We start from the raw sequence: 112,242 nt of genomic DNA on the forward strand, positions 1-112,242 counted from the left end.
GTTTGCCCGGGTCGTCCGGTTTGGTCAGGTGATGCCGTGGAGGGTGAGGACGCGTGGGCGTTCGGTGTGGGCTCGGCGTCCGGCGGCGGGCACGGCCGGCGTGTTACGGGTCCTGACCTGGGGTTTGTCTTCTCCGAAGACGGCATCTCGCACCCGGTGGGGGGTGTTTCCCATGGTCCGGTGTCCGCGAGCTCAGGAGGCGATCTCGGCTGCTCTTGCCTGCTCGGCGGCAGGTCGGTGATGGCGTGGACGGTCTCGCTGGACCACTTCTTCGCTCCATAGAGACGGCGGCGTTGGATGCGCAGGACTTGGGCGGCGTGCGGGAAGAGCAGGCCGTCGGCGGTGACGACCTGCACGAGTCGTTGTTCGTGGCGGCCGTGGCCCCGGTCGTCGTCGCGGTGAATCACGGGGATCTTCTTCCAGGGCAGAGCGTGGAGTTCGGCGGGCCTGGCCGCGCTGGTTGTTCTTGATGGTCAGCAGGTAGTGGGTGCCACGTTCGTGCAGGTAGGTGGCGTGGTCGCGTGGGGCGGGCGGGGCATCGGCGGTGACAACCGTCCCGGCGAGGTCGGCGTCGTCGATCTGATCGAGCAAGGGCGCGAACTCGGGAATTTCGTTGGTCTTCGCGCTGATCTCGCGTGAGGCGAGGGTGATGCCGACGGCCGTGGCGGACGGCGGACAGCTCGAAAACCCGGCTGCCGTCCGGTCGGCGTGCGCCGCGCAGGCACTTGCCGTCCACCGCGACCGCCCGGCGCCGGCCGTCGACACCTACGTATACGTACCGGCCCCCGGCGGGCTGCCCGGAAAGCGACGATCCACCTCGCCATCAAGCTGGAGTTCGCAGGTCAGGGGCTGCCCCGGTGCTACGGTCGGGAAATACCGCGATGGAGCACGAATGACAAAGACAGCGATCGTCACCGGCGGAGCAGGGGGCATGGGGCTCGCGACCGCGAAGATTCTCGGCGGCGATCACCGCGTGGTCATCACCGACGTCAACCGGCAACGCCTCGACGCTGCGGCGGCGGAACTGCGCGACCACGGCGTCGATGCGGCGGCGGTCGCCTGCGACATCACCAGCCGAGCCTCGGTCGAGGCCTTGTTCCAGCAGACCGACCGCGAAGGCTCCGTGCGGGCGGTCGTGCACACCGCGGGCATCAGCCCGCAGATGGGCACCGCGGACAAGATCATCCGGATCAACGCGCTCGGCACCGTCAACATCACGAAGCCGCCCTCGCGGTCGCCACCGAGGGATTCGCGCTGGTCAACCTCGCCTCCATCGCCGGGCACATGACGCCGCGGCTGGTCATCCCCAAGCGGATCTTCCGTCTTGCTCTGACCGATCGCGACCGCTTCACGGCGAAGCTCGCCGCTGGCGCGAGCCGGGCACCGAAAGGTATGCGACCCGGTCTGGCGTACTCGCTCAGCAAGAACTTCGTCATCTGGTACTCGCAGCAGATCGCCGCCCGGTTCGGCGCGAAAGGCGCCCGCGTGCTCTCCGTCTCGCCCGGCAGCTTCGACACCGCGATGGGGCGGCTCGAGGAGAAGAGCGGCTCGGGCAAGCTCACCGGCTACGCCGCGCTCAAGCGCTACGGTCGCCCCGAAGAGATTGCCGAGCTCCTGGCGTTCTGCGCGGGCGACAAGCCCGGCTACCTCACCGGCGTGGACATCCTCTGTGACGGCGGCACGAAAGCCGGACTCGACCTCAGAGGAATGATCGCCATGGCACGCGGCGACTGACCGGTCCGGACCAGATGTGAACCTGGCGGGAACCGGTTGAGACAGCAAGGAACCTCCCGGTGCAGGCTGGCGTTGCTGCAGCTTCAGGCTCGACACAGAAGGTTCGTGTCTCGGCACTCGCCGGGTACCCGGCACCTGACGCCCCGGGCGCATGCGTTGTCCACGTTCCGACGCCTCATCGACGGCACCCGCATGAGACAGCTCGCTTTCGACAACCGCCTGCCGCAACCTGCCGCCTACGAGCTTTTCGTGCCCGTAGCGTGCCCTTCAGAGCGGACAACCCGATCAACAGCGGTTTCATCAGACCGCCATGTCTGCAGCAGTACAGCGAATCGGCGCAGGTCAGAGCATACGAGGCCCCCAAGCGCCGCCGCTTCCCAAGCGGAGAGCGCGAGTTCGGTTCTCGTCACCCGCTCCATGGCTGAGGCCCCAGGTCTTCCGTTCTAGTGGTCGTCGCAACACCTCAGCTCAGGGGTCGCGTGCCAGTCGAGGTGAGCGGCGACGAGGAGGGTCATGGCGGGGCCGAGTTGACCGCGCTGTACCGGGCCACGCAGGAGGCCGTGACCAACGCGTGCCGCCATGCGCGGGCCTCGCAGGTGACCGTTGCGGTCCGGCTGGCCGGGGGCGCCGCGCGGCTGGAGGTGACGGACGACGGTCGCGGCTTCGCACCGGAGGCGACCGCCGCCGGGTTCGGGCTGCTCGGCATGCGGGAGCGGGTACATCTGGTGGCGGGGAGCGTCGACGTCGAGAGCAGCCCGGGCGCCGGCACCCGGGTGACGGTGACGGTCCCGCGCGGGACGACGGCGAAGTTCTCGGTGGACGGGGGGCGGTGACATGAACGACGAGGAGCCTGACCAGGCGGCGCCCGTGCGGGTGCTGGTGGTGGACGACCAGCGGCTCATCCGGGACGGCATCGCCTCCCTGCTTTCCATCTGGCCGGGCATCGAGGTCGTCGGCACCGCCGTGGACGGCCGGGACGCTGTGGCGCGGACTCTGGAGATGGAGCCGGACGTCGTGCTCATGGATGTCCGGATGCCGGGGACGGACGGTGTCGAGGCGGTCGCCGTCCTGCGTGAACGGGCGCCCGAGTGCCGGGTCGTGATGCTGACGACGTTCGACGACGAGGAGTACGTCGTGCAGGCGCTGCGGGCCGGCGCGCACGGCTATCTCCTCAAGGATCTGCCTGCCGAGGAACTCGCCCACGCGGTCCGTCTGGCGCACGCGGGCGTCACCCAGCTCGACTCCTCGGTCGCCCGCCGTCTGACCGCCTTCCTGCCTCGTCCCGAACCGGCCGCCGGGGCTCCCGCCGTCTCCCTCAGCCCACGCGAGACGGACATCCTGCGGCTCGTGGCACACCGACACACCAACCGGGAGATCGCCGCCAGGGCTCCGTCAAGTTCCGTGCTCGCGTGGAGGGTTGACGATCAGGCCGGTAGGGGCGGATAGCAGAGCAGGCACGGGGGTTCGTGTGAAACCGTTGCGCTCGGTCTCCCAGACCTGGGTGGCGACGGCTGAGGCCATCTCGACGCCACGGTCGCTGAGCTGCCGCTTCCCGAAGCGAGTCCCGGCCCGCCGGTAGACCGAGGCTGTCAGGTAGTTGGTGCCGGTCCAGACGTTGATCTCCTGGCGGGGTTTGGTGACAAAGAAGACGGTACTGAGCGCGGGCCACTCGGTCGTCCGGGTCGTGGGTTCATGCCCGGCGGCTGTCCTTCCGAGGGCTTCAAGGTCCTTCTGAAGGGCTACAGCGACCCGTCGCCGGAGAACGTCCGCGCGCTGGTCGAGATCATGACGTACGGCTCGAGCTCCGAGACCGACCAGCTCATCCGCCAGCGGTCGGCGCCGCGCGCAAGCGCCCGGACCACCTCGCCAACTTCCCGGCGCTGACCGGGGCCGGCCGCGCGTGAGGCGCTGCTGCGTGCGGTGGATGGCCCTTCTGGGCAGGACGACGTCGCGGCCGCCAGGGATGCTGTCCCGGATCGGTGGCAGCGGTACTCGGCGGCTGCAACCGTACCGTCCTGTTTCAACTGGAGGACTTGCAACACGGCCCGCATCACGGCCGCATCCATCAGGTCGGGCAGCGGGCGGGACGCCTTCCCCACCCAGCGCACAGCAAGCCGCACGTCCGGGGGTGCCATGTGCAGCTCTGGCCCGGGCAGGACGAACGCCCAGTCCCACAGTGCACGCGGCAGCAACTCGAAGCAGGTCTGCCTCGGCACACCGCCTTCCCGGCTGGTCGCCCTCCGTGCCCGCAACGAGGAGGGGGAATCCGAGACGCTTCACCTCTTCACAGTCAGGGCTGACCGTGAGATGCTCATTTCGCAGTCAAGGCTGACCGTGAAAGGTGGAGGCCATGACCAGGCGTGACGAACAGCGCGACGCCACGAGGGCGCAGATCGTGGGCGCGGCGGTCGAGTCGCTGATCGAGGTGGGCGTCGCGGCGACGACGACCCTGGAGGTGCAGCGGCGGGCCGGTGTCAGCCGGGGTGCGTTGCTGCATCACTTTCCGACCCGTGAGGACCTGTTCGGGGCGGCGATCGGTGTACTCGTGGCGCGGAACGAGCGGGCGGTGCGTGAGGAACTGGCGGCGGCCTCACCGGACGGTGACGCACTGTCCCGCTCGTTGCGCGTGCTCCGGTCCGTCATGTGCGGGCCCTCGTTCGGCGCGGAGATGGAGCTGTGGGCGGTGGCCCGCACCAACCCACGGCTGCGGGACGTGCTGCGCCACGCCGAGGGGACGGCGCGCCGGGACCTGTACCGGGTGGTCGACGAGGTGATGGGCCCCGAGCTCACCACCTCGCCTGCCTACCCGGCGATTGCCGAGCTGACCGTGCAGTTGCTGCGCGGCCTGGCGATCTCCGACGTGCTGTACCGGGAGGACACGGACCGCGACGAACTGCTGGAGCGGTGGGGCCGGATCGTACGGCCGCTGCTCACCGAATCCCCAGGCTTCCCAGCTGCCGCCGGCCCGCAGGAAGGACGGCTGACGGAGCGTGCCGCACACGGGGCACGTGCCACGTCGAGCCGCCCTGCGACCGGGGCATCGACCGCACCCACGAGCTGAGCGCTCGACATCGCCTGCCGGGTCACCAGACGCCCGCGGCCTGTCACCGTCGGGCACCGGCAGCGACTGTGTGACTTCCAGTCAAGCACGGCCCTTGCGCTGCCCCGACGCCGCACGCACGGCCGGACCACTCGCCGGCATACGTACTGACAGGAGAGCGGCCACCATGGGCAGTCCGGCAGAAGCGTTCGTCTACGACGCGCTGCGCACCCCGCGCGGGCGCGGCAAGAACGACGGCTCACTGCACACCGTCAAACCGATCTCCCTCGTCGTGGGTCTCCTCGACGAGGTGGGCAAACGCAATCCGGGCTTCGATCCGCTGCGGGTGGACGACGTGATCCTGGGCGTGGTCTCGCCGGTCGGGGACCAGGGCGCGAACCTCGCCCGGACCGCCGCGCTGGCCGCCGGATACGAGTCCTCGGGTGCGGGCTTCCAACTGAACCGTTTCTGCGGCTCAGGGCTGGAGGCGGTCAACATCGCCGCACAGAAGGTCCGTTCCGGCTGGGAGGACCTCTTCCTCGCGGGCGGGGTCGAGTCGATGTCGCGGGTGCCCATGGGCGCGGACGGAGGACCGGCGATGACGGATCCCGAGACGGCCTACAGCACCTCGTTCGTGCCGCAGGGGATCAGCGCCGACCTCATCGCCACCGTCGAGGGATTCAGCCGCGAGGACGTCGACGCGTTCGCCGTCGAGTCCCAGGCCCGGGCGGCCAAGGCCGCGACGGACGGCCTGTTCGACCGCTCACTCGTCGCCGTCCGCGACGTCAACGGCCACATCGTTCTGGACCGCGACGAACCGGTACGGCAGGACACCGGCCCGGCCGCGCTCTCCGCGCTGAAGCCGTCGTTCGCGGGCATCGGTGAGCAGGGCGGCTTCGATGCCGTGGCGCTGCAGAAGTACCACTGGATCGAGCGGATCGACCACGTCCACACCGCCGGCAATTCGTCGGCGATCGCCGACGGCGCCGCGCTGACGGTCGTCGGCAGTGAGCGGGCCGGCCGCGACCTCGGCCTCACCCCACGCGCCCGGATCGTCGCCACGGCCACCGTGGCCGACGAACCGACGATCATGCTCACCGCTCCCGCCCCGGCCGCGCGCAAGGCGCTCGCCAAAGCGGGGCTGGCCGTGGGCGACATCGATCTGTGGGAGGTCAACGAGGCGTTCGCTGCCGTCGTGCTGAAGTTCCTGCGCGACCTGGACGTACCGCCCGAGAGGGTCAATGTGAACGGCGGGGCGATCGCACTGGGCCATCCGCTGGGCGCCACCGGGGCGATGATCCTCGGCACCCTCATCGACGAGTTGGAGCGGCGCGGCATGCGCTACGGCCTGGCCACCCTGTGCACCGGCGGCGGCATGGGCGTCGCCACCGTCGTCGAACGCCTCTGACCGAAACATCAGGCGGCCGGCCACCGAAGAAAGCGCCGAGGAAGCGGGAACACACGCATGACCGACCCGAACGCCATCCGCTGGGAGCAGAGCACCGACGGCGTCGTCACGCTCACCCTGGACGACCCGGGACAGCGGGCCAACACCATGAACGACGCCTTCCGCGCCTCGCTCGCCGCGGCCGTCGAACGGCTCACCGCCGAGAAGGACACGATCACCGGCGTGATCGTCACCTCCGCGAAGGACTCCTTCCTGGCCGGCGGGGACCTCCGGCAGCTGATCCGGGTCACCGACAGCGACGCCCCCCGGTTCTCCGCGCAGATCGAACAGGTCAAAGGATGGCTGCGGACGCTGGAGACGCTGGGCAAGCCGGTCGTCGCGGCGCTGAACGGCTCCGCCCTGGGCGGCGGCCTGGAGCTCGCGCTCGCCTGCCACCACCGCATAGCGCTGGACACTCCTCACGCGAGGTTCGGCCTGCCCGAGGTCACCTTCGGCTTGCTGCCGGGCGGAGGAGGCGTGGCGCGGACCACCCGCCTGCTCGGCGTCGTCGACGCCCTGACCAAGGTCCTCCTGGAGGGCAACCGGTACCCACCGGCCGAGGCGGTACGGCTCGGGCTGGTGGACGAACTCGCCGCGACACGCGAGGAACTGCTCGACAAGGCCCGCGCCTGGATCACCGCGCACCCCCACTCGGTACAGCGCTGGGACGCGGCCGACTACGCGATCCCCGGCGGCGCCCCTGGATCCCCCGGCCTCGCGGCGACCTTGCCGGCCCTCCCCGCCACCCTGCGCAAGAAGCTCAGAGGAGCGCCGCTGCCGGCCCCGCACCACATCCTGGCCGCCGCCGTCGAGGGCGCCCAGCTGGATCTGGACGGCGCGTTGAGAGTCGAGGGCCGCTACTTCGTCGACATCGCACGCGGCCAGACCGCGAAGAACATGATCCAGGCGTTCTGGTTCGACCTGAACACGATCAAGGCCGGCGGCTCACGCCCGAAGGACCTGCCAAGACGCCGGGTGTCGAAGGCCGCCGTGCTCGGTGCCGGCATGATGGGCGCGGGCATCGCCTACGCCTGCGCGCGCAGCGGCATCGACGTCGTCCTCAAGGACATCTCCCTTCAGGCCGCGGAACGTGGCAAGGACTACTCCCGCAGGCTCCTGGACAGTTCCGTGAAACGCGGGCGGCTGAGCGAGGCCGGACGGGAGGAGGTCCTCGCCCGCATCACGCCGAGTGCCGAGTACGCCGATCTGACCGGCTGCGACCTGGTCGTGGAAGCGGTCTTCGAGGACGCCTCCCTCAAGCGCGCCGTCTTCGCCGAGGCGGAACGGGTGGTCGCCGACGACGCGCTGCTCGGCTCGAACACCTCCACCCTGCCGGTCAGCGGCCTGGCCGAAGGGGTGAACCGGCAGAAGGACTTCGTCGGCCTGCACTTCTTCTCGCCCGTCGACAGGATGCCCCTGCTGGAGGTCGTCCGCGGTGAGCGGACCAGTGACGAGGCCCTGGCGCGGGCTCTGGACTTCGCGGCACAGATCGGCAAGACACCGATCGTCGTGAACGACAGCCGCGGATTCTTCACCTCCCGGGTCATCGGGACGTTCGTGTACGAGGCCCTGGCCATGCTCGGCGAGGGCATCGCCCCGGCGACCGTCGAGCAGGCCGCCTGGCGGGCCGGCTACCCGGTCGGCGCGTTGCAGCTGGCGGACGAACTCAACCTGGAGCTGCTGCTGAGGATCCGCGACGAGAAGCGCGCCGCAGACGGCGACGACTACCGCGCGCACCCGGCCGAGGCGGTCGCGGAGACGATGACCAGGCTGGGCAGACCCGGCCGCGCCCGAGGCGCCGGCTTCTACGACTACGACGCCTCGGGCGCCCGGACCGGTCTGTGGCCGGGACTCGTCACGGCGTTTCCCCCACATGGGGACCCCGCCGGAATCGACCTGCACGAACTCACCGAACGACTGTTGTTCGCCGAGGCCGTCGAGGCGGCACACTGCGTCGCCGAAGGCGTACTGACCAGCACGGCGGACGCCAACATCGGATCCCTGCTGGGGATCGGCTTCCCGCCCTGGACCGGCGGCGTCCTGCAGTACATCAACGGCTACCCCGGCGGCCTGCCGGCCTTCGTCGCCCGCGCCGACCGCCTCGCCGCCGCGCACGGCGAGCGCTTCGCCCCGAACGCCCTGCTGCGCGAGAAAGCCGAGCACGGCGAGACCTTCTGACCGACCACCGCATTCCGCAGTAATACGGAGCTCATATGACCGACGATCAGCAGTCCACCGTCCTGTACGAGGTGCAGGACCGCAAGGCCTACCTCACCCTCAACCGTCCCGACCGGCTCAACGCGATCGACTTCCGGATGCCCGGTGACATCGCCGCCGCCGTCCGGCGCGCCAACGACGACCCCGACGTGCACGTCATCGTGCTCCAGGGGGCGGGCCGGGCCTTCTGCTCCGGATACGACCTGAAGATCTCCGCCGAGGACGGACAGGGCACCCAGGGCGCCACCGACGGCAACCCGGTGTGGGATCCGATCAAGGACTTCGCCTGGATGAAGGGCTTCACCGACGACTTCTTCACCCTGTGGCGGTCGCTGAAGCCCACCATCGCCAAGGTGCACGGCCATGCCGTCGCCGGCGGCAGCGACATCGCCCTGTCCTGCGACCTGGTCGTCATGGCCGAGGACGCGCGCATCGGCTACATGCCCGCACGGGTGTGGGGCTGCCCGACCACGGCGATGTGGGTGTACCGGCTGGGCGCCGAGCGCGCCAAGCGGATGCTGCTGACCGGCGACACCATCGACGGCCGGACCGCCGCCGACTGGGGCCTGGTACTGGACGCCGCGCCACCGCGGGACCTGGACGCGCGGGTGGAGGAGCTTGCCGACCGGATCGCGGGGGTGCCGGTCAACCAGCTCGCCGTGCAGAAACTGATGATCAACCAGGCGTACGACAACATGGGCCTGCACGGCACCCAGGTCCTGGCCACGCTCTTCGACGGCATCACCCGGCACTCACCGGAGGGCCGCTGGTTCCAGCAGTTCGCCGCCACCCACGGCTTCCACGAGGCGGTCAAGTGGCGCGACTCGGGCCGCTGGATTCCCGACGGCGGCGGCCCGGTCCCCACGGCGCAAGACCTGGAGGAGTGACGATGCAAGAACCGCTGACCCGCTCGTACCTGCCCGCCGACACCACCCGCCCGGTCCTCGACCTCACCATCGGGGAGGTGCTCCGAGGCGCCGCGTCGACCGCCCCGGACCGCCTGGCGCTGGTCGAGATCGCCCCGCCGGGCGCCGCCCTGTCCGGCGCCGACCGCACCGACCGCACCTGGACCTACGCCGAGCTCCTGGACGACGCCGAGCACGCCGCGTCCTGGCTGACCGCTCGGTTCGCCCCGGGCGAGCACATCGCCGTCTGGGCCCCGAACATCCCCGAATGGGTCATCCTCCAGTACGGCGCAGCCCTGGCCGGGCTGGTCCTGGTCACCGTCAACCCCGCACTGCGCGACGCCGAACTCGAGCACGTGCTCTCCCAGTCCGGTGCCGTGGGACTACTGCTCACCGACTCCTTCCGGGAGACGGACATGGCGGCGGCGGTGGAGCGGATAGGGCCGCGTCTTCCCCGCCTGCGCGAGCGGGTCTCCTTCACCGGCTGGCTCACCGAGGTCCGCGGCACCGCCCCCTCACCGCTCCCACGGGTCGACCCCGGTGCGGCGGCACAGATCCAGTACACCTCCGGGACGACCGGCACCCCCAAGGGCGCCGTCCTGAACCACCGCGGCCTCGTCACCAACGCGACCTTCGTGGCCGCCCGCGCCGGATTCTCCCGGGACGGGGTCTGGGGCAGCGCGCTGCCGCTGTTCCACACCGCCGGCTGCGACCTGACCGTGCTTGGCGTGGCCACCGCCACCGGCACCCTCGTACTCGTCCAGGTCTTCCAGCCCACCCTGGTCCTGGAGGCGCTGCAGAAGTGGCGGGCCACCTTCTTCGCCGGAGTCCCGGCGATGCTCACCGCCCTGCTGAACCACCCCACATTCGACTCCTACGACCTCAGCGCCTGCGCGACCGTCCTGTCCGGCGGCGACCGGGTGCCCCCGGAACTGGTCGAGGAGACCGAGCGCCGCTTCGGCGCCCGTTTCTCCACCCTCTACGGGCAGACCGAACTCAGCCCCTCCGTCACCCAGACCGGCCCCGACGACAGCACCGAAGACAAACTCCGCACCGCCGGCCGCCCTCTGTGGCAGGTCGAGGTCAAAATCACCGGCCCCGCCGGCGCCGATCCGCTGCCCGTGGGAGAGCCGGGCGAGATCTGCGCCCGCGGCTACCAGGTCATGCTCGGCTACCACGACCTTCCCGAGGCCACCGCCCAGACCATCGACCGCGACGGATGGCTCCACACCGGCGACCTGGGCGTCATGGACGAGCGCGGCTACGTCACCGTCACCGGCCGCCTCAAAGACATGATCATCCGAGGCGGGGAGAACATCTACCCCGCCGAGATCGAGGCGGCGCTCGGCACCCACCCCCGGGTACAACAGGCCGCCGTACTCGGCCTCCCCGACCCGGCCTGGGGCGAGCAGGTCGCCGCCGTCATCAACGCCACCGACCCCGCCGACCCGCCCACCGCCGCCGAACTCCACGACCACCTGCGTGCCGCCCTGGCCCCGCACAAGACACCGCGCCACTGGTACCTGGCCGACACCATCCCGGCCAACGCCATGGGAAAGATCCAGAAGTTCCTGCTGCGACGGCAGATCTGCGACGGCCGCCTGAAGCCGCTTCCCTGATCGACCGGGGGCGTGCCGCCGCGTGGGTTTCCAGAGCTGCCAAGCCGACGGACAGGTACCCACTTCAACGCCGGGGTCGGCCGGCTCGCGGACCTCTGCGGAACCGCACGCGGCGGCACGCCCCACCACGGCAGGATCGGAGGCTCGCTGAGCCCGCGGGTCGGCCGCTTCGGCATCGGCGCGAACTGCTCCTCGGCCTGCAGCCTGCTCAGCTTGGCGGCATGGCCGTCAACGGTGCCGTCCAGGGCCTCGTCGTCCCACCAGTCCAGGGGGCTGACCCGTATGCCGTCGGACAACGTGAACAGGTGCACGTGAGCCAGTCCCGGCGGCCAAAAGCGAGATCGATGGCCGTGGCGAACTGAGCGACGGAGTGCGAGCGCGCAGCGGCGAAGACCCGGCCGGGGCGAGGCCACAGGTCTACACCGTGTGCGGAGACCAACTCCCCGGATGGACACCAGGTACGTGACACGATCGCAGCCCCTTGTATTCGCCAGGTCCGCAAGCCAGCGCCGAGGCTACTGAGTGTGACTGCCATGTGGGGAATCGAGCTGGCCGTGCGTGGGAAAGTCTCTAATCGCCGCTGACAGAAGGCGGAGCGGGCCTGGAACCCGTGCCGCGTGCTTGGACTTGCCGATGAGTGCCCAGAGCTCCCCCATGGATCCGTCGGCTGTACCGCAGGGGACGCGCCGGACAATACTCCCGATTCGTCCGAGGCTTCCCGGCCCCTGTCCGCCGCCTTCCGACGGCCGTCGCATCAACCAGTCGCCCGATATGCCCTGTCCGCCCACCCGCCAGCTAGACAGGGCGGACAATACGCGGACCTGAATTCAACCCAGATTCGACCCGGATTCGACCCGGACAGTTTGTTCAGCGAGAAAACATGACCTCTGACCTGCGGAAATAAAAAGCGGCAGACGAGTCAGGCTGTACGCCGGGACAATCTCCACAACGCTATGACCTGCGCAAACATGCAGGATGACCCTCACCATGGCTACTTTGACGGCTACTTAGACTTAAAGTGCGTCCAGGTCCGTCCCCCTTGCTTAGACCTTCAGTCCGGATCGCCTGTCGCGGAGCGTCTCCGGGCGGCTTGGCCTGAGATCGAGGGTCTCTCGAGTGGAAGGGAGCCTTGAGATGCATTTCGTCCTGCTCGCGACCCACGATCCGGAAGTGTGTCCGACCGCCAACGCGGCGACGCGCGACCTGATGCTGAAGACGGCCCCTGACCTGCCGAACCTCGCCCAGAAGGCAGGCGTCGACGTCGTGGCCGGCCCCTTCGTCAACCGTGAGCACACCATCGTCGCGGTCGTACAGTCCGACAAGGTTGAGAACGTCGACCGCTTCCTGATGGACGCTCGTCTCCCCCAGTGGAACCGCGTCCGCGTGCTGCCGTCGCTGACCATGGAGGAAGGTATCAGCGAGATCGAAGCGCAGACGCCGATCTTCTGACCGCCCACTCCGGCATGGGGCGGCGCTCGGCGCGGGCGCCGCCCCATCGCACGCCGCTGGTGCGGTCAGGCCAACCACGGCTGCACATGGCCAACTATCGCCGGCGTTCTGCTCGGTCTCGCCGGCCCGGCTGCCGAGCCCACGATTGTGGGGTGCTTCGTGTTCCCGGGCGGCGCGACGCCGTGACCTCCTCGGCCTCTCTCCCACCGGACTGCCCCAGGCCTCTGTGCCTTCAGCAAGGCCTTCAGTCCATGCGGATGATTCCCCTGCCCAGTGCGGCGGTGACGGCGGCGGTCCGGTCGCGGACGTCGAGCTTGGCGTAGATGTGCAGCAGATGGGTCTTGACAGTGGCCTCCGACAGGCGCAGGGCGCGGGCGATCTGTTTGTTGCTCTGCCCCCGGGCCACGGCGGACAGGACCTCGAGCTCCCTGCCGGACAAGCCGGCGCCCGGGTCGCCGCGCATATGGGCGAGGACTTTGGCGGCCACCGTGGGCGACAGTGCCGCGCCTCCCCGAGCCGCGGTCCGAACGGCCTCGCAGAGCTCGTGTCGTCCGGTGTCCTTGAGCAGGTAGCCGACCGCGCCGGCGTCGACGGCGGCAGTGATGTCGGCGTCCGTGTCGTAGGTGGTCAGGACGAGTACCCGCACCTCGGGGTGGGCGGCACGGATGGCGGCGGTCGCGGTCGTGCCGTCCATGCCGGGCATCTGCAGGTCCATCAGCACGACGTCGGGTGCGAGTGAGGCGGTCTGGCGCAGTGCCTCGGCGCCGGTGGCGGCTTCGCCGACGACCGTGAAATCGGGCTGGGTGGAGAGCATGGCGGCAAGCCCGTCACGGACCACGGGGTGGTCGTCGGCGAGGAGGACTCGGATCGTGGGACCGGCCGACGTCCTCATGACGCTGTGGCCATCCGCTCGGTGCCCGACACGGCTGAGGGGTCGGAGGCGGAAGGCTCGACCGGGAGCGGCACCGTGACGGCGACGGTCGTGCCCTCGCCGGGGGAGCTTTCGACCGCGAACGTGCCGTGCAAAGCGGCAATGCGCTCCCGCATGGTGATCAGGCCAACGCCCGTATGCCGGGCAACGGGTGCGAAACCGGTGCCGTCGTCCTGGATGTCGATCGCCAGGACATCGCCGAGGTACGAGAGCGTGACCGAGACACTGATCGCGCGGGCGTGCCGCCGGGCGTTGGTCAGTGCCTCCTGCACGACCCGCAGCAACTCGCCCTCGGTACTGGGAGGCAGGGCGGCCGGGCGGCCGGTCACAACCGTGTAGGCCTCGGTGCCGGTCTCCTCCGCGAGCCGGGCGGTGAGTTCACGGACCGCCTCTGCCAGGTGCGTGCGGTCCAGTGGCGCCGGGCGAAGAGCGTGCACGAGGCGGCGGCTCTCTGCGAGGTTGTCCCGGGCCGTGCGCATGGCCTGCTCGACGCGGCGGGCCGCAGGGGAGTCGGGTGGCAGGTCGTCGCGTGCGGCGTCCAGCAGCATGGCGATGGAGGCGAACCCCTGGGTCAGCGTGTCGTGGACCTCGCGGGCCAGGCGCTGACGTTCGGCCAGGGTACCCGCCTGGCGTTCCGCTGCCGCGCGTTCGGCCTGGGTGGCAGTGAGCTCGTCGAGGAGCCGCTGCCGCTTGTGACTCTCGTGATCGAGGGTCGCGACGTAGCAGGTGATCGTGACCGCCACGGCGGTACCAAGTACGCATCCCGTGAGCGCCCGCACGTCGACGGAGCCGTCCGTGGTGAGGCTCTGCCACGACCAGGCGGCGCCCAGCACCAGCACCCCGCCGGCCGACCACCAGGCCCGCCGCAGCCAGTACGGGCTCAGTACCGCCATGGCGACCGGGAGGAACGCGGGGTCCACCGTGGCCATGACCGCCCACCCGGACAAGGCCCCGACGAGGTAGGGCAGCGGCGGGCGGTCGGCGCCACCGCGCAGCGCGATCCAGTACGCATACCAAAGGGCGAGCCCCACTGCCGGACCGATCCGCGACAGCGCGGCGCCGGTCGTCATGTTCGCCCCGGCCAGCGCACCCGGCACGGACAGGGCGAGCACGGTGACGAAGAAGGCGTGCTGCCCCATGGTCTTCCACCGCTGCCGGTCCCACACCTGTTGCAGTGCCATGGCTTACAGAGTAGGTGCAGCCGCGCAGCGGCAGAATCAGCCGACCAGCGGGGCGGGTCCACCGATCGGTGGAGGAAGGGCGCGTCGATCGGTCGATGTGCGGGAGGGGCGCGGGCGGCGACGATCGGCCCCGCAGCCGATGGCCTGCTGTTCAACCGCCCCTTGTGAGGAACTACTCGTGACCCTGGCCTTCATTCCCAGCCCGTCCGTCAGTGAGGTCCAGCTGGGGCCGCTGCCGCTGCGCGGTTACTCACTCATGCTGATCCTCGGCATCGCCGCCGCCGTGTGGCTGGGTGGCCGTCGATGGGCCGCACGCGGCGGAGAGAAGACCGTCGTGACGGACGTCGCTCTGTGGGCGGTCCCCTTCGGCGTGCTCGGCGCCCGCCTCTACCACGTGATCACCTCCAGCGAGCCGTACTTCGGCAAGGGTGGTGATCCGGTCAAGGCCCTGTTCATCTGGGACGGCGGTATCGGTATCTGGGGCGCCGTCGCCGGTGGTGCCGTCGGAGCCTGGATCGGCTGCCGCCGTAGCGGCGTTCCGCTGTCCGCGTACGCCGACGCCGTCGCTCCCGGCATCGCACTGGGGCAGGCCATCGGCCGCTGGGGCAACTGGTTCAACCAGGAGCTCTACGGGCGGGCCACCGCCCTCCCCTGGGCCCTGGAGATCGACCCCGCGCACCGGCCTGAGGACACCCCGAACCTGGCCACTTATCACCCGGCGTTCCTGTACGAGTCGTTGTGGTGTCTCGGCGTGGTCGCCCTGGTCCTGTGGGCGGATCGCCGTTTCCGTCTCGACCGGGGGCGGGCGTTCGCGCTGTACGCCGCCGCGTACGCCGCAGGTCGCTTCTGGATCGAGTACCTGCGGGTGGACGAGGCCCACCACATCCTCGGCCTGCGCCTGAACAACTGGACCGCGCTGCTGGTTTTGGCCGTTGCCGTCCACTACCTCGTGGCTACGACACGGCGCGCAGCCGGCAGGCGTGACGGCGTCGACGTCGCCGTCTCTTTCAACAAGTGAATGCCACCAGTAGCCCCGAGAACTGACCAATGTCCCTCACATCCATTTGGAGTTGCCATGTCCCGTGTCTCTGAGACGCTCCCCTCCCGTAGGGCTCCGATCATGGTGGCGGGAGGTGTGTTCGTCGCCTTCCTGCTGTCCTCGCTGATGAACGCGTTGATCGCCGTACTGGCGCACGCGCTCGGTGCACCGGACGACTTCAGCCAGTTGGAGCCCTCGAGGTACGTCTTTATGACCGCGCTGGGAGTGCTGGGAGGATCCGTCGGGTGGGCCCTCGTCCGCAGGTTCTCCCCCGATCCCGAACGGCTGCTCCGCCGACTCGTCCCGTCGGTCGTCGTGTTGTCCTTCGTGCCGGACTTTTTCCTGTTCGGCGAGGGCGAGGTGACCGGGGTGGTGGCGCTGCTCCTGATGCACGTCACGGTCGCGGTGATCGCAGTGCCGACGTACTACAGGGTCATGCCACTGAGCTCGGTTCGGTGACCAGGCGCCAGTCGGCACCTGGGCCCCGCTGGTCGCGCTCACGCGCTCCGTGAACTCGGGAACCTGTACGTCCGTAACCTCCGACCGGCGCCTTGTTGCGAGGTGCCTCTGCCGCCTGCCGGTGCGCTCAACATGCGATGGCGGCAACAGGTCCAGGCCGCTCCCGGACGTGATGGCCAGGGGCGGCTCGCCTTCTATCGCGTCCGGGACGGCCTGGAACACGCAGTGTCGCTTTTCCCGGCGTCCACCTGACGCCAACTCACTTCGCTCGTCGCCTTGTTGCCGCTCTCCCCCTGGAGCCCACCATGCCCGCCCTGCTGGACCCCGTCCTCGACCTGCTGATGCTGCGCGGCACCGTCACGGCCACCGAGCCGGTCGCCACGCGTATGCGCCGGCCACGCATCGAGGGCGACTCGCTCGCCGGGCTGAGGGTGCGGCCCGGCCAGCAGGTGCGGGTGCTGGTGGGCAGCGGGCTGACCCGGCGTACGTACTCGGTGTGGCGCTACGGCTGTGGTGCGCCTGGGACTGGATCCACTCACCATGACTCGGCACAGTTCCTGCCTGCCCTTGCCACGTGACCCATCGGCCTCACCCACACCACACCACCCCATGTCGCCGTCCGGAGGATGCCGTGCCAGATCCCGTTTCCGTCACCCTGACCGACCTCAGCGCCCCGGTCGGCGGCTCCAAGCGGCTGACCGGGCATCTCGTCCGGCCGGACGGACCTGGCCCATGGCCCGGTGTCGTGGTCGTGCACGAGGTCATGGGTGCCAATGACGAGATGCTCCGACAGGCGCGGCGGCTCGCAAGCGCCGGATATCTGACCCTGATGCCCGACCTGTACACGGACGGAGGTGCACGGCGCTGTCTGATACCCACCATGCGGGCCGCGCTGTCCGGTCACGGCCGCGCCTACCAGGACATCGCCGCCGCGAGAACCTACCTCGTCGATGACCCCGACTGCACCGGCGCGGTCGGGATCATCGGTTTCTGCATGGGCGGGTCCTTCGCCCTTATGGCGGCAGGCAGCGGCATCTTCGACGCCGCGTCCGCCAACTACGGCGGGCTCCCCAAGGACATGGACCAGGCCCTGGCCGGCGCCTGCCCCATCGTCGCCAGCTACGGGGGCCGCGATCGACCGCTCAAGGGGGCGGCGGCGAAGCTCGACTCCGCCCTCGACAGGCTCGGCGTCGTACACGACGTGAAGGAGTACCCACAGGCAGGCCACGCCTTCCTCAACGCCGAACAATTCGGCCCGCGCCTGCTGCACCCGCTGTACCGCGTCGCCGGGTTCGGACCTGTCCCAGAAGCCTCTGTTGACGCATGGCTACGCATTGAGGCCTTCTTCGACACCCACCTCAAGCACACGACCAAGGCCTGAAACCGCCTCAGGATGTCCCAAGACCGAGGCCGGCAACGACGGCTCTCCACAACCGCACACCGCGTGACGCCGCGCAGGAACCCGGTCGGCGGCTCGTTCGGTCAACCGGACGAACGTCGGATCCGGCCGACCCGGCCGCTCTGTGGCGGTTGCTTCACGGCATCCTGCTGACTGATTCCGTCCTTGCCAGCAACGAGGTTCCGCACGATTGCCGGACGCGACGTGTTTGTACCGATCGGCAGGACACGGTCGCGAGACCGGCCGTGCCGACGACGGCGAGGGCGGCGGCGACGGCAACGGCAACGGCGCGGGACGAGAACGGACGGTGTTCGCCGTCATGTCCCGCGGCCGCCGTCTCCGCGTTGCCGCCTTCAGGACTTGACCGGCTTCACCTTCCTGTCGGCGCCGTTCACCCGCACGGTGATGTTCCCCTGGTTCCGTGCCCGGTCGGCCACGATCTTGTAGGACGTGACCTTCCCGTCCCGCCATTCGCAGCTGACCTCGTAGCCGCCGCGGGCACGGAGCCCGGCGAAGGAACCCCTGGCTTTCCAGGCGTCCGGCAGGGCGGGCAGCAGGTGGATGACGTCGTCGTGGCTCTGCAGGAGCATCTCCGCGACGGCGCCCGTGATGCCGAAGTTGCCGTCCATCTGGAAGGGCGGGTGGTTGCAGAACAGGTTGGGCAGCGTGTTGTAGGTCAGCAGCCCGCGCAGCATGATCTGGGCGCGGTGTCCGTCGCCGAGGCGGGCGAAGAGGGCCGCCCGCCAGGGCCAGGTCCATGAGCGGCGGCTGTCACCCGACACCGTCGCGGCCGTGAACGGGACGCCGTCCTTCTCGCCACACCGGGCCTTGAGCGAGACGAGGGCGGCGGCCGCGAAGTCGGGTGTCTTCGGGGTGATCTGGCGGCCCGGGTAGACCGCGAAGAGGTGTGAGGTATGGCGGTGGATGTCGGTGGGGCTGTCGATGTCCTCCTGCCATTCCTGCAGTTGGCCCCACTTGCCGATCTTGTTCGGCGCGAGGCGTGCCTGCATGTCCGCGACCTTGGCCCGGTAGGCGGGGTCGGCCTCGAGCGCGGCCTCGCAGTCGAGGTAGTTCTGGAACAGGTCCCAGATGATCTGTTGGTCGTACATGACGCCGTCCTCGCGCGGCCCGTGCTCGGGGGACCAGCCGTTCGGCGCGACGAGGAGTCCGTCCTCGCGCTCCTTGAGGTGGTCCTCCCAGAACTCGCAGATCTCCTTGATCATCGGGTACGCGACGGTACGGAGGTACTTCATGTCCTGGGTGAACGCCCAGTGCTCGTAAAGGTGTTGTGCGTACCAGGCGCTCGCGACGGTGTTCCACTCCCACGCGTTGCCGCCGAAGATGCTCTGGCTGGTGCGGGCGGTCCAGCCGCGTGTGTCCTTTCCGAAGGCGTTGCGGGTCGCCACTCGGCTGGGCACCGCCACCTGCCTGATGAACTCGATGAGTGCTTCGTGGGACTCCGGCAGGTTCGTCGTCTCGGCCCCCCAGTAGTTCATCTGGACGTTGATGTTGGTGTGGTAGTCGGAGGCCCAGGCTGGTGAGTTGCTGTCGTTCCACAGGCCCTGGAGGTTGGCGGGCAGGCCGTTCGGACGCGAGGAACTGATCAGCAGGTATCGGCCGTAGTCGAACATCGCCTGTTCGAGGGTCGGGTCCTCGTCGCCCGACGAGTAACGCGCGAGCCGGGCGTTGGTGGGCAGGGCGATGACGGCGTCGTCGGAGGTGCCCCAGTCGACGGAGACGCGGTTCATGAGGGCGCGCATCTCGGCGGTGTGCTCCTCGCGCAGTTCCTTGTAGGAGCGGGCGGCCGCCTTGTCTAGTGTCCTGGCGATGACCGGTTCGGGATCGGTTCCGCGCCATCCGGCGGCTGCGTCGAGCTTGTAGTCGGTGCGGGCGTCGAGCAGCAGGGTCAGGCTTGTGCAGCCGCTGAACCGGAGGGCCGCTCCGTCGGCGCGGAGGTCGCCGTCGGTGTGCACGACCTGGACGGTGCACGCGTGCTTGAGGCCGTTGCCCATGACACCGCGGAAGGCGATCCGCCGGGCGGCGGCGTCGACGGTCGTCGGGGCGCCTTGCTGAGCGGACGTCAGGGAGATCGCCCCGGAGAGTCCCCGGTCCCTTTCCGAGGTGTACCGGAAGACCATGACGTCCGCGGACCGGCTGGCGAATGCCTCCCTGAGGACGCGCTGCCCCGGCGCGCCGAACCGGGTGACATGGACACCGTCTACGAAGTCCAGGGCGCGCTGGTAGTCGACGAACGCGCGCTGCGTGCGCGTGTCGAAACCCCTGCCTTCCAGGGCGACTTCGGCGATCTGGAAGCCGGTGGACGACCCGCCGGGGGTGAACGTGAGCCGGTAGGTGCGGTAGGCGGTGCTGTTGGTGATCCGGAAGGTCCGGGTCTCACCGCGGTCGGCGAAGGGCGCGCCGGGGTTCTGCGTGTCGAGGGTCACCCACGCTCGCCCGTCCTGTGACGCCTCGAGCGTCCATCGCCGTGGGTCGTCCTGCGGACGGTCCGGGGCCGCCGTCAGCGTGTACGCGGTGACGGCGACCGCGCGGGGCAGGTCGGCCTGCCAGACGACCGTCGGTGCGGCAGCATCGACCCGCCAGACCGTGGCCGGATCGCGGTCCACCGAACACGAGATGTCCATGGCCTGGGCCCCGGCCCCGGCACCCGATCCCTCGGAGTGCCCGCTCGGCGACGACAGGTACAGCGCGGCGCCACCGAGGTCGACGCCGGACAGACCGATCTCGCTCACCTGGAAGTGGCTGACCCCGGCCTTGGGGACGAAGTCGAACCGGTAGAAGCGGTACGACCCGCTGGTGGCGCAGGTGAACTCCTTCGTCTGGAAACGGCTCTCGAAGGGCGCCGCCAAAGTACGGCTGTCCAGCGTGGTCCAGTCGGCGCCGTCGGCGGAACCGGACAGCGTCCACTCCTGCGGGTCGCGCTGGGGCACATCGTTGGCACTCGTCAGCCGGTAGGAGGCGACCGCGACGGGCTCGGGGAGCTCGACCTGCCACTGCACCCTCGAACCGGGCCCGTCGATGCACCACTTGGTGCTCGCGTTCCCGTCGTACGACTTCTCCACGCCCTCCGACGAGGAGGTGCGGTACGGCCCTCCGGGGGCCGTGACCTTCGCGCGGTCGGCGAAGGTGACGACGACGTCGCCGAAGTTCCGGTACGAGCCGAAGCCGGTCATGCTGGTGTCGAAAGCGCTGTCCGGCTTGCCCGCGAGCGCGTTGTCGTAGTTGTTGACCCCGCCCCACAGACTCTGCTCGTTGAACTGGATGCGCTCCTGGTCGGGGTCGGCGAACAGCATGGCGCCGAGACGGCCGTTGCCGATCGGCAGAGCCTGCGACTGCCAGTCCAGGGCGGGGACCGAGTACTTCAGCGCCCTGCGCGACAGGGTCGGCCACCGGACGGCCGCCGACGCGGCGGAAGTGGCGGCGAAGGCCGGCCCCGCAGGAGTGTCGCCGGCCAGGTGAGTGATCAGGGGTGCGAGGGCGAGGGCGCCGCCCAGCTTCAGGACACTTCTTCGCTGCGGGTGGGATGCATGGGTCACGGCAAGATCTCCCAGCCATGGGTGTTCGACACGAGGGGAAGTGCAACCTCTTCGAGTCCTCCGAAGGGCACGTCATCTTTGCCACGGCATAGATCGGATGTCTAGAGGGCTGCAGCACCAACTCATGTGACGTCCACCGGCAGTTCGACAGCCCCTCCTGGCGTGATGAGAAAAGAACTGCCCGCGTCGACTGCGCCCGGCAAGCAGCAGAGGACAGCGATGAGCTCTCCAATACATCGGATGTTGGGTCACCTTGACTGACGTGCCGATGAACGCCAGGGCCGGCACCCGCACGCCAACAGCCCACGACCCCGGCGCCGCCCCGCGCTCCTCCCGATCCTCCAGTTCGGCGGCGACCGCCGGCCGCTCGTCGCGGATGGTGCCGGTCGCCCGGCGCAAGTTCGCCCGCAACCGGGTGCCGGCGAGCGCGGTGCGCGCCGCCTCCGGGAAGTCGTCCGTCGAACCCCAGCGCGTCGCCGTCGCCTCGAAATCGGCGAAGGGCCTTCCATCTGGTGGCCTGCGCCGCCTCCACGACCCGGACCCAGCCTTACCCACGAACAGGAACGACCCGCTGGACACTGACTGTCACCCGACTGCACGCGCTCGGCTCACGCTCACGATGCGCAGTCGGGCGGACGTGGCCCTTCAGTCCTTCCTCTCTGGTTCCGGCGAGGCGGAGCACTCCTGACTGGCACGGAGCATGGCTTTATAGAGGGCGCGGGGCTCGGGCGGGTCGGGCAGGGGGCCGCGGGCGGGGGCCTCGAAGGACTGGAGCATCAGGGCGACGACGCGTTTCCAGGCGTCGGGAGCGGCGTCGCCGGTGGCGTTGACGACGCCGGCAGTGGCCATGTGCACCAGCACCAGGTCCTCGGGGCTGAAGTCCTCACGCAGACGTCCTGCGGCCTTGGCGCGGCCGATGAGCTGGACAACGGCCTCGTACGCCTGGTCTCGGCGCTCCTCCAGAGCCTTGGCTGTGGGGAAGGCCATGGTCAGTACGTCGGCGAAGCCGTAATCGGCGGCCTGCATCGCGCAGGCGGTTTCGATGAACCCCGCGAGACCGCGCCAGGGGTCGGGGTCGTCGAGGGCGACGCCGACCGCGTCGACGTAGGCGTCCATACGGTCGGCGAAGACCGCGGCGACCAGGTCCTCCTTCGTCGGGAACCGGCGGAACAGAGTGGCGATGCCCACCCCCGCCTCGCGGGCCACGGAAGCCATGGAGGCATGCAGGCCGTCACGCCTGAACACCGTGCGCGCGGCGGCGACGATCCGCGCGCGGTTGCGCTCGGCATCGCTGCGCAGAGGCTGTGCGGCAGGGTCATCGCTGGATCGGGCGCCAAGGTTCATGACACTCAGTCTACCGAATCGGAATGCCCTATCCAGTTTCAGTGTTATCGTGGACATCGCGAACCGGACAGGTCTTTCCGGATCACGAACCGGATGGCCCTTTCCGAATCGAGCGATACCGATACCCAGGAGTTGATGATCAGTGCGCGCTGTGACATTGGCGCAGGTACCCGGCAGCCCCGAGGTGACCGAGGCGGAGGTGCCCCGCCCGCAGGCCGGTGAGGTGCTGGTGAAGGTGGCCGCGTCCTCGGTGAACGGCTTCGACCTGGGCACGGCGGCCGGATATCTGCAGGGCATGATGGAGCACCGCTTCCCGCTGATCCCCGGCAAGGACTTCGCCGGCACCGTCAAGGCGGTCGGTGAGGGTGTCGAGGGTTTCGTGGTCGGCGACGCCGTGTTCGGCGTGGTCACCAAGGCGTACCTGGGCACCGGTTCGATGGCGCAGTACGTCGCCGTTCCCGCTGCCATCGGCATCGCCCACCGGCCCGACGGGGTCTTGGTGCGTGACGCCGGCGCGCTCGGGCTGGCGGGCACCGCCGCCTTCGACGGTCTCGCCCTGCTCGGCCCGCTGGAGGGCAGGACGGTGCTGATCTCCGGTGCCACCGGCGGCGTGGGTGCGATCGCCGTACAACTGGCCGCTGCCTGGGGCGCGAGAGTGATCGCCACGGCCAAATCCGGTTCCGAGAGCGGCTTCGTCTCGGCGCTGACCGACGCCGAGGTGACCGTCATCGACTACACCCAGGACATGACCGCGCAGGTCCGGGCGATCGCCCCGGACGGCGTGGACGCGGTGCTGCACCTCGCCGGCGACCTGGCCGAGCTCACCGCGCTGACCCGCGACGGCGGCGCCGTCGCCTCCGCCCTCACCGTCCCCGAGGCCTCGGAGGACCGCAAGCTGCAGACCGCCATGATCCGGTCCAACCCGACCGCCGACACCCTGTCCGCCCTCGCCGGGCAGGTCGCCTCCGGCGCCCTCAAGGTGTCGGTGAACTCCGAGTTCGACCTGGAGCGTGCCCCCGAGGCATTCGCCGCGTTCGGCGCCGGCACCGTCGGCAAGATCGCCATCACCGTCGCCTGACCAGTCCGTCCCCCAGACGCTTCCACCACAACACGAAAGGACTGCACCATGCCCAGCATCGCCATCGTCGGAGCCGGCCCCGGCATGGGCCTCGCCATCGCCCGCACCTTCGGCTCCCGCGGCTACGACGTCGCTCTCATCGCCCGCAACCGCGCCAAGCTCGACGACCTCGTCGGCCGGCTCACCGCCGAGGGCATCACCGCCGCCGCGTTCCCGGCGGACGTGCGCGACCACGACGCGCTGACCCAGGCCCTCAAGGACGCCGCCACCCGCTTCGGCGGCATCGACGTCCTGGAGCACTCCCCCGCTCCCAGCATCGACTCCATGACCCTCACCTCCCCGTCCCAGACCAGCGCCTCCGATGTACAGGGATGGATCGACTTCCTGCTCTGCAGCGCCATCACCGCCACCCAGGCCGTCCTGCCCGCGATGCGTGAGGCCGGCGCGGGCACCCTGCTCTTCACCAACGGTGCCGGCTCGGTCGACCCCATCCCGATGCTCGGCAACGTCAACCCCGCCCAGGCGGCGCTGCGCAACTGGGCGCTCAACCTGCACAAGGAGCTGGCCGGAACCGGTATCCAGGCCGCGCACGTCGCCATCGGCGTGTGGATCGGCGCGGGCGGCCCTCCCGAAATCCCGACCGCCGAGGCCGAGGACATCGCCCCTCTCTACTGGGACCTGCACACCCAGCGCGACGAAGCCGAGCGCGTCTTCACCGGCTGACGCCTCCCGGCTCTCCCCCGTTGAATCTTGATCCGCTGAATCTTGATCCGCTCGATCCTCATCCGCCGCGGCGATCCCCGCCGCGGCGCGATCGAAGAAGAAGGTTTCCGCTCGGATGAACGTGTTCCTGTGGATTCTGCAGGGCGTCCTAGCCGCGTTGTTCGCGGCCGCCGGCGTCACCAAGTCCACCCAGCCCCGCGAAAAGCTCATGTCCCAGCTGCCGTGGGTCAGTGACGTCTCGACACCCGTGGTGCGTCTGATCGGCGTCGCCGAACTCGCCGGCGCACTCGGGCTGATCCTGCCAGGTGCTTTCGACATCGCCACCGTGCTCACCCCGCTGGCCGCCACCGGCCTGGCTGTGATCATGGTCCTGGCCATGGGCCTCCACGCCCGCCGCAAGGAGCCGCAGGCCATCGGGTTCAACGCGATCCTGCTCATCGTCGCCGCGGTCATCATGTGGGGCCGGTTCGGGCCCTACTCCTTCTGAACCCCCAGTCCCCCGCCCCTTCACAGCGGCCCGGCCCGCGACCACACCGGCTGGCGCGAGACGCTCTCGCCAGTGATCACTTCTAACAGGCTCCACTGCGCACAAATTCGCCCCGGATTCGACCCCGCAGTTTGTTCAGCGAGTAAACATGGCATTTGACCTGCGAAAATAAAGAGCGGCAGACGAGTCAGGCTGTACGCCGGGTTCTGTGCCCCGGGACCTCGCGGTCGTCGGGGCGACGGCCATCCATCTAGGACCGGCGTTGCCGCCGGCCTCGTGCGGTCTACCCGCGGACTTGGGCGGGCAGCCCTCGAACGTCCGCGCAGAGTCGTCCTTCTTTCGAAGAGGCGGCTCCTCTTGACCTTGCTCCGGGTGGGGTTTACCTAGCCGCCTGAGTCGCCTCAGGCGCTGGTGGTCTCTTACACCACCGTTTCACCCTTACCCAGCGCCGAAGCGCTGGGCGGTTTGCTTTCTGTGGCACTGTCCCGCGGGTCACCCCGGGTGGCCGTTAGCCACCACCCTGCCCTGTGGAGCCCGGACGTTCCTCGGGGAGGTCCATAGGAACCTCCACGCGGCCGTCCGCCCGGCTCGTCTGCCGTGTCGACCATGCTACCGGGCGTGGGGCCTTCCTCGATCCCTTCCGCGGGCCCGCCGCCGACGTCGCCAGCACCGAGCCCGCCAGGATCAGCGTGAAGGCCGCGACGATGCCTGCCGTCAGCGGCTCGTCCAGGAAGATCGCGCCCGCTGCCACCGCGACCGCCGGGTTGACGTACGTGAAGACCGTCGCCCGCGTCGGGCCCGCCTCCTTGATCAGCTCCAGGAAGGCCACGAAGGCGACCGCGGTGCAGATGACCCCCAGGGCGGCCAGTGCGGCCAGGACCGAAGCCGAGGGCATCTCGGGCGGCCTGGTCACCGCCGCCGCAGGCGCGTAGACCAGGGCCGCGAGGGCCAGGCAAGGGGCGATGAGCTGGAGGGTCGGGACGTCCTTGAGGTAGCGCGCGGCGATCAGGGGGGCCGTCGCGTAGCCGATCACCGTGACGAACACCTCGGCCAGCGAGCGGGCGTCGCCGCCGGTCAGGTGCGGGACTGTGAGCACTCCCACGCCGGCCAATCCCAGCGCGAGGCCCGTCGCACGCCGTACTCCCAGCCTCTCCGTGTCGCCGAAGAAGCGGGCCAAGGCCAGGCCCACGATCGGGACGCCTGCGATCAGCAGGCCCGCCGTGGAGCTGGACAGGTGGCGTTCGGCGTCGGTCAGGGTCCACCAAGGGCCGATGATCTCGATGCAGGCGAAGGCCAGCATCGGGCGCCAGTGCGTCCGTATCGTGGCGGGCAGGCCGCCCTGGCGCAGAGCGAAGGGCAGGAGGAGCGCGGCGCCCAACGCGCAGCGCGTGAACACCACCATCGACGGGGACAAGTCCGCCTCCACCGCCACCTTGATCAGCAGGTAGGGGATGCCCCAGACCACTCCCATCAGGGAGAACAGAAACCAGCCGCGTGCAGTCATGCGGCCATGCTCACCGGATCAGCGGCGCCCGTCTTGAACGCTGTTGCGGTACGCCGCCGGCGTCACCCCCAGCACCCGCCGGAACCAGCGGGTGAGGTGTGCCTGGTCGGCGAAGCCCACCATCCCCGCGACCTCGCCCGGCCGCAGTCCGGACTCCAGCAGTCCGCGGGCCCGGCCGACCCGGTGCTGGGCCAGCCAGGCGTACGGCGGTATCCCCATCGTCGTACGGAAGGCCCGGAGGAGCTGGTAGCGGGACAGCCCCAGGTCGGCGGCGAGCTCGGCGAGGGAGGGGGGCGCCAGGAGCTCGTCGGCGAGCCGGTCTCGTACGACGTGGGCGATGTGCGCGGCACCGGGCACGACGTCGTTCGCCGCTCGGGACGTCGAGTGGCGGCGGGCCAGCGCCGTGAGCAGCCATGGGAGGCGGGACTCGGCCTCCAACGGGTCGGGGCAGGCGCTGAGTTCGGTGTGGGCGCGGTGGAGGGCGGTGGCTAGTTCGGGGTCGTCGAGGAGGGGCTCGCGGAAGTACGGGAGGCCGTCGCCGAGGGTGCCTTCGGTGAGGAGGGAGGGGTCGGGGTACAGGGCTCGGTAGGCGTAGCCGTCTGACGCGGCGGGGCGGCCGGTGTGCATCTCGCCGGGGGCGAGTACGACGATGGAGCCCGGGCCGGGGCGGAGGTGGTCACCCCGATAGTCGATGACCTCGGAGCCGCCGACGCAGATGCCGATGCTGAATTCCTCGTGCGTGTGCGAGGCGTAGACGTGCCGGTCGAAGCGGGCGGTGAGCAGGTCGAGCGGTGGGCCGCAGCGGCCGAGCCGTGCCCTGGTCCAGGTCGCCTGTTCCCGTGCACTCATCTCACACCCCCGTCCCCTGTTCCCGTGCGCTCATCTCACACCCCCAGAGAGGTGCAACGCCGAGGAGGCCGGAGAAAGTCCGTGGTCACTTGACCCTGCCGCAACGTCAACGTCTCTACTGAAGCCATGCGGATCGGAGAACTCGCCACAGCCGTCGGCGTCACCACGCGCACCGTGCGGCACTACCACCACCTGGGCCTGCTGCCCGAGCCGGAGCGGCTGTCGAACGGCTACCGGAACTACACCCTGCGCCACGCCGTCATCCTCGCCCGGATCCGGCGGCTGACCGAGCTGGGGCTGGGGCTCACGGAGGTGCGGGACGTTCTCGCGGACGACGCGGGCCGGGACCTCGCCGAGGTGCTCACCGAGCTGGACGAGGATCTGGCCCGGCAGGAAGCGGCCATCCGGGAGCGCCGGGCGCGGCTCCGTGCCCTCCTCGACTCCGCGGAGGAGCTGCCCGCCGAAGGGCCCGTCTCGCCCGAACTGGCCGCGCTGTTCGCCGAGATGGCCCATCCCACCGACTCTCCCATGGCCGCCAAGGACCGCGAGATGCTCGCGCTCATCGAGACCACGGCCCACCCGGAGGAACGGGAGCGGCTGATGGGTCTGCTCGGCAGCGCCCTGGCCACACCCGGCGGCGTCGAACAGGCCCTCGCGGTCTACGCCCTCCTCGACGCCCTCGCCGACGCCCCCACAGACGACCCCCGCGTGGACGAGGCCGCCCGCGCCCTCGCCGACTGCATCCCCCGCGAGCTGCTCCCCGACGACGTCGACATCGACCATGACGACAGCTTCCTGCGCGCCTTCTATGCCGACTTCGCCCCCGCGCAGGCCGAGGCGATCCGGCGCGCGCTGCGGATCGTGACCGGGAAAGAGGAGGGGCGGCCATGAGGATGAGCATGCGGATCGCTCGCTCCCTCCTCCGGCACGAGCTGCGGCTGCTCGTCAGCCTCGTGCTGTGGGCCACCAGGCGACGCCACGGGACGGGCGGCGGCGGGCAGGCCTTCGGGTATGCGCGCGGGCAGGGTGCGGTGATGTTCGGGTTCGCGTTCGTGTGCATGATCGAGACGGTGACCATGTCCGTTCTGCTGCGTCACTGGCCGACCGTCGAGCGGATCGTGCTCGTCCTGGACGTGTACGGCGTCGTCATCATCGTCGGCCTGCACGCCGCCTCGGTCGTACGGCCCCACGTACTCAACGACGGCTCACTCCACGTCCGTTACGCCGCCCACGTCGATCTGCGCATCCCCGTCACCCACATCGCTTCCATACGACGGGAGTTGCGGACCACCCACCAGCGCACCGACGGTGAACTCGACATCCCCGTGGGCTCGCAGACCGATGTCACGATCGAACTCACCGAACCCATCACCCACTTCACCTTCTTCGGGCGGCAACGGAGGGTCCAACTCGTCCGGCTGCACGCCGACGACGCCGACCGCCTCGTACGAACAACCAAGCAAGCGATCACGCAGGCGCGAAACGCACCCTCGCCGCTGCCGGATCCGCTTGGGTGAGCCGTACGCGGAGGCGTTCGCCGAGGGGCAGGGGCTCGGTGTCGCTCTCGATGGGGGCGACTACCGCCGGGGACTCCAATTGGATCTTCCCCACCCTCGGACGGCGTTCCTCCACGTCCACCACGCACCCGTCGAAGACCTCCCCCACCCGGTCCTTGAGCAGCGCCGCCTCCACGATGTCCACGCAGGCACGCTCCACCTGGCCCGCCCTCCGCGTGCCGTCGGCCATCTCCTTGGGGAGGGTGTCGAGGGCGGCGAGTACCCAGTCGGGCACAGCGCCTCCGGAAACTGTCGCCAGGCAGATCTCGGTGGCGTAGCGGTCGGCGAGGCGGCGGAGGGGGGCCGTGCAGTGGGCGTAGGGGGCCGCGACCGCGGAGTGCGTCGTGATGTCGGGCAGGAGCCCGTTCCGGAAGACCGTGTAGCCCGCGCCTCGCAGCAGCGTCGTGCACTCGAGCAGGAACGCCGCGTGGTGCGGGCGGTGCGGGTCGAGGGAGCGGATCAGGGCGGCGTACGAGACGTGGTGCGGCCAGTCGATGTGCAGGGCGTGTGCGGTACGGCGGAGGCGGCCGACGGCGCCGTCGGGGGCGGCGGGCAGGGTGCGGAGTACGCCGGTGCCGGCACCCAGCATCAGATCCGCGGCCGCCATCCCCGTGAGCAGGGAGATCTGGGCGTTCCAGCCGTCGGCCGGGAGTGGGGCGCGGTAGTTCAGCTCGTAGGTGTGGTCGCGCTCCACGATCTCCTGCTCGGGCACGGTGAGCGAGATGCCGCCGCGTTCGATCTCCAGGCGCTCCCTCGCCTCCCCGATCTCCTTGAGCAGCGCGAGCGGTTCCTCCGCCGCACCCGAGTCGATCTGCCGTTGCACTCCCGCGTAGTCCAGCTTGGCGCGGCTGCGGACCAGGGCCCGGCGGACGTCGACGGCGAGCGTGCGGCCGTCCGCGTCGAGGTCGATGGTCCACAGGGCGGCCGGGCGGAGCTGGTCCGGGAGCAGGCTTGCCGCTCCCTCGCTCAGCAGCACCGGGTGCAGCGGGATCTTCCCGTCCGGGAAGTACAGGGTGGTCACTCGGCGATGGGTCTCCAGGTCCAGCGGTGACCCGGGTACGACGAAGGCGGCGACGTCGGCGATGGCGTACCGGACGCGGTAGCCGGTGCCCTGGCGGGAGAGGTGCATCGCCTGGTCGAGGTCGGTGGAGGTGGGCGGGTCGATGGTGAAGAGCGGGATGTCGGTGGCGTCGTACTCCGGCACGGCGGGTGTGGCCGGGACGGCTTCGGGCGGGAAGCTCTCGGAGACGCCTAGTTCGGTTCGCAGCGCGGTGAGGGCGGCCCGGAGGGGGGCTTCGGGGGCGCCGGTCACGCGGATGTGGCGGCGGGGCATACCCACGAGCCTAGGCACAATTCGGCCTGTACGCCGGTGCGGAGCCCTGCCGAAGTACGCCGTACGCCGTTGCAGAGCTCTGCCGAAGCTCGCCGTACGCCGTTGCGAAGCCCTTCCGAAGCACGCCGTACGCTGTCGCGAAGCCCGATACACAAGGAGAACCCGTGCTCGTCCTGCTGCCGCCTTCCGAAGGCAAGGCCTCGTCCGGCCGTGGCGCCCCGCTGAAGCTGGAGTCGCTGTCGCTGCCCGGCCTCACGCCGGCCCGTGAGGCCGTTCTTGGCGAACTCGTCGAGCTGTGCGCGGGGGACGAGGAGAAGGCTCGTGAGGTGCTCGGGCTGAGTGAGGGGCTGCAGGGCGAGGTCGCCAAGAACACGGAGTTGCGGACGGCGGGGACGCGGTCCGCCGGGGAGATCTACACCGGTGTGTTGTACGACGCTCTGGACCTGGCCTCCCTCGATACGGCGGCGAAGCGGCGGGCGGGGCGCTCTCTGCTGGTCTTCTCGGGGTTGTGGGGTGCCGTGCGGGTGACGGACCGGATTCCCTCGTACCGCTGCTCGATGGGTGTGAAGCTGCCGGGGCTCGGGGCGCTGGGCGCGCACTGGCGTGCGCCGATGGCCGACGTTCTGCCCGAGGTCGCCGGGGGCGGGCTGGTGCTGGATCTGCGGTCCTCCGCGTATGCGGCTGCCTGGAAGCCGAAGGGTGAGGTGGCCGGGCGGACGGCGACCGTGCGGGTGCTGCATGCGCCGACGCGGAAGGTGGTCAGCCACTTCAACAAGGCGACTAAGGGGCGGATCGTACGGAGTCTGCTGGCGGGCGGGGTGGCGCCTAAGGGGCCGGCCGAGCTGGTGGAGGCGCTGCGGGACCTCGGGTATGTGGTGGAGGCGGAGCCGCCGGTGAAGGCGGGGGCGGCTTGGGCGCTGGATGTGCTGGTGGACGAGATTCACTGATCATCGATCTTGGGTCGTTGCAATATGCGCAACTGCCTTTGCGCATGATGCGTCCCACCGGCACGATACTCAGCATGAGCGCCTCCCTCCTCGATCTCGCCCCCGTCGTCCCCGTCGTCGTCGTGCAGGACGCCGCCGACGCCGTTCCGCTCGCGCGGGCGCTGGTCGCGGGTGGGCTGCCGGCGATCGAGGTGACGCTGCGGACGCCGGTCGCGCTGGACGCGATCCGGGCCATGGCCGGGGAGGTGCCGGACGCGGTGGTGGGGGCGGGGACGGTGATCACGCCGGAGCAGGTGAACGAGTCCATAGCCGCCGGGGCGCGGTTTCTGGTGAGCCCGGGCTGGACGGACGTACTGCTGGAGGCGATGCGGGCGGCCGGGGTGCCGTTCCTGCCGGGGGTGTCGACGACGTCGGAGGTCGTGGCGCTGCTGGAGCGGGGGGTGACGGAGATGAAGTTCTTTCCGGCGCAGGCGGCGGGCGGTACGGCCTATCTGAAGTCGCTCGCCGGGCCGTTGCCGCAGGCGCGGTTCTGCCCGACCGGGGGGATCGGGCTCGCGTCGGCTCCGGAGTATCTGGCGTTGCCCAACGTCGGCTGTGTGGGCGGGACTTGGATGCTTCCGGAGGATGCGGTGGCCGCGCGCGACTGGGGGCGGATCGAGTCACTGGCCCGTGAGGCGGCGGCGCTCAGCGCAGGTGCGACGTGTCGTTGAGCAGCCGTACGCTCGCGTTGCCGTCCGCGTAGTACGCCACCGCCGACAGTGAGGCCGCCGAGAGTTCCATGCGGAACAGGGACTCGGGCGGGGCGCCGAGGGCGAGTCGTACGAGCGTCTTGATCGGTGTGACGTGGGTGACCAGCAGCACCGTGTGGCCGGTGTACGCCGCCACCAGCTTGTCCCTCGTGGCCGCGATCCGTGTCGCCGTCGCCACGAAGCTCTCGCCGCCGCCGGTCGGTTCGGCGTCCGGGGAGGCGAGCCAGGCGTTCAGGTCGTCGGGGTAGCGCTCCTGCACCTCGGCGAACGTGAGGCCCTCCCAGGCGCCGAAGTCCGTCTCGATCAGCCCGTCCTCGATGGTGACGTCCAGGCCCAGGCGGGCGGCGACGATTCCGGCGGTCTCTCGGGTGCGGGCGAGGGGGGACGCGAGGACGGTCTCGATCGTCCCGCGCCGGGCGAGAGCGGCCGCCACGCGTTCGGCCTGTTCCCTGCCGACGTCGGACAACGACGGGTCGGTACCGCCACGCCCCGAGAAACGCTTCTGCGGCGTCAGGAGCGTTTCGCCGTGCCTCAGCAGCACGAACGTCGCGGGCGCACCAAGGTCGGCGCCACCCCACCCGACACTCGGCGTCGCCACATTCCGCGCGGCACGGACATCGGCATCAGCCTTCGCGGCTCCGCCACCCAGGCCCTCCGCGCCGCCCGGCCCCTCCGCCACTCCCCGGCGCAGAGAACTGGCGGAACCACCCGTGTCCATCGCCTCGTTCGCCAACCGGTCCGCCCGTCTGTTCAGCTCTCGCGGAATCCACTCATACGTCACCTGCCCCGCCCCGAACACCGCCGCCGCCTGCGCGGCCAGCGGCTTCATGGCAGGGTGCTTGATCTTCCAGCGGCCCGACATCTGCTCGACGACGAGCTTGGAGTCCATGCGGACGTGGACCGTGGCGGCCGGGTCGAGGGCGTGGGCGGCGCGCAGGCCGGCCAGCAGCCCCCGGTACTCGGCGACGTTGTTCGTCGCGATGCCGAGGTACTCGGACGTCTCCGCCAGCGTCTCCCCGGTCGCCGCGTCGGTCACCACGGCTCCGTAGCCCGCGGGCCCGGGGTTGCCCCGTGACCCGCCGTCGGCCTCGACGATGAACTCCCGCACCGGAAAGGCTCCTAGAGGCCCTAGAGGCCCGACTCGGACGTACGCACCAGAATGCGCCGGCAGTTCTCGCACCGGACCACCGTGTCCGGCGCGGCGGCGCGGATCTCGTTGATGTCGGTGATGGACAGCTCCTGGCGGCAGCCCTGGCAGGTGCGCTGGTAGAGCTTGGCCGCGCCGACCCCGCCCTGCTGCTCGCGCAGCTTCTCGTAGAGCTTGAGCAGATCGGCGGGGACGGACCCGGCGATGACCTCGCGCTCCTTGGTCGCCGAGGCGATATCGCCGTCCAGCGACTCGAACGCAGCGTCCCGGCGGGCCGTCGCGTCGTCGATCTTCGCCTGGACGGAGGAGACCCGCTCGGTCAGCTCGGCGACCCGCTCCTGTGCGGACTCGCGGCGCTCCATGACCTCCAGGACGACGTCCTCGAGGTCGCCCTGGCGCTTGGCGAGGGAGGCGATCTCGCGCTGGAGGTTCTCCAGGTCCTTGGGGGAGGTGACGGCGCCGGAGTCGAGGCGCTGCTGGTCGCGGACGGCGCGCTGGCGCACCTGGTCGACGTCCTGCTCGGCCTTGATCTGCTCGCGGGCGCAGTCGCTCTCCTCGGTCTGCGCGGCCACGAGCAGGTCGCGCAGCTGGGTGAGGTCCTTGGTCAGCGACTCGATCTCGGCGTGCTCGGGGAGCGACCGCCTCTTGTGGGTGAGCTGCTGGAGGCGGACGTCGAGGTCCTGGACGTCGAGGAGTCGGATCTGGTCGGCGGGCGCGGCGTTCAGTTGGGGGCTCCCATTGACGGTGAGTGGATGGTCCACGGGTCGGTGACCGTCTTGGACACATGGACGCGCAGGTCCCAGCCATTCCGGTCGGAGATCTCGTCGAGCTGGGCTGCTGCCAGCTCGCACCAGGGCCACTCGGTGGCCCAGTGCGCTGCGTCGAGCAGCGCGAGAGGACTGTGGGCGCGGGCCTCGGACACCGGGTGGTGTCGCAGGTCCGCGGTGAGGAAGGCGTCGACACCGGACGCACGTACGTCGTCGAAGAGGCCGTCGCCGGAGCCGCCGCTGACCGCGATCGTCCGTACGACCGCCTCGGGGTCGCCCGCGACGCGGATGCCCTGCGCGGTGGCGGGCAGGCGTTCGGCGGCCTTCGCAGCGAACTCGCGCAGGGGCAGCGGGTGGTCCAGCTCGCAGATCCGGCCGAGGCCCCGACGCCCGGACGGGTCGGTCGGGTCCGGCACGAGGGGTCGTACGACCCGCAGGTCAAGGGCGCCGGCGAGCGCGTCGGAGACGCCCGGGTCGGCGGTGTCGGCGTTGGTGTGGGCGACGTGCAGCGCGATGTCGTTCTTGATCAGGGTGTGCACCACGCGGCCCTTGAAGTGGGACGCCGCGACCGTCGTCGTACCGCGAAGGTAGAGCGGGTGGTGGGTGACCAGCAGGTCTGCGTCCAGCTTCACGGCCTCGTCGACGATCTCCTGGACCGGGTCGACGGCGAAGAGGACCCTCACGACCTCCTGGCCAGGGTCGCCCACGACGGTGCCGACCGCGTCCCAGGACTCGGCCCGCTCGGCGGGCCACAGGTTCTCCAGCGCGGCGATGACTTCAGACAGACGGGGCACACGCCAAAGGCTACCTGGAGGTTCTGTGCCACTGAACCTGCGCCGGGGCCCCACCTGGGCCGCCGCCCCGTCCAGCACATCCGCCCCCGTTTCCTCAGGCGAATCGAATCGTCGCCATCCTTATGTGTGAAACGGGGGCCCGGCGGTCCCCCGTCTGTGCGTGCGAAAACTAGCTTCGTCGCCGGAGGTGATCGACCGATGACGGCCTGTGCGATCGAACCCACCGCGGAGAACGAGGACGACCCGACCCCGCCGCCGGGGTGCGCGATCACCGTGGACGGCTGCTACGCCGCACGCCTCGCCGCGGACGGCGACTCCCTGTTCCCGGAGCGCTGGACCCTGGACGGACCCGAGCCGTACGCCGTGCCGCTGCCCGGCAACCAGCCCGAGGAACCCGGCACCGAGGTGCAGCCGATGAGCGACGGCCGGGTCCTGATCCGGCGCCTCACGGACGGACGGCATGTCTTCGCGCTGCTCTACCCGACCGGACCCGGCACCGGTGAGCTGCCGCTGGGGGCCGTGGAGTGCCCGGACCCCGGCTCCCGGCTGCGGCTGCTGCCGCCCGCGCCGGGCGGCGACAAGGCGTATGCCCTCGCCGTGGGCCGGCGTTCCAGCGCGGTGTGGCTGGTGGCGGGCGGTGCCTTCGGGCCCGAGCAGCTCGCCGAGATCCCCGGGCGCTGCTCGGGCGGGGTGTGGCTGGACCGCACGGGGCGGATACTGGCCCTCGACCGGGAGGTCGGCGGGCGGACCAAGACCGTCGTCGTCGACCTGGAGCGCGGCGGCGAGGTGTCGCCGCTGCTGCAGATCGCCGCGGACAGCGACGACCGGCTGCTGCTCGCCGACCCCGACAGCGGACTGCTGCTGATCAGCTCCGACGCGCCCTCACCGGGGCAGGCCCGGCTGGGCTGGGGGGTGCTGGGCAGCACGCTGCCGGTGCGGTTCCCGGAGAGCCTGCGGGTGGCGGACTGCACGGTCACCCCGTTCGCCGTCCAGCCGGGGCAGATGCTGATGCCGGAGAGCTGTGCGGTGGCGTTCCGCGTCGACGGGCCGGTGAGCAGCTGGCTGGGTCTGTGGCGGCCGAGCGAGCGTCGGGTACGTCATCTTCCGGGGCCCGAGGGGTGGTTGGCGGGGGCGGGGATGTTCACGCGGGACGGGGTGCTGCAACTGCCGTATGCGACCCGGACGGTGCCCTGCGGATTGGCGCGATGGGAGGCGCCCCAAAGGGGCGCGGGGAACTGCGCGACCAGCCACGACGAAGCCGCAGAGAATCACCAACAGGACCCGGCACAACCCGCGGAGCCACAACGTCCCATCCCGTTGCAGCAGGCTCCACTTACGGGACGTATGGCCGCCGAGTAACGAATTCGTGGCGGTTGGCGTGTGCGGCTGGATTCGGTGCGTGGGGTGCTGGTTACGCTTGCCCGGCTGTAAGAAGGATCATGTTGACGGGGTGAATTTCTTCCGATGAGTGACGCCACTACGACCCAGCAGCCTGCCCAGACCCAGGAGTCCGCCGGTCGCGGCAAGCACCGGGGTCCGGTCTCGTCCCACGAGGGTGAGACGGCCCCACGCGGCCGTCATCGCAAGCCGGTGGAGCAGCAGACCGAGACGGCTGCCTGACGGTAGGTCGATCGGCCCCGCTCGTCCAGTGGACGGGCGGGGCCGTTGTCGTAGAACGGGCTACTGGCGTTTGAGACCGAGCACTTCTGTCGCTGCGAACGTCTCGCCCTTCGTGTCCGCGTAGTGCTGCGTGAGTACGGCGTCCAACTCGTCGTATGTGAAGGTCTCCTGCTTGCTGTCGAACTGGGCCTGGACACACGGGCGTTCGACGATCGCGACCATGCCGCCGTGGACGACGAGCAGCTGGCCGTTGACGCGGGCGGCGGCCGGGGAGGCCAGGTAGCCGACGAGGGGGGCGACATGCTCGGGGGCGAGGGGGTCGAGACCGCCGTCGGACGCGTCGGGGAAAACGTCCTCCGTCATCCGGGTGCGGGCGCGCGGGCAGATCGCGTTGGCCGTCACGCCGTACTTGGCCAGGGCGAGGGCCGTGGAGGTGGTGAGGCCGACGATTCCGCCTTTTGCGGCCGCGTAGTTGGGCTGTCCGGCGGAGCCGGCGAGGAAGGCCTCCGAGGAGGTGTTCACGATCCGCCCGTAGACCGGTGCGCCCGACGCCTTGGAGCGCTCGCGCCAGTGCGCGGAGGCGAAGTGGGTGGTGTTGAAGTGGCCCTTGAGGTGGACCCGTATCACCGAGTCCCACTCGTCCTCGGTCATGGAGAAGACCATACGGTCGCGCAGGATGCCCGCGTTGTTGACGAGGATGTCCAGCTTGCCGAACTCCTCGATCGCCAACTCCACGAGTGCGCGGGCCTGTTGGAAGTCGGCGACGTCGCCCACATGCGCCAGTGCCGTGCCGCCTGCCTTGCGGATCTCGGCGGCGACCTCCTCGGCGGGGGCGGCGGACGCCTCGCCGGAGCCGTCGCGGCCGGGCTGTCCGTAGTCGTTGACGACGACGGCCGCGCCGAGCCGGGCGAGTTCCAGCGCCTCGGCCCGGCCCAGTCCGCGTCCGGCGCCGGTGACGACGGCCGACAGGCCCTCAAGTGGCAGTGACATCAAGGTCCTTTCGCGAGAGGGGAGTCGAGAGGGAGGGGGTCGAGAGAGGGGGTCAGATCTCTATGCACGTGCGCAGCGCCGTGCCCGTCCGCATCTGGTCGAGGGCCTCGTTGATGTCGGCGAAGGGGACGCGGTGCGTGATCAGTCCCTCCAGGTCGATCCGGCCGGCCCGCCACAGCGAGATCGTCCGCTCGTAGGAGCGCAGGACGTCGCCGCCGCCGTACATGGACGGCAGGATGCGCTTCTCGTCGAAGAACAGCTCGAACATGTTGAGCTGGAGGAAGTCGTCCATGGCGCCCGCGCCGACGACGACGAGGGTGCCGCCACGGCGGGTGTTCTCGTAGGCGGTGCGGGCGGTGGCGGCCTTGCCGACGACCTCGAAGACGTAGTCGAAGCCCTCGCCGGCGGTGACGTTCTGCTTGACGTCGGGCAGCTCGTCCGGCGAAACCGCCTTCGTGGCACCGAACTTGAGCGCGGACTCGCGGCGCGAGGCGACCGGGTCGACGGCGACGATCTCGGCGGCGCCCTTCAGCCGGGCCCCCTGGATGGCGGAGACCCCGACCCCGCCGCACCCGATCACGGCGACCGACGAACCGGCCTCCACATCGGCCGTGTTGAGGGCCGCGCCCAGCCCTGTCGTCACGCCACAGCCGATGAGCGCGGCGATGTCGAAGGGCACGTCGTCCGGGATCGGCACCGCGCACCGGGCGTCGACGACGACCTCCTCGGTGAAGGTGCCGGTGCCCGCCATGCCGAAGACGTCACCGCCGGGGCGCTTGAAGTTGGGGGTGCCCGCGTTCATGAACCCGGCCAGGCACAGCTCGGTCTGTCCGCGCTTGCAGGCGGGGCAGGTGCCGCAGGCGGGCAGCCAGCACAGGACCACCCGGTCGCCGACGCTCAAGTCGCTGACTCCGTCGCCGACTTCGAGGATCTCGCCCGCGCCCTCATGACCGGGCACAAAGGGCGCCGGCTGTGGCAGGACGCCGCCCATCGCGGACAGGTCCGAGTGGCACAGTCCGGTGGCCCGCACCCGGACCTTGACCCGTCCGGGGCCGAAGCCCACCGCCTCGATGTCGTCGAGGACGTCGAGTTTGTCCTGGCCGATCTCGTGCAGTACGGCTGCGCGCATGGTGCGGCTCCCCTCAAACGTCGTTCAATGAGTCGTCGTTCACGAGTGCTGGACGATGGTGTCGGCGAGGACGGGCGCGTCGTCCCGCTCGACCGCGCTCACGGCGACCCGGACGGCATCTGCGCCCTGGCGCCACATGCGGATGCGCAGGGTCTCGCCCGGGTAGACGACCCCGGCGAACCGTGTGGCGTACGACCGCACGCGGGCGGTGTCGCCGCCGAGCAGCGTGTCGACGACCGCCTTGAGCGTCATGCCGTAGGTGCACAGCCCGTGCAGGATGGGCCGCTCGAACCCGGCGACCTTGGCGAACTCCGGGTCGGCGTGCAGCGGGTTCCAGTCGCCGGAGAGGCGGTAGAGGAGGGCCTGGTCCTCGCGGATCGGCCGCTCGACGACCTTGTCCGGCTCACCGGCGGGCGGTTCGAGGCGCGCGGACGGCCCGCGGTCGCCGCCCCACCCGCCCTCTCCGCGTACGAAGATCTGCGCGTCGTTGGTCCACAACGGGCCCTCGGCGTCGGTGACTTCGGTGCGCATGACGAGGACGGCGGCCTTGCCCTTGTCGTAGACGGCGGCGATCCGGCCGGTGGCGGTGGCGGTGCCCTTGACCGGGATCGGGCGGTGGAGGGTCAGGGACTGGCCGCCGTGCAGGACACGGGCCAGGTCGACCTCGACGCCGGGCATGGACAGGCTGCTGATCACGCCGGGCGAGCCGCTGCCCGCGACGGTGGCGAAGCTCGGCAGGACGTGCAGCCGGGACTCCAGGGTGTAGCGCAGTTCGTCGGGGTCCGTGGCGGGGTTCTTCTTGTCGGGATTGGCGCCGGCGCCCACCCCCAGGTGGTACAGCTGCACATCCTTGTGGTCCCAGGCGATATCGCCGGAACGGGGTTCGGCGGCGAGCGCCTTGGCTGCGTCGATGGGCATAGGGCTCAGGACTCCTGACGACTCTCCCGGGCAGAGAACCTCGGCGCGGCCGTCCGCACCGTCGGCCGCACCGAGGTCGTTCACTGGCCGACCTAGAACGCGTTCCAGTCCGGCGACCTCTGTATAGCCCAGGGCTCTGAAGTTGTGAAGACTCCTGACAGGGTGTCAGACATGTGCGGGGCCGGGTCAGACCTGTGCGGAGCCGGTTGGGCCATGACATTTGTCCCGTGGGAGTCCGTACAAGCGCATCTGCCCTGCCGGTGTGGCGGGTCCGTAGCGTCGAGGTCATGACGCAGACAGAACATGCCGGGGACTTCACGGGGGCGGCCGTGTCCTTCGCGGGGGCGGTCAAGAGCTTCGGTGCGGTACGGGCCGTCGACGGCCTCGATCTGGAGATCACGCACGGCGAGACGGTCGCGCTGCTCGGCCGCAACGGTGCCGGCAAGTCGACGGCGATCTCGCTGCTGCTCGGCCTGAACGAGCCTGACGAGGGCACGGTGGAACTCTTCGGCGGGCCTCCGGAGCGGTCGGTGCGGGCGGGCAGGGTGGGGGCGATGCTCCAGGAGGCGCGGGCGGTGCCCCGGGTCACCGTGCGCGAACTGGTCTCCTTCGTGGCCGCCCGCTACCCCGCCCCGCTCCCGGTCGACCAGGCCCTGGAGCTGGCCGGACTCGCCGAGTTGGCGGAGCGACGGGTGGACCGGCTCTCCGGCGGCCAGACGCAGCGGGTGCGGTTCGCGGTCGCGCTCGCCGGAAACCCTGCCCTCATCGTGCTGGACGAGCCTACGGCCGCCCTGGACGTGGAGGCCCGCCAGTCCTTCTGGCGCTCGATACGGGCGTATGCGCGCCGCGGCCACACCGTCCTGTTCTCCACGCACCACCTGGAGGAGGCGGACGCGTATGCCGACCGGATCCTCGTCGTCGACCACGGCCGGATCGTCGCGGACGGCTCGGGCGAGCAGCTGAAACGGGCGGTCGGCGGCAGTGTCGTGGCGGTGGATGTGCCGGGTGTACGGGCAGGACCGGACCTGGACCTGGAGTCGCTGCCCGGGGTGCGGTCGGTGGAGGTGCGCGGGGGCCGGGCGCGGCTGCGCACCGACGACTCGGACGCGACCGTGATCGCGCTGGCGGCGCTGGGCGCGGTCCGTGGGCTGGAGGTGGCGCCGGCGTCGCTTGAGGACGCGTTCCTGACGCTGACCTCGAACTCGACCTCGGACTCGGACTCGACTTTGACCTCGAGCTCGCGTGTCGCGGAGGCGGTGTGATGTCCGCGATCTCGGATTACCTGCGGCTCGAAGTGCGCCGGACGCTGCGCGACCGGGGATTTGTGATCGGCGGGATCGCGATGCCGGTGATGATGTACCTGTTGTTCACCAATCTCGGTCCGAACGACGGGAGTTGGAAGGCCCAGTCGATGGTCGGGATGGCCGCGTACGGCGCGCTCGGCTCGGCCCTGAACACGGGTGGCGGCGTCGCCGAGGACCGGGCCATCGGCTGGCTGCGGCAGCTGAGGGTGACCCCGATGAGCCCGCGCGAGGTCGTGATCGGCCGGGCGCTGACCGGCTCGGTGACGGTGCTCCCGGCGATCGTCGCGGTCCTCGCGGCCGGCGGCCTGGTCAACGGCGTCCGGCTCGCCGTATGGCAGTGGGCGGCGATCGCGGTGCTGCTGTGGCTGGGGTCTGTTCCATTCACGCTGCTGGGGCTCGGCAACGGCTACGGGCTGACCGCGCAGACCACCGGCGTGGCGAACATGCTGTGCAACCTGGGCCTGTCGGTGGTCGGCGGCCTGTGGTTCCCCATCGCGCTGTTCCCCGACTGGCTGCGCTCCCTGTCGACGTACACCCCCTCCAACCGCTTCGCCCAGCTCGGCCGGTCCGTCGCCGAGGGTCACGCACCGGCGGCCGCCGCGATTCTGGTGCTGGGAGTCTGGCTGCTGGCCTTCGGTTCGTACGCTGTGTTGTCGTACCGGCGCAACGCCGGGACCGTCTGATCGGGGGCAGGACATGTCCTGGTTGCAGAAGATGCGGAAGATACCGTGCAACGCCGAGTACGCCGAGTACAAGGCCGCCCGCAAGGAGGGGAAGGTCCCTGCGAACGTGGGTCCGCCGCCCACCGGCTTCAGCCTCCTGCCGTGGCTGTTCATGGGAATGGGCTCCTTCTCCAACCTCTTCCAGGGCCAGACCTCGAACCCGTTGATCGCGGGCCTGGGGCTGCTCACCTTCAACTCCCTCTACATCTATGTGGCGTTCCGCGCTTTCCGGCGGGAGACCCGTGATGCGACCTCGACTCGGGTGGCCCTGGTCCTGATGGGCCTGGTCACCTGCGGTCTGGCCATCGGGTACGGCGACACCTGGCTGCTCTTCTTCCCCCTGTTCGGCCTCGCGACGGGTGCGGTGGTACGGATGCCGCACCTGCGCTGGGCCGGCGTACTCGTGGCCGTGCTGGCGGGCGTGGCCGCCGTCACCCGCGATGGCTGGGGCGGTCTCGACATCGCCTACGCCACGTGGATCTCGACGATGGTGACGGCGGCGATCCTGTCCCTGTCCGAGGCGGTACGGGAACTGCGTGCCGCGCGCGAGGAGTTGGCCCGCCGTGCTGTCGAGGAGGAACGCCTGCGCTTCTCCCGCGACCTGCACGACCTGCTGGGCCACACGCTCTCGGTGATCGTGGTCAAGTCGGAGGCGGCCCGCCGCTTGGCACCCCGCGACATCGACGCGGCCCTCCTCCAGGTCAGCGACATCGAGTCCGTCGGCCGCCAGGCCCTGACCGAGATCCGCGAGGCGGTCACGGGCTACCGCGAGGGCAGCCTCACCACGGAACTCGACCGGGCCCGCTCCGCCCTCTCCGCAGCGAACATCGACCCCACGGTCCACCGCTCCGGCCCCCCGCTTCCCCCACAGACCGAGGCCCTGCTGGGCTGGGTGGTACGCGAGGCGGTCACCAATGTCGTACGCCACTCCGACGCGGCCCACTGCGAGATCACGGTGTCGGGAGCGACGGAACGCGTTCGGCTCACGGTGACGGACGACGGGACGGGCACAGGGATGGTCGGGCGCAATCTCCTGGAGGGCGTCGGCGGCACCGGTCTCAAGGGGCTGACCGAACGCCTCGCCACGGCGGGCGGCTCCCTCTCGGCCGGGCCGGGATCTCACGGGGGCTTCACGGTGACCGCGGAGTTGCCTGTGGACGCGACGGACGTGCCACGACCGATACCGGCGGAGCAACTCGCTTGACTGGTGGGCGCCCTACTCTTGGCCCGTGAACGAGATGCCCCGCGATCATCGCCCGGCCAGATCCATCCGCGTTCTCCTCGCCGAGGACCAGGGCATGATGCGCGGCGCCCTCGCCCTGCTGCTCGGCATGGAACCGGACATCGAGGTCGTGGCCCAGGTGGCGGCCGGCGACGTGATCGTGGACGCGGCACAGATCCACCGTCCCGACGTGGCCCTGCTGGACATCGAACTCCCCGGCAAGAGCGGTCTGGACGCCGCCGCCGAGCTGCGTGACCAGGTGCCGGACTGCCGGGTGCTGATCCTCACCACGTTCGGCCGTCCCGGATACCTGCGGCGGGCCATGGAGGCGGGCGCCGCCGGTTTCCTGGTGAAGGACGGTCCGGTGGAGGAACTAGCCGCCTGCATCCGCCGGGTGCTCACCGGAGAGACGGTGATCGACCCCGCCCTCGCCGCCGCCGCGCTCAGCGCCGGCCCCAATCCGCTCACCCCCCGCGAGTGCGACGTCCTCAAGGCCTCCGCGGACGGCGCGACGGTCTCCGACATCGCCTCCTCGCTCCACCTCTCCGAGTCGACGGTCCGCAACTACCTCTCCGCGGCGATCGGCAAGACGGGCACCAGAAACCGGACGGAAGCGCTGCGGGAGGCCCGTCAGCAGGGGTGGCTCTGACCTCACTGACCCCGCGTCATCCCACGGACTCCCTCCTGAACAACGCCGTCCACAAGAACTCCTCCCCGAACCACGCCGACCCCTCCGGTTCGTCCCGCATCCGGCGCAGCTCGACCTCGGTCAGATCCGAGAAGATCCCGCGCAGGGACTCGTCGGTGTAGGCGAGCCCGCCGTGCAGTCGGGCCTCGCGGTAGAAGTCGGCGTCGGACAGTTCGGAACCCACCTCGCCCGCCGCGAAGCAGGTGAGGGCGAAGTGGCCGCCAGGGGCGAGGACTTGGTCGAGCAGGGCCAGGTAGCTGACCCGGCGGTGCGGCGGCAGATGGTGGAAGCAGCCGGAGTCGTAGACCAGGTCGTACGGTCCCGCCAGTTCCTTGCCGGCGAGGGCGAAGGCGTCCCCGCAGTGGAACGTGGCCTCGACCCCGTCCTCACGGCACCGTTCCCGCGCCCAGTCGACGGCCGCCGGGGACAGGTCCACGGCGTCCACCTCGAAGCCGTGCGCGGCGAGGTGAACCGTGTTGCGGCCGGGACCGCAGCCCAGGTCGAGCGCACGGCCTCCCGCGGTGATCAGCCCGCGGTCGAGATACGACACCAGGTTCTCGTCCGGTTTCGCCACGAAGAACGGCACCGGCTTGGAGCGGTCCGCATAGAACCCGTCCCACCATGAGGCGCCCCGGTCCGTCCACCGGTCGGCGTCCGGCGCGAACAGGCCGTCCAGCAGCCGGAGTACGTCCTCCACAGTGCGTATGTTCCGGTCCATCCGGGTCCACCTCCTCATCCGTCCGGTGATCGTAGATCGCAGCAGGCGGGCACTCCCCTACAACCACTCCCTTACAACCGCTCCCCTACTTCGTCACCTTCACGCTCTCGTACTCCGTCCCCTCCGGTGCCAAGCACACGAACCAGTTCACGGGCATTCCGTCCACCGGGCGGATCACCTGGTCGTCGCTGTTCACGTCGTACCCCTTCGGCACCCGGTGGACCTCGGTGGTCGTGCCGTTCGTCCAGGTGCAGGTGACGCGCTGGACGGTGGGGGCGACCTGGCCGACGACCAGGCGCTGGGAGGTGTCGGGGCCGTCCGTCAGGGGGAGCGCGCCCGACTCGATGCCCGCGACCGACTTGGTGTCGGCCTGGGTGAACTGCGCTTCCATGGACAGAATCGGATCTCCGTCGCCGACGCTCCGGTACAGGATGTACGTGCTCTTGCCGATCAGCTCGGAGAACTGACGCATGCCGGTCGGATACTTCTCGTTCATCGCGCTCAGCTGGAGCTGTGCCTCCGTCTTGTCGCGTGCCGCCGGCCAGACGTCGATGGCGACCCGCCACTCCTTGCCCTGGTCCGTGCCGACCGCCAGCAGGGTCTCCTGGGGCACGACCGCGCTCCGAGTCTCGGTCGCCGAGGGAGTGGGCGTCGGTGTCGGCGGCTGAGTCGCCACCACCGAGCCCCGGTCCCGGTCGCCGCCCGGCATCCCCGCGATGGCCAGCGTCCCCGCCGAACCGGTCAGCACCAGCGCCGTCGCCGCCACCACCGCCCAGCGCCGCGCCCTGCGCCGCCGGCCGCCGCGGATGACCTCCTGGTAGGGGGCTATACCGATCTCGACCTCGTCCGCGGCGTCGGCCAGCAGGAAGGCGATGTCCGTGTCCGTCATGTCGTGGTTCGTCTCCCGGTCCGCGCTCATCACTTCCGCCCTCCCTGCGTCACCATCTCCGCCAGCCCCGGTATGGCCCGGAGTTTCGCGATCCCCTTCGCCGCGTTGCTCTTCACCGCGCCGACGGAACAGCGCATCGCCTCGGCGGTCTGGGTCTCCGTCAGGTCCTCCCAGTACCGCAGGACCACCGCTTCCCGCTGCCGTGGCGGCAGTTGGGCGAGCGCCTTCAGCAACTCGTTGCGGTCGTCGGCCTGGGCGATGCGGTCGCCGCTGTCGGGCTCCTCGCGCACCAGGCCCGAGTCGTCCTTCGGCGCCAGATACTCCTTCAGCCGTCGACGGTGTCTGCGCGCATGGGCGTTGACCATCACGCGTCGTACATACGCCTCCGGGTCGTCGGCCGAACCGACCTTGCGCCAGGCCACGTAGACCCGCTCGAGCGTGGACTGGACCAGGTCCTCCGCGGCGTGCTGCTCCCCCGTGAGGAGAAATGCCGTCCGCATCAGCCGCGGCCAGCGGCCGGTGACAAAGCTCTGGAACTCCGTGTCCCGAGCCTCCTTGCGATCCCCCATGGGCACCTCCTAGATATTCAAAGGAGTCCATGGGCCACGCGAACCGTTGCCTCGGACGAGCACGTTCTTCTCTCAGTGCCCGATTCAATGCCCGGATTCAGTGCTCGGATTCAGTGCCCGGATTCAGTGCCCGGACTTTCTCCCGGGCAGCCACACCATCATGAGCACCGCCCCCGCCACCAGCACCCCCGCACTCACGCGGAACGCCAGCGCGTACCCCTCCGTCAGCGCCTGAGGGTCGACGCTCCCCGCCGAACGCGCCGCCGCGATCGTCGACATGACCGCGAGCCCCAGCGAACCCCCCATCGTCCGCGAGGTGTTGACCAGTCCGGAGACGAGTCCGGCCTCCCCCGGCGCCGCCCCCGACGTGGCCAGCGAGGCGAGCGGTGTGATCGCGAGGCCCGCGCCCAGCATCATCAGGATCCCCGGGAGCATGATGGCGGTGACGTACGGCCCGTCCGTGGTCAGCGTCGACTGCCAGCCGAACCCGGCGCCTCCCACCAGCGTGCCCAGGACGGCCAGGCTGCGCGCCCCGATCACGGGCATGAAGCGGGGCGCGAGCTTCGAGCCGATGACCACGGCCAGGGAACTCGGCACCAGCGCGAGCCCGGCCTCCAGCGGCGAGTAGCCCCGTACGTTCTGGGCGTACAGCGTCATGAAGAACCACATGCCGAACATCGCCGAGCCGCTCAGGAACATCGCCACGTTCGCCGCGGCCACCGACCGCACCCGCAGCAGTCCGAGCGGCATCAGCGGAGCCACCGTACGCGCTTCGACGACGAGGAACAGCCCGATGAGCGCGAGCCCGGCGAGCAGCGGGACGAGGGTGGCCGAGGCCGTCCAGCCCTCGGCCTCGGTCTGCGAGATGCCGTACGCCAGACTCGCCAGCCCTCCGGTCACCAGCAGTGCGCCGGGCAGGTCGAGGCGCCGCCCGTCCCCGGCCCGGCTCTCCGCCAGCCACCGCAGGGAACCGAGCAGCACCACCGCGCCCACCGGCACATTGATCAGCAGCACCCACCGCCACGACAGGGCGTCCACCAGCACCCCGCCGACGAGCCCGCCCGCCGCTCCCCCGCCCGCGCCGACCGCCGTCCACGTCGCGATGGCCCGCGCCCGCGCCGGCCCTTCCGGCACCGCCGAGGTCACGATGGTCAGCGTCGCGGGCGCCAGCACGGCCGCGCCCAGGCCCTGCACGGCCCGCGCCACCAGCAGTTGCCACTCCTCCTGGGCCAGTCCGCCGCCGAGGGAGGCCAGCGTGAACAGGCCGAGCCCCGCCAGGAACATCCGCTTGCGGCCGTACAGGTCGCCGGCCCGTCCGCCGAGCAGCATGAACCCGGCGAAGGCGATGGCGTAGGCGTTCACCACCCACTGCAGGCCGGGGGCGCTCAGCCCCAGGTCGGCCCGCATCGAGGGCAGCGCCACGTTCACGACGGAGACGTCGAGCACGACGAGGAACTGCCCGGCGCACGCGAGCGCCACCACCAGCCAGGCGGGAGGTGAGGTACGGCTGGCTATCGGGGCGGTGTCTGCGGCTCGGAGCATGAGCGTCATGCTCTCAATCGGGTTACGCCCCTTGCATCGGGATTTCGCGCCACCCGTCCCTCGGTCGTAGGTCGTAGGACCGCTGCGGTAGCTCGCACGACCGTCGCACCACTGACGGGCGATCAGATCGTCATGAGTCGGTCAAGAATTCGTTAGTACGCCAAAGCATCGGAATAGTTGCCCGGGCACACCGGGTTCATGATGCACATGAAACCAACGCCGCCCGACCAGCCCACCCCCAGAGCCGGCGGGGCCGTCGTCCCCGTACTCGCCTTCGCGGGCATCGTGGTCGCGGTGATGCAGACCCTGCTCGTCCCGGTCATCAAGGATCTGCCGCAGCTCCTCGACACCTCACCCAGCAACGCCACCTGGGTCCTGACCTCGACGCTTCTCTCCGGAGCCGTGGCCACGCCGATCATGGGCCGGCTCGGTGACCTGTTCGGCAAGCGGCGGATGCTGATCTTCAGCCTGGCCGTGATGGTCGTCGGCGCGCTGATCAGCGCCGTCACCAGCGACCTGCTTCCGATGATCGTCGGCCGTACGCTCCAGGGCTTCGCGATGGGCGCGATCCCGCTCGGCATCGGCCTGATGCGCGACATGCTGCCCCGCGAGAAGCTCGGCTCGGCGATGGCCCTGATGAGCTCCTCGATCGGCGTCGGCGGCGGCCTCGCGCTGCCCGCCGCGGCCCTGGTCGCCCAGCACACGAACTGGCACGCCCTCTTCTACGGCGCCGCCGGCCTCGGTGTCCTCTCGATCGTCCTCACCCTCCTCGTCGTACCCGAGTCCCCGATGCGCGCCAAGGGCTCCTTCGACCTGCCGGGCGCGTTCGGTCTCTCCCTCGGCCTGGTCCTCTTCCTGCTCCCCATCACCAAGGGCAGCGACTGGGGCTGGACGTCGGGCACCACCCTGGGCCTGTTCGCGGGCGCCGTCGTAGTCCTGCTCCTGTGGGGTGTCTACGAGTTGCGCACCGCCGCCCCTCTGGTCGACCTGCGCACCAGCGCCCGCCCGGCCGTCCTCTTCACCAACCTGGCGTCGATCATGGTCGGTGTCTCCTTCTACGTCGTCTCGCTCGTCCTTCCCCAGTTGCTCCAGCTCCCGAAGGCCACGGGCTATGGCCTCGGCCAGTCGATGGTCGTAGCGGGGCTGCTCGTGGCCCCGCTCGGCCTGACGATGATGTTCACGGCCCCCGTCTACGCCCGCCTGTCGGCGAAGTACGGCCCCAAGTCCACCCTCATCCTCGGCATGCTGATCATCGGGATCGGCTACGGCGCCGGGCTCGGCCTGATGAGCGCCTCCTGGCAGTCCCTGGTCATCGCGGTGATCCTGGGCGCGGGCATCGGCCTCGCGTACTCCTCGCTCCCGGCGCTGATCGTCGGCGCGGTCCCGGCCTCGGAGACGGGCGCCGCGAACGGCCTGAACACCCTGATGCGTTCCATCGGTACGTCGGTGTCGAGCGCCGTGATCGGCATGGTGCTCGCCAACACCGCGAACGACATGAACGGCGTCGCCGTCCCGACCATGCACGGCTTCCGGGTCTCCTTCCTGATCGCCACGGGCGCCGTGGCCGTCGGCCTGCTGATGGCCCTGTTCCTGCCCAAGCCGAACCGCGCGCCCCAGCTGCGCGCGAGCAGCGAGGAGGAGGAGAACCTGGCCCGCGCCGAGGAGGCACTCCGCGGCTTCCGCGGCCGGGTCCTGGACGCCGGCGGCGCACCGGTCGCCCGCGCGAAGGTCACCCTGATCGACCGCCGGGGCCGACAGGCGGGCGCGACGCTCTCCGCCGACGACGGCAGCTACGCGCTGACCGTCCCCACCCAGGGCGCGTACGTCCTCGCCGCCCGCGCCTCCGGCCACGCCCCGCACGCCTCGGCGGCGACTCACGGGGGCGACGAACGCGTGGTCGACATGGACCTTTCGCTGCCCCGCGAGGCGGTCTCTCCTTCCACAGGTTGAGCATGACAAGGAGATCACTTCTCCTCGAATCCACCCGGCGTTCACGCCAAGAAGGGTTGGCCCACGCATCATCCGTCCCTGTGATCTCCGTCCGACGGGGATGCGGGGACGGGTGGGGCGGGGTGGGGGATGATCGGGACGGTGTTCCGGTGCGAGGACGTGCCTGCGCATGACAGGCTCGAGTTCTGGCGGGAGCGGGTCGGTCGCACCGCGGCACCGCTTGAGGTCACCAGTGACTACGCCGCCGACTACTGGGCCGAGCAGCGAGTGCTGGAGCTGGGACCGGTCACGGTGTGGCCGACGTCGTTCCGGCCGGCGCGGTTCCTGCGGACCGCGAAAATGGTGCGGCAGTCCGACCCCGAGATCCTCCACCTGAGGCTGCTCCTCCGCGGTGGGCTGGCCTTCGACCACGGCGGCCGGACCGACACCTTCAGCCCGGGCGACCTGTACCTGGCCGACAGTTCGCGGCCGGGCGACCTGCGGGCGTACGACGACCGGGAGAGCGGCGCGCTCAAGGCCGTGGGAGTCGAGGTCCCCAAGGCGCTGCTGCACGTGCCCCCGCACCGTGAGTTGTTGGGTAGGCGGCTCTCCGGGCGGGAGGGAATCGGCGTCCTGCTGACGGAATTCCTCACCGGCCTCGACCGGCAGGCCGACACCCTGCGGCCGTCCGACGCGCCGCGTCTGGGGACCGTCCTCCTCGACCTGTTGTCGGCTTGGATCGCCCAGGTCCTGGAGACGGAAGCCGCCCTGCCGCCGGAGACCCGGCAGGGGGCCATGGCACAGCGCATCCATGCATTCATCCGGCAGAACCTGCACGATCCGGAGCTGACACCGCGCGTGATCGCCGCGGCGCACCACATCTCCCTCAGCTATCTGCACCGCATCTTCCAGGAGGCGGCACAGGGGGAAACGGTCGCGGCCTGCATCCGCCGCCGCCGACTGGAGGGCGCCCGGCGCGAGTTGGCGGATCCCGCCCTGCGCACCACGCCGATCCACACGATCGCCGCCCGCTGGGGCCTGCCCCGCGCGGCCGACTTCTCCCGCGCCTTCCGTACCGCGTACGGGATGTCGCCCAAGGAGTACCGGCTCCAGTCGCTCACCGTGCGGGAGTAGCGGGAGTAGATCCACAGCCAAGTCTCAGTGGACCCACTGCTAACGACTCCCTCAGCAACCGCATCGCATCCTGATCAAGTCGCCGCGGAACGGTCCAACGACGGAAACAGAGAGGTTGCTCGATGTCATGCATATGAAAAAACTGACCCGCGTCTTCGCGGCTGCCTTCACGGCGCTGTGCGCAGTCGCCGCCGCAGTGGTGTGGACGGTGTCCTCCTCCACTCCGGCAAACGCGGAGGACGACTGGAGAAACCTGCGCAATCTCAACGCGGGAAGATGCCTGGCCGTCCCCGGCTCCAGCGTCGCCGACGGCACCGGCCTGGTCCAGTGGACCTGTACCGAGAACGAGGACCAGGACTGGACGTTCACCAAGGTGGCTGGCGGCAACGGAGACCGCTACCTGGTCCGCAACCGCAACAGCGGCAAGTGTCTCGCCATGCCCAACTCCAGCCTGGCCGACGGGACACAGGCCGTTCAATGGCCCTGCAACGCCGCCGGCAACGAGCAGGTCTGGGTCCACGACAGCTGGAACCGGCTGCGGAACGTGAACAGCGACAAGTGCCTGGCGGTCCCCAGCTCCACCACCGCCAACGGCGCCGCGGCCATCCAGTGGACCTGCTCGACGAACCTGGATCAGCGCTGGGTCTGGTCCGAGGACACGTCCACCTACGCCCGTCTGTACAACTACAACAGCGGCCAGTGCCTGGCCAACCCCGATTCCAGCTACGACAACGGCATCGCGATGATCCAGTGGTCGTGCAGCAACAGCGACAGCAACTACTGGGCGCTCCAGTCGGTGACCGGAGGCTTCCGGGTCGTCAACAAGGTGAACGGCAAATGCCTGGCCCTCGCGGGCGCCAGCACGCAGAACGGCGCCAAGGTCATCCAGTGGCCGTGCGGCGGCGGTGACGAGCAGGTCTGGGCCCGCATCAGCCTGGACCGCTTCCAGAACAAGAACAGCGGCTTGTGCCTGGCCATCCCCGGCACAAATCCGCCCGCCGGTACGGAGGCAATTCAGTGGACCTGTTCCGAGAGCGTGAGCCAGCAATGGATGTGGTGACCCGCAGACGGGCATGGCCCGTCCTCCTGACCGCACTTGTCCTCACCGTCATGTCCGGCCTGCTCCTGCCTGGCCCTGCCTCCGCCGACGAGATCTGGGGCGAGAAGACCATCTACACGAACATGGTGTCCGGGGGCGACGGGACGCGCACTCCCGACATCATCGCCACGAGCGCGAACAACGCGGTCGTGGTCTGGCGGGAAGGCCTCAGGCCCGGCAACGTGGACATGGGCTACGTCCGGTACTCGTACACGACCGACGGCGGAGCCAACTGGAGCCGCCCCCAGATGCTGGCCCAGGAGACGAGTGAGTGGGCCTGGCACTACGTCGTCCTCCACAAGGTGGGGAGCACGCTGTACGCGTTCCTCGGGAGGACTCCCATCCGCGACGACGAGCCCGACGGGAAGGACGAGAAGGAGGGCTTCCCGACCGACGGGATCAACCACAACGGCCTGCCGATCAACGGCACCTTCCTCAAGCGCAGCACCGACCAGGGCCACTCCTGGCAGGACGTCCCCGACGCCAGCTTCCCGGACATGAAGAACCTCGCCCTCTCCGGACGTCCGGCTCCGGGCCTCATCAACGGCGAACACGTCATGCCGTACTGGGCCTCGCCGAGGGAAAACGGGGTGCTGCTGTCCTCGGACATGAAGACCTGGAGGAAGGGCGGCTCCGTGCGGAATGGAAACGACCCAACCGTCTTGGCGGGCGAGAACCAGATCGCGGTCTCGCAGGACGACCCGACCAAACTCGTCATGGTCGCCCGCTCGAAGGACAACGCCGCGTGGTCCACAGGCACCTACCAATCGGCCAGCAAGACGTGGAAGTGGGACGACTTCATCCACGACCCTGTCCTGCATAGCGATAACATCGCCAGGCCCTTTTTCACCAAGGACGGCAACGGGCAGTACCTGTACATCTACAACAGGGGTACCGGCTTTTACGGCGACCGTGACATCCTCGACTACAAGACCAGACGGCCCGGCGCGGCCTGGAGCGCCGCCAAGGACTTCGCCAACGGCTCCGACCCGGAGGACACGGCCGGGACGGGTAAGGGCTGGGACAACTACCCCATGGCCGACGAGTACGCCCCGGGCAAGTTCTGGGTCGTCTGGGAGTTCGACACCACCCGCATCAAGATGAAGAGGCTCGACATCTCCGGCGCACCCTGATCACATCTCGCCTGTCCGTACCCCCTGTCGTCCGCCGAGCAAGGGGTACGGCAGCATGGGGCGCCGAGACGCACGTACGACCGGAAGGCCCCTGCTGATGACCCCGGCCCCCAAGCCCGAGATCCTCGCCGCGTTCGAGGCCGCGAAGGGCTTCATGCCGGTGGACGAGGGCCTCGCCCTGTACGCGGCGGCCATCGAGGCCGGCCGCCTCGGCCTCCCCCTCCTCGAGGTCGGCACATACTGCGGCCGCTCCACCATCCTCCTCGCCGACGCGGCCCGCGCCGCCGGCGTCACCGCGCTCACCGTCGACCACCACCGCGGCAGCGAGGAGCAGCAGCCCGGCTGGGACTACCACGACCCGGAGACGGTCGACCCCGAGCTCGGCGTGATGGACACGCTGCCCACCTTCCGCCGCACCCTGCACCGCGCCGGGCTGGAGGAGCACGTGGTCGCCCTGGTCGGCCGCTCCCCGCAGGTCGCACAGATCTGGAACTCCCCCCTCGGCCTCGTCTTCATCGACGGCGGCCACACCGACGAGCACGCGGGCGCCGACTACGAGGGCTGGGCCCCCCATGTGGCCGAGGGCGGCCTGCTCCTCATCCACGACGTCTTCCCGAACCCGACGGACGAGTTCACCGGCCAGGCCCCGTACCGCGTCTACCTCCGCGCTCTCGCGTCCGGCGCCTTCACGGAGGTCTCGGTGACCGACTCGCTGCGCGTGCTGCGGCGAACGGGAGCAGGGATCTGAGGGCCCGGATAAAGTCGCAGACGTGTCGTACGTAGGCCCTGACTTCGAACCGCCCCGCCCCCGCCGTTCCCGGCGCGGGCCCCTGACCGTCGCCGTTGCCGCGCTCGTGCCGGGTGCGCTGCTGGGGTGGCTGGTGTTTGAGGCGGTGGGCGGTACGGGGGGTGGCGGCGAGGACGACCGCCCGCAGGCGTCCTCGACCAGCTCGCCGGCCGCGGCTTTCCCGACCGAGGAGGCCGCCTCCCCGACCGAGGACGGCAAGGAGCCGAGCCCGACGCCCACGCCCGCCAACTCCTCCGGGCCCCTCGCGGGCAAGGTCGTCGTCATCGACCCCGGCCACAACCCCGGCAACTTCCAGCACACGTCCGAGATCAACCGCAAGGTGGATATCGGGACGAGCTTGAAGGAGTGCGACACCACGGGCACGGCCACCAACGCCGGTTACACGGAAGCCAAGTTCACGCTCGACGTGGCCCACCGCATGCGCGCGATCCTGGAAGCACAGGGCGCCACGGTGAAGTTGACCCAGGACGCCGACCGCCCCTACGGCCCCTGCATCGACGAACGCGCCCGCATCGGCAACGACGCCCGCGCCGACGCCGTCGTCTCCGTCCACGCGGACGGCTCCGGAACTGGCAACCGCGGCTTCCACGTGATCCTGCCCGGCTCAGTCGACGCCGGCGCCGCCGACACCCGCCCCATCGTCGCCCCCTCACGCGACCTCGGTGAGCGCATCGCGGGCAACTTCGTGCGCTTCACGGGCAGTGCGCCCTCCAACTACGTCGGCGACGGCACCGGACTCGTCACGCGTAAGGACCTTGGCGGTCTCAATCTGTCAACGGTTCCCAAGGTGTTCATCGAGTGCGGCAACATGCGCGATAGCAAGGACGAGGCGCTGCTCACCAGCGGCGCGTGGCGGCAGAAAGCGGCGCAGGGGATCTCTGAGGGGATTGTGAGTTTCCTGCGGGGGTAGTGCTCAGCGGGCTGATCCCTGCGGACACCCTGGTCGGGCGGACGATAGTGTCGTCCTTACGATGAGGGGCCACCCCCGCGCTTCACACCGGGGCCTTACGGCGACATGGTGACAGCGACGCCTCTACCTACGACGAGACGACCTACGAAGGACCTGAAGTGAATATCCGCTCCCTCACTCGAGGCGACGGCGTGGTGATCGGAGCAGCGGTGTTGCTGTTGATCGCGTCGTTCCTCGATCTCTACTCGATCGACGGTGCATCCGACAGCAGCGATCTCCCGAGCCTCTGGGGAAGCGGGCCGGTCATGCTCGGCGTGGTGCTGGCGGGGCTGATCGGTGCAGCGCTCGTCGTCGTCACCCGTGCGCTGCCGCAGCCGCGCAAGGTCGCGGGACTCGACCTCGGTCAGTTCGGCGCCGCCTTCACGGTCTTCGCCGCGTGGAGCGCCCTCGGCAACATCTTCGACCCGATCGGCGGCGTGGACAACGTCGGCGCTGCGAGCGACGGTCCCAGCCCTGGCATCGGCCTGATCCTGGCCCTCATCGCGACCCTGCTCATGGCCGCCGGCGCCATCGCCACCCCCCTGGTCCCCGCCCTCCAAGCCGCACTCCTCCCGGCCCCCCGCCCCGCCGCCCCCCAGCCCTACGGCGCCCAGCCCCCCGGCGGCTACGGCTACCCGGGTGCCGGTGCCCCGCAGCCCGGGCAGCCGTTCGGCGGGCAGCCGCAGGCGGGGCAGCCCTACGGTGCCCAGCAGCCGCAAGCCCCGCAGCCGCAGGCACCGCAGCCTCAGCCGCAGCCCGGCGGTGACTTCTCGCCGTTCTGGTTCGCCGTGCCCGTGCCGCGCCCCCTGTTCGCGGAGGACGGTTCGCAGCAGCCGATCGCCGAACTGGCGCCGGGGACCTGGTACCTGGCCGTCGAGCAGCGCGGTCCGGGCCTGGTCGCGCAGACGCAGGACGGCCGTCGGGGTGTGCTGCAGGACACCTCCGGGATTCAGCGCGGCTGAGCCCAGCACGTAGCCGTACTACGGCCCCTCACCCTTCCCGGTGAGGGGCCGTTGTCGTACAGTCGCAGCCCCGGAAGCAAAACTGACACTCCGTCAGGAGGAGCAGCGCATGCGACTCGGTCTCGCACTCGGCTACTGGGGCCGCGGCCCCTCCTCCGACCATGTGCCGCTCGCCCAGGAAGCCGAGCGGCTCGGGTACGACTCCGTGTGGACGGCTGAGTCCTGGGGGTCGGACGTCTTCACGCCGCTCACCTGGATCGCCGCGCAGACGTCGAGGATCAAGCTGGGTACGGCCGTTGCGCAGATGGCGGCGCGGTCGCCGACCACCACCGCGATGCATGCGCTGACCCTCGACCATCTCTCCGGCGGGCGGATGATGCTCGGGCTGGGGCTGTCGGGGCCGCAGGTGGTGGAGGGGTGGTACGGCCGTCCGTTCCCGAAGTCGCCGCTGACCGCGACCCGGGAGTACGTCGATGTCGTACGCCAAGTCCTGCGCCGCGAAGCCCCGGTCGCGCTCGACGGGCGATTTCACTCGCTTCCCTATCGGGGCGAGGACGGTTCCGGGCTCGGTAAGCCCCTCAAGCCCATCACGCATCCCCTGCGCGCCGAACTCCCCATCCTGCTCGGCGCGGAGGGGCCGAAGAACGTCGCGCAGACGACCCGGATCGCCGACGGCTGGCTGCCGCTGTACTGGTCGCCGACCCGGCCCGAGGCGTACGAGGCGTCGCTCGCCGACCTCCCCGAGGGCTTCCTCGTCGCCCCCATGGCCCGGGTGCACGTCTGTGACGACCTCGCCGAAGGGCTCCTCCCCGTCAAGACGATGCTCGGCTTCTACATCGGCGGCATGGGCCACGCCTCCCGCAACTTCCACGCCGATCTGATGGCGCGGATGGGGTACGAGGAGGAGGCCCGGCGGATTCAGCGGCTGTTCCTGGAGGGGCGGCGGAAGGAGGCCGTACTCGCCGTTCCGGACGCCTTCGCCGACGAGATCTCCCTCGTCGGACCGCGCGAACGGATCGCCGAGCGGCTGGAGTTGTGGCGGAAGGGACCGGTGACGGACCTGCTGGCGCTGGCGCCGGACCGGCGGTCGTTGCGGGTGCTGGCCGAGCTGAATACCTAGCCACCGCTGACGTAATAGCAAGCCTCGGGACAGGCCCTTCGTGAACACGCGAAGCTAGGAGAAGTCGCTGCAGAAGAAGAACACCCGGTCCGCCAAGCGCCGGCTGAAGAAGCGGCGGCGCAAGGAGGCCCGTAGGGCCAGGGACATCAACCACAAGATCGCGAAACATGTGGTGGCCGAGGCAGAACGCACCGGTCGCGGAATCGCCCTGGAAGACCTGACAGGGATCCGCGAGCGGGTACGGCTTCGCAAGCCCCAACGGGCCACCCACGCCAGCTGGTCGTTCGCCCAGCTGGGGTCGTTCATCGCGTACAAGGCCCGCAAGGCGGGAGTGCCGGTGGTGCACGTCGATCCGGCGTACACCTCCCGCACCTGCGCCGCGTGCGGGCACACCGACAAGGCGAACCGGGTGAGCCAGGCCTGGTTCGCGTGCCGGAACTGCGGACTCGTTGATCACGCAGACCGGAACAGCTCCCGCAACATCCGCGCGAGAGCGTGGGAGTTGTGGCGACGCGGGGCCCAGCCAACGGCCCCTGCCCCACCACCGCGGCAGCGGGGTGGGGCTGGACGCAAACGCAGCATCACAGCCAGTGATGCCCGTTGTGCAAGTCCGGCGCGCTAGCGCCGTTTAGTTGGCGGTTCAAGGGCAATCCGCAAGGTATGTCTCCTACCTCTGGCTCCAATCAGGCCGGGAGGGTCATCGCCCTCGTCGCGGACGTCATGGCCGCCATCCTCGGGCTGTGGATCCTGATGTATCTGCTGGATGCGAACGGCGCGAACGACTTCGTGCAGTTCATCCACGACGCGGCCCGCTGGCTTGCCGGCTGGTCCCATGACCTGTTCACCTTCGACGAGCAATGGGCGCGGGTCGTCTGCGGGTACGGCCTCGCAGCGGTTGTGTATCTGTTCGTGGGACACGCCATCGCCGGCCGGATCGGCAAGCACTGAGCGCTCCGCGGGAAGGCCGGTGTGTCACTGCGGGTCCGTCGTGGCTGGTCGCGCCCACGCGGCGGAGCCGCATATGTGACAGCCCCGCGCCCCTTGGGCGCGTCAGCCACAGCAGTCGGGGTCCAGGCCCCTCGGCAGGCGGTCCCCGCTGAATACCGCGCACGTGGCCTCGTGGCCGCCCAGGGCGGCGACCGCGAGGAGGAGGGAGCCGGCTGTCCAGGTGGTCAGCTCGCGGGGCCAGACCTTGCGGTCCTCGAATACGTAGCCCGTCCAGTAGAGGCCGGTCTCCGGGTCCCGCAGGTGCTGGATCGACTGCAGGATGTCCAGCGCGTGGTCGGACTCGCCCATCGCCCAGAGCGCCAGGGCGAGTTCGGCCGACTCTCCGCCCGTCACCCACGGGTTGGGGACGACGCAGCGCACCCCGAGGCCGGGCACGACGAAGCGGTCCCAGTCCGCCTCGATCCGGGACTTGGCCTCCGCGTCCGTCAACGCGCCGCCCAGCACCGGGTAGTACCAGTCCATCGAGTAGCGGTCCTTGTCGAGGAACCTCTCGGGGTGCCGGCGGATCGCGTGCCGCAGCGCGCCGACCGCCAGCTCCCAGTCCGGCTGCGGCTCTTCACGCTGCTCGGCGATGGCGAGCGCACAGCGCAGCGCGTGATGGATCGACGAACTCCCCGTCAGCAGCGCGTCGTTCACGCCCGTGCCGTCGTCCTCGCGCTTCCAGCCGATCTGCCCGCCCGGCTGCTGGAGGCGCAGCACGAACTCGATCGCCGCGTAGACGACGGGCCACATGCGGTCCAGGAACGTGTCGTCGCCGGTCGCGAGATAGTGGTGCCAGACGCCTACGGCCGCATAGGCGACGAAGTTCGTCTCGCGGCCCCGGTCGGTGACCGCGCCGGCATCGCCGTCGTGGTACGCCGCGTACCACGAACCGTCCTCGTTCTGATGGGCCGCCAGCCACAGGTACGCCCGCTCGGCGGCCTCGTGCTCACCGGCCGCGTCCAGGCCCATCGCCGCCTCGACGTGGTCCCACGGGTCGAGGTGATGCCCCCGGAACCACGGGATCGCGCCGTCCTCCCGCTGCACGGCGAGGATGCCGGCGACGGTCGCAGCGGCCTCCTCTGCGGTGAGGACCCCGGGCAGGACGAGGTGTTCTGTCCGGGGGGTGGTCACTTGGCGGCCACCTCGGCTTCGGCGAGACGCGGGAGGTGGGGCTTGGTCGCGTAGACCACGAAGCTCTTGCCGATCAGCGGGTTCAGCGCCTGCTCGGCGACCCTCGTCGCCAGGGGCTTCTTCATGATGTCCCAGACCAGCAGCTTGTGGTACGCCTTGACCGGCAGCGCCTTGTCGTTGTCAACGCCGAACGCGCACTTGAGCCACCAGTAGGGGCTGTGGAGGGCGTGGGCGTGATGACTGCCGTACGGCTTGAGCCCCGCCTCCTTGATCTTGCCGACCAGTTCGTCCGCCTTGTAGATGCGGATGTGGCCGCCCTCGACCTCGTGGTAGGCGTCGGACAGGGCCCAGCAGACCTTCTCGGGGCCGTAGCGGGGGACGGTGACCGCGATCCGCCCGCCGGGCTTCAACACCCGCACCATCTCCGCGAGTACGCCCTTGTCGTCCGGGATGTGCTCCATCACCTCGGAGATGATGACGACGTCGAAGGACTCGTCCGGGAAGGGCAGCGCGAGGGCGTCGCCTTCCATGGCGGTCGCGGTGGCTCCCTCCGGTGCCTCCCCCGCCTCCTTCATCGCCGCGAACCACTTCGCGACCTCGCTGATCTCCTCGGCGTTCTGGTCGAGGGCCACGACCTGCGCACCCCGCCGATAACACTCGAACGCGTGCCGGCCGGCACCGCAGCCGAGGTCCAGCACACGGTCGCCCGGGGCGAGCGGGAACCGGGAGAAGTCGACGGTCAGCACGTGGCCCTGCTTTCGCGATCGGATACAACGTCAACAGCTTCTGCGGCAGCGGTCACCTGGCCGGACTGGCTCATCGCTGCGGGCGCGGAGCCGGTCATCGCCTCGCGGTAGCGGGACACCGTGCCCTCGGCGGCCCGCGCCCAGGTGAAGTGCTTCAGCACTCGCTCACGGCCGGCGCGACCCAGCCGTGCTCTCAACTCCGGGTCGCCGAGCAGCCGGTTCAGGCCGGAGGCCAGCGCGCCCGGGTCGCCCGGCGGGACCGCGAGGCACGTCTGCCCGTCGCGTCCGGCGACCTCCGGGATCGCGCCGCCGGTCGTGGCGAGCAGCGGCGTCCCCGTGGCCATCGCCTCGGCGGCGGGGAGGGAGAAGCCCTCGTAGAGGGACGGCACGCAGGCGACCTGGGCGGAGCGGATCAGGTCGACGAGTTCGGCGTCGGAGATGCCCTTGACGAACTCGACGGCGCCTTCGAGGCCGTACCGCTCGACGGCCTGGGCGACCGGCCCCTCCGCGGGGCGCTTGCCGACGACAACGAGGTGCGCGTCGGGGTGTTCCGTACGGACCTTCGCCAGCGCCTCGACCAGGAACACCAGGCCCTTCAGCGGAACGTCCGCACTCGACGTCGTCACGATCCGCCCCGGTACCTGCCGTACCGAGGGATTCGGCGAGAACAGGTCGGTGTCGGCGCCGATATGGACGACGTGGATACGGTCCTCGCGGACGCCGAGATCGTCGATGATCTCCTGGCGTGACGTACCGGAGACGGTGAGCACGGACGGCAGGCGGCGCGCGACGCGCTTCTGCATGCGGGTGAAGCCGTACCAGCGGCGCTTGGACCACCGCTGCTGCCAGCCCTCGGCCGCGTCCAGCTCCAGGCGGCGGTCCACGGTGATCGGGTGGTGGATGGTGGTGACGAGGGGTGCGCCCACGTCGCCCAACAGGCCGTAGCCCAGGGTCTGGTTGTCGTGGACGACGTCGAACTCGCCGCGCCGGGCGCGGAGATGACGCCGGGCGCGGAGGGAGAAGGTGAGGGGTTCGGGGAAGCCGCCGGTCCACATCGTCGCGACCTCGAGCGCGTCGATCCAGTCGCGGTACTCGCCGGGCTTGGGGTTCCGGAAGGGGTCCGGGTGACGGTAGAGGTCGAGGCTGGGGAGTTCCGTGAGGCTCAGGCCGTCGTAACCCTCGTCCAGGACCGGATACGGCTGGGCGCCGATGACTTCGACGCGGTGGCCGAGGCGGGCGAGTTCGCGGGAGAGGTGTCGTACGTAGACGCCCTGGCCGCCGCAGAACGGGTTCCCTTTGTAGGTGAGGAGCGCGATACGGAGCGGTCGCCCGCCGTCGGCTGCCGGATCCTCCTCGGACCCCGCCTGACTGGCCTCAGCGGTCACTCTGGGCCCCCTTCTCCACGCACTGTCCCGCGAGATTACGCCGGGACGCTAATCTAGAACAAGTTTCAGACTTGATCGTTCAAGAGGCTCTGAATCTACCGGCAGGTAGGGCCGCTGTGAGCGGAGGATCAGGTGATTCACGCCACGACGGCGCGACGCCGCCGAGCCTGCCATGCTGTCTGATCGCACGCCCTCACGGACTGTCACGGAACGGGACCCATGCCTGCGGACGCCAGTACCTCACACCCCGCCTCTCCGCCCCTCACCGAGCGGCAGGAGGCACGCCGCCGTCGCATCCTGCACGCGAGCGCGCAGCTGGCGAGCCGGGGTGGTTTCGACGCGGTGCAGATGCGGGAGGTCGCGGAGTCCTCGCAGGTGGCGCTCGGCACGCTGTACCGGTACTTCCCGTCGAAGATTCATCTGCTGGTCGCCACGATGCAGGACCAGTTGGAGCACATGCACGGCACGCTGCGGAAGAAGCCGCCGGCCGGGGAGACGGCGGCGGAGCGGGTCGCCGAGACCCTGATGCGGGCGTTCCGCGCGCTGCAGCGCGAGCCGCATCTCGCCGACGCGATGGTCCGTGCGCTCACTTTCGCAGACCGCAGCGTCTCGCCCGAGGTCGACCAGGTGTCCCGTCAGACGACCGTGATCATCCTCGACGCGATGGGCCTGGAGAACCCCACGCCCGAGCAGCTCTCCGCCGTCCGCGTCATCGAGCACACCTGGCACTCGGCGCTGATCACCTGGCTCTCGGGCCGGGCGTCCATCGCCCAGGTGAAGATCGACATCGAGACGGTGTGCAGGCTGATCGACCTGACGACCGAAACGCCCGAACCGGCCTGACGACCGTCTCCTTTTGCATGTCCAGATTTGGGCCCATGTTCGCCGACGCCGCGGGTAACCGCCCGCCAGGATGGAGAGCAGCACACCGGACGAAGCGACCGGTACACGGAACCACGGGACCGAAGGAGCGGGACGTGATCCGGGTACTTCTGGTGCACGACGAGTGTCTCTTACGCTCGGCGCTCGCGGACTGGCTGGCGCGGGAATGGGACCTGGACGTCTTCGACGCGCCGTGGCACATGGCGCCGAAGCGTGTGCGGTCCTTGTCCCCGGACGTGTGCGTGGCGGACCTGAACTGCTCCGACCCGTACGACATGCCTCCGCTGGAGGAGCTGCCGCTACGGCTCGGCGCCCCGGACCGGCCCCCTCCGGATCCCGGACCCTGCCGGCTGCTGGTGCTCGGCACCGCGAACAGACCGGGGCCGCTGCGCCGGGCGGTCGAGGCGCAAGCCCTCGGCTACGTCAACAAGGAAGGGTCGCTGGAGCAGTTGGTGACCGCCGTCCGGGCCGTCGCCAAGGGTGAGCGTTTCGTCGACACCTCGCTCGGCCTCACCTTCCTCAGGGCCGCGCAGATGCCGCTGACACAGCGGGAGTTGACCGTGCTGTCACTCGCCGCCGCGGGCGCCTCGTTCGCGGAGATCGCGAGCAGCCTCCATCTGTCCAACGGGACCGTGCGCAACTACATGGCGGCCATCACCCGCAAGACCGGGGCCCGCAACCGGATCGACGCCATCCGGATCTGCCGGGCAGAGGGCTGGGTGTGACGCCGTATCCGCGTGTGACCCCACGTCCGGGTGTGCCCCCTCGTCCCAGCTCCCCGCGAGATCCCGATAGAGGGCGGACCGTGCGAGCAGTTCCTCGTGCGTACCGCAGTCGGTGTGCGCGCCGTCCATCACGAGGATACGGTCGGCGCGGCGTGCCGAGCTGATGCGGTGGGCGACGACGACCAGGGCACCGCCGGTCCGCTCCCGGCCGCGCTCGGCGAACGCGCGCTCCGCACGGGCTTCGGCCGCGGGGTCGAGATGGCAGGTCGCCTCGTCGAGCAGGACGAGGGGCGCCGGGGCGAGATGGGCCCGCGCCAGCGCCAGCAACTGCCGTTCCCCCGCGGACAGGGACCCGGGATCCACCTGCCCGTCCGGCCCGCCCAGGCGGTCGACGAGCCCGTCCGCCCCGACGGCGGCGCACGAGGCCAGGACGGCGGCATCGGGTGGCAGCTCGGGACACAGGTAGGCGACGTTCTCGCGCACCGTCCCCGTGAACACGTACGCCTCCTGCGGCACGAGCACCCGCAGAGCCGCCGACGCCTCCGGCCTCCGCCCGCCCACCGGCACACCCGACAGCCGCACCTCACCCCGGTCCGGCGCCAGCACCCCCGCGATCAGCGCGGTCAGCGTGGATTTCCCGATCCCACTGGGCCCGGCCACCGCGAGATGCCCACCCGAAGCCAGATCGAGATCCAGGCCGCGCAGCACCGGTTCGGCATGGGACCCGTAGGCGAAGGTGAGGCCGCGCAACGAGACGGCGGGTCGGGATGCCGCGGCGCCGGGCGTGCCCCGATCGGGCGGAAGGGGGGCGAGGGGAGGCCGTGACTCGGCCGGCTCCGTGGCGAAGGTGAGGCCGCGCACCGAGACAGCGGGCCGGGGCCCCGCGGCGCCGGGCGTATCCCGATCAGGCGGAAGGGTGGCGGAGGTGAGGCCGCGCGACGAGACGGCGGGCCGGGATGCCGCGGCGGCCGGCGTGCCCCGGTCGAGGGGTGGCCGTGGCTCGGGCGGCTCCGGGTCGTCGGGGGTCAGGCGGTTCAGGATGACGGCGAGGCGGGCGGCGGCGGTGCCGAGGGAGAGGACGAGGCTTTGTAGGGCGGGGAGCAGGGACTGGGTTAGGTAGGCGAGGGCGGCGACCAGGGCGCCGGGGGTGACGCCGTGGCCGAGCAGCCAGGGGGCGCTCGCCAGCAGCAGGACGATCGGCAGGCGGCCCGCGATCCCGACGGCCAGTTCCCGGAGGGTGCCCCAGCGGGCCAGGGCTCGGGCCGCCCGCAGCTCCGCGTCGATACGGCGGGCGGCGTCGGCTGCCACCCGGGGCTGGGCGCCGACCGCCGCGATGTCCCGCAGCCCCGCCAGCGCGGCGTCCAGGTCGGCTGTGACGGCTTCGTCGGCGACGAGGAAGTCGGTCTGCCGCCGGGCCAGCGGCCGCAGCGTCGCCGCGAACAGCGCGAGCCCGGCGACCAGCGGCGGTACGACGATCAGCAGCAGGACGGGGGCCAGTGCGAGCAGACCGGCCAGCGCCGCGACCGCCGCGAGCACGAAGGTGCGGGAGACCAGCAGCAGGCCCGCCAGGGTGTCGCGGGCGATCTCCACCTGATGGGTCAGCCGGGACACCGCCGCCCCGTCCGGGTCCCGCAGCGCCCGGTGCACGATCCGGCACACGAGGTCGTCCCGCATCGGCTCCACGATTCCGGCCAGCGCCGCGTACACCCGGGCCGTCCCGAACGCCCCGAGCACCACCGCGAGCGCGGCCCCGGCGAGCCAGCGCACCCCGGTGCCGGGTTCGCCCCGCAGGAACCCGTCGTCGAGCGCACGGGCGAGCGCGTACCCGAACAGGAAGGTCTGGGCGGTCTCCAGGACCGACCAGGCCAGCAGCCGTACGACGGCCCGCGGCGCGCGGCGCAGCTGCGGAAGCACCGACCGGAGGGTCTCAGGCATCGACGGCCTCCTCGGCGAACACCTCGCGGTAGGAGGGGAGTTGCCACAGCTGCGTATGCGTTCCCACCGCGCGGACCCGTCCGTCCGCCAGCCACACGACCTGCCGCGCGCGGGCGGCCGTGGCGGCGCGGTGGGCGACGATCAGGCAGGTGCGGGCGCCACTGCCGTGCAGGAGCGCGCGGGACACCTTCAGTTCGGTGACGGCATCCAGGCTGGACATGGCGTCGTCGAGCACGAGCAGCCGCCCGGCGTGCGCGAACGCCCGTGCCAGGCCCAGGCGTTGGGCCTCCCCTCCGGACAGCGGCGCGTCGGCGACGGCCGTGCCGTACCCGTCGGGCAACCGGCGCACGTAGTCATCGGCGCAGGCGGCGCGGGCCGCGTCGGCGACGGCCCGCTCGCCGGGATCGTACGCACCGAAGGCGATGGTGCCGCCGACGGTGCCGCCGAGCAGGGCCGGCCGCGCGAAGGCGTACCCCGTCTCGCAGCGCAGTGTCCGACGGGTCAGCGCGGGGAGGGGGACACCGTCGAGGAGGACGGTGCCCGTGTCGGGGTCGGCGAGCCGACCGGCGAGGGCGGCCAGGGCCGACTTGCCGCTGCCGGAGCGACCGACGACGGCGACCGCCGTACCGCCAGGCAGCCGCAGATCGATTCCGCGCAGCACCTCCCGGCCCGCGTGGCGCAGGGTGACGTCGCGGAACTCCAGGGTGCCGTCGCCCGGCGGAAGTTCGCGGACCGTGCCGTACGCCATGACGGGCTGGTCGAGCACCTCGCCGAGCCGTAGCGCCGCGCCGCGACCACGGATCAGGCCGCTGAGCTCTTCGACGATCCCACCGGCGCCGGTGGCCAGGACGGCGTACCGCCATGCGGCGAGCAGACCGCCGACGCTCAGTTCTCCGGCCGCGACCCGGAGTCCGGCGACGACGAGGACGGCGAGTTCGAGCAGGGGAAGGAGCAGGGAGGCCTGCGCGGTGGAGCGGCCCATGATCCGCCAGACGAGGTGTCCCTGCCGGGACAGTTCGGGCAGCGGCGCGAGGATACGGGCCGCGTCCCGTTCACGGGTACCGGCCGCGGCGATGGTACGGGCCCCGCGCAGCGCCTCCGTGAGGCGTCCCGCCATTTCGCCCTGGGCGCGCAGATAGCGGTCGGTGTGGTCGCCGAAGGTCCGGACGAAGACCTTGACGACCAGGACGAGCAGGGGCATCCCGATCAGCACCACACCGGCGGTGACGACATCGGTGAGGGCAAGGGCGACGAGCCCGCCGACCGGCGTGACGACGGCGGCCAGCGCGGCGGCGAGCGCCACGGGCACGGTCCCGGCCTGGGCGGCGTTTCCGACGAGCCGCGCCACGAGGTCCCCGTGCGCGAACCGTTCGCCCGCCCGCGGCCCGGAGTCGAGCAGATGCCGCAGCACCGTTCCGCGGATCCGGGCCGTCGCTCCCGCGCTGCCACTGGCGGTCACCATGCCCTCCACGGCCCCGGCCAGGACGGCGACCGCGGTGAGGACGGCGCACAGCGCCACCCACCTGCCCGCCTCACCGTGCCGTCCGGCCAGCAGCAGATCGAGTGCCCGCCCGGTCACGGCGGGCAGGGCGAGTCCGGCGGCGGCCAGCAGCACACCGGCCACCAGTACGGTCACGGCGGGCGCGGCGCCCTGCCGCACGGTGTCCCGCACGAACCGCCGTGACGCGGCTGCCGCAGCTGACGCGGCGGGGACTTGAGACATGTGATCCCTCCTGACCCGCCTCGACCTTCCGTAGGCCTTTCCTAGGCCTTTCGTCGGCCCTTCGTCGGCATCGCACCGGCCCCGGGCGGCGGGAAGAGCCGTCCGGGGCCGGCGGGGAGGCGGTGCCGCGACCTCAGCAGCTGAGCAGGCTCAGGCTGCTCTTGCCGGGGCAGCCGGTGACGCTGAGATTGCTGTTCGCGCCGCCGCCGTCCATGCCGTCGTCGTCGGGGACTTCGAGTGTCTGCAGGTCGAGCAGTGCCATGTCGGTTGTCCTTTCCATGGGGACGGTTGTGTGTCACGACCCTTCTCGGGCCGGTCCGTGGGCCGCCGCCGCAGCGGGCGGCGGCGGAAGGAAGGGGAGCGCCGCGGTGCGGCCGGGGCGGGCTGCGGTGATGGCGAGCAGGCAGCCCGCGGTGCCGGTGGCGAGGTCCATGGAGAGCCGCATCATCTGCTCGCCGGGGAAGGCGAGTTCGCCCTCGTACGGCATGGCGTACCAGCCGAGTGCGGCGGTCTGCGCGTCCAGGTCGGCGCGTGATGCCCCCGTCCGGGCGAGGTGCAGGATCATCCCCGCGCGCCCGTGGAAGAGGCCGGGCTGCGCGTAGTACCGGGACCGGGCCGCCGGCGCGATGTCGGTGCGGGCCCGGGCGAACTCCTCGTCGTCGGGGCGGTGGGCGAGGTAGTCCTCGATCACCGTGCCGATGCCGACACTGCCCGACCCGAGGTACGGCATGGTGCGGAAGCCCTCGTCCACGGCGAGGGTGCCGGTGTCGTCCCGTACGCACCGGGCGAGGTCGGCGCGGAGCGCGGACGCCGCGTGGTCGAGGAGCCCGCGGTCACCGGTGGACTCGTACAGCCGCAGGAAGAACAGCGCCGGTCCGGTCGCGCCGTCCAGCAGTCCCGCCCGTCTGCCCGCCGAGTGGTCCCGTTCCGCGAGGATGCGGGCCGCCGTCATCGCGTGGTCGCGCAGCCCCGGCTCCCCCGTCGTACGGGCCAGCTGGTCGAGGGTGAGCCCGAGGCCCGCGAGTCCGCCGTGCAGACCGGGGGCGAGCCGCTGCCAGGGCTCGTCGAGGACGCGGGTCATGAGATCGAGGGCACGGCCGGTGTGTCCGAGGCGGTCGAGGAGGTACGCCACCCCGGCGAGGCCGTCGTAGAAGCCGGGCGGTGTCCCGTCGGGCGGCGGGTCGGTGTGATCCAGAAGCCATTGCTCGCCCTCCTCCCAGCGCCCGTTCCCCGTCTCGTCGAGGGCGTAGAGGACTCCGGCGGCGCCGTACGCCATGCCGAGCCCGCCGCCCTCGGAGAACTGGGCGATGTCGCCGGGCAGGAGCCGGTCGTCCCGGCCGGGCGTGGCGGAGCGGAGGATCGCCCGCACCATGGAGGCGGGGCCTTCCGGCCGGCCCGCGGGATCGGCGGGAAGTCGGCGCGCTACGCCGGGCTTCCGCTCACCCGCGAGGCCTTCCTCCCCGTCCGCCGGATCAGCGGGCAGCCAGCGCGCGGCATCGAACCGCTGGTCCTGGAGGTCGGCCCCTCCGCGGGCACCGCTGGGGTGCCCCACACCGTCGGCAGCCCGATGGCGAGCACCCAGCGCTCCGCCCTGCGGGGAGTCCTGCCGGTCCGCGGGATCGGCGGGGAGCCAGGGCGCGGGGCCGGACTTCCGCCCACCCGCGGCGCCTCCCTCCCGGCCCGCCGCATCAGCGGGAAGCCGGCGCGCGACGCCCGGCTGCCGCTCACCCGCAGGGCCTTCCTCCCCGCCCGCCGGATCAGCGCGGAGCCAAGACGCGACGCCCGGCTGCCGCTCACCCGTGATGACCCGGACCGCCTTGTCCAGGAACTCCCGCGGCAGGTCCGGGAATTGACCGGCCGCGATCTCGGCGAGGTGGGCGGCCTTGCGCCGGTCGACGACGAGCAGGGACGTCATGGGCAGGAAGAGCGCGAGCCGCAGACAGGCGAGGGCGTAGTGGTCGACGTCGTGGCCCGCGCGGTCGGCGGGGGCGGCGAAACCGGGGTGGGCGATGGTCTGGCCGTGGTGTTCGCCGACGGGCGTGGCGGCCTCGAAGTCGAGCAGGCGGACGGTCCGGTCGTCCGGCGCGAGCATGATGTTGAGGGGGTGCAGGTCGTTGAAGACCAGTCCGCGGTCGTGCACGGCGGCCACGGCGGTCTCGGTGGCGCGGTGCACCGCTAACGCCCAGCGGGTGTACGCGGCGACGGCGTCCGGGTCCGGTTCGGGCTGGAGCAGCGGATGGCGTTGCACGATCGCGGAGTTGAGGGTGCCGCCCGTCAGGAAGTCCATCACGAGGAAGCGGTGGTCGCCGAGGGTGAACCAGTCCCGTACTCCGGGTGCGACCCCCAGCCCGGTGAGCCGCTCCAGGGCCGCCTTCTCCCGTTCCAGGCGGGTCACGGCATCCGCTCCGTCCACGGTGAGTCCCGCGTACGGCCGGGCCTCCTTCAGTACGACCTGCTCGCCGGTCCGCACATCGGTGCCGGCGTAGACCCCGCCCCCGTTGGAGAAGTGCAGCGCCCGTTCGATGCGGTACGGCAGGTCGCGGGTGGTGGTGGCGTTCCGCGCGTCGAGGTGCGGGCGCAGGAACTCCGGGAGCGTCACCCACGCGGGGGGCCGGAAGGCGGGGTCCCGGCGGTCGGGGACCAGTCGGCCGTCCGGGTCCTCGACGGCGGGGACGACGACGCCGTTCTCGTCGACGCAGTGGCGTTCGGTGAAGCCGCCGTAGCGCACGTACAGCGGGCCCTCGTTCCAGCGCAGATCGCTGAGGATGGCGGGTCCGGGCTCGCCGGACAGCAGGTCGCCCAACTCCTTGAGAATCCGGTGGAGTTCGGTCTCGTCCGCCGGGTAGAGGGTGGCGAACTTGCCGCTGTCACCGCGGCTGGCGTACTTGGAGTTGCGCAGGAGCAGCGGCTGGGCGCCGGGCACGAGCTTGAAGGGGATGCCGCGCGGTACGCAGTAGTCCCACAGTCTGGCGGCGGTCTTCTCGGCGTTGTCGAGGCAGGCCGAGACGTGGATCTTCCAGCCCTGGCCCGGGAGCCCGGGGCACGGCGTGCCGTGCTCGTCGACCGGGGCGAGCTGAAGCCAGTCACCGGAGGTGAAGCTCCGCCAGCCTTCCGGGACCGGCCGCAGCGCGGCCTCAAACAGGGAGGCGGCGCCGACGGCGGACAGACGGTCCGGTGTCTCGTAGAAGATCCGGTCGGCGAGACAGTAGATCTCGTAGCGCCTGTCCATCGGCCCTCCTCGGGGGCGGCGTGGGTTCGAGAGTTCCACGCCGCCCGGCGAGGCGGACAGTCGCACATGTCATGAATCCGACATGCGAAATGCACGGGTCCCGGGCATACGAATGGCACACGAATGACCTACGAGACGGGTTCCCTTCGCCGGCATTACCCGGATCAGGTAACTGGGGGTCGCCTTCCGGTCGTCCCACTACTACGACCTTCCGGCCTCTCAGCCCGACCGTCGACGTCGGCAACGGCGGAGACTCACGCCTTCCGCCAGAGTCGGCTACTTCGGTTGGACTCCCTCACTCGTCCCGTAGGCCTACTACTAGGATAAAACGCCCAAGCCTCTACGGAACCCCCTGAATGGAAATTTTCCGAATATGGAACGAAGGTGATTACTGAGACACGAGTGAACACGACTGAAAGGCCCAGCAGATGCCGAAGTACCTCATCAAGGTCAGGTTGACCGTCGACGGGCTGAAGGGCCTGCTCAACGAGGGCGCAGCCGCGCGCCGCCAGGTCGTCGAGCGCATGGTCCAGGGACTCGGGGGCCGGCTCGAGTCGCAGTACTGGGCCTTCGGGGACGACGACGTCTACGTCACGGTGGAACTCCCGGACAACACCTCGGCGGCGGCCATCGGCCTGGTCACGTCGGCGGCGGGCGGCGTCCGCACGAGCACGGTCGTCCTCCTCTCCCCCGAAGAGATCGACGAGGCGATCCGACGGAACGTGGAGTACCGGGCCCCGGGCGCCTGACTCACCCCGGGTAGCGGGATGAGCGGCCCGGACCGCCGCCGCAGCCCTCGAGCGCGACGGCAGCCACGACAGCCGCGCTAATCCTCCGGCGGGAACACCGGCTCCCCGCTCCCCAGCAGCGTGATCATGATCGCCTCCACCGGGCAGCTCTCCGCCGCCTCCAGGATCTGTTCGTTGGCGTCCGTCTCGGGGTCGACGGGGTGGGACTGCCGTCCGGTGTCGAGGCGGAAGCCGTCCGGGGCGTGGTGGAGGCACTGGGCGGAGCCGATGCAGATGGAGCGGTCGACCTCGACCTGCCAGCGGTCGCCCATGGCGCTACGCCTCCCAGCCCGCCGGGAGATGGATCATCTTGTGTTCGAGATACTCGCCGTAGCCCTCCGGCCCGAACTCCCGGCCCAGCCCGCTGTTCTTGTAGCCGCCGAACGGGCCCAGCATGTCGAGGCTGAAGGTGTTCACCGAGTACGTGCCGGTACGGACCTGTCGCGCGACCTCGATGCCGTGCTCGACGTCCGCCGTCCAGACGCTGCCGGACAGCCCGTAGTCGGAGTCGTTCGCGATCTTCAGGGCCTCGTCCTCGTCGCCGTAGGGAAGGAGGCAGATCACGGGCCCGAAGATCTCCTCCCTCGCTATCCGCATCGAGTTGTCGACATCGCCGAAGAGCGTCGGCTCGACGTACCAGCCGCGCTCGAGGCCCGCCGGACGGCCGCCGCCCGTGAGGATCTTGGCGCCCTCCTCCTGGCCGATGCGGATGTAGTCGAGGTTGCGCTGCTGCTGGCGCTTCGCCACCAGCGGGCCGACCTGGGTGGCGGTGTCCAGCGGGTCGCCGACCACCAGCGCGCCCGCGGCGGCGGTGAGGGCCTCGGCGAACTCGTCGTAGCGGGAGCGCGGCAGCAGGATGCGGCTCTGGGCGACGCAGGCCTGCCCGTTGTTCATCCAGGCGGCGGGGACGATCCCGGCGACCGTCGTCTCGACGTCCGCGTCCGGCAGCACGACCGCCGCCGACTTGCCGCCCAGCTCCAGCGTCACGCGGGTGAGGTTGCGGGCGGCCACCTCCATCACGCGCTTGCCCGCGGCGACCGAGCCGGTGAAGGCGACCTTGTCGACGCCGGGGTGCCCGACCAGGTACTCGCTGACCTCGCGGTCGGCCGGCAGGATCGACAGCACGCCCTCCGGCAGCCCGGCCTCCTTCGCGATCTCGCCGAGGATGTAGGCGTCCAGCGGCGACTCGGGCGACGGCTTGAGCACGACCGTGCAGCCGGTGAGCAGCGCGGGCGCGAGCTTGGCGGCGGCGACGAACTGCGGGACGTTCCAGGGGACGACGGCCGCGACGACCCCGACGGGCTCGCGGCGCACGAGGATGCGGCCGAGCACACCGGTGCGCGTCTCCTCGTACACATAGTCCCGCGCGACGGTGATCGCGGCGTCCCAGACCATCATCGCGCCGAGTGCCTGGGCGAGGACGCTCCAGGAGTACGGCGATCCGTTCTCGGAGGAGATCACGCGGGCGATCTCCTCGTGCCGTACGGCGATCGCGTCCTTGATCCGGGCGACCACCGCGATCCGCTCGTCCAGCGACATCCGCGGCCAGGGCCCTTCGTCGAAGGCGGTGCGCGCGGCGGCGACGGCCCGGTCGACGTCCGCCTGCGACGCGTGCGGGACGCGTCCGATGACCTCTTCCGTATGCGGCGAGATCACCTCGATGACGTCCTTGCCCAGGGGATCGGTCAACTCCCCGCCGATGAACAGTTGTCCGTGTTCCACGAGCTCGGTCATGGCCGACGCCTCCCGCGAGCTGACTCCAACGCTTCTGACGGTTCATCAGATACGAAACTGATACCAGTTCCATTCCGAGGAGTCCACGGATCTCACACCACCGGGACGGATGACTCGGGCTACCTTCGGAACTCGTTCTAGTTATAGTGGCCGGGAGACGGCGATGGGGGAGCTCATGGCGCAGGTGTCCGATCACGGCGGTGGCGTGCGGTCGATCCAGGTCCCCATCCCCGACAACCCCCTCGGGCACACGCTCGTGTACGTCGTCGACACCGACCGCGGACCGGTCCTGATCGACACCGGCTGGGACGACCCGACGTCGTGGGACACCCTCGCCGACGGGCTCGCGGCATGCGGGACTTCACCCGCCGGCATTCACGGCGTGGTCATCACCCATCACCATCCCGACCATCACGGCCTGTCCGCCAAGGTCCGTGATGTGTCCGGCGCCTGGATCGCGATGCACGAGGCGGACACGGCACTCGTACGACGGGCCCGCTCGACCGGTCCCGGGCGCTGGGCGTCGTACATGACCGGCAAACTCACCGCGGTCGGCGCCCCCGAGGAACACATCGCACCCCTCCGCACCCCCCGCCTCCGCTCCGGCGTCCCCGGCCTCTCCCCCGCCCTGCCCGACCGCGAGATCGTCCCCGGCGAACTCCTCGACCTCCCCGGCCGCCGCCTGCGCGCGATCTGGACGCCGGGGCACACACCGGGCCACGTCTGCCTGCACCTGGAGGAAGAGCACCCCTCCCAACTCCCGGGCCACGGCCGCCTGTTCTCCGGCGACCACCTGCTCCCCGAGATCACCCCGCACATCGGCCTGTACGAGGACCCCGACGACGCCACCGTCACCGACCCCCTCGGCGACTACCTCGACTCCCTCGAACGCGTAGGCCGCCTGGCCCCCGCCGAGGTCCTCCCCGCCCACCAGCACACTTTCACCGACGCCCCTGCCCGCGTACGGGAGTTGCTCACCCACCACGAGTCCCGCCTCACCAGCCTCCTCACCCTCCTCGCCGAACCCCTCACCCCCTGGCAACTCGCCGTCCGCATGGAATGGAACCGCCCCTGGGACCAAATCCCCTACGGCTCCAGGAACATCGCCGTCTCGGAGGCAGAGGCCCATCTGCGCCGCCTGGTGAAGCTGGGGAGGGCGGAGGCGGTGACGGGGACGGATCCGGTGGCGTACGTGGCCGTGTGATCTGCCGGCGTGCGTAGATTCAGTCGATGACCATGGATGACCTTCTGGCCGCCGAGCGCGCCTGTGAACGCCTGATCATCGACTTCGTCCACCGCCTCGACCTCGGTGAACCGTCGTCCGTCGCCGACCTGTTCACCGAGGACGGCAGGTGGGAGTGGCCGGAGGGCGAGCGGCTGATCGAAGGGCGGGACGCGCTGCGGGAGTACTTCGGGTCCCGCCCCGCCGACCGGCTGTCGCGCCGCATGATGACCAACGTCCTGGTGACGGTGGCCTCCCCGGACACGGCGACCGCAATCTCGTACTTCACCACCCACCGCATCGACGGCCACAAGGGCGGCATGGCACCGGTGGGTCCCCCGGTCCAGGTCGGCCACTATGAAGACGCCTTCCGCAGGTCCGCCGAGGGCACCTGGCTACTGACGTCCCGGACCCTCTTCCTCGCCTTCGCCGGGCCGACGCCTAGGGCATGAGCGACCGGATCAACTCCTCCGCGTCGCCGAGGAGTTCGACCTCTCTCCGGCTCATCGTCGGGTTGGCCGCGCGCCGTCGTCGGGCCTCTGTCAGCGCGTTCTGCGTGAGGTGGGAGGGGTCGGTGAGGAGGTTTGTGAGGAGGGTGGTGGCGGGGGCGGTGAGGGGGGTGTCGGTGACGGCTACCTGGGCGAGGATCATTGACGAGATGGCCCAGTCCAGGGCCGGTTCGCCCTCCTCCGTGTTGGTCCAGTCGATCACTCGGGGGCCGTCGGCGGTGAGGATGACGTTCTCGGGGTGCAGGTCGAGGTGGAGGATGCGGGCCGTCCCGGAGCGGCGGGCGGGGATGGTGTGCAGGTCGCGGAGGAGGCGGGCGAGTATGGCACCGCCCTCCTGCGGACCCAGCGAACCGGCGACAAGCGCCTCCAGCATCGTCGGGCCCGACAGGCGTTCCATCACCAGGTCGGTTCGTGAGGAGTCGGACAGCCGCACTTGCGGGACCGGGTAGCCGTACGCCCGCACATGCTCCATCACGGCGCCCTCGGCCGCCGCGTCCCCCCATCCCTGCCGGCTGCGGCGCAGGACCCACGCCCCGTCGATCTCGTACACGTCGGCGTCACGGCCGGAGCCGAGCAGTCTCCCCGGTGGCTGCATGGGCCGAGCGTAAGCCGAACTAGCGCCCCGCAGGGGCGCGGGGAACTGCGCGACCAGCCCCCACCGGCCCGCAGGCGAACCGCACGTCCCGCGGAGCGCTGGGCTCACGGCCGCCCCTCAGCCATTCGAATACGGGCCGGTAGAGTGGGCAGGTCGTCATCACACCCGTACGGGGGGAAGCCGGTGCAAATCCGGCGCTGACCCGCAACCGTGAACCGGTCGTCGAAAGCCGGTGAGCCGGACTGCCCCGCACGGATCGTGACCGGCTCAGGTGTACCGGCAACCGGCCGGTGCACGGCACCGTCGAGGTATACGGAGCCGAGCCGCCCGGGGTGTCCCCGTGCTGCCCGGCTCCCCGCAGGGAGAGGCATCCGCCGATCATGAACGTCCGCCGCAGCGCCGCGGTTCTGGCCGCCCTCGTCACGATCGGCGCGGCCACGCCCGCCGTCGCCGCCCCGTCCCCCTCCCCGTCGGCAGCGGTACCGGACGGGCTGTACGGCAGCACCGACCCGACATACGACGGTGTCTGGCGCCAGTCACTGGCCCTGATCGCGCAGATCAAGTCGGACGTGAAGCCCGCGGCCAAGGGCATCGACTGGCTGCTCAAGCAGCAGTGCGAGAACGGGGCGTTCGCGGCCTTCCGCGCCGACCCCGCCAAGGCCTGTGACGCCAAGGTCATGGTCGACACCAACAGCACGGCCGCCGCGGCCCAGGCCCTGTCCCTGGCCGGCGACGGCGATCACATGGACGTCGCCGTGAAGGCCGCGCAGTGGCTGAAGTCCGTGCAGAACAAGGACGGCGGCTGGGGCTACACCCCCGGCGGACCCAGCGACGCCAACTCGACCTCCGTCGTCATCGGCGCCCTCAACGCCATCGGCCAGGACCCCGGGACCGCGGCGACCGACGGCAAGTCCCCCTTCGACGCCCTGCGCGAACTGGCCCTGCCCTGCGCCGACGGCGGCGCCTTCGCCTACCAGCCGGACAAGAAGGGCAAGCTGACCGCCAACGCGGATGCGACGGCCGCGGCCGTGGTCGCCATGAAGGGCATGAGCATGGAGTCGGCGAAGACCGCCGCCGACACGGACCTCGCCTGCACCGACACCACCCGACCCACCCCGGACCAGGCCGCCGCCAACGGCGCGTCCTACCTGGCCGAGACCGTACGCAAGGACGGCTACCTGAAGTCCGCCCTCGCCGGCGCCGAGGACCAGCCCGACTACGGCAACACCGCGGACGCGGTCGTCGCCCTCGCCGTGACCGGCGGGCCGAAGGCGGCCCAGAAGCCGCTGACCTGGCTCGAGCAGAACTCCGCGACCTGGGCCAAGCAGAACGGCCCCGCCGCCTACGCCCAGCTCATCCTCGCCGCCCACGCCACCGGCACCGACCCCCGCGACTTCGGCGGCACGGACCTGCTCAAGCAGCTCAACGCGACGGGCCCGGCCCCCCAGACCACCAAGCAGGCCGCCGCGCCCACCGAGAAGAGCGACGACGACTCCTCCTCCGACGTCTGGTGGATCGTCGGCGTCGGCCTCGTCGCCGGTATCGGCATCGGCTTCCTGCTCAGCGGCCGCAAGAAGAGGCAGCAGCCGTGAGGCTCCGCCGTGCCGCAGCACTGCTGCTGACCTTGCTCGTCCTGACGCTGGGCACCGGGCAGGCGCAAGCCGTCGGCTACCGCTACTGGTCGTTCTGGGACCGGGACGGAAACACGTGGACGTACGCCACACAGGGCCCATCCACCGCAGTCCCCTCCGACGGCGACGTCCAGGGCTTCCGCTTCGCCGTGAGCGAGGACTCAGCAGACGCGACCAAGCCCCGCGGCACCGCCGACTTCGCCTCGATCTGCGCCAACACCCCACCGAAGGACGGCAAGAAGCGGATCGCCCTGGTCCTCGACTTCGGTACGGCAACGGACGCGCCCCGGGGAGAAACCCCGCCGCGCCCCCGTACAGCCTGCGCGTCACTCTCCCCTGACGCGACAACAGCCGAGGCCCTCGCCACAACCGCCAAACCCCTCCGCTACAACACCAACGCCCTCCTCTGCGCCATCGCGGGCTATCCGAAGACGGGCTGCGGGGAGCCGGTGAGGGAGGAGAACAACAGCAACGACAACGCCTCGAAGCCGACAGAGACAGAGGGCAAGGAGAACGACGGCGGCCCGTCGGTAGGACTGCTCGCGGGCGCGGGGGTGGTGGCTTTGCTGGGCACAGCGGCGGTATGGCAAGCAAGGCGGCGCAGGAATGGCTAGTCGCCAATCCGCGGAGCCTGCGGGCAGTCGTGCCGCTGGGGCGATGGGGGTCCCCCCGCTCGAGCGAAGCCGAGAGTGGGGGAGGGTGGGCGCAGGCGGCACCCGGCCAGCGCCGGTAAGCGAACCCACCCCCCGCCTCCACCCCGGCGCCTGGTGGCTCTGGTCCCTCTCCCTCGGCACCGCCGCCACCCGCACCACCAACCCCCTCCTCCTCACCCTCCTCATCGCCACATCCGCCTACGTCGTAGCCACCTGCCGCGCCAACACCCCCACCGCCCGCTCCTACACCGCCTTCGTCAAACTCGCCCTCGCCGTCATAGCCATCCGCCTCCTCTTCGCGATCGTCCTCGGCTCCCCCATCCCCGGCACGCACACCCTCCTCACCCTCCCCGAAGTCCCCCTCCCGGACTGGGCACAGGGCATCCGCCTGGGCGGCCGGGTCACCGCCGAATCCCTCCTCGCCGCCCTCTACGACGGCCTGCGCCTCGCCACCCTCCTCATCTGCGTAGGCGCGGCGAACGCCCTCGCCAACCCGTCCCGCCTCCTCAAGTCCCTCCCGGGCGCGCTGTACGAGATGGGCGTCGCAGTGGTCGTAGCCCTCACCTTCGCGCCGAACCTCATCGCCGACGTCCAGCGCCGCCGAGCCGCCCGCCGTCTGCGAGGCCGCCCGGACAAGGGCATACGGGGCCTCGCCACCGTAGGACTCCCGGTCCTGGAGGGCGCGTTGGAACGCTCCGTCGCCCTCGCCGCCGCCATGGACGCCCGCGGCTACGGCCGTACCGCCAACGTCCCGCCGGCCGTCCGCCGTACGACCACCGCCCTCACCCTCGGCGGCCTGCTCGGCGTCTGCGCGGGAACGTACGGACTCCTCACCGCCGAAGGCGGCACGTACGGCCTCCCGGTGCTGCTCGCCGGAGTCGCCGCGGCCCTCGCCGGACTCCACCTCGGCGGCCGCCGTTCCCCGCGCACCCGCTACCGCCCGGACCCATGGGGCGCGCACGCCTGGCTGGTCACCGCATCCGGCGTGGCCGTGGCCGCCGCCCTCACCCTCGCCGCGACCCACGACCCGGCCGCACTCCACCCCGGCCTCGTCCCCCTGGTCGCCCCCACCCTCCCCCTCTGGCCCGCGGCAGCAGTACTCCTGGCCCTGCTCCCCGCTTTCCTGATCCCCGCCCCAAAGGAAGATCCATGATCCGCTTCGACGATGTCTCCGTGACGTACGACGGAGCGGCCGAACCCACCGTCAGGGGCGTCGACTTCGAGGTCCCCGAGGGCGAACTGGTCCTGCTCGTCGGCCCGTCCGGCGTCGGCAAGTCGACCGTCCTCGGCACGGTCAGCGGCCTCGTCCCGCACTTCACCGGCGGCACCCTGCGCGGCCGCGTCACGGTGGCCGGCCGCGACACCCGCACCCACAAGCCACGCGAACTCGCCGACGTGGTCGGCACGGTGGGCCAGGATCCCCTCTCCCACTTCGTGACGGACATCGTCGAGGACGAACTCGCCTACGGCATGGAGTCATTGGGCCTGGCCCCGGACGTGATGCGCCGCCGGGTAGAGGAAACCCTGGACCTGCTGGGCTTGGCCGACCTCCGCAACCGCCCGATCGCCACCCTCTCCGGCGGCCAGCAACAACGCGTCGCCATCGGCTCGGTCCTCACCCCCCACCCAAAGGTCCTCGTCCTTGACGAACCGACCTCCGCCCTCGACCCGGCCGCCGCCGAAGAGGTCCTAGCCGTCCTGCAACGCCTGGTCCACGACCTAGGCACGACGGTACTGATGGCCGAACACCGCTTGGAGCGCGTCGTCCAGTACGCCGACCAGATCGCCCTCTTCCCCGGCCCCGGAGCCACCCCGATCCTCGGCCCCCCGGCCGAGGTGATGGCCGTATCCCCGGTATACCCACCGGTGGTAGCCCTGGGCCGCCTGGCGGGATGGACCCCACTGCCGCTGACGGTCCGGGACGCACGGCGGCGGTCGGCGGACCTACGGCAACAGCTAGAAGAACGGGACAGCATCGCCGTCAAGGGGCGCGGGGAACTGCGCGACCAGCCACAACACACCTGCACCCGCCAACAACCCACACCCCCCACCCCCTTGGGCGCCCCCACCCCCCACCGCTGGTTCCGCCGCAAACGCACCAACACCACCCCCCAATCCCCCCACGCAGCCGACATACAAGCCCTCTCCGTAACCCGAGACCACATCCACGCCCTCCGCAACATCACCCTCACCATCACCCCCGGCGAAACCATCGCCCTCATGGGCCGCAACGGCGCCGGAAAATCCACCCTCCTCAACACCCTGGTCGGCCTCGTAAAACCCACGGAGGGATCCGTCACCACCGGCGGAGCCGTCGGCCTGGTCCCCCAGGAGCCCCGCGACCTCCTCTACGCCGACACAGTCGCCGCCGAGTGCACAGCCGCAGACGCCGACGCCGGCGCAGCGCCCGGCACATGCCGCACCCTCGTCTCCGACCTCCTCCCCGGCATCCCGGACGACACGCACCCCCGCGACCTCTCCGAGGGCCAGCGTCTGACGCTCGCCCTGGCGGTCGTACTCACCGCCCGCCCCTCACTCCTGCTCCTCGACGAGCCGACCCGAGGCCTCGACTACGCGGCGAAGGCCCGTCTGGTCACGCTCCTGCGCGAACTGGCCGCACAGGGCCACGCGATCATCCTCGCCACCCACGACGTGGAACTCGCCGCCGAACTCGCCCACCGGGTGATCCTCCTGGCAGAGGGCGAGGTGATCGCCGACGGCCCGACAGCCGAGGTGGTCGTCTCGTCCCCCTCCTTCGCCCCGCAGGTGACGAAGATCCTGGCCCCCCAGCGGTGGCTCACGGTCACGCAGGTGAGGGAGGCCCTGGCATGAGTCCACGCGTGGTCCCCCTCGGCCCCCGCTCCCTCACCGCCCTCGCCCTCGTCAGCGCGGTGGGAGTGATCGCGTTCGGCTGGCCCTTCCTCGCCCCGCCCACCTCCCAGGTCAGCGCCCACGCCCAGGACGCCCCCTGGCTGTTCGCGGGCCTCCTCGTGCTCCTCGTCGCGGTCGTGGCGGCGACGATCTCCGAGTCGGGGCTCGGCCCGAAGGCGGTGGCGATGCTGGGTGTGCTCGCCGCGACCGGCGCGGCCCTGCGCCCCCTCGGCGCAGGGACGGCCGGTCTGGAGCCGATGTTCTTCCTCATGGTGCTGAGCGGCCGCGTCCTCGGCCCGGGCTTCGGCTTCGTCCTCGGCTCGGTGACCATGTTCGCGTCGGCGCTGCTCACGGGTGGGGTGGGCCCGTGGATGCCGTTCCAGATGCTGGCGATGGGCTGGTTCACGATGGGCGCGGGCCTGCTGCCGGGCGCCGGGCGTCTGCGGGGCCGTACCGAAATCGTCCTCCTCGCCGCGTACGGATTCCTGGCGGCCTTCGCCTACGGCACGGCGATGAACCTGGCGGGCTGGCCCTTCATGGGTGCGCTCGCCTCGAACATCGCCTTCGACCCGCACGCGGCGGTCCCCGCGAACCTGGCCCGCTTCATCGCGTACTGCGTGGCCACGTCGCTCGGCTGGGACCTGGGCCGTGCGCTCGTCACGGTCGTTCTCACCGTCACGCTCGGCCCGGTGATCCTCAGAGCGCTGCGCCGGGCCACGCGACGGGCGGCTTTCGAGGCGCCGGTCACATTCGACGCTCCCGCTGGGTGAGAGGGCGTGGACCGTCTGTCAGTGAGGCGGTGAACCACCCCACATGACTCAGATCACCTACGACCCCGCTTAGTCGGACAAAACGGATGCCATGCCCACGCTAATCCGCCCTCTGACCTGCACATAGAGAGCCACGTCACACGGGCCACGATCACCCCAGATGCGACCACAACTAGTAAAAGGGGTCATTGCGGACCCCCTCCCGGGCTGCTTCTCTGGATGACGTCGCACGGCGCCGACGTGCCCTCAGGGCCGCGGCGCCGACGCATGTTCCCCACCGCCTCCGTGCGGCACCGGCATGTCCGCGGCGCACTGTCCCCGAAGAAAAAGGTTCTCCGTGTCTGTCTCCCGCATCGCTCGCCGCATCGCGTCCCCGAAGAAGGCCCTCACGACCGCCGCCGTGGCCGCTGCCGCCACCGGCCTGGTCCTGACCGCGGCCCCGGCACACGCGGCGCCCGCTTCCTCCGCCGCCCAGGCGAAGGCGATCGCGAAGCAGATGATCCCGAACACCGCTCAGTACAACGCCTTCAGCAAGATCGTCGAGCACGAGAGCGGCTGGGACGTCGACGCCATGAACGCCTCCTCCGGCGCCTACGGCCTGGTCCAGGCCCTGCCGGGCTCGAAGATGGCCTCGGCCGGCTCCGACTGGAAGACCAACGCCAAGACCCAGATCGAGTGGGGTCTTGACTACATGAACGACCGCTACGGCAGCCCGGTCGGCGCCTGGAACTTCTGGCAGGCCAACGGCTGGTACTGATCCCGGCCCCCACAGCAGGCGAAGGCGGCGGCCCCCCGATCCCCGGGGCCGCCGCCTTCGCCGTACCCGCTTCTCCTCACGCGTAGGACTCCAGCGTCCCGCGGCGGCGGATGTCGAGAGTCGCGCAGTGGAAGGAGCCGCCGAAGGGGGCGTAGTGCATCAGGTCGGAGGGGACGGGCTCGAAGCCCCAGGATTCGAGGGCGCGCAGCATCCTGGTGTGGTGGCGTTCCGCGATCACGCGGGTGCCGTCGAGCATGAGGACGTTCATGCTGAGCCACTTGCCGCACATCGAGGTGACCTTGAGCAGGCGCTCGTCGATCGGGTCCGGCTCGGGGGCGATGAGGACGTCCCAGGACTTCAGGACGTCGGGGAGATGGTCCACGTCGATGTACTCGGGGTTGACCAGGACCTTTCCCGGCGCGAGCGGGAGGAAGGTCGTGTCGATGTGCATCGGCGTGCGGCAGCGGCTCTCGATCTCGTGGATGCGGTAGCCGGGGCCGAGGTGGCGGCGCAGCCACTCGATGCCCATGCGGTTGGTGACGTTGCTCCGGGTGACGAAGATGTCCCGTCCCGCGCGTACGAAGTCCGCGGCATCGAAGACCGGTTCAAACTCGGTGAGGATGTAGCGCATCGGCTCGCCGGGCCCAGGGACACGGAAGTCCGGGTCGAACAGGTCGTCGGTGAGCTGCGGCTTCGGTGCCGCCGTCCAGCGCGCGCCGCGCCGGAAGTAGTCCTTCAGGAGCGTGCGGTAGGGGTGCGTCTCGAAGTACCGGCACGGCCAGGCCATCGGTGTCTCGATGATCTCGTCGCCGATCACGAGCATGCTGTCGCGCGGACAGCTGGTGCAGAAGCCGTACGACGACCAGTCGGGGGTGCCGAAGCGGCGCCGTTGGTCGACCGGGGCGGGGCGGGTGACCGTGACGCCGAGGGAGCGCAGCAGCGCGACGAACTGATCGAGTTCCTGCCGCGCCGGCTCGATCAGCACGCGCGGATACCGCAGGCCGGCGGCGATCCCCTGCATCCGTGCCGCCCACCCCGGAATGTTGCAGGTCACGACCGGGTGGCCGGAGGGGATGGTGGCGCCGTCGAGACGTCCGACGATGACCTCCTCCAGCGGGTCCCACTCGTTGTGGGAATTGACCGGGGAGGCGAGGGGTTCCGCCGCGGGCGCGGCAGTGGTGGAGGTTGCGGTCATGGTCCGGCGCTTTCGGTCACGGGCTGGCAAAAGCTCGGTCACCGAGTTGCCAAATCTCCGCGAGTCATGCCTCCGCTACGTCCGGTGAGGTGTCGCGGGGGAGGCAGGAACGGGGCGTAGGAGGATGCTCCTGCCTCCCTCGGGACGGGCCGGCGACGCGCCGGGAGCAGCCGCCGGCCCGAGCGTCAGCCCAGGCTCACCTGGAGCTCCTTCACACCGTTGATCCACGCCGAGCGCAGCCGCCGCGGGTCACCCACCAGCCGCAGATCCGGCATCGCGTCGGCGATCGCGTTGAAGATCAGGTCGATCTCCAGGACCGCCAGGGACTTGCCGAGGCAGTAGTGCGGGCCTCCCCCGCCGAAGCCGAGATGCGGGTTCGGATCGCGGGTGATGTCGAAGGTGTCGGGGTTGTCGAAGACCTCGGGGTCGTGGTTGGCGGCGGCGTAGAAGATGCCGACCCGGTCGCCCTTCTTGATCTGCTTGCCGCCGAGTTCGGTGTCCTGGGTGGCGGTGCGCTGGAAGGAGTTGACCGGGGTCGCCCAGCGGACGATCTCCTCGGCGGCGGTCGCCGGACGCTCCGCCTTGTACAGCTCCCACTGCTCGGGGTTCGTGAGGAAGGCGTGCATGCCGTGGGTGATGGCGTTGCGCGTGGTCTCGTTGCCCGCCACGGCCAGCATCAGCACGAAGAACCCGAACTCGTCCGAGTTGAGGTTGCCTTCGTCCTCGGCCGACACCAGCGTGGTCACGATGTCCTTCGCGGGGCACTGCTTGCGGTCGGCGGCCATGTTCATCGCGTAGGCGATGAGCTCGGTGGCCGACTCCTGGCCGACCTCCTCGGTGATCGCGTACTCCGGGTCGTCGTACGAGATCATCTTGTTGGACCAGTCGAAGATCTTGGCCCGGTCGTCCTGCGGGATGCCGATCAGCTCGGCGATGGCCTGGAGGGGCAGTTCGCAGGCGACGGAGGTGACGAAGTCGAAGGGGCCCGGGTGGGCGCGGGCCTCCGTCACGATGGAGCCCGCCCTCGCCCTCAGCCGGTCCTCCAGCGCCCGTATCGCGCGCGGCGTGAAGACCCGCTGGACGATCTGGCGGACCCGGGTGTGCTCCGGCGGATCCATGTTGAGCAGGATCAGGCGCTGGGCGTCGATCGCGTCCCGCTCGATGTGCTCGTTGAAGCGAATGATCGCGGTGTTGAGGTAGGAGGAGTAGAGCTCGGGGTGCGTCGAGACGTACTTGACGTCCGCGTGCCGGGTGACGGCCCAGTACCCCTCGTCCTGGAAACCCGCCAGGTTGGACGTCTGGGGGATCCAGCGGACCGGTTCGGCGCGGCGCAGCTCGGCGAACTCCGGGAGGGGGACTCGGTGTTGCAGCAGATCGGGGTCGGTGAAGTCGAACCCGTCGGGAAGCGCTGGACAGGACATCGGCGGCTCCGGCCATCTGACGGTCCATCAGTAACGGGGAATCGCCGTGAAGGTAGTAACGGGTTCTACAAGTAGCAAGGGGTACGGCGCACCCAATTGCGTGCAGAACTCGTGCAGATCGCAACTTCGGAGGCTGCACGACCCTTGCGGCGATGGACGCCGTGTCAGCAAACTGCAAGACAGAACTAGAACGCGTACTAGTTCTGCGTGGCGGGCTGGGCCGGGACGCCCCCGCGCCGCGCGGGTAACCCGAGGAAGGACCACCCCCCATGGCCGCGGAACCCGTGATCGTCGAAGCCGTACGCACCCCCATCGGCAAGCGCGGCGGTGCGCTCGCCAACCTCCACCCCGCCTATCTCCTGGGCGAGACCTACCGTGAACTCCTCGGCCGCACCGGCATCCCCGCCGACTGCGTCGAGCAGATCGTCGGCGGCACCGTCACCCACGCCGGCGAGCAGTCCATGAACCCCGCGCGCACCGCGTGGCTGACCATGGGCCTGCCGTACGAGACGGCCGCCACGACCGTCGACTGCCAGTGCGGCTCCTCCCAGCAGGCCTCCCACATGGTGGCCAACATGATCGCCGCGGGCGTCATCGACGTCGGCATCAGCTGCGGCGTCGAGGCCATGTCGCGTGTGCCGCTGGGGTCGGGCTCCAAGCACGGGCCCGGGAAGCCGTTCCCCGAGGAGTGGAACGTCGACCTGCCCAATCAGTTCGAGGCGGCGGAGCGGATCGCCCGCCACCGTGGGCTGACCCGCGAGAACGTCGACTCCCTCGGGTTGATCTCCCAGGAGCGGGCCGCGGGCGCCTGGGCCGAGGAGCGGTTCAAGCGCGAGACCTTCGCCGTCCAGGTGCCGACCACCGAGGACGAGCAGCGCGCCGGGCAGGGCATGTGGCGGCTCGTGGACAAGGACGAAGGCCTGCGGGACACGTCCATGGAGGCGCTCGCCGGGCTCAAGCCGATCATGCCTACGGCCGTCCATACGGCGGGCAACTCGTCGCAGATCTCCGACGGTTCGGCCGCCATCATGTGGGCGTCGAAACGGATGGCACGGGCGCTGAAACTCCGCCCCCGGGCCCGGATCGTCGCCCAGGCCCTCGTCGGCGCCGACCCCCACTTCCACCTCGACGGACCGATCGACGCGACGCGTGCCGTGCTGGGCAAGGCGGGCATGACCCTCAAGGACATCGACATCGTCGAGATCAACGAGGCCTTCGCGTCGGTGGTGCTGAGCTGGACCCAGGTCTTCGAGCAGGACCTCGCGAAGGTCAACGTCAACGGTGGCGCCATTGCCCTTGGGCATCCGGTGGGCGCGACAGGGGCCCGCCTGATCACCACCGCCCTGCATGAACTGGAACGCGCGGACAAGGAGTTCGCGCTCATCACCATGTGCGCGGGTGGCGCGCTGTCCACCGGCACGATCATTCAGCGGCTGTAGCCACCGGTCGTTGACCTGCGGGTCAACCGGACGTCGGACGAACAACGCCTTCGGGCCGGATACTTGCGCGATTCCCATCCCCGCGTGAAAGGGAACGCGCATGCCCTTCTGGAAATCCGCGCGCACGTGGCGCCTGCCCGTGCGCGCGGCCTGCTCCCTGGCCGCACTGCTGTCGACGTCGCTCGTCGCCGCCCCGACCACCGCGGCCTCGGAGCTCGCGCCCTTCGAGGCCGTCGACCAGTTCATCGGCACCGAGATGGACACGACCCAGAACAAGAGCAACGACGCGTACGGCAACACCTACCCGGGCGCCGCCGTGCCGTTCGGGATGGTGCAGTCGAGCCCGACCACGTACAAGCCGGGCCCGGCGCTCGTCGGCGAGAAGGGCGGGTACGAGTACACGGCCGACCTCATCCGCGGATTCGGCATGACGCGGTACTCCGGCTCCGGCTGCACGGGCCGCTACGGCGGATACGAGTTCCCGGTGATCCCCTTCGCCGGAGACCTCGACAACGATGTCCTGCCGGTCGATCCCTCGACGAACATCAAGGACTACTACCTCGGCTTCGACCACGCGAACGAGACCGCCGAGCCCGGCTACTACTCGGTCGACCTGGACAACGGCGTCACCGCCGAACTCACGGCGAGCGCGCGCACGGCCGTGAGCACCTTCGACTTCCCCAGGAGCGGGGATTCGACGCTCCTCCTCGACGTGTCGGGGCCGAACAACCGCACCTTCGGCAGCGAGGTGACGATCGACCCCGAGACCCGCACCGTGAGCGGATGGATGCACGGGGTCGACGTGTGCGACAACGGCAACTACTACAAGGCGTACTTCTCGACCACGTACGACAGGGACTTCGCGTCGTACGGCGTCTGGAAGGACGGCGCAATGACCGCCGGCGCGACGCACGTCCTGAAGAGCACGGACGACGTGGGCGTCGACTACCGGCACGACACCGGCGCCTGGATCACCTTCGCCGACGGCGCCAAGGTGACCTCGAAGACCGGCCTCAGCTACGTCAGCGTGGAGAACGCCGCCGAGAACCGTGACCGGGAAGTCGGCAAGGCGGGCTTCGGCACCGTCCGGGACCGGGCGGCACGCCTCTGGAAGGACGCGCTCGGCACGATCGACGTCGACGGCGGCACCGACGAGCGGCGTACGACGTTCTACACGGCCCTCTACCACGCCTTCCTGCACCCGAACGTCCGCGACGACGTGAACGGCGAGTACCTCGGCTACGACAACAAGGTCCGCACCGTCGAGCGCGGCCGTCACTTCTACAAGAACTTCGTGGGCTCCGGCTGGGACATGTACCGCAGCCAGGCGCAGCTCATCGGGCTCACGTTCCCGAAGGTGGCGAGCGACATCAACCAGTCGATCGTGCAGCTCACCCGGCAGACGGGCTCCTGGGCGCCGGGAGCGGCCCGTATGCAGGGGGACAACCTCCAGGTGATCGTGTCGACGCTGGACGACATGGGGGCGACCGACTACGACCGCGAGGCCGCGCTGAAGTCCATGGTCTCCACGCAGCGGCTTCCGGCGACGCGGACGACCCGCACGGACGGCTACCAGTACCTCGCCACCGGGATGATCGAGAACCGCAAGGGCGACTTCGCGACCTCACGGGTCCTGGAGTACTCCATCGACGACTTCGCGATCGCCCAGCTGGCGCAGCGGCTCGGCGACAAGCGGTCGTACGACGTCTTCATGGCGCGCGCCCAGAACTGGATGAACGTCTTCGACCCGCAGACCCGGCACATCCGCCCGCGCGAACGCACCGGCTTCGACCGGAACTTCGACCTGCGGGTACGAGAGGACGGCGCGGGGCGCGGCCAGTTCAACCAGTCGACCGGTTATCAGTACGGCTGGCTCGTCCCGCACAATCTCGCGGCGCTCATCGAGAAGCGCGGCGGGATCGAGGCGTCGACGACGGCGCTCGACGTCCTGATGGAGCAGCTGGACGCGGGTGCGTACACCCAGACCGGGAGCTACCTCTCCAACCAGCCGGCGTTCAGCACGCCGTGGGTCTACAACTGGCTGCGGGCACCCGAGAAGACAACGGACGTGCTGCACAGGGCCGTTGAGGAGCTGTACGACACCTCGCCGTCCGGCCTGCCGGGCAACGACGACCAGGGTTCGCTGAGCGCGTGGTACGTCTTCGCCCACCTCGGTGTGTTCCCGACGATCTACGGCACCGGTGACCTCGTCGTCAGCGCGCCGATGTTCGGGAGGATCACCATCGATCCCGTGGGCGTGGACCGCCGGGACATCAGCATCAGGGCCAAGGGCGTCGAGGACGGGAAGCGGTACACCACCGGGCTGCGCGTCAACCGGGCGCCGCAGAGCGCGACTTGGATCGATGCGCGGTTCGTTCGCTCCGGGGGCACGCTCGACTTCTCGATGTCGGCCACTCCGGGGACATGGGGCACCGGCGCGGGCGATGTGCCGCCCTCCTACGCCGACGGCACCGACGCGCGCAACAACGCCGGTACGACTCCCGACGGGCGGGGCGACCTCGGCTCACTCGACCTCAGCGACTGGTCCCTCTCCCGCGAGAGCCTCGCGGCGGCCGGGGCATCTCCCGGCGCCCGGCTCCCGCTCGCCGGTACGGGGATCACGTTCACCTGGCCCGACACCGCGCCGGGCACGCCGGACAACTGGATCCCGCACGGCCAGCGCATCGACCTGCCGAACGCACCGGCCGAAAGTGTCTCCTTCCTCGGCCTGGCGACGAACGGCCCCTCGGCGGGAACGGCGACGGTGGTCTATACGGATGGCTCGACCCAACGGGTCCCCGTCGAACTCCCCGACTGGGCCGCGCCCGCGTCGGCGGGCAACACCGCGCTCGTCACTGTCACGGGCCGCAACAACGCGGCCGGACCGAGCAGCGACGGCACGTTTCGCGTTTTCGCGACGAGCCCGGCGGGGCTCGACCCCGGGAAGGTCGTCGACGCGGTTCTCCTGCCGGAGGGCAGCGATCGGGGGGTGATGCACGTCTTCGACGTCGCGATGAAGGGGTCTTAGACGTTTTTTGGCGGCTGCGGGTCCGTTGTGGCTGGTCGCGCAGTTCCCCGCGCCCCTTCGGGGCGCTCCTAGTCGGCGGCGGTCCAGGAGAGGAAGGTGGTGAACGCGGCGGGATCGAGGGTGAGCATCGGTCCCGCCGGGTTCTTGGAGTCGCGGACGGCGATGGTGCTGCAGGGGGCTTCGGCGATCTCGACGCAGTCGCCACCTTGATCGCTGCTGTGCGTGGACTTGCGCCAGGCCAGGGCCCCGATCGGCGAGCATTCGACGCAGTCGCCGCCTTGGTCGCCGCTGTAGCTGGACTTACGCCACTGGATCCCCGCCGGAATCGCGTTGCTCGCCATAGCGTTCCTCCATTACCCGCCGCATCAGGTCCGCCGAATCCCTGAGGGAGAGCGCGGCGGCTTGCAGATGATCGTAACGGAGCGAGCAGTCTTTGACGGTGTCCGGGTTGGCGGTGGGATGCCCGCTGCCGTAGCCCTCCGTGTAGACGATGGTCGGGTCGCTGGGAAAGCGGTAGAGGTTGAATGAGCCTTGCAGCCCCGCATGCGCACCCGCCGAGAACGGCAACACCTGCACATTGATCCGCGGGTTGCTCTCGAAGCCCAACAGATGCGCGAGTTGGTTCCGCATGACCTCACGGCCACCGATCTCCTGGTACAACGCGGCCTCGCTGACGATCATCCAGAAGACCGGCGACTCCTGCTTCTCGAAGATGCGCTGACGAGCCAGTCGCACGGCGGTGCGGTCGTCGAGGTTGGACTCGTCCAGCACGCTGAGGACGGCACGGGCGTATGCCTCGGTCTGGAGGAGGCCATGGACCATGTGCGTCTGGAAGGTGCCGATCTCCGTGGCCCGTACTTCGAGTTCCGCCACCTGTTGAAACCAGGCCGGTAGTTGACTACGCAGCACCAGATCGACCAGCCGGTACAGCAACCCGCCCGTCTCCAGCGCCGCATCCGCCCGCTGGCTGAACTCCGGCGTCGGCAGCTTCCGGGCCGTTTCGATCTGGCCGACCATCGAGCCGGTGTAGTTGAGGATGTCGCCGAGCTGGCGTTGCGTCAGGCCGGCGGCCTCTCGGTGGCGGCGCAGCTCGAAGCCGTAGTAGTCGAGCGGCGAGGCTCCCGGATCAAGGACATTGATGTGCGTCACTGACAGCCCCCACTGCAGAGCCAGTTGTATCCGTTCGGTAGCCCACAGTAGTCGCGCCAGGCCAACCTCGTAGTGTGAACGAACCAATCCAGTACGCCATGCGCCTCACCGTCGGCGCACACTCGGCTCGCCATATCCGCCGTATCGTCCGCTCGTTGCTGCGCGAGTGGGGGATGGCGGAGCTGTCCGACGCGGCCGAACTGGCCGTGACCGAGCTGGTCGCCAATGTCGTACGGCATGTTCCGGACCGGCGGTGCCAGCTGGTGGTGCTGCGGCAGGCGGGGGCCGGAGTGCGGGTGGAGGTGTCCGACGGGTGCTCCCGACTGCCTTCTCTGCGGAGCGAGTTGCCGCCGGAGGCGGAGGGCGGGCGGGGGCTGGTGCTGCTCGATGCGGTGGTCGACAAGTGGGGCGTGGACCGGCGGGCGGACGGTGGGAAGACCGTGTGGTTCGAGTGCCGTAGCCCGAGCGGATGAGTGGCTTTCGGGAGGGGTCCCGACCGGTGGCCGGTTGAGTTGGGGCGTGAGCAGACTCGTCCCCCGGTTTGAAAGCACCGCGGCCCTGATCCAGGCGACCAACGAGGTGCGGGAACAGGTCGTGCGCGCGCTCGCCGCGTACATCGAACTGTCCGGCCGGATGCGGGAGTTCGAGGACACGTTCAGCACCCAGGTACTGCATGCCGCGCAGCAGCTGCACGACATCATCGGGCAGCGCAGGCGCCTGGAGGCGGAGCTCGACCGGATCCGTACGCGGATCGAGCGGGACGGCTACGAGAGCGCCCAGGAGATCGAGGACGACGTCCACGCCGTGCTCACCGCCGAGCCGGACGACGCGGCGGAGACGGCCCGGCATGGTGCCGTCCCCGACGCCGAGGACGAGCCGGGTGCGGGCGAGGGCGACGAGGGACTGGACGACGCCGCGCGCAAACGCATCGTCCGGGACTTCAAGCGCGTCGTCCTCCCCTCGGTCCACGCCGACACCTCGGACGCCTCCTTCGCGGTCTTCGATGTGGCGTACTCCGCGTACAAGGCCAAGGACTACGTCGTCATGGAGGCCCTCGTCATCCAGTACCGCGGCGAGATCGGCGCGGAGGACGACGCCGGGCGGACCGTGCTCCAGGAGGAGGCCGCGGCCCGGCTGGGCGAGTACCGGGCGGCGGCGCGGCGGCTGGACGAGCGGCTGCGGTCCGTCCGGCGGCACGTCACCGATGCCGAGGTCCACAACCCGGAGGAGACCCGGCTGCGGATGCAACAGCGCAACGAGCAGATCCGGCGGGCCATCGACGAGGAGGCCGAGCACGTGCTGGAACTCCGCCGCCGTCTGGAAGCACTCCTCGACAGCGCACGCGACGGATCGGATGGGACCGCCGATGAATGACAAATCACTGCGCCGCTGGTCGTCCCGCGGGCCCACGGCCCGCAGCGACGTACGCGACCTGATGAGGGAGTTCCTCAAGGAGGACGAGCAGGCCGAGACCCTGGAGTGGGACTCCTTCACCACGGCGAACGGACTGCCGCACAACTGGATCTACGACCTGTTCCAGGACTCCGCCGGACGCGTCTGGGCCGGCACCTGGGGCGGCGGTCTCGCCCTCTACGAGCACGGCACCTGGCGCGTCTACGACCGGCGGCACGGGCTCGCCAGTGACGCGGTGACCTGCCTCGCCCAGGACGCGCAGGGGACGATCTGGGCCGGGACGAACGCCGGGCTGAACCGCCTCGACGACAAGAGCGGCAGGTTCGTCAAGGCGGGACTGACCGGGAAGAGCATCCTGAACATCCACTTCGACCGCGAGCAGAACCTGTGGGTCGGTTGCTGGCGGGCCACCAGTTCGGGCGGCGGTCTGCACCGGTTCGACGGGCGGAACTGGCATGCCATCTCCAAGAAGGACGGCCTGCCGAGCCTGGAGATCCTGAAGGTGTTCGAGGACTCGCGCGGTCACATCTGGGTGGGCACCTACGAGCACGGACGCGGCGCCGGCGTCGGCCGCTGGGACGGCTCGTCGTGGCAGCGGTTCACGCGCCGGGACGGCCTGATCAACGACTGCGTGTACTCGATGTTCGAGGACCCCGAGGGCCGGATGTGGTTCGGCACCCTCGGCGGCATCTCGGTCTACGACGGGCGCAGTTGGCACCGTATGACCATGATGGACGGTCTGGTGGACGACCGGGTCTACGCGATGTTCATCGACCGGGACGACAAGATGTGGTTCGGCACCGAAGGGGGCGTCAGCCGCTATGACGGCACGGCGTGGGAGTCGTTCACCCGCGACAACGGCCTGGTGGAGAACCTGGTGCGGGCGATCATGCAGGACCGCGACGGGAACCTCTGGTTCGGCACCTACCCGTACGCGCCCGACGCGGGCGGCATCAGCCGGGCCCGCAAGCGCGAGAGCCGCCAGGACATCGCCGAGGTGACCCGGCGCTACCTGCAGCCCGGCTCCCCCGGCTCCAGAAGGGAACTGCCTGGCGAGTGACCGCGGCGCCGCTCAGGCGCCCGGTTTCACCAGCTCCCGCTCCTCCCCGACAGCGGCCTCCTTCACCATCCGCGCCCGCGGCCCCTGGAAGACGTACGCCAGCCCGAACCCGGCACCGACCACCATCGCGCCACCCACCGCGTCGAGAATCCAGTGGTTCCCGGTGACCACGATCGCCGTGAGCGTGAAGAACGGATGCAGCAGCCCCAGCCCCTTCATCCACCACTTCGGCGCGATGATCGCGATGACGAGCCCGCACCACAGGGACCACCCGAAGTGCAGCGACGGCATCGCGGCGTACTGGTTGGTGAGCGCGGTCAGGGTGCCGTAGTCCGGCTTGGAGAAGTCCTGGACGCCGTGGACGGTGTCGATGATGCCGAGGCCCGGCATCAGACGGGGCGGAGCGAGCGGGTAGAGCCAGAAGCCGACCAGGGCCAGCAGCGTGGTGAGGCCGATGGAGGCGCGGGCCCAGCGGTAGTCGACCGGGCGGCGCCAGTACAGGACGGCCAGCACGCTCAGCGGGACCACGAAGTGGAACGACGTGTAGTAGAAGTCGAAGAAGCCCCGCAGCCAGTCGACCTTCACCACGGCGTGGTTCGCCCAGTGCTCGATGTCCATCTGGAGGAACCGCTCCAGCGACAGGATCTGGTCGGCGTGGTGCTCGGCCGTCGCCCGGCCCTCCGCGTTGCTGCCGCCGGTCGCCGCGAGGCGGACCTTCTGGTAGGCGGCGTAGGTGACGCGGATGAGCAGCAGCTCGAGCAGCAGGTTCGGGCGGGTGAGGACGCGGCGCAGGAACGGCAGGAGGGGGACGCGCTTGAAGCGGGCCGGGACGGGTGGGGCGTACTCCGTGGGGATCGGTGCGCGGTAGTACGGGGATGTCCTCGACAGGAACGGGATGGCGGTGGCGGCGGCCACGGCGGCGATCAGGACCACGTTGTCGCGGAGCGTGTACACCGCCGACATGTTCGGCAGCAGCATCTTCGCCGGGAGCGTCATCACGATGACGACGGCGACCGGCCAGACATAGCGGTCGGAGGCCCGCTTGCCGACCCGGCCGACGACCGCGAGGAGGACCCACAGGAGCTGGTGCTGCCAGGTGGTCGGGGAGACCGCGATCGCCGTGCAGCCCGTGACCGCGACCGCGAGAAGCAGCTGGCCGTCGCGGGCGTAGCGCACGGCCCGGCGCAGGCCGAGGACGGCGACGGTCGCGCCGAGCGCCAGGAACAGTCCGATCTCCAGCGGACCGGACAGCCCCAGCCGCAGCAGCGCGCCGTGCAGGGACTGGTTGGCGAGGTCGTCGGCCGCGCCGCCGAGGCCGACGCCCGCCATGTGGTGCACCCAGTAGGTGTACGAGTCGTGCGGCATCGCCGCCCATGCCAGCGCCGTGCACGCGGCGAACGTGATCCCGGTGGACAGGGCGGCCCGGCGTCTGCCGGTGAACCACAGCAGCGGGGCGAAGAGCAGCACGGTCGGCTGGAGCGCGGCGGCCAGGCCGATCAGGACGCCGCTGGCGCGCTCGCCGCGGACGGCGAAGCAGCCGGCCAGGACGAGCAGGACGGGGATGATGCCGGTCTGGCCGAGCCAGAAGGCGTTGCGCACCGGCAGCGACAGCATCAGTAGGCTGATCGCGACCGGCGCGGCCAGGATGGAGGCCCGCCAGGTCACCGGCTTGGGCAGGGCGCGGGCCACGACCAGGCCGAGCGCGACGACCAGGAGCAGGGTGCCGAAGGTCCAGCCCCAGCCGAGCGCCTGTTCGGCCGAGCGGGTGAGGGGCTTGAGGACGAGACCGACCACGGGGGTGCCGGTGAACTGCGTCGAGTCGTACAGCGAGCCCTCCACGTGCAGGACGCCGTTGTCACCGACCCAGGTCTCGAGGTCTGTCAGCCGCTCTCCGCGCGGAGTGCTGAGGACGACGGCCACCTGCCGTACGGCGAGGATCGCGGCGACCAGCCACAAGCCCAGGCGGGCCGCGCGCAGGCGTGCCCTGGCCGTACCGATGGCCGTCGCTCCGAACGCACCCGCCGGTCGCCCGCTGTGTTCCGCATTCGCCACGCCTCGTCGGCCTCCCGCCCCGTTCGCCCCACGCGTCTCACGTGTGAGGATTCTTTGCGAACCCTGTGGGGCTCGCACCGCCCCCGGAGAAGGACGCAGGCCATCCCCACTTCACCTGACGTCCCCTCTTCTTTTGTCTGCAAGACGATAGTCCGGGGGTGGGGAGGTTGCCTCCGTGGGACGCGAGATGGATCACAATGCGACCTGTTCGTCGCACAAAGGAGGGGCACAGACCATGGCGGTTCGACCAAGGGAATGGGCGAACGCACGCGTCCTCACCGTCCTCCTGGCCGTGCTGGCCCTCCAGCTGGCCTCCCTGCTCGCCCCGGCGTACGCCTGCGGCTGCGGCGCGCTGATCCCGGGCGCGCAACAGAATGTCGCCGTCAACCGGGAAGTGTCCGTCGTCCGCTGGGACGGCCGGCAGCAGCAGATCGTGATGCGGCTGACCGTCACCGGTGACGCGGAGCGCGCCGCCTGGATCATGCCGGTCCCGCAGCGCGCGACCGTACGCCTCGGCGACCCTGCTCTCTTCGACGAGCTGGACCGCGCCACCGCCCCCGTGCACCGCGACCGCTACCACTTCTGGCCCCAGGACGGCGACTGGCCCCTCGTCACCGGCGACGGAGCCGGCGCCCCACCGGGACCGGGCCCCGGCGCCGGACCTCCCCCGGACGTCAGCGTGGTCGGCCGCCAGCGCCTCGGCCCGTTCGACGTGGCCCGGCTGACCGCCCGCGACCCGGACGCGCTCGGCGACTGGCTGGACACCAACGGCTTCGCCCTCCCCGCCCAGCTGGAAGGCGAACTGCGCCCGTACGTCGACCGCCGCTGGGAGTACGTAGCGGTCCGCCTCACCCCGAAGACCGCCGACGCCCCCCTGAGCGGCGCCCTGGACCCGCTCCACCTCACCTTCGCCGCCGACGAGCCCGTCTACCCGATGCGCCTGTCCCGCACGGCGACGACCCCGCAGTCGCTGGGCCTGTACGTCCTCGCCGCCCACCGCATGGAACCGGCGTCCGCGATCGGCGGCTCCCGCCCCCGCGTCCTCCACGCCGGCCGCGTCACCGCACAGACCGGCCCGCTCGCCGAACTCGCCGAAGGCACCCCGTTCCTCACCGCCATCGGCCAGGAGTTCCCGCGCCCGGCCGCCATCTCCGGCGACCACGTCCTGCGGCAGGCCCCGGCCGACACCGCCTTCCAGCAGGTGATCTACGAGGACCGCCTCCGCACGGTCGCCGGCATCCCGGCCTGGCTGCTGACGGTCGTCGGGACAGTGGCGGCGATCGTCACGGCCATGGTCCTGATCGCCGTACGACGTTCCAGGCGGCGCCCGCTGCCCCTGCCGCCGGACGCGCCCCCGATGCCGACACACGCACCTGGGCCGGTCGACTGAAGCGTGGGGCCGGGATCACACTGGCAGGGAAAACCCGTGGTTCTTTCTGAACAGCCCTAGGGAAGGCAGCAGGCGCATGAGCGAGTCGCAGCGCTGGGACGACGTCGACTTCTACTTCTCCGCCCACCTCTCACCGGACGACGACGTCCTGCACGCCGCCCTGCGCGACAGCGAGGCCGCCGAGCTCCCGCATGTCAGCGTCACGGCGCCGCAGGGCAAGCTGCTCCAGCTCCTGGCCGAGATCCAGGGCGCCCGGACCATCCTGGAGATCGGCACGCTCGGCGGCTACAGCACCATCTGGCTGGCCCGCGCGCTCCCCTCCGACGGCCGGCTGATCTCGCTCGAGTACAGCCCCAAGCACGCCGAGGTCGCCACCCGCAACATCGCCCGCGCGGGCCTCGACAAGATCGTCGAGGTGCGGGTCGGCCCGGCCCTGGAGTCACTGCCCCACCTCGCCGACGAGAACCCGGCCCCCTTCGACCTGGTCTTCATCGACGCCGACAAGGCCAACAACCCGGGCTACGTGGAGTGGGCGCTCAAGCTGACCCGCGCGGGCAGCCTGATCATCGTCGACAACGTCGTCCGCGGCGGCCGTGTCGCCGACCCCGACGACACCTCCCCCGACGTCCGCGGCACCCGCGCCGCCCTCGAACTCATCGGCTCCCACCCGAGGCTCAGCGGCACGGCGATCCAGACGGTGGGCAGCAAGGGCTACGACGGCTTCGCACTGGCGCGCGTGCTCGCGTAGGGCGTGTCCGGCGCTCAAGCCTCGTGATAGAAGCCGACGTTGACGCTGCGGGGGGCGGTGCGGTCCACGATGACGAGCTCGCCGCTGCCGCCCCTCGGCAGCGGCACCGTCCCGCCGTAGCCCAGCGGCTGCGCATGCTCGCCGACCGTCAGCCGTACCTCGGAGGACGGATCGGGCTGGGAGCCGCGCAGCCAGGTCACCTGCCAGGTGCCGTCCGGTCCGCACAGGAACTCCAGGTGGACCCGGGAGACGAACAGCCAGTCGTCGGGCGTCGACAGCCTGCACACCGACTTGTCCCGGCCCACCCGCAGCACGGCGCCCGGGTCACTGGGCGAGTCGGCCATGAGCATGCCGGCCGTGGCGCCCGCGTCCGCCGCGGAAACGGCGGCCATGGTGAGTTCGAGCACGTCGCGCTCCTCGTGAAGTGTCCCTACCTGGCCGCCGAATGATAAATCGCCCGGCCCCACCGCGTCCGGCACAATGGACTCATGACCGAGCGAAAGCCACCGGGTGTGCCGTTCGAGTCCTGGGTCGACAAGCAGATCCGTGACGCCGAGGGGCGCGGCGAGTTCGCCCAACTGCCGGGCGCGGGCAAGCCGTTGCCGTCGGGCTACGACACCACGTATGACGAACTGTGGTGGATCAAGGAGAAGATGGCCCGCGAGGGATGGTCGGTGCTGCCGCCGAGCCTCGCGCTGCGTAAGGAGGCGGAGGACGCGCTGGCGTCCGCCCTGGTCGCACCGTCGGAGCGGATCGCCCGGAAGATCATCACGGACGTCAACGTCAAGATCCGCGAGATGATGTTCAAGCCGCCACCCGGCCCTCCGCTCGGGATGAAGCCGTACGACGTCGAGGACGTCGCACGGCAGTGGCGGGAGCGCCGAACGGCGGATGACTCAGTCGACTCAGATGACTCAGATGCGTAGGAGCCGTTCCGCGAGCTCGCGGTAGTCGCGCAGGGCGAGACGCAGTTGCTCGGTGTCGGTGCTGGCCACGGACTCTTCGGCCTCGGCCTCGGCGGACTGCCATGTCCTGCGCAGGGTGCGCCGGCGCTGGGTCAGGGAGTCGGTGACGCGGCCGGTGATCTCCTCGACCACCCGGTCGACCTCCTCGACGGAGGCCCGGGGCGCGTCGACGAATCCGGAGACCGCGTGCTGAAGGCGCTCCGTGAGCTTGTCACGCTCGTCGTGCGGGAGGAGCGGGGTTGTCGCTTCCGGCATGTTCTTCAAGTCCTCAACTCCTTTGCAGCTGGTGCATGTCGACGAGGTCCTCGAACAGCTTCCGCGCCTCGATCAGGGCCTCCCGCATCTCCTCCGTACCGGCGCGGTCGTCCCCGTCGGTGCCCATACGGGCGTTCGCGACGCGGTGGATGCGCCGGTAGCCGTGCACGTGGTCCGCGTGGTGCACGGACAGCGCGGCGAGCTGGTCGTCGTAGTGCTCGCCGTCCGGGAACCCGCGGACGGCCGCCACCTCGGCCAGCAGCCGGTCGGCCTCGGTGACCGCCACGCGCGGCGATTCGACGAAGTGCTCCTGCACGGCCGTCCAGCGGGCCGCGTACTGGTCACGCACGGCAGGCTCCAGCGGCTGCTCCCGCAGCCCACCGTGCCGCTCCACCCGCTCGGCCAGCTCGCGCTCGGCGGCCTGCGTGTCCCCGTCGTGCCGGGCCACGGTCCGCTCGTACTCGGGCCCGAAGCGCTTCTTGAGATCCCTGCCGCCGCCGAACGCACCCCGGCCGCGCAAGGTCAGATAGACGGCCGCGCCGATGACGGCGACCGCCACGATCACGATCAGAGCGATGATCACGCCAGACATGAATGCCTTCCGGGTTCTAGACCCACCCGACTCTCCGTACGAGCCGGTCCACAGCCCGGGTTGCCCCAACCCCCCACCTCAAACGGCATCAGCAACGCATGAGGAGGCTGTGACGAGAGAGGCCATCACACAGCCGGCCATGTCACTGGCCCGGACTCCCCGGAGGCAGGTGGGCAGTTGCCAAGAAGCTAAGGGGCTTCGATTCCAGATGACGGGTGACTGCACGCCCTAAGGGGCGCGGGGAACTGCGCGACCAGCCACAAACAACCCGCACCCGCCGACGCTCAGCCACCACCCCCCACAGCCCGCCCCGCCGCCCCATTACGCGGCCGCTCCCGTTCCGACCCGCACAGCTCCTCATTCAGCTCCTTGACCAGCTGGGTCAGATCGGTGGGCCGGTCGGAGGTCCACCAGTTGCCCAGGAGGTCCGCGAGAGAGTCCTCCCGGGCCTGGGCGAGGCGCTCGGCGATCGCGCGCCCCCGATCGGTCAGCACAAGGTCGATCCCCTCACGAACGGCCAGCCTCCGCTCCTCCACCTGCCGCGCGGCCTCAAGGATGACGGTGAGCGGCACGGAGCTGCGCTCGGCGAGAACACCGGGTTCCGCCCACCCGTACTTCTTCATCCGCAATAGCAGCCAACTCGCCGCCGGCAACAGGTCGTACCCCGCCCGCTCCGTGATCGTGCGATAGATCTCACGCCGCCCCTCCCGCGTACCGAGCACCGACAGCGCCCGGCACACCTCGTCGTACGACGACCGCTCGACCGGATTGCTGGCGAGCGTCTCCGTGAGGTCGGGCGCCGTCACCGACCCCCGCAGCCGGTCCTCCTTGAGGAACCAGGCCAGCACGAAACCGAGAAGGGCGACGGGCGCGGCGTACAGGAAGACGTCGGTGATGGAGGACGCGTACGCGCTGAGCGCGGCCGGCCGCAGCGCCTCGGGCAGTTCCGCGATGCCCCGCGGGTCGGCCTCCAGCGCGTCCACCGAGACACCGGGCGGGAGTTGAGCGCCCCGGAACGCGTCCGTGAGCTTCTCGCCGAGACGCCCCGCGAAGATCGTGCCGAAGATCGCCACGCCGAACGACGCCCCGATGGACCGGAAGAAGGTCGCGCCGGAAGTCGCGACGCCCAGATCCTCGTACGACACCGCGTTCTGCACGATCAGCACCAGCACCTGCATGACCAGGCCCAGACCGAGACCGAAGACGAAGAAGAACGTGCTCATCTCGGCTGTCGAGCTGTGCTCGTCGAGTTGGTGGAGGAGGAGCAGGCCCAGTGCCGTCACACCGGTGCCCGCGACCGGGAACACCTTCCAGCGGCCGGTGCGGCTGACGATCTGCCCGGACGCGGTCGAGGCCAGCAGCATGCCGAGCACCATCGGCAGCATGTGCACACCGGACATGGTCGGACTGACGCCCTGTACGACCTGGAGGAACGTCGGCAGATACGTCATCGCGCCGAACATCGCGAAGCCGACGATGAAGCTGATGACGGCGGAGAGCGTGAACGTACGGATCCGGAAGAGTTTCAACGGCAGCACCGGCTCCGCCGCCCTCCGCTCCACGGCCACGAACACCACCGCGAGGACGACCCCGAGCACCGCAAGACCCACGATCTGCGGCGAACCCCAACTCCACGTCGTACCACCGAGAGAGGCCACCAGCACCAGACACGTGGCGACCGACGCGATCAGGAACGTGCCGAGGTAGTCGATGACGTGCTTGGCCGCCCGGTGCGGGATATGCAGGGCCGCCGCGATGACGGCGAGCGCGACGACGCCGACCGGCAGATTGACGTAGAACACCCAGCGCCAGCTCAGATGCTCGGTGAACAGCCCGCCCAGCAGCGGCCCGAGCACACTCGTGGCGCCGAAGACCGCGCCGAACAGCCCTTGATAGCGCCCGCGTTCACGCGGTGGCACGAGGTCGCCCACGATCGCCATCGACAGCACCATCAACCCGCCGCCACCGACACCCTGTAGCGCCCGGAACGCGATCAGTTCGGACATGCTTTGCGCCATTCCGCACAACGCCGATCCGATCAGAAAGATCACGATCGCGATCTGGAACAGCCGCTTCCGTCCGTACTGGTCACCGAGCTTGCCCCACAGCGGAGTCGCCGCCGTCGACGCCAGCAAGTACGCGGTGACCACCCACGACAGGTGATCCATGCCGCCGAGGTCGCTGACGATGGTGGGCAGCGCGGTCGACACGATGGTCTGGTCGAGGGCCGCGAGCAGCATCCCGAGGAGCAGGGCGCCGATCGGGACGAGGACGTTCGCGGAGACGTTCTCCCGGGCGGCAACCCCCTTCTTGGGGGCCCGCTCCGGGGGCTGTCCATCTTCCACATTCCCCGTCCTACCGTGCGTGTCCCCGGCCATGAAGACCTCCCGCGGCTCTCGTTACTCCTCCATCCTGGCCGGTGTGACCGGTTATGGCCTGTTCAATCCGAGTGGAAGGCGCTATTCCGGGGCGTGTGTGGAACGTGTGGAGGAAGGGTCTGCATAATCGCTGGAGTTCGCAAGGGGAGGGAACGAAAGCGTGGCAGAGTCGAAGGGTCACCAATGCCCGGAATGCGGGGCGCCCAGGGGACCCGACAACACCCCGTCCTGCGCCTGCACCGAGCGCGCGGCCGAGGCGCTGCGCGATGTGCGTACGGCGGAGGCGGCAGCGGCGGAGGACTTCGATCCGCTGCGCATCCGGCCGTACGTCGAACTGGAGGGCGCGGCGGAGGTCCCACCCAGAGCCGCGGACCCACATTCCACGATGCCGCTGCCGCCCGTACCGCCGACGACTCCACCGGCACCGGCGGCCACCGAGCCCAGTGACGTCGACCTGAGCCTGTTCACGGGCGGACCGGTCACCTTCGACAGCCCCCTGGGCTCACCGCCCGAGGAATCACCCCGCCGCCCCCGCCGCACCCTCATGCTCGGCGTCGCGGGCGTCCTCGTCACCGTCGTCACCGCGGCGGGCCTGGCGAGCGGCGTCTTCTCGTACGACACCCCCACCCGGGACCAGGCCGCACCGGAGGAGGTCCGGGCAAGCGTCCCGGACACCACGCCCACCGCGCCCCCCGACTCACCGACCGCGAGCAAGACATCCGCACCCTCGAGGTCCGCGGCCCCATCCCCCACCCCCACCGAGAACGGCTCCCCCTCCCCAACCCCAACCCGCTCCAACACCCCCGCACCGACCCCGACCAACACGTCCACACCGACGACGCCCGCCCCGACGGCCACCGCCACCAACTCCGCCGGCGCACCGGAAAACGGCCGCGAAGCCGAACCCCCCGTCCTGCGCCGCGGCGACGAGGGCCCAGAGGTCATCGAACTCGAACTCCGCCTCACCGAGGCCGACGTCTACACGAGAGAGGCCAAGGGCAACTACAACGAGGGCGTCGAGGACGCGGTCCGCCAGTACCAACTGTGGCGCGGCATCGTGCCCCAGCAGTACGGCGTCTACGACCTCGAAACCCGAGAACGCCTGGAGTCGGAGACACAGGAGCCATAGGACAACGGAGCCTGCGGGCAGCCGTCCCGCCCAGCCGCGGACACCCCGTCCCGCCAAGCTGCGGGCATGCGTGCCGCCTGGGGCGGCACGGGTGGGCGCAGGCGGCACCCCGTCAGCGCCGGGCTGCGCGACCCACCCCCGCCCAGCCCCCACGCCGGGCACCTCACAGCACCGGCGCCCTAACCGACGTACACCCGAAGCGTCCCGTCACCCACACCCGTCACCCGCACCTGCGTAAGGTCCCGCACCAACGCGTCCGGCCCATGGAACCCGGCCCGCTCCCCGACGCCCACGACCTGCATCCCCGCCGCCTTGCCCGCCTGGATCCCCGCAGCCGAGTCCTCGAACACGATGCAGTCGGCCGGGGCGACACCCAATTCCGCGGCCCCCTTGAGGAAACCCTCCGGATCAGGCTTACTCGCGCCGACCGACTCAGCAGTGACGCGCACATCAGGCAGAGCAAGACCCGCCGCAGCCATCCGAGCCGTGGACAGAGCAACATCCGCAGACGTGACAAGCGCATGCGGCAACCCCCGCAGCGAGCCCAGAAACTCGTACGCCCCCGGGATGGCGACGACACCGTCCACATCGGCCGTCTCCTCCGCAAGCATGCGCGCATTGTCCGCATGATTACGCTCCACCGCCCGCTCCGGCAGCAGCAACGCCATCGTGGCATGCCCCTGCCGCCCATGCGCGACCTTCATGACCTCGTCCCCATCAAGCCCGTTCCGCTCGGCCCAGCGCCGCCAGATCCGCTCGACGACGGCATCGGAGTTGACGAGTGTGCCGTCCATGTCGAGCAGCAGGGCGCGGGCGGTGAGCACGGTCGTGGCCGTCATCGGCAACTCCAAGGCGCGGAAGAGAAGGAAGAGAAGGCTGGCCCCCGAGAAACGACAAGAACAAAGCGGGCCCGCCCGCCGGTCAGGGAAAACGGGCGGAGCCACTTTGTTCCCTCACGGTACAAAACAAGACCCGTTCCCGCCACCACCTTCGAGAAGGGTTCACCGACCGTTCAGCTCACCCGGCCACGGCTTCCCACAGACTCCACACCCCGAGCCCCAGCATCAGCAGCGCCGCGATCTTGGTGATCAGCGCCAGCGGAACCCGCTTCATCAGCGCCTTTCCACCGACGATGCCGAGTCCGGCGACGGCCCACAGCGCGAGCACCGCACCGAGTCCGACGGAGAGCGGGTCGTCGTACCGGGCGGCGAGATTCGCGGTCATGATCTGCGTCAGATCACCGAACTCGGCGACCAGGATGAGCATGAACCCGGCCCCGGACACCTTCCAGAAGGTCTGGTTCTCCGGCTTGCGGATCTCCGCCTCGTCCTCGTCCTTCTTCATCAGCAGCACCGCCGCCCCACCGAGGAAGAGCACGCCGGTCAGCGCGTGCAGGATCTGCTGCGGCAGCAGCGTCAGCACACTGCCCGCCGCGACGGCGAGCGCGACATGCAGCGCGAACGCGGCGGCGACGCCGACGAAGACGTACGAGGCGCGATAGCGGGTGCCGAGGACGAGCCCGGCGAGTGCGGTCTTGTCCGGCAGTTCGGCGAGGAAGACGACGCCGAACACGACGGCCGTCACGGTCAAGCTGATCAAGATTCCTCAATCGGTCGGGGCTGCCCCACCGAGAGTGCTATGTCACATGCGACACCTCGGCACGGCAGCGCACGGTCGGTGCACTGCTTGCCGAAGGTCTCGCTGGCCGGCCTCACACATGAGGCCCGCCTCCGGGCGCCGGCTCAGACGAGCTGAGCAGTATGTCGACGGTCCGGCGAAGAGCTACTCCCCTTCTGCGTCATTCATCGTACGGGACGGCACACGGACCAGAAAGTTCCGCTCTCAACCTTGATGTGTCATGCGCACGTCACTAGCTTCTTACCGAACGAACACCCGAGCGCAACACGGCGTCGCGAGCATGTCCCCGCTCGCACCCAACACCCCCACGACCCAAGGGAGTTCGCATGCCGAAGTTCTACGCGCGTCGACGCCTCAGCATACTCGCGGCTTTCACCGGACTCATAGCCTCGGTCGCGCTGTTCAACAGCCCGACCGCCTCCGCCGCCCTCCCCACCCCCGTCAGCGGCGCCACCGCGCGCAGCTACCTCGCCCAGCTCACCGTCGCCACCGAGGACCGCACCGGGTACAACCGCGATCTCTTCCCCCACTGGATCACCCAGTCCGGCTCCTGCAACACCCGTGAGGTCGTCCTGAAGCGCGACGGCACGAACGTCGTCCAGGACTCCTCCTGCGCCGCCACCAGCGGCCGCTGGTTCTCCCCCTACGACGGCGCCACCTGGACCGCCGCCTCCGACGTCGACATCGACCACCTCGTTCCGCTGGCCGAGGCCTGGGACTCCGGCGCCGACAGCTGGACCACCTCCCGCCGCCAGTCCTTCGCCAACGACCTGACCCGTCCGCAGCTGATCGCCGTCACCGACAACGTCAACCAGTCCAAGGGCGACCAGGACCCGGCCACCTGGATGCCGTCGGTCTCCTCGTACCGCTGCACCTACGTCCGCGCCTGGGTCCAGGTGAAGTACTACTACGACCTCTCCGTCGACTCCGCCGAGAAGAGCGCGCTGACGAACTACCTGTCCGGCTGCTGACGGACGTACCGACGGAGTTCGGCAAACCGTGATCTGCGGAACCTCCCCGCTGACCTCCGTCGTTCCGTACCGTACGGGGCGACGGAGGAGGGCATGAGGTGGCCGAACTGCGCCTGGGACCACTGCTGAGATACGCCGACGGCTCGTCCGCGACCATCTGGGTCGAGGCGGGCCGTCCGTGTACCGCCGAGGTGCGCTGCGCCGACGGCACACGCGGCGAGTCCCCCACCTTCCAGATCGCGGGGCATCACTACGCGCTCATCGAGGTGCACGGCCTCACCCCGGGCACATCGCAGTCGTACGAGGTGCTCCTCGACGGCGCGCGCGTGTGGCCGCTGCCCGAGTCCCGTTTCCCGCCCTCCCTGATCCACACGCCGGCCGAGGACGACGCCGTCCGGGTCGCCTTCGGCTCCTGCCGCTGGGCCGCGCCGCCCGCCGACGAGGCCGACCCGGTGGGCCCGGACGCCCTGGACACGCTGGCCGCGCGGATGGCGGCCGACCCGGACGGCGAACGGCCCGACGTACTGCTGCTGCTCGGCGACCAGGTCTACGCGGACGAGGTCTCCAAGGCCACCCGCCGCTGGCTCGCCGCCCGCCGCGATCTGCGCGAACCACCCGGCAGCGAGGTCGCGGACTACGAGGAGTACACACGCCTCTATTACGAGTCGTGGCTCGACCCCGAGGTGCGCTGGCTGCTGTCCACCGTGCCCAGCTGCATGATCTTCGACGATCACGACGTCATCGACGACTGGAACACCTCCGCCGCCTGGCTCGCCGACATGCGGGCCACCTCGTGGTGGCGCGAACGGCTGTTGAGCGGCCTGATGTCGTACTGGGTCCATCAGCACATCGGCAACCTCTCCCCTGCCGAGCTGGCCGACGACCCGCTGTACACGGCCGTACGCGAGACACCCGACGGCACGGACGCGCTGCGCGCCTTCGCCGCCAAGGCCGACGCCGACCCGACCTCCGTCCGCTGGAGCTACCGGCGCGACTTCGGCCGCGTACGGCTGCTGATGGTGGACACCCGCGCGGCCCGCGTCCTCGACGAGGGGAGCCGCGCGATGCTCGACCCCGGCGAGGAGCGGTGGCTGCGCGAACAGGCGCTGGAGGAGCCCGGTTCGTACGACCACCTCCTCATCGGCACGTCCCTGCCCTGGCTGCTGCCGCACCTGGTGCACGACGCCGAGGGGTGGAACGCGGCGCTGTGCCGGGGCGAGAAGGGCGCGCGCTGGGCGAGGTTCGGGGAGAAGGTGCGCCGGGCGGCGGACCTGGAGCACTGGGCGGCGTTCCCGGAGTCCTTCGACGCACTGACGGCGCTGATCGCGGAGGCCGGTTCGGGGGACGAGGCGCCGGCGACGGTGTGTGTGCTGTCGGGGGACGTCCATCATGCGTACGTCGCCGAGCCGACGTGGTCCGCCGGCGGTCCCGACGCCCGTGTGTTCCAGCTGACCTGCTCCCCCGTCCACAACGCCATCCACAGCGCGATCCGCGTCGGCTTCCGCTTCGGCTGGTCCGCCACCGCCCGGGTCCTCGGGCGCCGGTTCGCCGGACACGGCAAGGTGCCCCGGCCGCCGATCGACTGGCGGTGCACGGGCGGGCCCTGGTTCGGCAACCAACTCATGACCCTGACACTGCGCGGACGTTCGGCGCGGCTGCGGATCGATCAGGCGCGGGCGGAGAAGGCGGGCGGCGGGGCGCGGCTGAAGACGGTGGAGGAATCGCAGCTGACGCGGTGAAGGGACCGGTTCGCGGCGCGATGCGTGTGATGCCCGTGATGCACGTGAGGCGCCCCACACTCCGCGACCCCCAGGCTCGGATCTTCCCTCTCCCGACGGCATGATGAGGCGGACCGTCCGCTTCCCCTGGGCGGTTTGCCGCACCGCGCCCCACACGCCCGGGAGACACCGTTTTGTCTGCACCGCCCGCGGAATCCGCAGCGCACGCCGAGTCCGCCGAGGTCCGGGTCGCCCTCGTCGGCGCGGGGCCGCGCGGCACCAGCGTCCTGGAACGCCTCTGCGCCTCCGCGCCGGAACTCCTCCCACCGGGCGCCCGGCTGAGGGTCCATGTGATCGACCCGGCGCCGCCCGGCCCCGGCCGCGTCTGGCGCTCCGCGCAGTCCGGGCAATTGCTGATGAACACGGTGGCCAGTCAGGTGACCCTGTTCACCGACGACAGCGTGGACTGCTCGGGCCCGGTCCGCCCCGGCCCCAGCCTGCACGAGTGGGCGGACGGCGATCTGGGCCCCGACGAGTACCCGACCCGCGCGCACTACGGCCGCTATCTGGAGTGGGTGTTCGCGAAGGTCGTCCGCGAGGCACCGCGGGCGGTACGCGTCGAGACCCACGCGGCACGGGCCGTACGCCTCGGCGACGCCCCCGACGGCCGCCAGACCCTCACCCTCGACGACGGCCGCACCCTCGCCGGCCTGTCCGCCGTCGTCCTCGCCCAGGGCCATCTGCCGACGGTCGCGGACCTGGCCCAGCGACGGCACGCGGTCTACGCCGAGACGCACGGCCTGCGCCACATACCCCCCGCCAACCCGGCGGACGTCGGCCTCTCCGCCATCTCCCCCGGCGAACCAGTGCTGTTGCGCGGCCTGGGCCTCAACTTCTTCGACCACCTGGCCCTGTTGACCACCGGCCGCGACGGCCGTTTCCTCCGCGCGGCCACCGGCACCCTGCGCTACGTCCCCTCCGGCAACGAGCCCCGCCTGTACGCCGGTTCACGCCGCGGCATCCCCTACCAGGCCCGCGGCGACAACGCCAAGGGCCCCTACGGCCGCCACCTCCCCCTCGTCCTCACCGACGAGACCATCGCCCGCTTCCGCAAACGCGCCGACTCCGGCGAGGCGCCGGACTTCCTGACGGAGATATGGCCGTTGGTGGCGAAGGAGGTGGAGACGGTCTATTACGAGGCACTGTTGGGGGTCCGGGAGGATTTCCGGGACCGTTTCCTCGCCGTCCCTCACCGCAGCCCTCAAGAGTCCGCCGTGCTGGACGAGTTCGGGGTGGCGGAGGCCGATCGCTGGTCCTGGGACCGTATTTCCCGCCCGTACGCGGGGCGGGACTTCGCCGATCCCGGCGCCTGGCGGGCGTGGCTGCTGGCGTATCTGCGGGAGGACGCCGCTCAGGCCGCGCTCGGCAATGTCGCCGGTCCGCTGAAGGCGGCGCTCGACGTGCTGCGGGATCTGCGCAACGAGTTGCGGCAGATCGTCGACCACGGCGACCTCGCGGGCGCGTCCCGCCGGGATCATCTGGACCGCTGGTACACGCCGCTCAACGCGTTCCTCTCCATCGGCCCGCCCCGGCGCCGGATCGAGGAGCTGGCTGCCCTGATGGAGGCGGGCGTGGTGGAGGTGCTCGGGCCGCGGCTGGAGGTGCGGGAGGGCGAGGGGGCATGGCTCGCGCACTCCCCCGACGTCGCGGGGTCCGCCGTACACGTGACGACCCTCATAGAGGCACGGCTTCCGGAACCCGATCTGCGGCGCACGGCCGACGACCTCCTGGCCCGGCTGCTGAAGACCGGGCAGTGCCGGCCGCACATCGTCGACGGTTACGAAACGGGAGGGCTGGACGTAACCCCGCGCCCGTATCGTCTGATCGACCGCCAAGGGCGGGCCCACGCAAGGCGGTTCGCCTTCGGGGTGCCGACCGAGGGCGTGCACTGGGTGACGGCGGCGGGCGCCAGACCGGGTGTGGATTCGGTCACGCTTTCGGACGCCGACGCGGTCGCGAGAGCGGTTCTACGTGCGGTGGCGGCCGAATCGGAGCCGCAAGAGGGATACGCGCCATGGCCGAATGTTGAACTTGCAAGCATTGATTAGGCCCACCTAGCCTTGGTCACTCGCTCGGTTCCGTCCCCCAGGCCGCTCCGCCCCATGGACCGGCCCGACCGAAGGAGTACCCCCCACATGTCCGGACTGACCGCACGTCTCAACGGCGCTCAGCCCTACGCCCTCGGCCTGTTCCGCATCGTCATCGGCCTGCTCTTCTTCTGCCACGGCGCCTCCAAGCTCTTCGGGGTCCTGGGCGGGGCCGACGGCCAGGGCGGGACGGTGTCCGCGGGCACCTGGCCCGGCTGGTACGCCGCCGTCATCGAGGTCGTCTGCGGCGGCCTCGTCCTGCTCGGCCTGGGCACGCGCGCCGCCGCGTTCATCGCCTCGGGCTCCATGGCGTACGCGTACTTCAAGGTCCACCAGCCGGAGGCCCTGTGGCCGATGGAGAACAGCGGCGAGGCCGCGGCGATGTACTGCTGGGCCTTCCTGCTGCTGGTCTTCACCGGTTCCGGCGCGCTCAGCCTGGACCAGCTCCTCGCGAAGCGCTCGAAGAGTGAGCAGCGGGCCTCGCACCAGACGCCGGTGGCCGCCTGACCGGCACCGGTTTCCGCAGCGGTACTACGGCGCCTCTCCCTCGTGTGCGGGGGAGGCGCCGTCGCGTCTTCAGGCGGTACGGCGATTGCGGCGCCCTGTACGACCTGCGCCCTACACGAAGGGAACCGTGAAGCAGGCCACGCGGCCCCCGCTCGGGCCGGGCACGTCATGGATCACCACGGAGGACGCCTCGCCCTCCCGGAAACCCCAGTCGTGGTAGGCGCTCGCCCGGCCGCTGCCGTTCGGGCCCGCGGTGAAGTCCAGCCAGACCTCGTTCTCGGCGTTGACGTCCGCGGGGTCGGTGGACACCTTGTTCTGGTAGTGCCCGCCCGCGGCGGCGGGGTCGGCGGCACACGGCTTCTGATGCACATGGACGCCGTACGCGTGCCCGGGCTTCATGCCCTTCACCCACAGCCGTACGGTCGTCTTGCCGGTCTTCTCCTCGGTCAGCTGACGGATCTCGATCCACGACCCGGCCGGCACCAGTGCCATGTCATATGTGACGGCGTCCGTCGCCACATGGGCCGAGGGCGGCACGAAACGCCCGTCCTTCTGCACCGAGCAGTACTCGGCGGCGCCGCTGCCGGCCGCGAGCACGGCCGCGGCGACGGCGCCCGCGCATATACCTGCCACCATGATGTGTACCGTTCCTCACGTTCAGGAGTGATGTGTCGCCCCTTGTCCGTGCTACGGGACACCGGCCGACGCCGCCCCCGGGGCGCGGCAGCCGGGTGAACATGCCGTGCGTGAACACGCCGTGCGTGAACTTGCCGTGCGGGACCCACGAGCCCCCCGTGAATCCCCTGTCACACCCCCGGCGTACGCTGTATGGCTGTTATGGGCCGCCCCTGCCGCTCCCCGCGACGTCGCGGCGCGGTCGGGCGGTTCTACGGGGGAGTCACGGGGAGTCATGGTGTTCGAGAGTGTGGGGTCGCTGACAGCCAGCCCATGGATTTATGCCGTGGTGGCCCTGTCCATCCTCCTGGACGTCTTCGTCCCGGTTCTGCCCAGCGGGGTCCTGGTCATCACGGCGGCGACGGCGGCAGCGGCGGGCTCGGCGACGGGCGGGGTACCGCAACAGGTCCCCGACATCCTGGCCCTGACGCTGTGCGCCACGACGGCTTCCGTGCTGGGCGATCTGGTCGCCTACCGCCTTGCCTGGGCGGGCGGCCCCCGCCTGGACCGCGCGATCGCCCGCTCCCGGCGTCTGAGCACCGCGCAGGAACGTCTCGGCACGGCCCTCGCCCGCGGTGGCGGAGCCCTCGTCGTCCTGGCCCGGTTCGCCCCCGCCGGCCGCTCGGTCGTCTCCTTCTCCGCCGGCGCGGCGCATCGTCGCGCCCGCGACTTTCTCCCCTGGTCCGCGCTGGCCGGTCTCTCTTGGGCCACGTACAGCGTCGCCCTCGGCTACTTCGGCGCGCATTGGCTGGGAGCGACGTGGGTGGCGACGGCTGTGTCGGTGGGGGCGCTGTTTGGGGCGGGGGCGGTGGCGGGCTATCTCATGCGGCGGCGCCCTGCGTAAGCGCTCCGCTGGGGGCACGGTGATTCGGCTGCGGGCCGGTGAGGGCTGGTCGCGCAGTTCCCCGCGCCCCTTCGGGGCGCGCTGCTACCCCGCCCGTCGAGCCGCCACCCCCCGGATCTCCAACCCGTCCAGCAACTCGGCGGTCGCCTCGGTGATCGCGTCCACGGCTCGGTCGAACACCTCCTGGTTGTGTGCGGCCGGGGCCCGGAAGCCGGACACCTTCCGTACGTACTGCAAGGCGGCGGCCCGGATCTCTTCCTCGGTCGCCTCATCGGCCAACACCGGCGGACGAAGCGTCTTGATACTGCGGCACATGACTCCAGTCTCACCCCACGCACTGCGATGGGCAGAGATTCCGCCGAGAAACCTGCGCCGGTGCGCACGCGGCCTGGGATGATCACTCCGAGGCGGCCACCGCTCCGGGGCCGACCGACGAATGGGGACACACATGGCGAACGACGAACTCACCGTGGCCGTACTCGGTCCCGGTGGCATCGGCGGACTGCTCGCAGGCCTCCTTTCCCGTGCCGGGCATCGCGTGATCTGCCTGGCCGGAGAGGACACCATCAAGACACTCAACACGGCCGGAATCCAGGTCAACAGCGGGATGTTCGGTGACTTCACGGCCCGCGTCGAGGCCGGCACCGAGCTGCGCGAACCGGTCGACGCCTGCCTGATCGCCGTCAAACACACGGCACTTGACGCAGCCCTGGACCGCGTCCCGCCCACCGCGGTCGGCGACGCCCTCCTCGTACCGTTCCTCAACGGCGTCGACCACCCCGCGACCCTGCGCGCCCGCTACCGCCCCGACCGGGTCGCCCCCGCCGTCATCCGCGCGGAGTCGACTCGCGTCGCGGCGGGGCGGATCGAGCACAGCAGCCCCTTCGCCGAGATCGACCTGACCGGCACGGACGTACCCCCGGACCGCCTCGACACCCTCGCCGCCGCCCTCACCGCCGCGGGTCCGACCACGCGTGTCCTGCCCGACGAGACGGCGGCCCTCTGGGCGAAGATGTCCTTCCTGGCGCCCTTCGCCCTGCTGACCACCCGCTACGGCCTCCCGCTCGGCGACGTACGCACCCGCCACCGCGAGGAGTTGACCGCCCTGGTGGAGGAGACGGCGGCCGTCAGCCGCGCCTGCGGCGGCCCCGGCGACCCCGCCCAGGCACTCGCCCGCTACGACTCCTTCCCGCCGCACATCAAGTCGTCGATGCAGCGCGACGCCGAGGCCGGCCGCCCGCTGGAACTCGACGCGATCGGCGGGGCGTTGCTGCGCGCGGCCGAGCGGCACGGGGTGTCGGTGCCCGTGGCGGCAAGGGTGGTACGGGAGTTGCGGGACGCCGGTCACTGACGGGCGTCTAAGCAGCCTCCCCGAGATCCACCCGCCAGTCGTTGGACGTGATCCAGTGCCCCTTCGGGTACTCGAACCGTGACTGCCCCATGAGCGTGAACCCGGCTCTTCGGCAGACGGCGTTCGACGCGGCGTGCTCCGCGCCCGGAAAGGCATGCAGATACCGGTTCCGGCCGGCCGCCCGCGCGGTCTCGACGACGGCGCGGGCGGCCGCCGCCGCAAGCCCCCGCCCCTGGAACTCGGGCAGCACCCCCCACCCCGTCTCCCACACGGTCTCCCCCTGCCACTCCCGCTCCCAGAACCCGATCGCCCCGACGCTCTCGCCACCGTCCGCCAGCACGACCCGGAACATCCCCCCTGTCTCCAGCTCGACATACCTGCGATGCCGGGCGGCCAGCTTCTCCTCCGACTCCGGTCCGCCCAAGTGCTCGGTCATCTCAGGGCTGTTGTTCCTCCGCAGCAGCCAGAAGTCGCCCTCCGCCCAGGGCACCAGCCGCACCTTCTCCGCGCTCGCCGTATCCATACCGATCACAGTAGGCCGAGGGTCTGACAATGGCCCTGAGCTGCGCATCCCGCCGCTCCGTTTGCCGGACCGGCAAAATTCCTCGCCCACGTCCGCCCCGGCCCCGCAGGATCGCCGTACGAGCACAACCCGGCCCCGACGGCCCGCCACGGAGGATTGGACCCATGCCCCACCAGGACCCGCTCCCGAACGTCAACGTCACCCACCGCCTCGTCCCCTCCCCCGCCGGCCGGATCCACCTGGTGGAACAGGGCAGCGGCCCGCTCGTCCTGCTGGTGCACGGCTTCCCGGAGTCCTGGTACTCGTGGCGCCGTCAGCTGCCGGTACTGGCCGCGGCGGGATACCGCGCGGTGGCCGTGGATGTGCGCGGCTACGGGCGTTCGTCGCGGCCGGAGGCGGTGGCGGCGTACCGGATGACCGAGCTGGTGGCGGACAGTGTGGCCGTGGTGGAGGCGCTGGGCGAGCGGTCCGCGGTGATCGTCGGGCACGACTGGGGCGCGAACATCGCCGCGCACTCCGCCCTGCTGCGCCCCGACGTCTTCCGCGCCGTCGGCCTGCTGAGCGTGCCGTACACGCCGCCCGGCGGCCCCAGGCCGAGCGAGGTGTTCGCGGGCATGGGCGGGGAGGACGAGTTCTACGTCTCCTACTTCCAGGAGCCGGGCCGCGCCGAGCGCGAGATCGAACCGGACGTACGGGGCTGGCTCGCCGGCTTCTACGCCGCCTTCTCCGGCGACACGATGCCCGCGCCGGACGCCCCGGACCCGCACTTCGTGAGCCCCGGCGCGACCCTGCGCGACCGCTTCCCCACCGACCAACTGCCGTCTTGGCTCGGCGAGGCGGAACTCGACGTCTACGCGGCGGAGTTCGAGCGCACGGGCCTCACCGGCGCCTTGAACCGCTACCGCTGCATGGACCGCGACTGGGAGGACTTCCAGTCCTTCGCCGGCGCCCCGATCCCCCAGCCGTCCCTGTTCCTCGGCGGCGCGCTCGACGCGTCCACCACCTGGCTGGCCGACGCGATCGAGGCGTACCCCACGACCCTCCCCGGCCTGCGCGCCTCACACCTCCTGGAGGGCTGCGGCCACTGGATCCAGCAGGAACGCCCCGACGAGGTCAGCCGGCACCTGACGGCCTGGCTCGCCGACCTGCCCGCCTGAACCGGGCGGGTCAGCAGACCTCGCCGGAGCGTGCGACGGTGGCCCGCAGCAGGTCTCGTACGAGATCGAAGTCCACGGCCTCCGGCTTGCGGAACCGCAGACAGCCCTTGCCCATGTCCTGTCCCGCCAGCCGCTCCTCGAACGCCTCACGGACGTCGGTGCGCATCAGATAGAAGGAGATGTACTGCTTCTGGCTGGCGAAGGCGATCTCGGCGGCCCCGTCCCGCTGATACGCGGGCATGCCGTACGCCATCACCTCGTCGAACCCCTTGAGCTCGGCCCGGCACAACCCCCGCAGCGCGGTCAGCGCCTCCCTGCGGTCGTCGCCGGCCTCGGCGAGGTATCCGTCGACGTCGGTCGCCTTGCTCTGCACCATGCGGCAAGGGTAGGCCGCCAGCAAGGACAGGGACTAGGACAGATCGGCCGGGCAGGCCTACGGTTGGACCGTGGACGAAACACCCGATTCATCCCCTCAGGCGCCCGTCGACGTAGCGGAAGAGGCAGAGGCCCAGCTCATCCGCCTC

General features: G+C 70.5%; 104 protein-coding genes, 1 other RNA gene, 5 pseudogenes and 2 riboswitches (1 of these 112 only partly in view). Of the genes and pseudogenes, 65 read left to right on the top strand and 45 right to left on the bottom strand.

Annotation, left to right across the window (positions count from 1 at the left end):
• Nucleotides 1-192 precede the first annotated feature (192 nt).
• Nucleotides 193-765 carry a transposase gene (locus tag AB0I98_RS23985; protein ID WP_362944924.1) on the bottom strand — a complete coding sequence of 191 codons (573 nt, stop codon included), beginning with the start codon at nt 763-765 and terminating at the stop codon, nt 193-195.
• Nucleotides 766-892: 127 nt separating this feature from the next.
• On the opposite strand from AB0I98_RS23985, the gene AB0I98_RS23990 reads away from it, so the two are divergent.
• The 4 genes from AB0I98_RS23990 (at nt 893) to AB0I98_RS24005 (ending at nt 3,180) form a co-directional block, all read left to right on the top strand.
• Nucleotides 893-1,288 (top strand): SDR family NAD(P)-dependent oxidoreductase, encoded by a 396-nt coding sequence (locus AB0I98_RS23990; RefSeq protein ID WP_362944926.1) that lies wholly within the window; start codon nt 893-895, stop codon nt 1,286-1,288.
• Entirely contained in the window at nt 1,285-1,734 is a 450-nt protein-coding gene (locus tag AB0I98_RS23995; RefSeq protein WP_362944928.1) for an SDR family oxidoreductase, read from the top strand. Before AB0I98_RS23990 ends, AB0I98_RS23995 begins: the two co-directional genes overlap by 4 nt.
• A 479-nt stretch (nt 1,735-2,213) precedes the next feature.
• Entirely contained in the window at nt 2,214-2,567 is a 354-nt protein-coding gene (locus tag AB0I98_RS24000; protein WP_362944929.1) for an ATP-binding protein, read from the top strand.
• Between the two features lies 1 nt (nt 2,568).
• Complete coding sequence (locus tag AB0I98_RS24005) at nt 2,569-3,180, top strand: response regulator transcription factor (RefSeq protein WP_362944931.1); 612 nt, start codon at nt 2,569-2,571, stop codon at nt 3,178-3,180.
• Between the two features lie 293 nt (nt 3,181-3,473).
• Here the strand turns inward: AB0I98_RS24005 and AB0I98_RS24010 are convergent, their stop codons facing one another.
• Complete coding sequence (locus tag AB0I98_RS24010; RefSeq protein ID WP_362944933.1) at nt 3,474-3,950, bottom strand: hypothetical protein; 477 nt, start codon at nt 3,948-3,950, stop codon at nt 3,474-3,476.
• Nucleotides 3,951-4,084: 134 nt separating this feature from the next.
• Between AB0I98_RS24010 and AB0I98_RS24015 the strand changes: the two genes are divergently transcribed.
• The 6 genes from AB0I98_RS24015 (at nt 4,085) to AB0I98_RS24040 (ending at nt 12,411) form a co-directional block, all read left to right on the top strand.
• Entirely contained in the window at nt 4,085-4,795 is a 711-nt protein-coding gene (locus AB0I98_RS24015; protein WP_362944935.1) for a TetR/AcrR family transcriptional regulator, read from the top strand.
• Between the two features lie 166 nt (nt 4,796-4,961).
• Complete coding sequence (locus tag AB0I98_RS24020) at nt 4,962-6,182, top strand: acetyl-CoA C-acetyltransferase (protein ID WP_362944937.1); 1,221 nt, start codon at nt 4,962-4,964, stop codon at nt 6,180-6,182.
• Nucleotides 6,183-6,239: 57 nt separating this feature from the next.
• Complete coding sequence (locus AB0I98_RS24025) at nt 6,240-8,399, top strand: 3-hydroxyacyl-CoA dehydrogenase NAD-binding domain-containing protein (RefSeq protein ID WP_362944939.1); 2,160 nt, start codon at nt 6,240-6,242, stop codon at nt 8,397-8,399.
• 35 nt (nt 8,400-8,434) lie between these two features.
• Nucleotides 8,435-9,325: a crotonase/enoyl-CoA hydratase family protein gene (locus tag AB0I98_RS24030; protein WP_362944941.1), complete on the top strand. Its 891-nt coding sequence runs from the start codon at nt 8,435-8,437 to the stop codon at nt 9,323-9,325.
• Between the two features lie 2 nt (nt 9,326-9,327).
• Nucleotides 9,328-10,962, top strand: a complete 1,635-nt coding sequence (locus tag AB0I98_RS24035) for an AMP-binding protein (protein WP_362944943.1) — start codon at nt 9,328-9,330, stop codon at nt 10,960-10,962.
• A 1,134-nt stretch (nt 10,963-12,096) separates the two neighbouring features.
• Nucleotides 12,097-12,411 (top strand): hypothetical protein, encoded by a 315-nt coding sequence (locus AB0I98_RS24040; protein ID WP_362944945.1) that lies wholly within the window; start codon nt 12,097-12,099, stop codon nt 12,409-12,411.
• A gap of 244 nt (nt 12,412-12,655) precedes the next feature.
• On the opposite strand, the gene AB0I98_RS24045 is transcribed toward AB0I98_RS24040, so the two are convergent.
• Together AB0I98_RS24045 and AB0I98_RS24050 are read right to left on the bottom strand one after the other, a co-directional pair.
• Nucleotides 12,656-13,303, bottom strand: coding sequence for a response regulator transcription factor (locus AB0I98_RS24045; protein ID WP_362944947.1), 648 nt, complete (start codon nt 13,301-13,303; stop codon nt 12,656-12,658).
• Nucleotides 13,300-14,523 carry a sensor histidine kinase gene (locus AB0I98_RS24050; RefSeq protein WP_362944949.1) on the bottom strand — a complete coding sequence of 408 codons (1,224 nt, stop codon included), beginning with the start codon at nt 14,521-14,523 and terminating at the stop codon, nt 13,300-13,302. Before AB0I98_RS24050 ends, AB0I98_RS24045 begins: the two co-directional genes overlap by 4 nt.
• A 178-nt stretch (nt 14,524-14,701) precedes the next feature.
• Between AB0I98_RS24050 and lgt the strand changes: the two genes are divergently transcribed.
• The 4 genes and pseudogenes from lgt (at nt 14,702) to AB0I98_RS24070 (ending at nt 17,402) form a co-directional block, all read left to right on the top strand.
• Nucleotides 14,702-15,541, top strand: a complete 840-nt coding sequence (gene lgt / locus AB0I98_RS24055; RefSeq protein ID WP_362944951.1) for a prolipoprotein diacylglyceryl transferase — start codon at nt 14,702-14,704, stop codon at nt 15,539-15,541.
• A gap of 57 nt (nt 15,542-15,598) precedes the next feature.
• Nucleotides 15,599-16,021, top strand: coding sequence for a DUF6069 family protein (locus tag AB0I98_RS24060; RefSeq protein WP_362944953.1), 423 nt, complete (start codon nt 15,599-15,601; stop codon nt 16,019-16,021).
• 305 nt (nt 16,022-16,326) lie between these two features.
• A pseudogene (locus AB0I98_RS24065) lies at nt 16,327-16,527 on the top strand (siderophore-interacting protein); the annotation flags it as partial.
• Between the two features lie 125 nt (nt 16,528-16,652).
• Nucleotides 16,653-17,402, top strand: a complete 750-nt coding sequence (locus tag AB0I98_RS24070) for a dienelactone hydrolase family protein (protein ID WP_362944955.1) — start codon at nt 16,653-16,655, stop codon at nt 17,400-17,402.
• 371 nt (nt 17,403-17,773) lie between these two features.
• Here AB0I98_RS24070 and AB0I98_RS24075 read toward each other — a convergent pair whose 3' ends face one another.
• Nucleotides 17,774-20,974, bottom strand: coding sequence for a glycoside hydrolase N-terminal domain-containing protein (locus tag AB0I98_RS24075; RefSeq protein ID WP_362944957.1), 3,201 nt, complete (start codon nt 20,972-20,974; stop codon nt 17,774-17,776).
• 645 nt (nt 20,975-21,619) lie between these two features.
• Nucleotides 21,620-22,318 (bottom strand): helix-turn-helix domain-containing protein, encoded by a 699-nt coding sequence (locus tag AB0I98_RS24080; RefSeq protein ID WP_362944959.1) that lies wholly within the window; start codon nt 22,316-22,318, stop codon nt 21,620-21,622.
• A gap of 142 nt (nt 22,319-22,460) precedes the next feature.
• Here AB0I98_RS24080 and AB0I98_RS24085 point away from each other — a divergent pair, with 142 nt between their 5' ends.
• The 3 genes from AB0I98_RS24085 (at nt 22,461) to AB0I98_RS24095 (ending at nt 24,606) form a co-directional block, all read left to right on the top strand.
• Nucleotides 22,461-23,396 carry an NADP-dependent oxidoreductase gene (locus AB0I98_RS24085; protein WP_362944961.1) on the top strand — a complete coding sequence of 312 codons (936 nt, stop codon included), beginning with the start codon at nt 22,461-22,463 and terminating at the stop codon, nt 23,394-23,396.
• A gap of 48 nt (nt 23,397-23,444) precedes the next feature.
• Complete coding sequence (locus tag AB0I98_RS24090; protein WP_362944963.1) at nt 23,445-24,119, top strand: SDR family oxidoreductase; 675 nt, start codon at nt 23,445-23,447, stop codon at nt 24,117-24,119.
• A gap of 115 nt (nt 24,120-24,234) precedes the next feature.
• Nucleotides 24,235-24,606: a DoxX family protein gene (locus AB0I98_RS24095; RefSeq protein ID WP_362944965.1), complete on the top strand. Its 372-nt coding sequence runs from the start codon at nt 24,235-24,237 to the stop codon at nt 24,604-24,606.
• A 179-nt stretch (nt 24,607-24,785) separates the two neighbouring features.
• On the opposite strand, the gene rnpB is transcribed toward AB0I98_RS24095, so the two are convergent.
• From rnpB to AB0I98_RS24110, 3 genes and pseudogenes are all read right to left on the bottom strand, one after another.
• An RNA gene (rnpB, locus tag AB0I98_RS24100) (RNase P RNA component class A) lies at nt 24,786-25,197 on the bottom strand.
• A 130-nt stretch (nt 25,198-25,327) separates the two neighbouring features.
• A pseudogene (locus tag AB0I98_RS24105) lies at nt 25,328-26,110 on the bottom strand (DMT family transporter); the annotation flags it as partial.
• An 18-nt stretch (nt 26,111-26,128) separates the two neighbouring features.
• Entirely contained in the window at nt 26,129-26,959 is an 831-nt protein-coding gene (locus AB0I98_RS24110) for an AraC family transcriptional regulator (RefSeq protein WP_362944967.1), read from the bottom strand.
• 126 nt (nt 26,960-27,085) lie between these two features.
• On the opposite strand from AB0I98_RS24110, the gene AB0I98_RS24115 reads away from it, so the two are divergent.
• Together AB0I98_RS24115 and AB0I98_RS24120 are read left to right on the top strand one after the other, a co-directional pair.
• A complete protein-coding gene (locus tag AB0I98_RS24115) occupies nt 27,086-27,850 on the top strand; it encodes a MerR family transcriptional regulator (protein ID WP_362944969.1) in 765 nt (254 codons plus the stop codon).
• Nucleotides 27,851-27,858: 8 nt separating this feature from the next.
• Nucleotides 27,859-28,476: a hypothetical protein gene (locus tag AB0I98_RS24120; RefSeq protein WP_362945131.1), complete on the top strand. Its 618-nt coding sequence runs from the start codon at nt 27,859-27,861 to the stop codon at nt 28,474-28,476.
• On the opposite strand, the gene AB0I98_RS24125 is transcribed toward AB0I98_RS24120, so the two are convergent.
• Nucleotides 28,427-29,848, bottom strand: coding sequence for an RNB domain-containing ribonuclease (locus AB0I98_RS24125; RefSeq protein ID WP_362944971.1), 1,422 nt, complete (start codon nt 29,846-29,848; stop codon nt 28,427-28,429). The genes AB0I98_RS24120 and AB0I98_RS24125 overlap by 50 nt on opposite strands.
• A gap of 164 nt (nt 29,849-30,012) precedes the next feature.
• Here AB0I98_RS24125 and yaaA point away from each other — a divergent pair, with 164 nt between their 5' ends.
• Together yaaA and eda are read left to right on the top strand one after the other, a co-directional pair.
• Entirely contained in the window at nt 30,013-30,795 is a 783-nt protein-coding gene (gene yaaA / locus AB0I98_RS24130; protein WP_362944973.1) for a peroxide stress protein YaaA, read from the top strand.
• Between the two features lie 74 nt (nt 30,796-30,869).
• Nucleotides 30,870-31,505, top strand: coding sequence for a bifunctional 4-hydroxy-2-oxoglutarate aldolase/2-dehydro-3-deoxy-phosphogluconate aldolase (eda, locus tag AB0I98_RS24135; protein WP_362944975.1), 636 nt, complete (start codon nt 30,870-30,872; stop codon nt 31,503-31,505).
• Here eda and AB0I98_RS24140 read toward each other — a convergent pair.
• The 3 genes from AB0I98_RS24140 to AB0I98_RS24150 are packed head-to-tail and all read right to left on the bottom strand — an operon-like array spanning nt 31,480 to nt 34,252.
• A complete protein-coding gene (locus AB0I98_RS24140; RefSeq protein WP_362944977.1) occupies nt 31,480-32,652 on the bottom strand; it encodes a bifunctional RNase H/acid phosphatase in 1,173 nt (390 codons plus the stop codon). The two genes, eda and AB0I98_RS24140, sit on opposite strands and share 26 nt — an antisense overlap.
• Before the next feature lie 20 nt (nt 32,653-32,672).
• Nucleotides 32,673-33,416 (bottom strand): C4-type zinc ribbon domain-containing protein, encoded by a 744-nt coding sequence (locus AB0I98_RS24145; protein ID WP_362945133.1) that lies wholly within the window; start codon nt 33,414-33,416, stop codon nt 32,673-32,675.
• Complete coding sequence (locus tag AB0I98_RS24150; RefSeq protein WP_362944978.1) at nt 33,413-34,252, bottom strand: Nif3-like dinuclear metal center hexameric protein; 840 nt, start codon at nt 34,250-34,252, stop codon at nt 33,413-33,415. Before AB0I98_RS24150 ends, AB0I98_RS24145 begins: the two co-directional genes overlap by 4 nt.
• Nucleotides 34,253-34,450: 198 nt before the next feature.
• Here AB0I98_RS24150 and AB0I98_RS24155 point away from each other — a divergent pair, with 198 nt between their 5' ends.
• Nucleotides 34,451-35,611 (top strand): hypothetical protein, encoded by a 1,161-nt coding sequence (locus tag AB0I98_RS24155; RefSeq protein ID WP_362944980.1) that lies wholly within the window; start codon nt 34,451-34,453, stop codon nt 35,609-35,611.
• A 105-nt stretch (nt 35,612-35,716) separates the two neighbouring features.
• Nucleotides 35,717-35,872 carry a hypothetical protein gene (locus tag AB0I98_RS24160; protein WP_210577645.1) on the top strand — a complete coding sequence of 52 codons (156 nt, stop codon included), beginning with the start codon at nt 35,717-35,719 and terminating at the stop codon, nt 35,870-35,872.
• A gap of 60 nt (nt 35,873-35,932) precedes the next feature.
• Here AB0I98_RS24160 and AB0I98_RS24165 read toward each other — a convergent pair whose 3' ends face one another.
• From AB0I98_RS24165 to AB0I98_RS24175, 3 genes are read right to left on the bottom strand one after another with little or no spacing between them, the layout of a single operon-like run.
• On the bottom strand, nt 35,933-36,862 hold the full coding sequence (locus AB0I98_RS24165; RefSeq protein WP_362944982.1) for a 3-oxoacyl-ACP reductase: 930 nt from the start codon (nt 36,860-36,862) through the stop codon (nt 35,933-35,935).
• A gap of 52 nt (nt 36,863-36,914) precedes the next feature.
• Nucleotides 36,915-37,991, bottom strand: a complete 1,077-nt coding sequence (locus tag AB0I98_RS24170; protein ID WP_362944984.1) for a Zn-dependent alcohol dehydrogenase — start codon at nt 37,989-37,991, stop codon at nt 36,915-36,917.
• A 39-nt stretch (nt 37,992-38,030) separates the two neighbouring features.
• Complete coding sequence (locus tag AB0I98_RS24175; protein WP_362944986.1) at nt 38,031-38,909, bottom strand: MaoC/PaaZ C-terminal domain-containing protein; 879 nt, start codon at nt 38,907-38,909, stop codon at nt 38,031-38,033.
• A gap of 287 nt (nt 38,910-39,196) precedes the next feature.
• On the opposite strand from AB0I98_RS24175, the gene AB0I98_RS24180 reads away from it, so the two are divergent.
• Genes AB0I98_RS24180 through AB0I98_RS24195 form a run of 4 tightly spaced genes read left to right on the top strand, consistent with a single transcriptional unit; the run spans nt 39,197 to nt 42,806 of the window.
• Nucleotides 39,197-40,171 carry an ABC transporter ATP-binding protein gene (locus AB0I98_RS24180; RefSeq protein WP_362944988.1) on the top strand — a complete coding sequence of 325 codons (975 nt, stop codon included), beginning with the start codon at nt 39,197-39,199 and terminating at the stop codon, nt 40,169-40,171.
• A gap of 8 nt (nt 40,172-40,179) precedes the next feature.
• Nucleotides 40,180-40,896: an ABC transporter permease gene (locus tag AB0I98_RS24185; protein WP_362945135.1), complete on the top strand. Its 717-nt coding sequence runs from the start codon at nt 40,180-40,182 to the stop codon at nt 40,894-40,896.
• Nucleotides 40,897-40,927: 31 nt separating this feature from the next.
• The gene (locus tag AB0I98_RS24190) at nt 40,928-42,139 is read left to right on the top strand and encodes a sensor histidine kinase (RefSeq protein ID WP_362944990.1); all 1,212 of its coding nucleotides are present in this window, start codon (nt 40,928-40,930) and stop codon (nt 42,137-42,139) included.
• 34 nt (nt 42,140-42,173) lie between these two features.
• On the top strand, nt 42,174-42,806 hold the full coding sequence (locus AB0I98_RS24195; protein ID WP_362945137.1) for a response regulator transcription factor: 633 nt from the start codon (nt 42,174-42,176) through the stop codon (nt 42,804-42,806).
• A 16-nt stretch (nt 42,807-42,822) separates the two neighbouring features.
• Here the strand turns inward: AB0I98_RS24195 and AB0I98_RS24200 are convergent, their stop codons facing one another.
• From AB0I98_RS24200 to AB0I98_RS24215, 4 genes are all read right to left on the bottom strand, one after another.
• Nucleotides 42,823-43,563 (bottom strand): class I SAM-dependent methyltransferase, encoded by a 741-nt coding sequence (locus tag AB0I98_RS24200; protein ID WP_362944992.1) that lies wholly within the window; start codon nt 43,561-43,563, stop codon nt 42,823-42,825.
• An 85-nt stretch (nt 43,564-43,648) separates the two neighbouring features.
• Nucleotides 43,649-44,482, bottom strand: coding sequence for a hypothetical protein (locus tag AB0I98_RS24205; protein ID WP_362944994.1), 834 nt, complete (start codon nt 44,480-44,482; stop codon nt 43,649-43,651).
• Entirely contained in the window at nt 44,482-45,021 is a 540-nt protein-coding gene (locus AB0I98_RS24210) for a SigE family RNA polymerase sigma factor (protein ID WP_362944996.1), read from the bottom strand. Before AB0I98_RS24210 ends, AB0I98_RS24205 begins: the two co-directional genes overlap by 1 nt.
• Before the next feature lie 123 nt (nt 45,022-45,144).
• A complete protein-coding gene (locus tag AB0I98_RS24215) occupies nt 45,145-46,572 on the bottom strand; it encodes an MFS transporter (protein WP_362944998.1) in 1,428 nt (475 codons plus the stop codon).
• Nucleotides 46,573-46,770: 198 nt separating this feature from the next.
• Here AB0I98_RS24215 and AB0I98_RS24220 point away from each other — a divergent pair, with 198 nt between their 5' ends.
• The 10 genes and pseudogenes from AB0I98_RS24220 (at nt 46,771) to AB0I98_RS24265 (ending at nt 56,645) form a co-directional block, all read left to right on the top strand.
• On the top strand, nt 46,771-48,513 hold the full coding sequence (locus AB0I98_RS24220; protein ID WP_362945000.1) for an MFS transporter: 1,743 nt from the start codon (nt 46,771-46,773) through the stop codon (nt 48,511-48,513).
• A gap of 129 nt (nt 48,514-48,642) precedes the next feature.
• Nucleotides 48,643-49,626, top strand: a complete 984-nt coding sequence (locus tag AB0I98_RS24225; protein WP_362945002.1) for a helix-turn-helix domain-containing protein — start codon at nt 48,643-48,645, stop codon at nt 49,624-49,626.
• A 133-nt stretch (nt 49,627-49,759) separates the two neighbouring features.
• A complete protein-coding gene (locus AB0I98_RS24230; protein WP_362945004.1) occupies nt 49,760-50,686 on the top strand; it encodes an RICIN domain-containing protein in 927 nt (308 codons plus the stop codon).
• Nucleotides 50,683-51,858, top strand: a complete 1,176-nt coding sequence (locus tag AB0I98_RS24235) for a sialidase family protein (RefSeq protein WP_362945006.1) — start codon at nt 50,683-50,685, stop codon at nt 51,856-51,858. Before AB0I98_RS24230 ends, AB0I98_RS24235 begins: the two co-directional genes overlap by 4 nt.
• A 97-nt stretch (nt 51,859-51,955) precedes the next feature.
• On the top strand, nt 51,956-52,606 hold the full coding sequence (locus AB0I98_RS24240; protein WP_362945139.1) for a class I SAM-dependent methyltransferase: 651 nt from the start codon (nt 51,956-51,958) through the stop codon (nt 52,604-52,606).
• A gap of 22 nt (nt 52,607-52,628) precedes the next feature.
• Entirely contained in the window at nt 52,629-53,576 is a 948-nt protein-coding gene (locus tag AB0I98_RS24245) for an N-acetylmuramoyl-L-alanine amidase (RefSeq protein ID WP_362945008.1), read from the top strand.
• A gap of 158 nt (nt 53,577-53,734) precedes the next feature.
• Nucleotides 53,735-54,577 (top strand): hypothetical protein, encoded by an 843-nt coding sequence (locus tag AB0I98_RS24250; protein WP_362945010.1) that lies wholly within the window; start codon nt 53,735-53,737, stop codon nt 54,575-54,577.
• A gap of 109 nt (nt 54,578-54,686) precedes the next feature.
• Nucleotides 54,687-55,697 carry an LLM class F420-dependent oxidoreductase gene (locus AB0I98_RS24255; RefSeq protein WP_362945012.1) on the top strand — a complete coding sequence of 337 codons (1,011 nt, stop codon included), beginning with the start codon at nt 54,687-54,689 and terminating at the stop codon, nt 55,695-55,697.
• Nucleotides 55,698-55,764: 67 nt separating this feature from the next.
• Nucleotides 55,765-56,319, top strand: a pseudogene (locus AB0I98_RS24260) (transposase); the annotation flags it as partial.
• Between the two features lie 38 nt (nt 56,320-56,357).
• The gene (locus AB0I98_RS24265) at nt 56,358-56,645 is read left to right on the top strand and encodes a hypothetical protein (RefSeq protein WP_362945014.1); all 288 of its coding nucleotides are present in this window, start codon (nt 56,358-56,360) and stop codon (nt 56,643-56,645) included.
• Nucleotides 56,646-56,747: 102 nt separating this feature from the next.
• Here the strand turns inward: AB0I98_RS24265 and AB0I98_RS24270 are convergent, their stop codons facing one another.
• From AB0I98_RS24270 to AB0I98_RS24280, 3 genes are read right to left on the bottom strand one after another with little or no spacing between them, the layout of a single operon-like run.
• Entirely contained in the window at nt 56,748-57,818 is a 1,071-nt protein-coding gene (locus AB0I98_RS24270; protein WP_362945016.1) for a prenyltransferase, read from the bottom strand.
• On the bottom strand, nt 57,815-58,564 hold the full coding sequence (locus AB0I98_RS24275) for a class I SAM-dependent methyltransferase (protein ID WP_328365595.1): 750 nt from the start codon (nt 58,562-58,564) through the stop codon (nt 57,815-57,817). Before AB0I98_RS24275 ends, AB0I98_RS24270 begins: the two co-directional genes overlap by 4 nt.
• Entirely contained in the window at nt 58,558-59,949 is a 1,392-nt protein-coding gene (locus AB0I98_RS24280) for a glycosyltransferase family 4 protein (protein WP_362945018.1), read from the bottom strand. Before AB0I98_RS24280 ends, AB0I98_RS24275 begins: the two co-directional genes overlap by 7 nt.
• Before the next feature lie 219 nt (nt 59,950-60,168).
• Between AB0I98_RS24280 and AB0I98_RS24285 the strand changes: the two genes are divergently transcribed.
• Complete coding sequence (locus AB0I98_RS24285; RefSeq protein ID WP_362945020.1) at nt 60,169-60,792, top strand: TetR family transcriptional regulator; 624 nt, start codon at nt 60,169-60,171, stop codon at nt 60,790-60,792.
• A 314-nt stretch (nt 60,793-61,106) separates the two neighbouring features.
• Nucleotides 61,107-61,472, top strand: a pseudogene (locus AB0I98_RS24290) (LuxR C-terminal-related transcriptional regulator); the annotation flags it as partial.
• Here AB0I98_RS24290 and AB0I98_RS24295 read toward each other — a convergent pair.
• From AB0I98_RS24295 to lanKC, 4 genes are all read right to left on the bottom strand, one after another.
• Entirely contained in the window at nt 61,398-63,491 is a 2,094-nt protein-coding gene (locus AB0I98_RS24295) for an ABC transporter ATP-binding protein (RefSeq protein ID WP_362945022.1), read from the bottom strand. The pseudogene AB0I98_RS24290 and the gene AB0I98_RS24295 overlap by 75 nt on opposite strands.
• Nucleotides 63,484-65,214, bottom strand: coding sequence for an ABC transporter ATP-binding protein (locus tag AB0I98_RS24300; RefSeq protein WP_362945024.1), 1,731 nt, complete (start codon nt 65,212-65,214; stop codon nt 63,484-63,486). The genes AB0I98_RS24295 and AB0I98_RS24300 overlap by 8 nt, the downstream gene beginning before the upstream one ends.
• Nucleotides 65,215-65,347: 133 nt before the next feature.
• The gene (locus AB0I98_RS24305; RefSeq protein ID WP_362945026.1) at nt 65,348-65,476 is read right to left on the bottom strand and encodes a SapB/AmfS family lanthipeptide; all 129 of its coding nucleotides are present in this window, start codon (nt 65,474-65,476) and stop codon (nt 65,348-65,350) included.
• Nucleotides 65,477-65,509: 33 nt separating this feature from the next.
• Nucleotides 65,510-68,443 (bottom strand): class III lanthionine synthetase LanKC, encoded by a 2,934-nt coding sequence (gene lanKC / locus AB0I98_RS24310; protein WP_362945028.1) that lies wholly within the window; start codon nt 68,441-68,443, stop codon nt 65,510-65,512.
• Nucleotides 68,444-68,567: 124 nt separating this feature from the next.
• Nucleotides 68,568-68,750: riboswitch (TPP riboswitch) on the bottom strand.
• Between the two features lie 121 nt (nt 68,751-68,871).
• Between lanKC and AB0I98_RS24315 the strand changes: the two genes are divergently transcribed.
• Nucleotides 68,872-69,192 carry a GYD domain-containing protein gene (locus AB0I98_RS24315; RefSeq protein WP_362945030.1) on the top strand — a complete coding sequence of 107 codons (321 nt, stop codon included), beginning with the start codon at nt 68,872-68,874 and terminating at the stop codon, nt 69,190-69,192.
• A 77-nt stretch (nt 69,193-69,269) separates the two neighbouring features.
• Here the strand turns inward: AB0I98_RS24315 and AB0I98_RS24320 are convergent, their stop codons facing one another.
• Together AB0I98_RS24320 and AB0I98_RS24325 are read right to left on the bottom strand one after the other, a co-directional pair.
• On the bottom strand, nt 69,270-69,503 hold the full coding sequence (locus AB0I98_RS24320) for a ferredoxin (protein ID WP_362945032.1): 234 nt from the start codon (nt 69,501-69,503) through the stop codon (nt 69,270-69,272).
• Between the two features lie 4 nt (nt 69,504-69,507).
• The gene (locus AB0I98_RS24325) at nt 69,508-70,965 is read right to left on the bottom strand and encodes an aldehyde dehydrogenase (protein ID WP_362945034.1); all 1,458 of its coding nucleotides are present in this window, start codon (nt 70,963-70,965) and stop codon (nt 69,508-69,510) included.
• Nucleotides 70,966-71,140: 175 nt separating this feature from the next.
• Between AB0I98_RS24325 and AB0I98_RS24330 the strand changes: the two genes are divergently transcribed.
• Nucleotides 71,141-72,169, top strand: coding sequence for an MBL fold metallo-hydrolase (locus AB0I98_RS24330; protein WP_362945141.1), 1,029 nt, complete (start codon nt 71,141-71,143; stop codon nt 72,167-72,169).
• A gap of 26 nt (nt 72,170-72,195) precedes the next feature.
• Complete coding sequence (locus AB0I98_RS24335) at nt 72,196-72,639, top strand: nuclear transport factor 2 family protein (protein ID WP_362945036.1); 444 nt, start codon at nt 72,196-72,198, stop codon at nt 72,637-72,639.
• Here AB0I98_RS24335 and AB0I98_RS24340 read toward each other — a convergent pair.
• The gene (locus AB0I98_RS24340) at nt 72,629-73,291 is read right to left on the bottom strand and encodes a phosphotransferase (protein ID WP_362945038.1); all 663 of its coding nucleotides are present in this window, start codon (nt 73,289-73,291) and stop codon (nt 72,629-72,631) included. The genes AB0I98_RS24335 and AB0I98_RS24340 overlap by 11 nt on opposite strands.
• Nucleotides 73,292-73,464: 173 nt before the next feature.
• Nucleotides 73,465-73,539: riboswitch (cobalamin riboswitch) on the top strand.
• Between the two features lie 132 nt (nt 73,540-73,671).
• Between AB0I98_RS24340 and AB0I98_RS24345 the strand changes: the two genes are divergently transcribed.
• From AB0I98_RS24345 to AB0I98_RS24370, 6 genes are all read left to right on the top strand, one after another.
• Nucleotides 73,672-74,883 carry a prenyltransferase/squalene oxidase repeat-containing protein gene (locus AB0I98_RS24345; protein ID WP_362945040.1) on the top strand — a complete coding sequence of 404 codons (1,212 nt, stop codon included), beginning with the start codon at nt 73,672-73,674 and terminating at the stop codon, nt 74,881-74,883.
• The gene (locus tag AB0I98_RS24350) at nt 74,880-75,536 is read left to right on the top strand and encodes an SCO2322 family protein (protein WP_362945042.1); all 657 of its coding nucleotides are present in this window, start codon (nt 74,880-74,882) and stop codon (nt 75,534-75,536) included. Before AB0I98_RS24345 ends, AB0I98_RS24350 begins: the two co-directional genes overlap by 4 nt.
• 85 nt (nt 75,537-75,621) lie before the next feature.
• Complete coding sequence (locus AB0I98_RS24355; RefSeq protein WP_362945044.1) at nt 75,622-76,728, top strand: energy-coupling factor transporter transmembrane component T; 1,107 nt, start codon at nt 75,622-75,624, stop codon at nt 76,726-76,728.
• Nucleotides 76,725-78,407: an ATP-binding cassette domain-containing protein gene (locus AB0I98_RS24360; protein WP_362945046.1), complete on the top strand. Its 1,683-nt coding sequence runs from the start codon at nt 76,725-76,727 to the stop codon at nt 78,405-78,407. Before AB0I98_RS24355 ends, AB0I98_RS24360 begins: the two co-directional genes overlap by 4 nt.
• Nucleotides 78,404-79,216 (top strand): ECF transporter S component, encoded by an 813-nt coding sequence (locus AB0I98_RS24365; RefSeq protein WP_362945048.1) that lies wholly within the window; start codon nt 78,404-78,406, stop codon nt 79,214-79,216. The genes AB0I98_RS24360 and AB0I98_RS24365 overlap by 4 nt, the downstream gene beginning before the upstream one ends.
• Nucleotides 79,217-79,553: 337 nt before the next feature.
• Nucleotides 79,554-79,973 carry a transglycosylase SLT domain-containing protein gene (locus AB0I98_RS24370; protein ID WP_362945050.1) on the top strand — a complete coding sequence of 140 codons (420 nt, stop codon included), beginning with the start codon at nt 79,554-79,556 and terminating at the stop codon, nt 79,971-79,973.
• A gap of 76 nt (nt 79,974-80,049) precedes the next feature.
• Here AB0I98_RS24370 and AB0I98_RS24375 read toward each other — a convergent pair whose 3' ends face one another.
• Together AB0I98_RS24375 and AB0I98_RS24380 are read right to left on the bottom strand one after the other, a co-directional pair.
• Complete coding sequence (locus AB0I98_RS24375) at nt 80,050-81,168, bottom strand: amidinotransferase (RefSeq protein WP_362945052.1); 1,119 nt, start codon at nt 81,166-81,168, stop codon at nt 80,050-80,052.
• A gap of 185 nt (nt 81,169-81,353) precedes the next feature.
• The gene (locus tag AB0I98_RS24380) at nt 81,354-82,589 is read right to left on the bottom strand and encodes a cytochrome P450 (RefSeq protein ID WP_362945054.1); all 1,236 of its coding nucleotides are present in this window, start codon (nt 82,587-82,589) and stop codon (nt 81,354-81,356) included.
• Nucleotides 82,590-82,858: 269 nt separating this feature from the next.
• Here AB0I98_RS24380 and AB0I98_RS24385 point away from each other — a divergent pair, with 269 nt between their 5' ends.
• Both AB0I98_RS24385 and AB0I98_RS24390 read left to right on the top strand, forming a co-directional pair.
• Entirely contained in the window at nt 82,859-84,028 is a 1,170-nt protein-coding gene (locus AB0I98_RS24385) for a steroid 3-ketoacyl-CoA thiolase (protein WP_362945056.1), read from the top strand.
• Nucleotides 84,029-84,128: 100 nt separating this feature from the next.
• Entirely contained in the window at nt 84,129-87,056 is a 2,928-nt protein-coding gene (locus AB0I98_RS24390; protein ID WP_362945058.1) for a GH92 family glycosyl hydrolase, read from the top strand.
• A 68-nt stretch (nt 87,057-87,124) separates the two neighbouring features.
• Here AB0I98_RS24390 and AB0I98_RS24395 read toward each other — a convergent pair whose 3' ends face one another.
• Both AB0I98_RS24395 and AB0I98_RS24400 read right to left on the bottom strand, forming a co-directional pair.
• Nucleotides 87,125-87,397, bottom strand: a complete 273-nt coding sequence (locus AB0I98_RS24395) for a DUF397 domain-containing protein (RefSeq protein ID WP_362945060.1) — start codon at nt 87,395-87,397, stop codon at nt 87,125-87,127.
• Complete coding sequence (locus AB0I98_RS24400; protein ID WP_362945062.1) at nt 87,357-88,205, bottom strand: helix-turn-helix transcriptional regulator; 849 nt, start codon at nt 88,203-88,205, stop codon at nt 87,357-87,359. Before AB0I98_RS24400 ends, AB0I98_RS24395 begins: the two co-directional genes overlap by 41 nt.
• A gap of 74 nt (nt 88,206-88,279) precedes the next feature.
• On the opposite strand from AB0I98_RS24400, the gene AB0I98_RS24405 reads away from it, so the two are divergent.
• From AB0I98_RS24405 to AB0I98_RS24415, 3 genes are read left to right on the top strand one after another with little or no spacing between them, the layout of a single operon-like run.
• On the top strand, nt 88,280-88,678 hold the full coding sequence (locus tag AB0I98_RS24405) for an ATP-binding protein (RefSeq protein ID WP_362945064.1): 399 nt from the start codon (nt 88,280-88,282) through the stop codon (nt 88,676-88,678).
• 46 nt (nt 88,679-88,724) lie between these two features.
• Entirely contained in the window at nt 88,725-89,579 is an 855-nt protein-coding gene (locus tag AB0I98_RS24410; protein ID WP_362945066.1) for a hypothetical protein, read from the top strand.
• On the top strand, nt 89,572-90,678 hold the full coding sequence (locus AB0I98_RS24415) for a two-component regulator propeller domain-containing protein (RefSeq protein ID WP_362945068.1): 1,107 nt from the start codon (nt 89,572-89,574) through the stop codon (nt 90,676-90,678). The genes AB0I98_RS24410 and AB0I98_RS24415 overlap by 8 nt, the downstream gene beginning before the upstream one ends.
• A gap of 12 nt (nt 90,679-90,690) precedes the next feature.
• On the opposite strand, the gene AB0I98_RS24420 is transcribed toward AB0I98_RS24415, so the two are convergent.
• The gene (locus AB0I98_RS24420; RefSeq protein WP_362945070.1) at nt 90,691-92,730 is read right to left on the bottom strand and encodes a bifunctional glycosyltransferase 87/phosphatase PAP2 family protein; all 2,040 of its coding nucleotides are present in this window, start codon (nt 92,728-92,730) and stop codon (nt 90,691-90,693) included.
• A gap of 235 nt (nt 92,731-92,965) precedes the next feature.
• On the opposite strand from AB0I98_RS24420, the gene AB0I98_RS24425 reads away from it, so the two are divergent.
• A complete protein-coding gene (locus AB0I98_RS24425; RefSeq protein ID WP_362945071.1) occupies nt 92,966-94,120 on the top strand; it encodes a DUF2330 domain-containing protein in 1,155 nt (384 codons plus the stop codon).
• A 76-nt stretch (nt 94,121-94,196) separates the two neighbouring features.
• Nucleotides 94,197-94,868, top strand: coding sequence for an O-methyltransferase (locus AB0I98_RS24430; protein WP_362945073.1), 672 nt, complete (start codon nt 94,197-94,199; stop codon nt 94,866-94,868).
• A 14-nt stretch (nt 94,869-94,882) separates the two neighbouring features.
• Here AB0I98_RS24430 and AB0I98_RS24435 read toward each other — a convergent pair whose 3' ends face one another.
• Complete coding sequence (locus AB0I98_RS24435) at nt 94,883-95,275, bottom strand: hypothetical protein (protein ID WP_362945075.1); 393 nt, start codon at nt 95,273-95,275, stop codon at nt 94,883-94,885.
• Between the two features lie 81 nt (nt 95,276-95,356).
• Here AB0I98_RS24435 and AB0I98_RS24440 point away from each other — a divergent pair, with 81 nt between their 5' ends.
• Nucleotides 95,357-95,794 (top strand): DUF1992 domain-containing protein, encoded by a 438-nt coding sequence (locus tag AB0I98_RS24440; protein WP_362945077.1) that lies wholly within the window; start codon nt 95,357-95,359, stop codon nt 95,792-95,794.
• Here AB0I98_RS24440 and AB0I98_RS24445 read toward each other — a convergent pair.
• From AB0I98_RS24445 to AB0I98_RS24455, 3 genes and pseudogenes are all read right to left on the bottom strand, one after another.
• Nucleotides 95,783-96,067, bottom strand: a pseudogene (locus AB0I98_RS24445) (hypothetical protein); the annotation flags it as partial. The gene AB0I98_RS24440 and the pseudogene AB0I98_RS24445 overlap by 12 nt on opposite strands.
• 34 nt (nt 96,068-96,101) lie before the next feature.
• Complete coding sequence (locus AB0I98_RS24450; RefSeq protein WP_362945079.1) at nt 96,102-96,680, bottom strand: hypothetical protein; 579 nt, start codon at nt 96,678-96,680, stop codon at nt 96,102-96,104.
• A gap of 284 nt (nt 96,681-96,964) precedes the next feature.
• The gene (locus AB0I98_RS24455) at nt 96,965-99,058 is read right to left on the bottom strand and encodes an MDR family MFS transporter (RefSeq protein ID WP_362945081.1); all 2,094 of its coding nucleotides are present in this window, start codon (nt 99,056-99,058) and stop codon (nt 96,965-96,967) included.
• 160 nt (nt 99,059-99,218) lie between these two features.
• Here AB0I98_RS24455 and AB0I98_RS24460 point away from each other — a divergent pair, with 160 nt between their 5' ends.
• A complete protein-coding gene (locus AB0I98_RS24460) occupies nt 99,219-100,187 on the top strand; it encodes a peptidoglycan-binding protein (protein WP_362945083.1) in 969 nt (322 codons plus the stop codon).
• Nucleotides 100,188-100,366: 179 nt separating this feature from the next.
• On the opposite strand, the gene AB0I98_RS24465 is transcribed toward AB0I98_RS24460, so the two are convergent.
• Complete coding sequence (locus tag AB0I98_RS24465) at nt 100,367-101,026, bottom strand: HAD family hydrolase (RefSeq protein ID WP_362945085.1); 660 nt, start codon at nt 101,024-101,026, stop codon at nt 100,367-100,369.
• 178 nt (nt 101,027-101,204) lie between these two features.
• The gene (locus tag AB0I98_RS24470; RefSeq protein WP_362945087.1) at nt 101,205-101,786 is read right to left on the bottom strand and encodes a TMEM165/GDT1 family protein; all 582 of its coding nucleotides are present in this window, start codon (nt 101,784-101,786) and stop codon (nt 101,205-101,207) included.
• Between the two features lie 365 nt (nt 101,787-102,151).
• Between AB0I98_RS24470 and AB0I98_RS24475 the strand changes: the two genes are divergently transcribed.
• From AB0I98_RS24475 to AB0I98_RS24490, 4 genes are all read left to right on the top strand, one after another.
• Nucleotides 102,152-102,796, top strand: a complete 645-nt coding sequence (locus AB0I98_RS24475; RefSeq protein WP_362945089.1) for an HNH endonuclease family protein — start codon at nt 102,152-102,154, stop codon at nt 102,794-102,796.
• 98 nt (nt 102,797-102,894) lie between these two features.
• Nucleotides 102,895-104,535, top strand: coding sequence for an alkaline phosphatase D family protein (locus tag AB0I98_RS24480; RefSeq protein WP_362945091.1), 1,641 nt, complete (start codon nt 102,895-102,897; stop codon nt 104,533-104,535).
• A 173-nt stretch (nt 104,536-104,708) separates the two neighbouring features.
• Nucleotides 104,709-106,622: an FAD/NAD(P)-binding protein gene (locus AB0I98_RS24485; protein WP_362945093.1), complete on the top strand. Its 1,914-nt coding sequence runs from the start codon at nt 104,709-104,711 to the stop codon at nt 106,620-106,622.
• A 96-nt stretch (nt 106,623-106,718) separates the two neighbouring features.
• A complete protein-coding gene (locus tag AB0I98_RS24490; protein ID WP_362945143.1) occupies nt 106,719-107,168 on the top strand; it encodes a DoxX family protein in 450 nt (149 codons plus the stop codon).
• A 111-nt stretch (nt 107,169-107,279) separates the two neighbouring features.
• Here AB0I98_RS24490 and AB0I98_RS24495 read toward each other — a convergent pair whose 3' ends face one another.
• The gene (locus AB0I98_RS24495) at nt 107,280-107,804 is read right to left on the bottom strand and encodes a superoxide dismutase family protein (RefSeq protein ID WP_362945095.1); all 525 of its coding nucleotides are present in this window, start codon (nt 107,802-107,804) and stop codon (nt 107,280-107,282) included.
• 277 nt (nt 107,805-108,081) lie between these two features.
• On the opposite strand from AB0I98_RS24495, the gene AB0I98_RS24500 reads away from it, so the two are divergent.
• Nucleotides 108,082-108,687: a VTT domain-containing protein gene (locus tag AB0I98_RS24500; protein WP_362945145.1), complete on the top strand. Its 606-nt coding sequence runs from the start codon at nt 108,082-108,084 to the stop codon at nt 108,685-108,687.
• An 84-nt stretch (nt 108,688-108,771) separates the two neighbouring features.
• Here AB0I98_RS24500 and AB0I98_RS24505 read toward each other — a convergent pair whose 3' ends face one another.
• The gene (locus tag AB0I98_RS24505; RefSeq protein WP_362945097.1) at nt 108,772-109,002 is read right to left on the bottom strand and encodes a DUF2277 domain-containing protein; all 231 of its coding nucleotides are present in this window, start codon (nt 109,000-109,002) and stop codon (nt 108,772-108,774) included.
• Nucleotides 109,003-109,135: 133 nt separating this feature from the next.
• On the opposite strand from AB0I98_RS24505, the gene AB0I98_RS24510 reads away from it, so the two are divergent.
• Nucleotides 109,136-110,038: a 2-dehydropantoate 2-reductase gene (locus tag AB0I98_RS24510; protein WP_362945099.1), complete on the top strand. Its 903-nt coding sequence runs from the start codon at nt 109,136-109,138 to the stop codon at nt 110,036-110,038.
• Between the two features lie 7 nt (nt 110,039-110,045).
• Here the strand turns inward: AB0I98_RS24510 and AB0I98_RS24515 are convergent, their stop codons facing one another.
• Nucleotides 110,046-110,561: a GNAT family N-acetyltransferase gene (locus AB0I98_RS24515; RefSeq protein ID WP_362945101.1), complete on the bottom strand. Its 516-nt coding sequence runs from the start codon at nt 110,559-110,561 to the stop codon at nt 110,046-110,048.
• A 164-nt stretch (nt 110,562-110,725) separates the two neighbouring features.
• Between AB0I98_RS24515 and AB0I98_RS24520 the strand changes: the two genes are divergently transcribed.
• Nucleotides 110,726-111,718 (top strand): alpha/beta hydrolase, encoded by a 993-nt coding sequence (locus AB0I98_RS24520; protein WP_362945103.1) that lies wholly within the window; start codon nt 110,726-110,728, stop codon nt 111,716-111,718.
• Between the two features lie 10 nt (nt 111,719-111,728).
• On the opposite strand, the gene AB0I98_RS24525 is transcribed toward AB0I98_RS24520, so the two are convergent.
• Nucleotides 111,729-112,094 (bottom strand): DUF1801 domain-containing protein, encoded by a 366-nt coding sequence (locus AB0I98_RS24525; protein ID WP_362945105.1) that lies wholly within the window; start codon nt 112,092-112,094, stop codon nt 111,729-111,731.
• A 70-nt stretch (nt 112,095-112,164) separates the two neighbouring features.
• Here AB0I98_RS24525 and AB0I98_RS24530 point away from each other — a divergent pair, with 70 nt between their 5' ends.
• On the top strand, nt 112,165-112,242 hold the start of the coding sequence (locus AB0I98_RS24530; protein ID WP_362945107.1) for a nuclear transport factor 2 family protein. It continues 348 nt past the right edge of the window; only the first 78 of its 426 coding nucleotides appear in the window; the start codon lies at nt 112,165-112,167; the stop codon falls past the right edge of the window.

This window comes from Streptomyces sp. NPDC050211, from assembly GCF_040656035.1.
Lineage (GTDB): Bacteria > Actinomycetota > Actinomycetes > Streptomycetales > Streptomycetaceae > Streptomyces.

What these genes read in the sequence shown, in the direction of transcription:
- AB0I98_RS24455 (WP_362945081.1), bottom strand. Translation starts at nt 99,058, where the DNA reads ATGGCCGGGGACACGCACGGTAGGACGGGGAATGTGGAAGATGGACAG.
- AB0I98_RS24040 (WP_362944945.1), top strand. Translation starts at nt 12,097, where the DNA reads ATGCATTTCGTCCTGCTCGCGACCCACGATCCGGAAGTGTGTCCGACC.
- AB0I98_RS24465 (WP_362945085.1), bottom strand. Translation starts at nt 101,026, where the DNA reads ATGACGGCCACGACCGTGCTCACCGCCCGCGCCCTGCTGCTCGACATG.
- AB0I98_RS24165 (WP_362944982.1), bottom strand. Translation starts at nt 36,862, where the DNA reads ATGTCACTGCCACTTGAGGGCCTGTCGGCCGTCGTCACCGGCGCCGGA.
- AB0I98_RS24230 (WP_362945004.1), top strand. Translation starts at nt 49,760, where the DNA reads ATGAAAAAACTGACCCGCGTCTTCGCGGCTGCCTTCACGGCGCTGTGC.
- AB0I98_RS24415 (WP_362945068.1), top strand. Translation starts at nt 89,572, where the DNA reads ATGAATGACAAATCACTGCGCCGCTGGTCGTCCCGCGGGCCCACGGCC.
- AB0I98_RS24170 (WP_362944984.1), bottom strand. Translation starts at nt 37,991, where the DNA reads ATGCGCGCAGCCGTACTGCACGAGATCGGCCAGGACAAACTCGACGTC.
- AB0I98_RS24180 (WP_362944988.1), top strand. Translation starts at nt 39,197, where the DNA reads ATGACGCAGACAGAACATGCCGGGGACTTCACGGGGGCGGCCGTGTCC.
- AB0I98_RS24045 (WP_362944947.1), bottom strand. Translation starts at nt 13,303, where the DNA reads ATGAGGACGTCGGCCGGTCCCACGATCCGAGTCCTCCTCGCCGACGAC.
- AB0I98_RS23990 (WP_362944926.1), top strand. Translation starts at nt 893, where the DNA reads ATGACAAAGACAGCGATCGTCACCGGCGGAGCAGGGGGCATGGGGCTC.
- AB0I98_RS24495 (WP_362945095.1), bottom strand. Translation starts at nt 107,804, where the DNA reads ATGGTGGCAGGTATATGCGCGGGCGCCGTCGCCGCGGCCGTGCTCGCG.
- AB0I98_RS24265 (WP_362945014.1), top strand. Translation starts at nt 56,358, where the DNA reads ATGTCTCCTACCTCTGGCTCCAATCAGGCCGGGAGGGTCATCGCCCTC.
- AB0I98_RS24440 (WP_362945077.1), top strand. Translation starts at nt 95,357, where the DNA reads ATGACCGAGCGAAAGCCACCGGGTGTGCCGTTCGAGTCCTGGGTCGAC.
- AB0I98_RS24195 (WP_362945137.1), top strand. Translation starts at nt 42,174, where the DNA reads ATGCCCCGCGATCATCGCCCGGCCAGATCCATCCGCGTTCTCCTCGCC.
- AB0I98_RS24210 (WP_362944996.1), bottom strand. Translation starts at nt 45,021, where the DNA reads ATGGGGGATCGCAAGGAGGCTCGGGACACGGAGTTCCAGAGCTTTGTC.
- AB0I98_RS24295 (WP_362945022.1), bottom strand. Translation starts at nt 63,491, where the DNA reads ATGCCTGAGACCCTCCGGTCGGTGCTTCCGCAGCTGCGCCGCGCGCCG.
- AB0I98_RS24050 (WP_362944949.1), bottom strand. Translation starts at nt 14,523, where the DNA reads ATGGCACTGCAACAGGTGTGGGACCGGCAGCGGTGGAAGACCATGGGG.
- AB0I98_RS24225 (WP_362945002.1), top strand. Translation starts at nt 48,643, where the DNA reads ATGATCGGGACGGTGTTCCGGTGCGAGGACGTGCCTGCGCATGACAGG.
- AB0I98_RS24115 (WP_362944969.1), top strand. Translation starts at nt 27,086, where the DNA reads ATGCGGATCGGAGAACTCGCCACAGCCGTCGGCGTCACCACGCGCACC.
- AB0I98_RS24255 (WP_362945012.1), top strand. Translation starts at nt 54,687, where the DNA reads ATGCGACTCGGTCTCGCACTCGGCTACTGGGGCCGCGGCCCCTCCTCC.
- eda (WP_362944975.1), top strand. Translation starts at nt 30,870, where the DNA reads ATGAGCGCCTCCCTCCTCGATCTCGCCCCCGTCGTCCCCGTCGTCGTC.
- AB0I98_RS24515 (WP_362945101.1), bottom strand. Translation starts at nt 110,561, where the DNA reads ATGGATACGGCGAGCGCGGAGAAGGTGCGGCTGGTGCCCTGGGCGGAG.
- AB0I98_RS24200 (WP_362944992.1), bottom strand. Translation starts at nt 43,563, where the DNA reads ATGGACCGGAACATACGCACTGTGGAGGACGTACTCCGGCTGCTGGAC.
- AB0I98_RS24015 (WP_362944935.1), top strand. Translation starts at nt 4,085, where the DNA reads ATGACCAGGCGTGACGAACAGCGCGACGCCACGAGGGCGCAGATCGTG.
- AB0I98_RS24505 (WP_362945097.1), bottom strand. Translation starts at nt 109,002, where the DNA reads ATGTGCCGCAGTATCAAGACGCTTCGTCCGCCGGTGTTGGCCGATGAG.
- AB0I98_RS24330 (WP_362945141.1), top strand. Translation starts at nt 71,141, where the DNA reads ATGGCGCAGGTGTCCGATCACGGCGGTGGCGTGCGGTCGATCCAGGTC.
- AB0I98_RS24190 (WP_362944990.1), top strand. Translation starts at nt 40,928, where the DNA reads ATGCGGAAGATACCGTGCAACGCCGAGTACGCCGAGTACAAGGCCGCC.
- AB0I98_RS24375 (WP_362945052.1), bottom strand. Translation starts at nt 81,168, where the DNA reads ATGACCGCAACCTCCACCACTGCCGCGCCCGCGGCGGAACCCCTCGCC.
- AB0I98_RS24305 (WP_362945026.1), bottom strand. Translation starts at nt 65,476, where the DNA reads ATGGCACTGCTCGACCTGCAGACACTCGAAGTCCCCGACGACGACGGC.
- AB0I98_RS24430 (WP_362945073.1), top strand. Translation starts at nt 94,197, where the DNA reads ATGAGCGAGTCGCAGCGCTGGGACGACGTCGACTTCTACTTCTCCGCC.
- AB0I98_RS24110 (WP_362944967.1), bottom strand. Translation starts at nt 26,959, where the DNA reads ATGAGTGCACGGGAACAGGCGACCTGGACCAGGGCACGGCTCGGCCGC.
- AB0I98_RS24340 (WP_362945038.1), bottom strand. Translation starts at nt 73,291, where the DNA reads ATGCAGCCACCGGGGAGACTGCTCGGCTCCGGCCGTGACGCCGACGTG.
- AB0I98_RS24220 (WP_362945000.1), top strand. Translation starts at nt 46,771, where the DNA reads ATGAAACCAACGCCGCCCGACCAGCCCACCCCCAGAGCCGGCGGGGCC.
- AB0I98_RS24160 (WP_210577645.1), top strand. Translation starts at nt 35,717, where the DNA reads ATGAGTGACGCCACTACGACCCAGCAGCCTGCCCAGACCCAGGAGTCC.
- AB0I98_RS24285 (WP_362945020.1), top strand. Translation starts at nt 60,169, where the DNA reads ATGCCTGCGGACGCCAGTACCTCACACCCCGCCTCTCCGCCCCTCACC.
- AB0I98_RS24035 (WP_362944943.1), top strand. Translation starts at nt 9,328, where the DNA reads ATGCAAGAACCGCTGACCCGCTCGTACCTGCCCGCCGACACCACCCGC.
- AB0I98_RS24215 (WP_362944998.1), bottom strand. Translation starts at nt 46,572, where the DNA reads ATGACGCTCATGCTCCGAGCCGCAGACACCGCCCCGATAGCCAGCCGT.
- AB0I98_RS24345 (WP_362945040.1), top strand. Translation starts at nt 73,672, where the DNA reads ATGAACGTCCGCCGCAGCGCCGCGGTTCTGGCCGCCCTCGTCACGATC.
- AB0I98_RS24090 (WP_362944963.1), top strand. Translation starts at nt 23,445, where the DNA reads ATGCCCAGCATCGCCATCGTCGGAGCCGGCCCCGGCATGGGCCTCGCC.
- AB0I98_RS24425 (WP_362945071.1), top strand. Translation starts at nt 92,966, where the DNA reads ATGGCGGTTCGACCAAGGGAATGGGCGAACGCACGCGTCCTCACCGTC.
- AB0I98_RS24120 (WP_362945131.1), top strand. Translation starts at nt 27,859, where the DNA reads ATGCGGATCGCTCGCTCCCTCCTCCGGCACGAGCTGCGGCTGCTCGTC.
- AB0I98_RS24175 (WP_362944986.1), bottom strand. Translation starts at nt 38,909, where the DNA reads ATGCCCATCGACGCAGCCAAGGCGCTCGCCGCCGAACCCCGTTCCGGC.
- AB0I98_RS24125 (WP_362944971.1), bottom strand. Translation starts at nt 29,848, where the DNA reads ATGCCCCGCCGCCACATCCGCGTGACCGGCGCCCCCGAAGCCCCCCTC.
- AB0I98_RS24300 (WP_362945024.1), bottom strand. Translation starts at nt 65,214, where the DNA reads ATGTCTCAAGTCCCCGCCGCGTCAGCTGCGGCAGCCGCGTCACGGCGG.
- AB0I98_RS24060 (WP_362944953.1), top strand. Translation starts at nt 15,599, where the DNA reads ATGTCCCGTGTCTCTGAGACGCTCCCCTCCCGTAGGGCTCCGATCATG.
- AB0I98_RS24360 (WP_362945046.1), top strand. Translation starts at nt 76,725, where the DNA reads ATGATCCGCTTCGACGATGTCTCCGTGACGTACGACGGAGCGGCCGAA.
- AB0I98_RS24365 (WP_362945048.1), top strand. Translation starts at nt 78,404, where the DNA reads ATGAGTCCACGCGTGGTCCCCCTCGGCCCCCGCTCCCTCACCGCCCTC.
- AB0I98_RS24315 (WP_362945030.1), top strand. Translation starts at nt 68,872, where the DNA reads ATGCCGAAGTACCTCATCAAGGTCAGGTTGACCGTCGACGGGCTGAAG.
- AB0I98_RS23995 (WP_362944928.1), top strand. Translation starts at nt 1,285, where the DNA reads ATGACGCCGCGGCTGGTCATCCCCAAGCGGATCTTCCGTCTTGCTCTG.
- AB0I98_RS24335 (WP_362945036.1), top strand. Translation starts at nt 72,196, where the DNA reads ATGACCATGGATGACCTTCTGGCCGCCGAGCGCGCCTGTGAACGCCTG.
- AB0I98_RS24080 (WP_362944959.1), bottom strand. Translation starts at nt 22,318, where the DNA reads ATGAACCTTGGCGCCCGATCCAGCGATGACCCTGCCGCACAGCCTCTG.
- AB0I98_RS24510 (WP_362945099.1), top strand. Translation starts at nt 109,136, where the DNA reads ATGGCGAACGACGAACTCACCGTGGCCGTACTCGGTCCCGGTGGCATC.
- AB0I98_RS24380 (WP_362945054.1), bottom strand. Translation starts at nt 82,589, where the DNA reads ATGTCCTGTCCAGCGCTTCCCGACGGGTTCGACTTCACCGACCCCGAT.
- AB0I98_RS24390 (WP_362945058.1), top strand. Translation starts at nt 84,129, where the DNA reads ATGCCCTTCTGGAAATCCGCGCGCACGTGGCGCCTGCCCGTGCGCGCG.
- AB0I98_RS24325 (WP_362945034.1), bottom strand. Translation starts at nt 70,965, where the DNA reads ATGACCGAGCTCGTGGAACACGGACAACTGTTCATCGGCGGGGAGTTG.
- AB0I98_RS24155 (WP_362944980.1), top strand. Translation starts at nt 34,451, where the DNA reads ATGACGGCCTGTGCGATCGAACCCACCGCGGAGAACGAGGACGACCCG.
- AB0I98_RS24020 (WP_362944937.1), top strand. Translation starts at nt 4,962, where the DNA reads ATGGGCAGTCCGGCAGAAGCGTTCGTCTACGACGCGCTGCGCACCCCG.
- AB0I98_RS24395 (WP_362945060.1), bottom strand. Translation starts at nt 87,397, where the DNA reads ATGGCGAGCAACGCGATTCCGGCGGGGATCCAGTGGCGTAAGTCCAGC.
- AB0I98_RS24520 (WP_362945103.1), top strand. Translation starts at nt 110,726, where the DNA reads ATGCCCCACCAGGACCCGCTCCCGAACGTCAACGTCACCCACCGCCTC.
- AB0I98_RS24385 (WP_362945056.1), top strand. Translation starts at nt 82,859, where the DNA reads ATGGCCGCGGAACCCGTGATCGTCGAAGCCGTACGCACCCCCATCGGC.
- AB0I98_RS24205 (WP_362944994.1), bottom strand. Translation starts at nt 44,482, where the DNA reads ATGAGCGCGGACCGGGAGACGAACCACGACATGACGGACACGGACATC.
- AB0I98_RS24240 (WP_362945139.1), top strand. Translation starts at nt 51,956, where the DNA reads ATGACCCCGGCCCCCAAGCCCGAGATCCTCGCCGCGTTCGAGGCCGCG.
- AB0I98_RS24525 (WP_362945105.1), bottom strand. Translation starts at nt 112,094, where the DNA reads ATGGTGCAGAGCAAGGCGACCGACGTCGACGGATACCTCGCCGAGGCC.
- AB0I98_RS24475 (WP_362945089.1), top strand. Translation starts at nt 102,152, where the DNA reads ATGCCGAAGTTCTACGCGCGTCGACGCCTCAGCATACTCGCGGCTTTC.
- AB0I98_RS24025 (WP_362944939.1), top strand. Translation starts at nt 6,240, where the DNA reads ATGACCGACCCGAACGCCATCCGCTGGGAGCAGAGCACCGACGGCGTC.
- AB0I98_RS24005 (WP_362944931.1), top strand. Translation starts at nt 2,569, where the DNA reads ATGAACGACGAGGAGCCTGACCAGGCGGCGCCCGTGCGGGTGCTGGTG.
- lanKC (WP_362945028.1), bottom strand. Translation starts at nt 68,443, where the DNA reads ATGGACAGGCGCTACGAGATCTACTGTCTCGCCGACCGGATCTTCTAC.
- AB0I98_RS24320 (WP_362945032.1), bottom strand. Translation starts at nt 69,503, where the DNA reads ATGGGCGACCGCTGGCAGGTCGAGGTCGACCGCTCCATCTGCATCGGC.
- AB0I98_RS24095 (WP_362944965.1), top strand. Translation starts at nt 24,235, where the DNA reads ATGAACGTGTTCCTGTGGATTCTGCAGGGCGTCCTAGCCGCGTTGTTC.
- AB0I98_RS24030 (WP_362944941.1), top strand. Translation starts at nt 8,435, where the DNA reads ATGACCGACGATCAGCAGTCCACCGTCCTGTACGAGGTGCAGGACCGC.
- AB0I98_RS24450 (WP_362945079.1), bottom strand. Translation starts at nt 96,680, where the DNA reads ATGTCTGGCGTGATCATCGCTCTGATCGTGATCGTGGCGGTCGCCGTC.